Source organism: Streptomyces sp. NPDC030862, assembly GCF_055571835.1.
Window position 1 is genome coordinate 346,994 of the sequence record NZ_JBVIEN010000002.1, and the last position, 113,589, is coordinate 460,582.

At 72.6% G+C, this 113,589-nt stretch carries 103 protein-coding genes and 2 tRNA genes (2 of these 105 only partly in view); 62 read left to right on the forward strand and 43 right to left on the reverse strand.

Going from position 1 to position 113,589, the window contains the following annotated elements:
• The 6 genes from ACZ42X_RS05870 to ACZ42X_RS05895 all read right to left on the reverse strand — a co-directional run.
• A protein-coding gene (locus ACZ42X_RS05870; protein WP_468284699.1) for a protein kinase domain-containing protein crosses the window boundary here: on the reverse strand, positions 1 to 1,664 show its 5' portion. Its footprint begins 541 nt before the window's first position; 1,664 of the gene's 2,205 nt are visible here — the first part of the coding sequence; the start codon lies at positions 1,662 to 1,664; its stop codon lies off the left edge, out of view.
• A gap of 2 nt (positions 1,665 to 1,666) precedes the next feature.
• Positions 1,667 to 3,901, reverse strand: a complete 2,235-nt coding sequence (locus ACZ42X_RS05875) for an outer membrane protein assembly factor BamB family protein (protein ID WP_468284701.1) — start codon at positions 3,899 to 3,901, stop codon at positions 1,667 to 1,669.
• A gap of 73 nt (positions 3,902 to 3,974) precedes the next feature.
• Positions 3,975 to 6,011 carry a protein kinase domain-containing protein gene (locus ACZ42X_RS05880; protein WP_468284703.1) on the reverse strand — a complete coding sequence of 679 codons (2,037 nt, stop codon included), beginning with the start codon at positions 6,009 to 6,011 and terminating at the stop codon, positions 3,975 to 3,977.
• Between the two features lie 27 nt (positions 6,012 to 6,038).
• On the reverse strand, positions 6,039 to 6,326 hold the full coding sequence (locus tag ACZ42X_RS05885) for a hypothetical protein (RefSeq protein WP_468284705.1): 288 nt from the start codon (positions 6,324 to 6,326) through the stop codon (positions 6,039 to 6,041).
• A gap of 10 nt (positions 6,327 to 6,336) precedes the next feature.
• The gene (locus ACZ42X_RS05890) at positions 6,337 to 7,080 is read right to left on the reverse strand and encodes a TetR/AcrR family transcriptional regulator (protein ID WP_468284707.1); all 744 of its coding nucleotides are present in this window, start codon (positions 7,078 to 7,080) and stop codon (positions 6,337 to 6,339) included.
• Between the two features lie 38 nt (positions 7,081 to 7,118).
• Positions 7,119 to 8,054, reverse strand: a complete 936-nt coding sequence (locus tag ACZ42X_RS05895) for an AurF N-oxygenase family protein (RefSeq protein ID WP_468284709.1) — start codon at positions 8,052 to 8,054, stop codon at positions 7,119 to 7,121.
• A gap of 159 nt (positions 8,055 to 8,213) precedes the next feature.
• Here ACZ42X_RS05895 and ACZ42X_RS05900 point away from each other — a divergent pair, with 159 nt between their 5' ends.
• Positions 8,214 to 9,341: a ferritin-like domain-containing protein gene (locus ACZ42X_RS05900; protein ID WP_468284711.1), complete on the forward strand. Its 1,128-nt coding sequence runs from the start codon at positions 8,214 to 8,216 to the stop codon at positions 9,339 to 9,341.
• 103 nt (positions 9,342 to 9,444) lie between these two features.
• On the forward strand, positions 9,445 to 10,272 hold the full coding sequence (locus tag ACZ42X_RS05905; RefSeq protein WP_468284713.1) for a hypothetical protein: 828 nt from the start codon (positions 9,445 to 9,447) through the stop codon (positions 10,270 to 10,272).
• Positions 10,273 to 10,290: 18 nt separating this feature from the next.
• On the opposite strand, the gene ACZ42X_RS05910 is transcribed toward ACZ42X_RS05905, so the two are convergent.
• The 6 genes from ACZ42X_RS05910 to ACZ42X_RS05935 form a co-directional block, all read right to left on the reverse strand.
• Entirely contained in the window at positions 10,291 to 10,758 is a 468-nt protein-coding gene (locus ACZ42X_RS05910; protein WP_468284715.1) for a DUF3291 domain-containing protein, read from the reverse strand.
• 13 nt (positions 10,759 to 10,771) lie between these two features.
• The gene (locus ACZ42X_RS05915; protein ID WP_468284717.1) at positions 10,772 to 12,277 is read right to left on the reverse strand and encodes a penicillin-binding transpeptidase domain-containing protein; all 1,506 of its coding nucleotides are present in this window, start codon (positions 12,275 to 12,277) and stop codon (positions 10,772 to 10,774) included.
• Entirely contained in the window at positions 12,274 to 13,674 is a 1,401-nt protein-coding gene (locus ACZ42X_RS05920; RefSeq protein ID WP_468284719.1) for an FtsW/RodA/SpoVE family cell cycle protein, read from the reverse strand. The genes ACZ42X_RS05915 and ACZ42X_RS05920 overlap by 4 nt, the downstream gene beginning before the upstream one ends.
• 116 nt (positions 13,675 to 13,790) lie before the next feature.
• Positions 13,791 to 15,098: an ATP-binding protein gene (locus ACZ42X_RS05925; protein ID WP_468284721.1), complete on the reverse strand. Its 1,308-nt coding sequence runs from the start codon at positions 15,096 to 15,098 to the stop codon at positions 13,791 to 13,793.
• Positions 15,095 to 15,871, reverse strand: coding sequence for a hypothetical protein (locus tag ACZ42X_RS05930; protein ID WP_468284723.1), 777 nt, complete (start codon positions 15,869 to 15,871; stop codon positions 15,095 to 15,097). The genes ACZ42X_RS05925 and ACZ42X_RS05930 overlap by 4 nt, the downstream gene beginning before the upstream one ends.
• A gap of 81 nt (positions 15,872 to 15,952) precedes the next feature.
• On the reverse strand, positions 15,953 to 18,169 hold the full coding sequence (locus ACZ42X_RS05935; protein WP_468284725.1) for a PBS lyase: 2,217 nt from the start codon (positions 18,167 to 18,169) through the stop codon (positions 15,953 to 15,955).
• 188 nt (positions 18,170 to 18,357) lie between these two features.
• On the opposite strand from ACZ42X_RS05935, the gene ACZ42X_RS05940 reads away from it, so the two are divergent.
• Complete coding sequence (locus tag ACZ42X_RS05940) at positions 18,358 to 19,164, forward strand: nuclease-related domain-containing protein (RefSeq protein ID WP_468284727.1); 807 nt, start codon at positions 18,358 to 18,360, stop codon at positions 19,162 to 19,164.
• Here the strand turns inward: ACZ42X_RS05940 and ACZ42X_RS05945 are convergent.
• Both ACZ42X_RS05945 and ligD read right to left on the reverse strand, forming a co-directional pair.
• Positions 19,161 to 20,063 carry an ATP-dependent DNA ligase gene (locus ACZ42X_RS05945; RefSeq protein ID WP_468284729.1) on the reverse strand — a complete coding sequence of 301 codons (903 nt, stop codon included), beginning with the start codon at positions 20,061 to 20,063 and terminating at the stop codon, positions 19,161 to 19,163. The two genes, ACZ42X_RS05940 and ACZ42X_RS05945, sit on opposite strands and share 4 nt — an antisense overlap.
• Positions 20,060 to 20,944, reverse strand: coding sequence for a non-homologous end-joining DNA ligase (gene ligD / locus ACZ42X_RS05950; RefSeq protein WP_468284731.1), 885 nt, complete (start codon positions 20,942 to 20,944; stop codon positions 20,060 to 20,062). Before ligD ends, ACZ42X_RS05945 begins: the two co-directional genes overlap by 4 nt.
• A 50-nt stretch (positions 20,945 to 20,994) precedes the next feature.
• Here ligD and ku point away from each other — a divergent pair, with 50 nt between their 5' ends.
• Positions 20,995 to 22,017 carry a non-homologous end joining protein Ku gene (ku, locus tag ACZ42X_RS05955; RefSeq protein ID WP_468284733.1) on the forward strand — a complete coding sequence of 341 codons (1,023 nt, stop codon included), beginning with the start codon at positions 20,995 to 20,997 and terminating at the stop codon, positions 22,015 to 22,017.
• A 36-nt stretch (positions 22,018 to 22,053) separates the two neighbouring features.
• Here the strand turns inward: ku and ACZ42X_RS05960 are convergent, their stop codons facing one another.
• Positions 22,054 to 22,656 (reverse strand): TetR/AcrR family transcriptional regulator, encoded by a 603-nt coding sequence (locus ACZ42X_RS05960; protein ID WP_468284735.1) that lies wholly within the window; start codon positions 22,654 to 22,656, stop codon positions 22,054 to 22,056.
• Between the two features lie 53 nt (positions 22,657 to 22,709).
• Between ACZ42X_RS05960 and ACZ42X_RS05965 the strand changes: the two genes are divergently transcribed.
• On the forward strand, positions 22,710 to 23,603 hold the full coding sequence (locus tag ACZ42X_RS05965) for a DUF2867 domain-containing protein (RefSeq protein ID WP_468284737.1): 894 nt from the start codon (positions 22,710 to 22,712) through the stop codon (positions 23,601 to 23,603).
• Between the two features lie 15 nt (positions 23,604 to 23,618).
• Here ACZ42X_RS05965 and ACZ42X_RS05970 read toward each other — a convergent pair whose 3' ends face one another.
• Genes ACZ42X_RS05970 through ACZ42X_RS06010 form a run of 9 tightly spaced genes read right to left on the reverse strand, consistent with a single transcriptional unit; the run spans position 23,619 to position 44,885 of the window.
• Positions 23,619 to 24,848, reverse strand: a complete 1,230-nt coding sequence (locus ACZ42X_RS05970; protein ID WP_468284739.1) for a cytochrome P450 — start codon at positions 24,846 to 24,848, stop codon at positions 23,619 to 23,621.
• Positions 24,845 to 26,803, reverse strand: coding sequence for an acyl carrier protein (locus ACZ42X_RS05975; RefSeq protein ID WP_468284741.1), 1,959 nt, complete (start codon positions 26,801 to 26,803; stop codon positions 24,845 to 24,847). The genes ACZ42X_RS05970 and ACZ42X_RS05975 overlap by 4 nt, the downstream gene beginning before the upstream one ends.
• Before the next feature lie 3 nt (positions 26,804 to 26,806).
• Entirely contained in the window at positions 26,807 to 30,334 is a 3,528-nt protein-coding gene (locus ACZ42X_RS05980; RefSeq protein ID WP_468284743.1) for a non-ribosomal peptide synthetase, read from the reverse strand.
• Entirely contained in the window at positions 30,331 to 34,197 is a 3,867-nt protein-coding gene (locus tag ACZ42X_RS05985; RefSeq protein WP_468284745.1) for an amino acid adenylation domain-containing protein, read from the reverse strand. Before ACZ42X_RS05985 ends, ACZ42X_RS05980 begins: the two co-directional genes overlap by 4 nt.
• Positions 34,194 to 38,762, reverse strand: coding sequence for an amino acid adenylation domain-containing protein (locus ACZ42X_RS05990; protein WP_468284747.1), 4,569 nt, complete (start codon positions 38,760 to 38,762; stop codon positions 34,194 to 34,196). Before ACZ42X_RS05990 ends, ACZ42X_RS05985 begins: the two co-directional genes overlap by 4 nt.
• Positions 38,763 to 39,899: a MupA/Atu3671 family FMN-dependent luciferase-like monooxygenase gene (locus tag ACZ42X_RS05995; RefSeq protein WP_468284749.1), complete on the reverse strand. Its 1,137-nt coding sequence runs from the start codon at positions 39,897 to 39,899 to the stop codon at positions 38,763 to 38,765.
• A complete protein-coding gene (locus tag ACZ42X_RS06000) occupies positions 39,890 to 43,360 on the reverse strand; it encodes an acyl carrier protein (RefSeq protein WP_468284751.1) in 3,471 nt (1,156 codons plus the stop codon). Before ACZ42X_RS06000 ends, ACZ42X_RS05995 begins: the two co-directional genes overlap by 10 nt.
• 5 nt (positions 43,361 to 43,365) lie before the next feature.
• On the reverse strand, positions 43,366 to 43,563 hold the full coding sequence (locus ACZ42X_RS06005) for an MbtH family protein (protein ID WP_361419119.1): 198 nt from the start codon (positions 43,561 to 43,563) through the stop codon (positions 43,366 to 43,368).
• Complete coding sequence (locus ACZ42X_RS06010) at positions 43,560 to 44,885, reverse strand: MFS transporter (RefSeq protein WP_468284754.1); 1,326 nt, start codon at positions 44,883 to 44,885, stop codon at positions 43,560 to 43,562. The genes ACZ42X_RS06005 and ACZ42X_RS06010 overlap by 4 nt, the downstream gene beginning before the upstream one ends.
• 220 nt (positions 44,886 to 45,105) lie before the next feature.
• On the opposite strand from ACZ42X_RS06010, the gene ACZ42X_RS06015 reads away from it, so the two are divergent.
• The 3 genes from ACZ42X_RS06015 to ACZ42X_RS06025 are packed head-to-tail and all read left to right on the forward strand — an operon-like array spanning position 45,106 to position 47,371.
• The gene (locus ACZ42X_RS06015) at positions 45,106 to 45,849 is read left to right on the forward strand and encodes a thioesterase II family protein (RefSeq protein ID WP_468284756.1); all 744 of its coding nucleotides are present in this window, start codon (positions 45,106 to 45,108) and stop codon (positions 45,847 to 45,849) included.
• The gene (locus ACZ42X_RS06020; RefSeq protein WP_468284758.1) at positions 45,849 to 46,682 is read left to right on the forward strand and encodes a metallophosphoesterase family protein; all 834 of its coding nucleotides are present in this window, start codon (positions 45,849 to 45,851) and stop codon (positions 46,680 to 46,682) included. The genes ACZ42X_RS06015 and ACZ42X_RS06020 overlap by 1 nt, the downstream gene beginning before the upstream one ends.
• Positions 46,679 to 47,371: a 4'-phosphopantetheinyl transferase family protein gene (locus tag ACZ42X_RS06025; protein ID WP_468284760.1), complete on the forward strand. Its 693-nt coding sequence runs from the start codon at positions 46,679 to 46,681 to the stop codon at positions 47,369 to 47,371. The genes ACZ42X_RS06020 and ACZ42X_RS06025 overlap by 4 nt, the downstream gene beginning before the upstream one ends.
• A gap of 239 nt (positions 47,372 to 47,610) precedes the next feature.
• On the opposite strand, the gene ACZ42X_RS06030 is transcribed toward ACZ42X_RS06025, so the two are convergent.
• The 3 genes from ACZ42X_RS06030 to ACZ42X_RS06040 all read right to left on the reverse strand — a co-directional run bounded on the left by ACZ42X_RS06030 (position 47,611) and on the right by ACZ42X_RS06040 (position 48,804).
• On the reverse strand, positions 47,611 to 48,060 hold the full coding sequence (locus ACZ42X_RS06030; RefSeq protein ID WP_468284762.1) for a hypothetical protein: 450 nt from the start codon (positions 48,058 to 48,060) through the stop codon (positions 47,611 to 47,613).
• A 209-nt stretch (positions 48,061 to 48,269) separates the two neighbouring features.
• The gene (locus ACZ42X_RS06035) at positions 48,270 to 48,449 is read right to left on the reverse strand and encodes a hypothetical protein (protein WP_468284764.1); all 180 of its coding nucleotides are present in this window, start codon (positions 48,447 to 48,449) and stop codon (positions 48,270 to 48,272) included.
• A 272-nt stretch (positions 48,450 to 48,721) separates the two neighbouring features.
• Positions 48,722 to 48,804: transfer RNA gene (locus ACZ42X_RS06040), tRNA-Arg, on the reverse strand.
• 189 nt (positions 48,805 to 48,993) lie between these two features.
• Here ACZ42X_RS06040 and ACZ42X_RS06045 point away from each other — a divergent pair.
• Complete coding sequence (locus tag ACZ42X_RS06045; RefSeq protein WP_468285613.1) at positions 48,994 to 49,224, forward strand: hypothetical protein; 231 nt, start codon at positions 48,994 to 48,996, stop codon at positions 49,222 to 49,224.
• A gap of 275 nt (positions 49,225 to 49,499) precedes the next feature.
• Here ACZ42X_RS06045 and ACZ42X_RS06050 read toward each other — a convergent pair whose 3' ends face one another.
• Positions 49,500 to 50,288: a hypothetical protein gene (locus ACZ42X_RS06050; RefSeq protein ID WP_468284766.1), complete on the reverse strand. Its 789-nt coding sequence runs from the start codon at positions 50,286 to 50,288 to the stop codon at positions 49,500 to 49,502.
• 127 nt (positions 50,289 to 50,415) lie between these two features.
• Positions 50,416 to 51,729 carry a DNA cytosine methyltransferase gene (locus tag ACZ42X_RS06055; protein ID WP_468284768.1) on the reverse strand — a complete coding sequence of 438 codons (1,314 nt, stop codon included), beginning with the start codon at positions 51,727 to 51,729 and terminating at the stop codon, positions 50,416 to 50,418.
• Between the two features lie 1,253 nt (positions 51,730 to 52,982).
• On the opposite strand from ACZ42X_RS06055, the gene ACZ42X_RS06060 reads away from it, so the two are divergent.
• Together ACZ42X_RS06060 and ACZ42X_RS06065 are read left to right on the forward strand one after the other, a co-directional pair.
• Positions 52,983 to 53,231: an HNH endonuclease signature motif containing protein gene (locus tag ACZ42X_RS06060; protein ID WP_468285615.1), complete on the forward strand. Its 249-nt coding sequence runs from the start codon at positions 52,983 to 52,985 to the stop codon at positions 53,229 to 53,231.
• 495 nt (positions 53,232 to 53,726) lie between these two features.
• The gene (locus ACZ42X_RS06065; RefSeq protein ID WP_468284770.1) at positions 53,727 to 54,287 is read left to right on the forward strand and encodes an HDIG domain-containing metalloprotein; all 561 of its coding nucleotides are present in this window, start codon (positions 53,727 to 53,729) and stop codon (positions 54,285 to 54,287) included.
• Here the strand turns inward: ACZ42X_RS06065 and ACZ42X_RS06070 are convergent.
• On the reverse strand, positions 54,275 to 54,745 hold the full coding sequence (locus tag ACZ42X_RS06070; RefSeq protein WP_359191878.1) for an NUDIX hydrolase: 471 nt from the start codon (positions 54,743 to 54,745) through the stop codon (positions 54,275 to 54,277). The two genes, ACZ42X_RS06065 and ACZ42X_RS06070, sit on opposite strands and share 13 nt — an antisense overlap.
• 47 nt (positions 54,746 to 54,792) lie before the next feature.
• Positions 54,793 to 55,524 (reverse strand): XRE family transcriptional regulator, encoded by a 732-nt coding sequence (locus ACZ42X_RS06075; protein ID WP_359191875.1) that lies wholly within the window; start codon positions 55,522 to 55,524, stop codon positions 54,793 to 54,795.
• Between the two features lie 156 nt (positions 55,525 to 55,680).
• Between ACZ42X_RS06075 and ACZ42X_RS06080 the strand changes: the two genes are divergently transcribed.
• From ACZ42X_RS06080 to ACZ42X_RS06145, 14 genes are all read left to right on the forward strand, one after another.
• A complete protein-coding gene (locus ACZ42X_RS06080; protein ID WP_133887363.1) occupies positions 55,681 to 56,037 on the forward strand; it encodes an SCO3933 family regulatory protein in 357 nt (118 codons plus the stop codon).
• A gap of 3 nt (positions 56,038 to 56,040) precedes the next feature.
• A complete protein-coding gene (locus ACZ42X_RS06085) occupies positions 56,041 to 57,396 on the forward strand; it encodes an FtsK/SpoIIIE domain-containing protein (RefSeq protein ID WP_391393123.1) in 1,356 nt (451 codons plus the stop codon).
• 20 nt (positions 57,397 to 57,416) lie between these two features.
• On the forward strand, positions 57,417 to 57,614 hold the full coding sequence (locus ACZ42X_RS06090; protein ID WP_391393121.1) for a hypothetical protein: 198 nt from the start codon (positions 57,417 to 57,419) through the stop codon (positions 57,612 to 57,614).
• Positions 57,615 to 57,632: 18 nt separating this feature from the next.
• Positions 57,633 to 58,316 carry a DUF2637 domain-containing protein gene (locus tag ACZ42X_RS06095; protein WP_391393119.1) on the forward strand — a complete coding sequence of 228 codons (684 nt, stop codon included), beginning with the start codon at positions 57,633 to 57,635 and terminating at the stop codon, positions 58,314 to 58,316.
• A 20-nt stretch (positions 58,317 to 58,336) separates the two neighbouring features.
• Positions 58,337 to 58,528 carry a mobile element transfer protein gene (locus ACZ42X_RS06100; RefSeq protein WP_007387681.1) on the forward strand — a complete coding sequence of 64 codons (192 nt, stop codon included), beginning with the start codon at positions 58,337 to 58,339 and terminating at the stop codon, positions 58,526 to 58,528.
• Between the two features lie 9 nt (positions 58,529 to 58,537).
• Positions 58,538 to 58,693, forward strand: coding sequence for a hypothetical protein (locus ACZ42X_RS06105; protein WP_391393117.1), 156 nt, complete (start codon positions 58,538 to 58,540; stop codon positions 58,691 to 58,693).
• Between the two features lie 20 nt (positions 58,694 to 58,713).
• On the forward strand, positions 58,714 to 59,031 hold the full coding sequence (locus tag ACZ42X_RS06110; RefSeq protein ID WP_133887367.1) for a SpdD-like protein: 318 nt from the start codon (positions 58,714 to 58,716) through the stop codon (positions 59,029 to 59,031).
• Positions 59,032 to 59,034: 3 nt separating this feature from the next.
• Positions 59,035 to 59,580, forward strand: coding sequence for a GGDEF domain-containing protein (locus tag ACZ42X_RS06115; RefSeq protein WP_468284776.1), 546 nt, complete (start codon positions 59,035 to 59,037; stop codon positions 59,578 to 59,580).
• 93 nt (positions 59,581 to 59,673) lie between these two features.
• Positions 59,674 to 59,856, forward strand: coding sequence for a hypothetical protein (locus ACZ42X_RS06120; protein WP_133887369.1), 183 nt, complete (start codon positions 59,674 to 59,676; stop codon positions 59,854 to 59,856).
• Between the two features lie 5 nt (positions 59,857 to 59,861).
• The gene (locus ACZ42X_RS06125; RefSeq protein WP_133887370.1) at positions 59,862 to 60,053 is read left to right on the forward strand and encodes a hypothetical protein; all 192 of its coding nucleotides are present in this window, start codon (positions 59,862 to 59,864) and stop codon (positions 60,051 to 60,053) included.
• A complete protein-coding gene (locus ACZ42X_RS06130; protein WP_468284778.1) occupies positions 60,053 to 60,748 on the forward strand; it encodes a DNA methylase in 696 nt (231 codons plus the stop codon). The genes ACZ42X_RS06125 and ACZ42X_RS06130 overlap by 1 nt, the downstream gene beginning before the upstream one ends.
• Positions 60,745 to 62,121: a replication initiator protein RepSA gene (gene repSA, locus ACZ42X_RS06135; protein ID WP_468284780.1), complete on the forward strand. Its 1,377-nt coding sequence runs from the start codon at positions 60,745 to 60,747 to the stop codon at positions 62,119 to 62,121. The genes ACZ42X_RS06130 and repSA overlap by 4 nt, the downstream gene beginning before the upstream one ends.
• A 16-nt stretch (positions 62,122 to 62,137) precedes the next feature.
• Complete coding sequence (locus tag ACZ42X_RS06140) at positions 62,138 to 62,308, forward strand: helix-turn-helix transcriptional regulator (protein WP_175438207.1); 171 nt, start codon at positions 62,138 to 62,140, stop codon at positions 62,306 to 62,308.
• Entirely contained in the window at positions 62,305 to 63,678 is a 1,374-nt protein-coding gene (locus ACZ42X_RS06145; protein WP_468284782.1) for a tyrosine-type recombinase/integrase, read from the forward strand. The genes ACZ42X_RS06140 and ACZ42X_RS06145 overlap by 4 nt, the downstream gene beginning before the upstream one ends.
• Positions 63,679 to 63,892: 214 nt before the next feature.
• Here the strand turns inward: ACZ42X_RS06145 and ACZ42X_RS06150 are convergent.
• Positions 63,893 to 63,964: transfer RNA gene (locus ACZ42X_RS06150), tRNA-Arg, on the reverse strand.
• Between the two features lie 106 nt (positions 63,965 to 64,070).
• Between ACZ42X_RS06150 and ACZ42X_RS06155 the strand changes: the two genes are divergently transcribed.
• From ACZ42X_RS06155 to ACZ42X_RS06280, 26 genes are all read left to right on the forward strand, one after another.
• Positions 64,071 to 64,571, forward strand: coding sequence for a response regulator (locus ACZ42X_RS06155; RefSeq protein ID WP_468284784.1), 501 nt, complete (start codon positions 64,071 to 64,073; stop codon positions 64,569 to 64,571).
• 85 nt (positions 64,572 to 64,656) lie between these two features.
• Positions 64,657 to 65,694 (forward strand): ArgS-related anticodon-binding protein NrtL, encoded by a 1,038-nt coding sequence (nrtL, locus tag ACZ42X_RS06160; RefSeq protein WP_468284786.1) that lies wholly within the window; start codon positions 64,657 to 64,659, stop codon positions 65,692 to 65,694.
• A gap of 15 nt (positions 65,695 to 65,709) precedes the next feature.
• Positions 65,710 to 67,101, forward strand: a complete 1,392-nt coding sequence (gene lysA, locus ACZ42X_RS06165; RefSeq protein ID WP_468284788.1) for a diaminopimelate decarboxylase — start codon at positions 65,710 to 65,712, stop codon at positions 67,099 to 67,101.
• Between the two features lie 98 nt (positions 67,102 to 67,199).
• Complete coding sequence (locus tag ACZ42X_RS06170) at positions 67,200 to 68,489, forward strand: homoserine dehydrogenase (protein ID WP_468285619.1); 1,290 nt, start codon at positions 67,200 to 67,202, stop codon at positions 68,487 to 68,489.
• 6 nt (positions 68,490 to 68,495) lie between these two features.
• Positions 68,496 to 69,560 (forward strand): threonine synthase, encoded by a 1,065-nt coding sequence (gene thrC, locus ACZ42X_RS06175; RefSeq protein ID WP_468284790.1) that lies wholly within the window; start codon positions 68,496 to 68,498, stop codon positions 69,558 to 69,560.
• A gap of 304 nt (positions 69,561 to 69,864) precedes the next feature.
• Positions 69,865 to 70,782, forward strand: coding sequence for a homoserine kinase (gene thrB, locus ACZ42X_RS06180; protein ID WP_468284792.1), 918 nt, complete (start codon positions 69,865 to 69,867; stop codon positions 70,780 to 70,782).
• 394 nt (positions 70,783 to 71,176) lie between these two features.
• Entirely contained in the window at positions 71,177 to 73,282 is a 2,106-nt protein-coding gene (gene rho / locus ACZ42X_RS06185; RefSeq protein ID WP_468284794.1) for a transcription termination factor Rho, read from the forward strand.
• 225 nt (positions 73,283 to 73,507) lie between these two features.
• The gene (locus tag ACZ42X_RS06190; protein ID WP_468284796.1) at positions 73,508 to 75,283 is read left to right on the forward strand and encodes a trypsin-like serine protease; all 1,776 of its coding nucleotides are present in this window, start codon (positions 73,508 to 73,510) and stop codon (positions 75,281 to 75,283) included.
• Between the two features lie 261 nt (positions 75,284 to 75,544).
• Positions 75,545 to 76,642, forward strand: a complete 1,098-nt coding sequence (locus ACZ42X_RS06195) for an LCP family protein (protein ID WP_468284798.1) — start codon at positions 75,545 to 75,547, stop codon at positions 76,640 to 76,642.
• A gap of 154 nt (positions 76,643 to 76,796) precedes the next feature.
• Entirely contained in the window at positions 76,797 to 77,021 is a 225-nt protein-coding gene (gene rpmE / locus ACZ42X_RS06200; protein ID WP_355362886.1) for a 50S ribosomal protein L31, read from the forward strand.
• A gap of 110 nt (positions 77,022 to 77,131) precedes the next feature.
• The gene (gene prfA / locus ACZ42X_RS06205; RefSeq protein WP_468284800.1) at positions 77,132 to 78,211 is read left to right on the forward strand and encodes a peptide chain release factor 1; all 1,080 of its coding nucleotides are present in this window, start codon (positions 77,132 to 77,134) and stop codon (positions 78,209 to 78,211) included.
• Between the two features lie 25 nt (positions 78,212 to 78,236).
• Complete coding sequence (prmC, locus tag ACZ42X_RS06210) at positions 78,237 to 79,118, forward strand: peptide chain release factor N(5)-glutamine methyltransferase (protein ID WP_468284801.1); 882 nt, start codon at positions 78,237 to 78,239, stop codon at positions 79,116 to 79,118.
• A gap of 38 nt (positions 79,119 to 79,156) precedes the next feature.
• The gene (locus ACZ42X_RS06215; protein ID WP_355362880.1) at positions 79,157 to 79,804 is read left to right on the forward strand and encodes an L-threonylcarbamoyladenylate synthase; all 648 of its coding nucleotides are present in this window, start codon (positions 79,157 to 79,159) and stop codon (positions 79,802 to 79,804) included.
• Positions 79,801 to 80,445, forward strand: coding sequence for an arsenate reductase/protein-tyrosine-phosphatase family protein (locus ACZ42X_RS06220; protein WP_355362878.1), 645 nt, complete (start codon positions 79,801 to 79,803; stop codon positions 80,443 to 80,445). The genes ACZ42X_RS06215 and ACZ42X_RS06220 overlap by 4 nt, the downstream gene beginning before the upstream one ends.
• 307 nt (positions 80,446 to 80,752) lie before the next feature.
• Positions 80,753 to 82,030: a serine hydroxymethyltransferase gene (locus ACZ42X_RS06225; RefSeq protein ID WP_468284802.1), complete on the forward strand. Its 1,278-nt coding sequence runs from the start codon at positions 80,753 to 80,755 to the stop codon at positions 82,028 to 82,030.
• Positions 82,031 to 82,136: 106 nt separating this feature from the next.
• The gene (locus ACZ42X_RS06230) at positions 82,137 to 83,450 is read left to right on the forward strand and encodes an MraY family glycosyltransferase (RefSeq protein ID WP_468284804.1); all 1,314 of its coding nucleotides are present in this window, start codon (positions 82,137 to 82,139) and stop codon (positions 83,448 to 83,450) included.
• Between the two features lie 262 nt (positions 83,451 to 83,712).
• Positions 83,713 to 84,126 (forward strand): hypothetical protein, encoded by a 414-nt coding sequence (locus tag ACZ42X_RS06235; RefSeq protein ID WP_468284806.1) that lies wholly within the window; start codon positions 83,713 to 83,715, stop codon positions 84,124 to 84,126.
• A 225-nt stretch (positions 84,127 to 84,351) separates the two neighbouring features.
• Positions 84,352 to 85,161 carry a F0F1 ATP synthase subunit A gene (gene atpB, locus ACZ42X_RS06240; protein ID WP_355362870.1) on the forward strand — a complete coding sequence of 270 codons (810 nt, stop codon included), beginning with the start codon at positions 84,352 to 84,354 and terminating at the stop codon, positions 85,159 to 85,161.
• An 86-nt stretch (positions 85,162 to 85,247) separates the two neighbouring features.
• Positions 85,248 to 85,487, forward strand: coding sequence for an ATP synthase F0 subunit C (atpE, locus tag ACZ42X_RS06245; protein WP_031073813.1), 240 nt, complete (start codon positions 85,248 to 85,250; stop codon positions 85,485 to 85,487).
• A 41-nt stretch (positions 85,488 to 85,528) separates the two neighbouring features.
• Positions 85,529 to 86,074, forward strand: a complete 546-nt coding sequence (locus ACZ42X_RS06250; RefSeq protein ID WP_031073811.1) for a F0F1 ATP synthase subunit B — start codon at positions 85,529 to 85,531, stop codon at positions 86,072 to 86,074.
• Positions 86,071 to 86,886, forward strand: coding sequence for a F0F1 ATP synthase subunit delta (locus ACZ42X_RS06255; RefSeq protein WP_361419020.1), 816 nt, complete (start codon positions 86,071 to 86,073; stop codon positions 86,884 to 86,886). The genes ACZ42X_RS06250 and ACZ42X_RS06255 overlap by 4 nt, the downstream gene beginning before the upstream one ends.
• 126 nt (positions 86,887 to 87,012) lie before the next feature.
• Positions 87,013 to 88,602, forward strand: a complete 1,590-nt coding sequence (gene atpA / locus ACZ42X_RS06260; RefSeq protein ID WP_468284808.1) for a F0F1 ATP synthase subunit alpha — start codon at positions 87,013 to 87,015, stop codon at positions 88,600 to 88,602.
• Positions 88,603 to 88,622: 20 nt separating this feature from the next.
• Positions 88,623 to 89,540, forward strand: coding sequence for a F0F1 ATP synthase subunit gamma (locus ACZ42X_RS06265; protein WP_361419014.1), 918 nt, complete (start codon positions 88,623 to 88,625; stop codon positions 89,538 to 89,540).
• Positions 89,540 to 90,982, forward strand: a complete 1,443-nt coding sequence (atpD, locus tag ACZ42X_RS06270) for a F0F1 ATP synthase subunit beta (RefSeq protein ID WP_361419011.1) — start codon at positions 89,540 to 89,542, stop codon at positions 90,980 to 90,982. The genes ACZ42X_RS06265 and atpD overlap by 1 nt, the downstream gene beginning before the upstream one ends.
• A gap of 127 nt (positions 90,983 to 91,109) precedes the next feature.
• On the forward strand, positions 91,110 to 91,490 hold the full coding sequence (locus ACZ42X_RS06275; protein WP_361419008.1) for a F0F1 ATP synthase subunit epsilon: 381 nt from the start codon (positions 91,110 to 91,112) through the stop codon (positions 91,488 to 91,490).
• Between the two features lie 174 nt (positions 91,491 to 91,664).
• A complete protein-coding gene (locus ACZ42X_RS06280; protein ID WP_468284810.1) occupies positions 91,665 to 92,111 on the forward strand; it encodes a DUF2550 domain-containing protein in 447 nt (148 codons plus the stop codon).
• A 65-nt stretch (positions 92,112 to 92,176) separates the two neighbouring features.
• On the opposite strand, the gene ACZ42X_RS06285 is transcribed toward ACZ42X_RS06280, so the two are convergent.
• The 3 genes from ACZ42X_RS06285 to ACZ42X_RS06295 form a co-directional block, all read right to left on the reverse strand.
• A complete protein-coding gene (locus tag ACZ42X_RS06285; protein ID WP_468285622.1) occupies positions 92,177 to 93,961 on the reverse strand; it encodes a glycosyl hydrolase family 18 protein in 1,785 nt (594 codons plus the stop codon).
• A 225-nt stretch (positions 93,962 to 94,186) separates the two neighbouring features.
• Positions 94,187 to 94,873 carry a response regulator gene (locus ACZ42X_RS06290; protein ID WP_468284812.1) on the reverse strand — a complete coding sequence of 229 codons (687 nt, stop codon included), beginning with the start codon at positions 94,871 to 94,873 and terminating at the stop codon, positions 94,187 to 94,189.
• On the reverse strand, positions 94,870 to 96,069 hold the full coding sequence (locus ACZ42X_RS06295; RefSeq protein WP_468284814.1) for a sensor histidine kinase: 1,200 nt from the start codon (positions 96,067 to 96,069) through the stop codon (positions 94,870 to 94,872). Before ACZ42X_RS06295 ends, ACZ42X_RS06290 begins: the two co-directional genes overlap by 4 nt.
• 174 nt (positions 96,070 to 96,243) lie before the next feature.
• On the opposite strand from ACZ42X_RS06295, the gene ACZ42X_RS06300 reads away from it, so the two are divergent.
• The gene (locus tag ACZ42X_RS06300; protein ID WP_468285625.1) at positions 96,244 to 96,822 is read left to right on the forward strand and encodes a hypothetical protein; all 579 of its coding nucleotides are present in this window, start codon (positions 96,244 to 96,246) and stop codon (positions 96,820 to 96,822) included.
• Between the two features lie 15 nt (positions 96,823 to 96,837).
• On the opposite strand, the gene ACZ42X_RS06305 is transcribed toward ACZ42X_RS06300, so the two are convergent.
• Genes ACZ42X_RS06305 through ACZ42X_RS06315 form a run of 3 tightly spaced genes read right to left on the reverse strand, consistent with a single transcriptional unit; the run spans position 96,838 to position 98,965 of the window.
• Positions 96,838 to 97,410 carry a cob(I)yrinic acid a,c-diamide adenosyltransferase gene (locus ACZ42X_RS06305; protein WP_361418998.1) on the reverse strand — a complete coding sequence of 191 codons (573 nt, stop codon included), beginning with the start codon at positions 97,408 to 97,410 and terminating at the stop codon, positions 96,838 to 96,840.
• A 13-nt stretch (positions 97,411 to 97,423) separates the two neighbouring features.
• On the reverse strand, positions 97,424 to 98,173 hold the full coding sequence (locus tag ACZ42X_RS06310; RefSeq protein ID WP_468284816.1) for an ABC transporter permease: 750 nt from the start codon (positions 98,171 to 98,173) through the stop codon (positions 97,424 to 97,426).
• Positions 98,174 to 98,182: 9 nt separating this feature from the next.
• The gene (locus tag ACZ42X_RS06315) at positions 98,183 to 98,965 is read right to left on the reverse strand and encodes an ATP-binding cassette domain-containing protein (RefSeq protein ID WP_468284818.1); all 783 of its coding nucleotides are present in this window, start codon (positions 98,963 to 98,965) and stop codon (positions 98,183 to 98,185) included.
• 79 nt (positions 98,966 to 99,044) lie between these two features.
• Between ACZ42X_RS06315 and ACZ42X_RS06320 the strand changes: the two genes are divergently transcribed.
• From ACZ42X_RS06320 to ACZ42X_RS06335, 4 genes are all read left to right on the forward strand, one after another.
• Positions 99,045 to 99,749 (forward strand): TetR/AcrR family transcriptional regulator, encoded by a 705-nt coding sequence (locus ACZ42X_RS06320; protein ID WP_468284820.1) that lies wholly within the window; start codon positions 99,045 to 99,047, stop codon positions 99,747 to 99,749.
• Between the two features lie 149 nt (positions 99,750 to 99,898).
• Positions 99,899 to 100,747 (forward strand): 3-hydroxyacyl-CoA dehydrogenase family protein, encoded by an 849-nt coding sequence (locus ACZ42X_RS06325; RefSeq protein ID WP_361418986.1) that lies wholly within the window; start codon positions 99,899 to 99,901, stop codon positions 100,745 to 100,747.
• Positions 100,748 to 100,898: 151 nt separating this feature from the next.
• Positions 100,899 to 101,222, forward strand: coding sequence for an STAS domain-containing protein (locus ACZ42X_RS06330; RefSeq protein ID WP_031073773.1), 324 nt, complete (start codon positions 100,899 to 100,901; stop codon positions 101,220 to 101,222).
• A 235-nt stretch (positions 101,223 to 101,457) separates the two neighbouring features.
• Entirely contained in the window at positions 101,458 to 104,391 is a 2,934-nt protein-coding gene (locus ACZ42X_RS06335; protein WP_468284822.1) for an ATP-binding protein, read from the forward strand.
• Between the two features lie 87 nt (positions 104,392 to 104,478).
• On the opposite strand, the gene nucS is transcribed toward ACZ42X_RS06335, so the two are convergent.
• Entirely contained in the window at positions 104,479 to 105,141 is a 663-nt protein-coding gene (gene nucS, locus ACZ42X_RS06340; RefSeq protein WP_361418980.1) for an endonuclease NucS, read from the reverse strand.
• Positions 105,142 to 105,362: 221 nt separating this feature from the next.
• On the opposite strand from nucS, the gene ACZ42X_RS06345 reads away from it, so the two are divergent.
• Positions 105,363 to 105,755, forward strand: a complete 393-nt coding sequence (locus ACZ42X_RS06345) for an SCO5389 family protein (RefSeq protein ID WP_361418978.1) — start codon at positions 105,363 to 105,365, stop codon at positions 105,753 to 105,755.
• 109 nt (positions 105,756 to 105,864) lie between these two features.
• On the opposite strand, the gene ACZ42X_RS06350 is transcribed toward ACZ42X_RS06345, so the two are convergent.
• Positions 105,865 to 106,899 (reverse strand): LLM class flavin-dependent oxidoreductase, encoded by a 1,035-nt coding sequence (locus tag ACZ42X_RS06350; RefSeq protein WP_468284825.1) that lies wholly within the window; start codon positions 106,897 to 106,899, stop codon positions 105,865 to 105,867.
• A 164-nt stretch (positions 106,900 to 107,063) separates the two neighbouring features.
• On the opposite strand from ACZ42X_RS06350, the gene ACZ42X_RS06355 reads away from it, so the two are divergent.
• Entirely contained in the window at positions 107,064 to 107,396 is a 333-nt protein-coding gene (locus ACZ42X_RS06355; protein WP_468284826.1) for an ATP/GTP-binding protein, read from the forward strand.
• A 37-nt stretch (positions 107,397 to 107,433) separates the two neighbouring features.
• Here ACZ42X_RS06355 and ACZ42X_RS06360 read toward each other — a convergent pair whose 3' ends face one another.
• From ACZ42X_RS06360 to ACZ42X_RS06370, 3 genes are all read right to left on the reverse strand, one after another.
• Positions 107,434 to 108,240 (reverse strand): ABC transporter permease, encoded by an 807-nt coding sequence (locus tag ACZ42X_RS06360; protein ID WP_468284828.1) that lies wholly within the window; start codon positions 108,238 to 108,240, stop codon positions 107,434 to 107,436.
• A complete protein-coding gene (locus tag ACZ42X_RS06365) occupies positions 108,237 to 109,448 on the reverse strand; it encodes an ABC transporter ATP-binding protein (protein WP_468284829.1) in 1,212 nt (403 codons plus the stop codon). Before ACZ42X_RS06365 ends, ACZ42X_RS06360 begins: the two co-directional genes overlap by 4 nt.
• Positions 109,449 to 110,640: 1,192 nt before the next feature.
• Positions 110,641 to 111,045 carry an ATP-binding protein gene (locus tag ACZ42X_RS06370; protein WP_468285628.1) on the reverse strand — a complete coding sequence of 135 codons (405 nt, stop codon included), beginning with the start codon at positions 111,043 to 111,045 and terminating at the stop codon, positions 110,641 to 110,643.
• Between the two features lie 310 nt (positions 111,046 to 111,355).
• On the opposite strand from ACZ42X_RS06370, the gene ACZ42X_RS06375 reads away from it, so the two are divergent.
• The 4 genes from ACZ42X_RS06375 to ACZ42X_RS06390 form a co-directional block, all read left to right on the forward strand.
• Positions 111,356 to 112,207 carry a helix-turn-helix domain-containing protein gene (locus ACZ42X_RS06375; protein ID WP_468284831.1) on the forward strand — a complete coding sequence of 284 codons (852 nt, stop codon included), beginning with the start codon at positions 111,356 to 111,358 and terminating at the stop codon, positions 112,205 to 112,207.
• Positions 112,208 to 112,220: 13 nt separating this feature from the next.
• The gene (locus ACZ42X_RS06380) at positions 112,221 to 112,424 is read left to right on the forward strand and encodes a DUF397 domain-containing protein (protein WP_468284833.1); all 204 of its coding nucleotides are present in this window, start codon (positions 112,221 to 112,223) and stop codon (positions 112,422 to 112,424) included.
• Between the two features lie 115 nt (positions 112,425 to 112,539).
• Entirely contained in the window at positions 112,540 to 113,319 is a 780-nt protein-coding gene (locus tag ACZ42X_RS06385; protein WP_468284835.1) for a hypothetical protein, read from the forward strand.
• Positions 113,320 to 113,502: 183 nt separating this feature from the next.
• Positions 113,503 to 113,589: the 5' portion of a hypothetical protein gene (locus ACZ42X_RS06390; protein WP_468284837.1), read on the forward strand. 519 nt of this gene lie beyond the right edge of the window; 87 of the gene's 606 nt are visible here — the first part of the coding sequence; its start codon is at positions 113,503 to 113,505; its stop codon lies beyond the right edge, outside the window.

Here is a 113,589-nt window from a genome sequence, read left to right on the forward strand (position 1 = left end):
CGCGTGAAGACCGTCGTGCGCCAGCGCACGGTCCCGTCGCCCCGGCCGAGACCGACGACCTCCCGCTCCCCGAAGGCGCAGACCAGCACATCCCCCGAGACCGCGGCCGGGAACGGGCGCGGATCGTTCTCACCGGCGAAGCGGCGCAGCCACAACCGTCGCCCGGTGCGCAGCTGATACGCGGCGAGGTCGTAGGCCGGGGAGAGGCCGGCCATGAAGTCGCTCGCGTGGAGGTACGCCACCTCCGGGTCGCCCGTCGACGCGATCACCGGCTGGTCGAGCGGCGGCTCGCGCAGCTCGCCGCTCACCGGTGACAGCTTGCCGGTCCTGGGTTCCAGGACCAGCACGGCCGCCTCCAGCGATGTCACCCGCCGGGCCAGCAGCCGGTCGCCGAGGACGGTCACCGTGCGCGCCGGGCCCTGCCACAGCCCCTTGCCCGTCCGTGTGTCGACGCCGTACAGCGCCTCCTCGCCGGAGAGCACGAGCACCCTGTCGGCCAGCGCGACCGGCTTGACGTCGTCCTCGGCGCGGTACGTCCACCGCGGCTCGGGGCCGAGGCCGGGCGCCCGCGACGGCTTCGGCGACGAGCGGCCGCCCGCGCCCGCGCCCGGCCGCGTGAAGCGGTAGGCGGCCCACGCGGCGCCGCCCGCCGCCACGACGGCGATGCCCCCGCCCACCAGCAGCCGGCGGCGCGAAAGCCCGCGCGGCGGCCCCTCGCCGGGCACCGGCGGTACGGCCCCGTCCCCCGGCTCGGGCGCCGGCAGCCGTACCGGTGCCGCGGCCTGCCACACCGCGGCCGAGCGCCGCGCGATGTCCGCCAGCAACGACAGGGGCAGCAGCTCCGCGAACGGCTCCGCCGGGGCGGCGAGCAGCCCCGCCAGCTCGCCCGGGCCCGGCCGCTCGCCGGGCTCCTTCGCCAGGCACCGCTCCAGCGGCATCCGCAGCGCGTCCGGCAGCCCGCGCAGGTCGGGGTCGCTGTACCGGATGCGGTAGAGCACGTCCGCCGCCTCCTCGCCCGGGAAGGGGCCGTGCCCCGTCGCCGCGTACACCAGCACCCCGGCGAGCGCGAACACATCGCCGGGCGGCCCGTGTTCGCGCCCCGCCGCCTGCTCCGGCGACATGTACGACGGTGTGCCGAAGACCTGCCCGGTCTTGGTCAGCCGCCGCGCGCCGAGCGCCCGCGCGATGCCGAAGTCGATGACGCGCGGCCCGGCCGCCGTCACCAGCACGTTCGACGGCTTCAGGTCCCGGTGGACGAGCCCCGCGCGGTGGATGTCGTCGAGCGCGCGGCCCAGCGCTGCGCCCAGCGCCCGGACCGCCGCCTCCGGCAGCGGGCCGTGCACCGCGACCGCGTCGGCCAGCGCCGGGCCGAGGACGTAGTCGGTGGCCAGCCACGGCAGCGCGCCCTGCGTGTCGGCGTCCACGACGGCCGCGCCGTGCCGGGCGCCGATGACGCGGGCGGCCGCCGCCTCCAGCCGGAAGCGGGCGCGGAACTCCGGCTCCCGGGCGAAGCGCGCGTGCACGGTCTTCAGCGCCACGATCCGGCCGCCCGCCGACCGCGCCAGGAACACCGTGCCCATGCCGCCGCCGCCCAGCCGGCCCAGCAGCGTGAACGGCCCCAAGCGCTCGGGATCGTCGTGGCGGAGGGGGGACGTGATCGACACGGTCACCCCAGGGGGAGCGCGTAGACGTCCAGGCCCTGCCAGACCACCACCCGGTCGCGCAGGGCGACCCCCGCCCACGCCGACGTGAACTTCTCGCTCACCCCCGCGAACTTCCACAGCACCTCGCCGTTGTCGGCGGCGAGCGCCGTGACGGACTGGCTGTCCCCGGTCAGCAGGGTGCGTCCGGCCGGGTCGGCGAAGAGCGTCACGCCGGCCAACAGGCCCTCCATGTCCGCCTCGCGCATGTCCTTCGACCGCCAGCGCTGTCTGCCGGTCCGTGCGTCCAGGGCGTGGACGTACGAGGTGCCGGAGGTGTAGACCGTGTCGCCGCGCGGCAGCACGATGCCGACGCTGTTCAGGACGTCCCCCACCCACAGCTCCTTGCCGGTCGTGGCGTCGTACGCCCGCAGCCTCTCCACGTTCGCGTACACCCGCCCGTCGGGCACGGCCCAGGCCTCGTGGAAGGCCATCACGCGGCCCAGCGGCCGGCGCCACACCGGCTTTCCGGTGTCACGGCGGAACGCCGCGAACTCCGACGCGCCCTCGCCCGCCACCCCGCCCGGCTGCTCACGGCGCACGAGCACCTGGCCCGGCTGCACCGCGCCCGTCACCCCTTTGGCGCGGTCGTCGCCCGGATAGCCCGGGGGCAGCGCCGCGCGCCACACCTCCCGGCGGGCGACGGCGTCGTAACAGATGAGGAAGGGGCCGTTGTACTTGCGGGCGCGGGCCTTGCTCACGGTGGCGGTCAGCCAGACGCGGGTGCCGTCCGTGCCCAGGAACTCGCCGATCTCCAGGACGCGGGCGGATGTGGTGACGGCGTACGCCGGGTCCGTGAAGCGGACGGTGCCGTCGGCCATGACCAGCTGGGCCAGTCCCCGCTGGGTGGGGAAGACGGCGAGTCCGCCGTCGATGAGGACGGGGCGCGCGCCGAGCGTGAAGAGCGGCTGCTGCCAGGCCGGCCGCCCGGTCCGCAGGTCGAGGCCGATGACGGCTCCCGCCACCGGCAGGAGCAGGATCCTGTCCTGCCAGACGACCGGCTCGGCGAAGAGGCCGTCGTGGTCGGACTTGTCGATGCGGTAGTGCCACAGGGCGGCGGGCGGAGTCCCGGGGACCCGCTTCCGGCGCGGCTTCGGCGGCGCGGCGGCGGGCTTCTCGTCACCCTTCAGGGCCCAGGTGCCCGCCGCCCCGGCCGCGAGCCCCGCCGCCCCGGCGAGCCCGGCGGTCAGCAGCTGCCTGCGGGTCGCCGGGCGGGGCGCCGGCCGGTCGGCCGCCGTCTTGGGCGGGTGCGCCGGGCGCGGAGGCGGGGGAGGCGGCACCGCGGGCAGCAGCCCCGTGCCCGCGCCCCCATCCAGCGCCATCACCTCGGCCGCCTCCGCCGCGACCCGCGTCACCAGCGCGGCCGGCAGCCAGCCGTCGTCCTCCCGCAGCAGCGCGGCCGCGCCGCCGGGCGCGAACCCGGCCGCGACCACCTCGGCCTCGGGCCGCAGCGCCGGGTCCTTCTCCAGGCAGCGCGCGAGCAGCGGGCGCAGACGGGGCGGTACGGCCCCGAGGTCGGGCGGCGCGTCGGCGACACCGCGCGCCGGGTCGCCGCCGTCCGGGAAGGGGCCGCGCCCGGTCGCCGCGTACACCAGCAGCATGCCGAGCACGAAGATGTCGGACGCCGGGCCGGGCGCGGCGCCGCCGACCTGTTCGGGTGTCAGGAAGTCGAGTGTCAGGGCCGGCCGGCCGCCGTCCGTGACCGTGGCGGCGGACGCGGCGGCGAGCGGTCCGAAGCCGCTCAGCCTGGGGCCGTCCGCCGTGAGCAGCACCGTGTGCGGGGCGAGCCCCCGGTGGGCGCCGCCGGGGCCGGTGTGCAGCACGGCGAGCGTCTCGGCGAGCGCTGCGCCCAGGCAGCGCACGGTCAGCTCGGGAAGCGGGCCGTGTACGCCGACGGCGGTGCCCAGCGGTACTCCGGGGACGTACGCGGTGGCCAGCCAGGGCTCGTCCGGGTCGGGGCCGACGTCCAGGACGGGCACGGTCCAGCCGCCGGTGAGCCGCCCGGCCAGCTCGGCCTCGGCGCGGAACCGCTTGCGGAAGGCGGCAGAGCTTATGAGCCGGGCGTGCGGCACCTGGAGCGTCGCGGTGCGCCCGGTGGCGTCGCGGGCGAGGTACTGCCGGGTGGTGGCGGACTCGGCGGCCCTGGCCAGCAGGGTGTACGGCCCGATCTCACGCGGATCCTCGTCCCGCAGCGGCTCCACGTGCCCCTCCAGCCCCAACGCCCTTGCACGTCCGGGTGGTTGACCGGACGTCCCCGCGATCAGCGAGCGTACGTCAGAACGGCGGCAGTGCGTAGAGCCGGGCTCCGCACTGCCACAGCACCGCGCCCCCGGCGGCCGTCCCCGCCCATGCCGTGCCGGAGCCGGCAGCCTGGAAGCGGTACTGCTCCCGCCCGCCGCCCAGCGGCAGCGCGACCACGCCGTCCGCCACGTCCGCGAGCGGCAGGTACACGCCGCCGGCGACCGTGAACGGCGTGGTGGCCGCCGCATAGGTGCCACCGTCGGAGGTGTGCTCCCAGACGTCGGCGCCGCTCGCCGCGTCCAGGCACCGCATGACGTCGCCGTCCGTCACGTACACCCGTGTCCCGACGACCAGTGGCGCGCCGAACCCGCCGGGCGACGCCGGTGCGACCCGCCACCGCTCGGCGCCGTCGCGCAGCGCGACCGCCCGCAGCGCGGGGCCGCCCAGGACGGCCGTGTCCGTGCCGTACGCGGGCGGCAGGGCCCGCGCACCGGTGGGGAGGGTCCAACGGGCGGCGCCCGTACGGGAGTCGAGGGCGTGTACGCGGCCGTCGGCGTCCGCCAGCAGCAGCGCCCCGCGAGGCGCGGCGTGCGCCACGGCGCCGTCGTCGGCCGTGGGCGACGGGGTCTGCCAGAGCAGGGAGCCGTCCCCGGTGCGCACGGCGACGATCCGGTGCGAGGCGTCGAGCGCGTACACGGTGTCCGGGTCGGCCGCGAGGAGCCGCGTGAGCCCGCCCGGGCCGCGCCAGACCTCCTCGCCGGTGCGGGGGCCGAGCGCGAGCAGCGTCCCGTCCGCGCCGAGGAGCAGCGGGCGGGGAGCGGCGACCGGGGGCCGGGCGGCGGCCCGGGTCCAGCGCCGCTCGCCGGTGCGCGGGTCGAGCGCGACGACGGCACCGGGCGCGGCGGCCAGCACCACGTCCCCGGCGGCCGTGGGCCCGAACGGTGGCTCGGGGTCCAGCGTGTCCAGCGACCACAGCGGGCCGGGCACCTCGCCGGGCGCGCCCTTCCAGAGCGGCACCCCGGGCGGCGTTTCCGGGTCGCCGGAGTCGCCGGGGCCGCCGGGGCCACGGGCGAGCCACCACCAGGCCCCGCCGCCCGCGCCGGCCAGCAGGGCGGCGCCGCCCGCCGCGAGGAGGCGCCGCCGCCCGGGCCCCGCGCCGGGTGCCTCGGTGACGCGTACGCCGCTGAGCTCGGCCGCCCGGTGCCGCAGCGCCGCGATGTCGTCCAGCACCGGCTGCGGCAGCCAGCCGCCGCCCCGGGGCGGCTCGGGCCACTCCGCGGCCAGCTCGGCCGCCGTCGGCCGCTCGCCCGGCTCCTTGCGCAGACAGCGCCGTACCGGCTCGCGCAGCGCGGCGGGCACGCCGTCCAGCGCCTGCGGCTCCTCGTGGGCGATGGCGTACGCCGCGAGGTGCTGCCCGGCGGCAAAGGCGTGGTGACCGGTGCTCGCGTAGGTGAGCAAGGCGCCGAGGACGAAGAGGTCGGAGGGCGGCCCGAGTTCCCGGCCCAGCACCTGCTCGGGGGACATGTAGCCCTCCGAGCCGGGCAGCTGGCCGGTGCGCGTCAGCGACGTGGCGCCGAGACGCCGCGCGATGCCGAAGTCCACGACCCGGAGGCCGTCGGCCGTCAGCAGGACGTTCGACGGCTTCAGGTCCCGGTGCACCACCCCCGCCCGGTGCAGGGCCACCAGCGCCCGCGCCAGCATCCCGCCGAGCGCCCGCACGCCCGGCTCCGGGAGCGGACCGCGCCCCTCGACGCACGCCTCCAGCGTCGGCCCGGCCACGAACTCGGTCGCGAACCACGGCACCGGCCCGTCCAGGCCCAGCTCCAGCACCGCCGCCACATAGCGGCTGCGCGCCGCCCGCGCGGTCTCGGCCTCCCGCCGGAAGCGGGCCGTGAAGTCGGCGTCGCCCGCCAGGTCCGCGCGCAGCGTCTTGACCGCCGCCAGCCGGCGCCCGTGCCGCCCCAGGTGGACGGTGCCCATGCCGCCCTCACCGAGCCGGCCGCACAGCTCCCAGCGGCCCAGCCGCCGGGGGTCGCCGGGCAGCGGCGGCCGCATCGGATTCCCCGTCACGCGTGTCCCCCCGTCACAGCGCCGGACCTACGGCCGGTCGTCGCTCCGTCCGGACGGCTTGGACCACGGCCACTTCAGCTCGCGCCGCTCCCGGCCCCCGGGCGCGTACTCGTACTTCCACCCCCGCTGCAGCCCGAGCCGCCTGGTGTACCCGGCCGGTACGCGGCGGTAGGCGTGGACCGTCGCCGGGCCGCCGTCCTCGGCCGGGACGGGGACCACGTACCACTTGGGCGGATGGCCGGTGAGGCCGGTCAGCACCGGCAGGACCCGGCCGTCCAGCGGGCCGCCGTAGAAGGGGGTGTTCTCGCTTCGCACGCCCCCAGTGTCACAGCAGGTGCGCGGCGCCGCCCACCACGGGGACCACGCGCCGCGCCAGCCTGCCCACCGGTCCGTCCGCCGTCTCGCGCGCCAGCAGCGCGGCCACCGCGCGCGCCGTCCCCTCGTCCGTCGCCGCCGTCACCGTCAGCAGCGCCACCAACTGGTCGACCAGCCAGGCGCGCAGCTCGGCGGCGGGCGGCTGCTTGCCCTCGTCCAGCCAGATGAGCGACGCCGCCTCGACCGCCGCTATCCAGGTGCGCACCATCATCCGCAGCCTGGGCCCGGGCTCCGGTACGCCGAGGTGGAGCAGGATCTGCTCGGCGGCGGCGCGCCGCACCTCGTCCACGATCGCCGTGGTCCGGGACGTCTCCGCGACGCTGCCGCCCTGCAGCAGGGCGCTGAACCCGGTGTCGTGCTCGTCGACGAAGGCGAGGTACCGGTCGAGGACGCGCGCGAGCCGCTCAGTCGGCGGGCCCACGGCCGGTTCCGCGAAGCACAGCTCCAGCTCGTCGGCGGCCGACCGCAGGGCCGCCTCGTACAACTCCTGCTTGCCGCCGGGGAAGTAGCGGTACACGAGCGGCCGCGAGACCCCGGCGGCCTCGGCGACGTCGTCCAGCGAGACGTCCTCGGGCGCCCGGTGCGCGAAGAGCGAGAGGGCGACGCCGAGGAGCTGGCTGCGGCGCTCCCCGACGCTGAGGCGTCGGTACGCGGGCGTGGCGGCACTGGACGCGGGCGTGGCGGCACTCGTCATGCCCGCAGCGTAGCCCCGTACGCCCGTTGCACCCCGGCTCAGGCGAGGAGTCCCGAGCTCTTCCAGAGCTTGCGGCCGGGGCCGCGCAGCACGCCGATGTCGTCGAGGAAGTCCGTCAGCCGCTTGGCGCCGGACTGCATGACCTCCCGGCGGTGGCCGCTGGCCCGGACCTGGGCGACGGCCTCGCGGCGGTCCAGGCCGACGTTCTCGTACACCTTCGGGTTGACGAAGCAGACGGAGAAGACGCGGGCCGCCTCGCCGCAGCTGAGCCGGGTGAACTCCTGCTCCCAGCGCGGCGCCGTCACCATCTGGCGGCGCAGCTCCTCGCGGGCGTACCGCACATGGCGCGCCTCCTCGACGACGTGGATGCGGGTGACGCCGCGCACCAGCGTCTGGACGCGCTCGTCGGGGAAGGTCAGGCGCTGCATCCAGTCGAGGATCTCCTCGCCGAGCAGCGTCGCCGCGAACGAACCGGGGGTGGTGGAGACGGTCTTCAGGACGCGCGCGAGGTTGTGGTAGAGCCGGGGCACGGGGTACGTCGGCGCCCCGCCCTTCTGGATCATGCGGGCGAACATCATCGAGTGGCGGCACTCGTCCGCTATCTCGGTGAGCGCGTACCGGACATGGTTGCTGGTGACGGACTTGTCGTAGATGTGCCGCACCAGCAGCTGCATCAGGATGATCTCGAACCAGATGCCGAGGGAGGCGAGCGAGGCGGCCTCGTGGCGGGCCAGGTCCATGCGCTGTTCCTCGGACATCCTCCGCCACAGCGGGGTGTCGTAGAGGGACACCAGCTCCGGCGGCCAGAACCACTTGCCCTCTTCGAGGGGGGCGTCCCAGTCGAGCTCCTTGTCGGGGTCGAAGGAGTGCTTGGCGGAGGATTCGAGCAGGCGCTCGGCGACCTGCTCACGGTCCCGGAGCGGGCCGAGCGCGTCGCGAAGGAGTCGTATGTCGCGTTCGGTCACGGTGGTCATGGTGGACGGCACCTCGCGCAGTTGGGGTTACTGGGGGTCATCCCTTATAAGACTGCGTGTCAGCAAGGCCGTCAATCCCCTGTGCGAGAACTTGTTGACCCGGCGTCTACCACCGTGTGAGCCTGCCAACCACCGCTTGTGCACAGGAAGGAGCCGTCCGTGTCGACGCACGACCTCTACACCGGGACCCCGGGGGAGCGCATATGGGAGGTGCCGGCCTCCGGCGCCGCGCGCTTCAGCTGGGAATACGACGAGGGTCGTGACCGTCTCCTCGCCCTCTACCAGAAGGGCAAGGACAAGCAGTGGGACGGCGCCCTGCGCATCGACTGGGGCCTGGAGGTCGACCCGTACGACCCCCTCGGCACCCCGGACGAGGCGCTCGCCCTCTACCACACGCCCCACTGGGCCAAGATGACCGAAAAGGACCGGTCCGAGCTGCGTAGGCACTACGCCTCCTGGCAGTTCAGCCAGTTCCTCCACGGTGAGCAGGGCGCGATGATCTGCGCCGCCCGGATCGTGGAGTCCGTCCCCGACATGGACGCGAAGTTCTTCTCCGCCACGCAGACGATGGACGAGGCGCGGCACGCCGAGATCTACGGCCGGTTCCTGCACGAGAAGATCGGGATGCTCTATCCCGTCAACGACAACCTGCAGGGCCTGCTGAACGACACCCTGCGCGACTCCCGCTGGGACATGCCCTACCTCGGCATGCAGGTGCTCATCGAGGGTCTGGCGCTCGCCGCCTTCGGCATGATCCGCGACACGACGAACAAGCCGCTGCCCAAGCAGATCCTCGCGTACGTGATGCAGGACGAGGCCCGGCACGTCGCCTTCGGGCGCATGGCGCTGCGCGACTACTACAAGCAGCTGTCGGACGCCGAACTGCGTGAGCGCGAGGAGTTCGTCATCGAGGGCTGCTACCTGATGCGCGACCGGCTGCGCGGGGTGGAGGTGCTGGAGAACTTCGGCGTCTCGAAGAAGGAGGCGGCGCAGGTCGCGGAGGAGTCCGGGACGCTGCGCCTCTTCCGCAAGCTGCTCTTCAGCCGGATCGTGCCCTGCGTCAAGGACATCGGCCTGTGGGGCGAGCGGCTCCAGAAGGCGTACCTCGACCTGGGCGTCTTCGACCTCGGCGACTCGAACCTGGACCTGCTGATGACGCAGGACGAGGAGATCGCCGAACGGCTCGACCGCGAGCGCTTCGCGGCGGAGGAGGCGGAGCGCGTGGCCGAGGTGGCCGAAGCGATCGCCCAGGGCGAGGCCGACGACGGGAGCGCGGGCGCGGCCTGAGCTGTGGGCGTGGGCAGGGCCGGACAGGGCGCGGCCTGAGCCGTGGGCGCGGGCGCGGGTGAGGGCGCGGCCCGCTGTCGTACCCGTGTCGTAGCCTGCGAGCATGAGCATGCCGCCTCCGCCGCACCAGCAGCCGCCCGGTCCGGGCCCGTACGGGCCGCCCCAGCCGTATCCGCCGCAGGCGCACCCGCAGCCGCAGTCGCAGCCCTATCCGCCGCAGCCCGGCGCGTACGGCCCCGGACCCTACGGCCAGGCGCCGGGCCCGTACGGGGCGCCGCCGCCCGCGCCCCGGAAGAAGCGGACCGGGCTCGTCATCGGGATCGTCGCCGGGTCCGTCGCCGTGCTCGGCCTGCTGGCCTGGGTCGGCACGCAGGCCGTCAAGGCCGTCTCCGAGGCCGGTGGCTCCTTCCCGGCCGCCGAGTACAAGCTGACGGCCCCCGTCACCGTGCTGGACGGCACGTACAAGCTGACCAGCGACACCTCCGAGAAGGACGGCAAGGACGTCGAGGCGGAGGACGCGAAGGACCCCAGCGTGCGGGTCACCAAGTCCGTCGTCGCCACCTACACCGGCGAGCCGGGCAGCGCGCTGGTGGTCTCCGGGTTCTACGGGCAGCTCAGGTCCCCGGACCTGACGCGGCGCCAGATCCTGGAGGGCGGCGCGACCGGGCAGGGCACCACCCTCGCCGTGCGGCCGAAGGACTTCAAGCCGTCCGGCGCGGACGTGACCATCAGCTGCCAGGTGACGCGCTCCACGGACATGGGCACGACGAGCACCCTGCCGATGTGCGCCTGGGGCGACGGCAACACCGCCTCCTTCGTCGCCCTGGTCACGCCGGAGATCGCGGAGCAGCAGCCGGAGGACGTCGACCTGGCCGCGCTCGCCGAGACGACCGCGAAGGTGCGCGCGGAGCTCCGCAAGCCGCTGGGCTGAGCCGGGCGACTCGGGCCGTCAGCCCAGGTCCGCTCCCGGCGGGAAGGTGGTGCGCAGGGTGAAGGCATGCGGTGTCGGGCCGTGCTCCCGGAGGTGGATCAGGCGCTTCTCGGCCTCCTCCACCGTGGGGCGGTGGCCCGCCTCCACCCACCACAGCGCGGTCATCGCCTCCTTGATCCGCTCGAACCACTCGTTGCGGCGGCTGAGCAGCTCTCGGTGCCGCCCCGCGTACATGAAGGTGGTCAGGGCGTCGACGTCCCGCCACACCGACAGGTTGACGATCAGCCACTCGTCCCCGAACACCGGCACGTCCGTGGCGTTGCCGCCCTCGCTCTGCAGCCGCCACACGAAGCCGTCCGCCGCGTCGGCCACCGCGTTCACCGGGTCGAGCGCGTCGACGAAGTCCTTCAACTCGGGGGAGTCGAGCGGAGACTTGAGGCGGGAGATGTTCACCTGGGCGAGTTCGTAAGCGGGTTCAGTCGACATGGGCGCACGATAATCACGGCCGGGGCGGCCGCCCGGGTTCGTTCCGCGGAGCGAGACGATCACTCGCGCCCAGCGCCGCCTCCATCACCGTGCGGGCGATCGGCGCCGCGCTGCCGCTGCCGCTGATGTCCTCGCGGTTGGCGCTGGCGTCCTCCACGACCACCGCCACCGCCACCGCCGGACGGCCCGCGTCCGCCGCCTCCGCCCACCCGATGAACCAGGCGTACGGCGTGCCCGTGTTGCCCACGCCGTGCTGGGCGGTGCCGGTCTTGCCGCCGACCCGGGCGCCCTCGATGGCCGCCTTGCCGCCCGAGCCGTGCTCCACCACGTCCAGCATCAGCTGCCGCAGCCGCATCGCCGTCACCGGCTGCATCGCCTGCCGGTAGGAGCGGCGCACGGTCTGCGCGACGATCCGGCCGCCCGAGGTGGTGGTGCGGTCCACGAGGTACGGGTGGGCGAGGTCGCCGCCGTTGGCGACGGCCGCCGCGACCATCGCCATCTGGAGCGGGGTGGCCGTCGTGTCGTACTGGCCGATGGCCGAGAGCGCGAGCTGGTCCGCCGTCATGTCGGTGTCGAAGTTGGAGCGGGCCACCCGCGAGGGGATGCGCAGCGCGTCGTCGTTGAAGCCGAAGCGCGCCACCGCGTCCAGCATCCCGGCCAGCCCCACCTTCACCCCGAGGTGCGCCATGACGGTGTTGCACGACCAGCGGATGGCGTACGCGAGCGAGGCGTCGGCGCAGCCCTTCGCCTCGTTCGGAAGCGGCGTGCGGGTGTGGGGCAGCAGGTACGGGTCCGGGGCGCCCGTCGGGGCGTCGACGTCCGTGACGATCCCGGCGTCCAGCGCGGCCGCCGCCGTCACGATCTTGAAGGTGGAGCCCGGCGGGTACGTCTGCCGGAGCGCCCGGTTGAGCATCGGCCGCCCCGGCGCCGCGTTCAGCCGCGTCCACGCGGCGGTCACCGCCTCCCCCGTGCCGGAGAGCAGCCCGGGGTCGTACGAAGGGCTCGTCACCAGCGCCAGGACCCGGCCGCTCGACGGTTCGAGGGCCACGACCGCGCCGCGCCGGCCGTCCAGCCCCTCGTACGCGGCCCGCTGGAGCACCGGCTCGACGGTGGTGACGACCTGGCCGCCGGGGCGGCGGGTGCGGCTGAGGTCGTTCCAGAAGGGGAAGGGCGCCAGCAGCGGGCTCGTACCGGACAGGACGGCGTCCTCGGCGTTCTCCAGGAGCGTGGTGCCGTACGTCTGCGAGGCGTAGCCGGTGACGGGCGCGTAGAGCGGGCCGTCGCGGTAGGTGCGCTCGTAGCGCAGCGGCTGGCCGGTGTCGCGCGAGCCGGTGACGGCCTGGCCGCCGACGACGATGTCGCCGCGCGGCTGTGCGTACCGGGCCATCGTGGGGCGGCGATTGGCGGGGTTCTTGTCGAGCGAGGGCGCCTCGACGATCTGGACGCGCGCGGCGTTGAGGAGGAGCGCGACGAGCAGGACGAAGCTCAGCGCGGCGGCGCGGCGGATGTGGCGGATCACCGGGCGTCCTCCGGGGCGGTCGGGGCGGTGCGGGTGGCGGACGTCAGGGCCCTGCCCCCGGGGCCCCGCGCGGGTACGGGGGCGGGCTCCGGGGCCGGCTCGGCGGGGGCGCGCGCCGAGTCGCTGACCCGGATCAGCAGCGCCACGATGATCCAGTTGGTGACGACCGACGAACCGCCCTGGGCGAGGAACGGCATCGCCATCCCGGTGAGCGGGATGAGCCCCATCACGCCGCCCGCGATGACGAAGACCTGGAGCGCCACGATGGAGGCGAGCCCGGTCGCGAGGAGCCGGCCGAAGGGGTCGCGCAGTTCGAGGCCGGTGCGGTAGCCGCGTGCGACGAGGAGCGCGTACAGCATGAACAGCGCGGTGAGGCCCGCGAGGCCCAGCTCCTCGCCGACGGTGGCGAGGATGAAGTCGGACTTGGCGGCGAAGCCGATGAGGGTCGACTCGCCGAGGCCCAGGCCCGTGCCGAGCACCCCGCCGGCGGCGAACGCGAACAGCGACTGGGCGAGCTGCCCCGGGCCCTGGCCCGCCTCGATGGAGGCGAAGGGGTCCAGCCAGTCCTCGACGCGCCCGTTGACGTGCGGCTCCAGGCTGCCGACGACGAAGGCGCCGATCCCGGCGAGCAGGACCCCGACCGCGATCCAGCCGGTGCGGCCGGTCGCCACGTACAGCATGATCACGAAGAGGCCGAAGAAGAGCAGCGAGGTGCCGAGGTCCCGTTCCAGGACCAGCACCCCGACGCTCACCACCCAGATGGCCACGACCGGGCCGAGGACGCGCCCGGCGGGCAGCCGGAGGCCCCGGACCCGGCCCAGTGCCTCGTGGTTGACGGCGAGGTACGCGGCGAAGAAGACGGCGAGCAGGATCTTGGCGAACTCGCCCGGCTGGAAGGACAGGCCGCCGATCCGGATCCAGATCTTGGCGCCGTTGACGGCCGGGAAGAAGATCGGCACGGAGAGCAGCACCAGTGCGGCGGCGACCGAGACGTACGCGTACCGCTGGAGCAGGCGGTGGTCGCGCAGGAAGACGACGGCGACGATGAACAGCCCGACGCCGAGGGTCGACCAGACGAGCTGGGTGGGCGCGGCGTGGTCGCCCGGGGTCTCCAGGTCGAGGCGGTAGATCAGGACCAGGCCGAGGCCGTTGAGCAGGACCGCGATGGGCAGGAGCAGCGGGTCGGCGTACGGCGCGCGGAGGCGGACCGCGAGGTGCGCGAGGAGCGCGAGGAGGCCGAGTCCGGCACCGTAGGTGGCGGTGTCCGGGGGCACGGCGCCGTGGCGGGCGAGGCCGACGGCGGCGTAGCCGTACACGGCGATGAGCGCGGCCGCGACGAGCAGCGACAGTTCCACGCCGCGGCGCTTGCTCGGGGGCGGGGCACTCGGTGCGGTCATGGTCCGCAACGTAGCAAGAGGTGGGGGGAATTTGGCGTTATGTCACATTTTGTGCCCTCGGCCGGTGTCGCCCCTGCCACGTCGCCTCCCGCCGTGTCGCCTCAGCCGGTGCCACCTCAGACGGTGTCGTCCGTGAGGTCGACGTACTCCGGGAGGGTCAGGCGGGCCTCGGCGCCGCCGTCGGGGGCGTTGGCGAACGTCAGCTCCGCGCCGATGACGGCCGCCTGGCCCGCCGCGATCGTCAGGCCGAGGCCGTGGCCCTTGGTGCCGCTCTCCGTGCGGAAGCGCTGCGGGCCGTGCTCCAGGAGGTAGGGCGGATAACCGGGCCCGTGGTCCCGGACGGTCACCACAGGCCCGTCCACGGTGAGGGTGACGGGCGGGCGGCCGTGCTTGTGGGCGTTGGCGACGAGGTTGCCCAGCACGCGCTCCAGGCGCCGCTTGTCGGTCTCCACGCGCGCGTCGCGGACCACGTGGACGCGCGTGTCGCCGCCCGCCGCGCGGGCCGCGCGCTCGGCGAGGGGGCCCAGGTCGTGGACGTCGAGGTCGACCTGCTCGGTGCGGGCGTCCAGCCGCGAGATCTCCAGCAGGTCCTCGGTCAGCGCGCGCATCGCCCGCACCCTGTCCCGTACGAGCTCCGCCGGGCGGCCCGGCGGCAGCAACTCGGCCGCCGCCGACAGGCCCGTCAGCGGCGTGCGCAGCTCGTGCGCCACGTCCGCCGTGAAGCGCTGCTCGCTCAGCAGCTTGTCCTGGAGGCTCGACGCCATCGTGTCCAGCGCCACCGAGACGGTCGCGACCTCGTCCTGGGGGCGCGACGGGTCCTTCGTGCGGGGATCGTGGACGCGCGCGTCCAGGTCTCCCGCGCTGATCCGCCGCGCCACCTGCGCCGTGAGGTGCAGGCGCCGCGTGACCCGGGTGACCGCGAACGCGCCCACCAGCAGCGTCGCGCCGATCGCCAGCACCGAGGAGCCGACGATCGCCTGGTCGAGGCCGCTGATGGTGCGCGCGCTCAGCGAGTAGTCCACGCGCACGGCGAGCGCCCGGCCGTCGGCGGGCCCGGCCGCCCACATGGTGGGCCGGTTCTCGAAGTCCGCCACCACCGTGCCGCGGCGGCCGCCGGCGGCGAGGTCGCGCAGGGACGGTGGCAGGCCGGGCGGGTCCACGCCCGCGAACCGGGGGAGCGGCTCGCCCGCCTCGTAGGCGGCGGTGACCTCCTCCAGCCGGTCCAGGGCCTTCTCGCGGGCCGTCTCGACGGTCTGGCGGCTCACGGAGACGTGGACGAGGGCGCCGAGGAGCGCCGCCAGGGCGCAGCACATCACGGCGATGAAGACGGCGGCCTTCCAGGTCAGCGTCGCGGTCCAGGCGGGGAGCCGGGGCCGGCGGGGCCGGCGCGGGGCCCCGGTCCGGCGGCTGCGCTCCGCGGTCACGGGGTCTCCCCGGAGGGCACGGGCGCGGGTGTCGGCGGCTCCGTCGGGCGCGGCTCCGTCGGGCGCGGGGCCGCCGTGTCCGGGCGCGGCGCGGACGGCTTGACGCGGATGATCTCGTCGCGCGTCGGCAGCATCGTCCGCTGCTGCCCGTCCCACGTCCACGCCGTGCGGTACTCGTAGCCGGGGATGCCCGCCGAGACCACGCGCGTCACCAGGTCCTTGCCCGCGAGCTCCACGCTCACGATCTGCTCCACCGTCGACATGATCCGCGTGAGCCCGCCCCGCTCGGGCAGGTAGACGCGCAGCCCCAGCTGCTGGTCCGGCATCCGGATGCCGACGATCAGCTCCTCCCTGCCGTCACCGGTCAGGTCCCGGTAGTACGGCGTGAGCACCGGGCACGCCCTGGGTGCGCTGCCGCACCGCTCGATGGCCCGCGCCGTCTCCTCGTACATGCCGTCCGGGCCGCTGTACTGGTCCGGGTGGGCGGCCACCTCCGCCCGGACCACCGCCACCGGGTCCGCCTTGCGCACATCGCCGTCCGGGATGCGGATGCCGGGGACGCGCTCGGCGTCGCTCTCGCCGTAGTCGATCGGCGGTGCCGTCACCGGCGGCAGGTCGGGCCAGAGGCGTACCGGCCCGACCGCCGTCGGCGTGGGGCCCGCGCTCTCCAGGGCGCCGGGGTCGTCGCAGCCCGCCAGCAGCAGCGCGCCGAGCGAAGCGGCGGCGGGCAGCAGGAGCGCCGCGTACGCGGCGCGGCGGTGCGGGCGGCTCACGGTGGTCCTGGTGCTCCTGCTCTCGGCCGGGCGGCCTCTCGGCCGGGGGCGGTCTCGTCGACCTCGTTCGTCCCGTAAACCTTATTCGTAGGGAAGTCCTTTTTGTCGACCGGCGGCGGCCGGCCGGTGCCCCAGCCCCCGGCGGCACAGTGCCAGCAGCTTCTCGTCATGGTGGATGTCGTGGTCGCCGGAGCTGCCCTCCGAGACGTTGTGCCTGCGCTGCCGGGCCAGCTCGCTGCGCAGCAGCGGCGCGGCCGGCTGGGCCGCGACGGGCCCCAGCTCGGCGAGGCACTCGGCGATCTCCACCCGCGTGTAACGGTTCTCCCGCCAGGCCGCCACCAGCACCGGCAGCGCCTCCTGTACGTCCCCGGTCACCCGGCACAGCGCCACCGCCGCGTCCACCCGCAGCCACAGGTCCGGTGCCGTCAGGCAGGCGCGCAGCTCCGGCGCCGCCGCCCGGGCCGCCCCGCCGATCGCGCCCACCGCCCACGCCGCCTCCCGCCGCTCGTGCGCGTCCGGCGCCCGCAGCAGGGCTCTGAGTCTCGGCAGTACGGCCCCGGCGTCGCCGTCCACCGCCCACAGGGCCCGGGCCGCCATGCTCACCAGCCCCGCCGAGCCGCCGCCCAGCAGCACCCGCAGGTCCTCCGCCACCTCACGGGCCGCCGGACCGAACGCCGCCACAGCGCGCAGCGCCGACTCCACCACCCACTCGCGGCGGAAGGCGGGCGCCCCGCGCAGCACCCGCACCACCTCAGGCAGCGCCTCCACCGCCCGCAGGTGCGCCAGCGCCAGCAGCAGCGGCCCCGCCTGCTCGCTCAGCCGGTCGTCCAGCGGCAGCCCGGCCAGCCGCCGCCGCAGCGCGGGCGCGAGCGGCGCGGCCGCCTCCCCGAGGTGCGGCACCGCGTACATCAGGTGCACGTTGAGCTCGGGCTCGTCCAGGGCGCAGGCCAGTGCGGGCACCGCCCGGGCGTCGCCCGCGCGCGTGAGCGCGAGGAGCGCGCTGCCCAGCCACGCCGGGCCGCCCACCCGCTCCGGCTCCCAGGGCGCCGGATCCGCCGCCACCCGCGCCGCCAGCGCGTCGGCGGCCGGGCGCGCCAGCTCGAACAGGCCCTCGAGCCAGGCCGCCGCCGCGGTCCTCAGCCGCGGCTCGGGGTCGGTCAGCTGCGCCCCGACGAGCCGCACCACCTCGTCGTACGCCCCCCGCCACGTCTGGACCAGGCCCCCGCACATCCACACGGCGTCGGCCCGCTGCCCCCAGTCGGGGCTGCGCAGCTGGTACGTGACGAGCCCGATGCGGTCGTCGACCCGGTCGTCCAGGGCGCAGTGCAGCGTCCGCAGCAGGTCGTCCGCCCACGCCGTGCCGCATCCCGCCCCCGCCCCCGCCCCCGACCCGTGCTCGTCGTACTCCTCCCATGCGTACCCGGCCGGCAACGGGGACCACAGGGCGCGGCCGAACGGCTCGGTCTCCCGGGCCGGCTCCACCTCCCGGGCCGGCTCCACCTCCAGGGCGGGCCACACCTCCAGGGCGGGCCTCACCTCCAGCGCGGGCTCCGTACGCGGTGTCCGCCGCAGCGCCGCCAGCAGCCCCGTCACCCGCCCCACCACGTCCGACGGCAGCCGCGCGGGCGCGCACCGCGCCAGCTGCGCCAGCGACGCCAGCCGCAGCGCCGGGTCCTGCGCGGCGTCCGTCAGCCAGGCGAGCCACTCGGCGGTCTCGTCGCGCAGCGACTCGTAGCGCAGGGCGATCCGGCCCACCGCCTCGACCAGCGCGAGCCGCACCTCCGTGTCGGTCTCGACGGTCAGCCGCTCCCGCAGCAGCACCAGCACCCGCGCCGGGTCGCCGTGCAGCGAGGCCAGCGCGCCGGGCGCGGCGAGCCGCACCTCGCGGTCCTTGTCGCCCAGCAGCCCGAGGAACACGTCCGACCCGGCGGCGATGGCCGCCGACGCCATCGCGTAGTTGGCCGCGTCCTCGAACCCCTCGTCCTCCGGGTCCAGCGCGGCCACCTCGTCGTCGCCGCCCAGGTCGATGCCGCCGATGCTGGTCAGCAACTCGATGATGCAGCCGCGGTCCTGCACCTCCGGGGAGGCCACCAGCTCCAGCAGGAACGGGATGCAGGCCAGCGTCGAGTCGTACACGTCCCCCTGGTGGTGCACCGTTCCGTACATCCCGTCCAGCGCGGCCTCACGCTCGGCCGGGTCGCCGGAGGCCAGCCCGCGCAGCAGCGCGGGGACGTCGTCGGCGGGTCCGTAGGCATGACCCAGCGAGGCCCAGTCGACCTCGTCGATCCCCGTGAACATGCCCATCCCTCCCCGTGAACACTGCACTTGGGGGCAATAGTGCACCACACGGGCCGCAACCATGACCCGCCAATCGGACACGCATCGCCACCCTTCCGACACGCGCGGCACGCGGCGCCGAAACCCGTCGTACCGCGTCTTGCCGCCCGTGAGCGGGGCTGTTCCCATGGGCGTGGGGGTGGTGCCGCATGAGCGGACTGCGGGTCACGCCGACCCGCCGGTACGGCCGGGACCGGCTGCACGTCAGCCTGCCCGACGGCCGGGCGGTCGCCTGGTACGACCGGGACAGCGGCCGGATCAGCCTGCTCCAGGACGCGTACGCCGACGCCGTCATGGCGGCCCTCGCGCCCTTCGTCACCGGGACCGTCACCATCGGGCCGCCGCCCGTCCCCACCCCCGCCGACCTGCGGCGACTCTCCCTCCACCCCGACGACGACCTGGCCCCCAACCGCCCCGGCGAGGCCCTGCACCTGGCGCTCGGCCGGACCCCGCCGCGCCGCTTCGGGCGCGATCCGCGCCCCGCCGAGCTCGCGGCGCGGCAGCGCGTCGGCGATGCCCTCGACCGGCTGGACCGCGCCGGCTGGCGCGTCCTGCACTCCGTACCGCTGCCGGGCGCGTCGCACCTGGACCACCTGGCGATCGGCCCCGGCGGGGTGTTCGCGGTCCGCACCCTCGCCGCGCGCGGCCGCCGGGTGCGGATCGCCGACCCGGACGTCGCGGTGGGCCGCGCCGAGCCGAGCCCGCACCTGCGGTGGCTGCGCCGCGACGCCGAGCGGGCCGCACATGCCCTGGCCACGGAGGTGCGGCCGCTCCTCGCGGTGGTGGACGCGGCCCGCCTGGACCCGGTCCGTGACGTGCGGGGACCGCGGGACGTGCGGGTGGTGCGGGACGGCGAGATCCCGTCGCTCGCGGCGCTCGGCGGTGTAGTGAAGCCGGCGGACGTGGAGGCGCTGTACGCGACGGCACGCGACCGCCGCACGTGGTTCCCCGTCTAGTTCTTCAGCCTGAGCACCGTCGTCACCGTGTGCCGGGTCGTGCCCGTCGCCACCTCCGCCGTCAGCTCCGGCGGTACGGACCGGTAGGCGACGTCGCCGATGCCGACCGCCTGCGCGGTCGCCGGCTCGCCGGGGGTGAGCTCCCGCAGCGCCGCGCCCGCGCGGGAGCGCAGGACGGGCGGCAGCGGGCTGGAGACCACCGGGACGTCGTCGTCCGGCAGGACCAGCACCAGCGCGGCCGGCCGCTCCCGTGCGCCCGTGAACCCGACGACCACCGCGTCCTTGGTGTCGGTGTGCCGGTACTTGCGCCAGACGCGCTTGCCCGGCTTGTACGGCTGGTCGAGCCGCTTGATCACCAGCCCCTCCACGCCGATCTCGGGCAGCGTCTCGTACCAGGTCTCCGCCAGCTCCGGGTCGGTCGTCATCGGCACCGCCTGGATCGGCGGCCCGAGCTCCGCGAGCAGCTCCACCAGCCGTTCGCGCCGCCAGTCGTAGCGCACCGGCCGCAGGTCGGCGCCGTCCGCCGCCAGCACGTCGAAGGCGGCGTACGAGGCGGGCAGCCGCCGCGCGAGCCCGGGGGCGCGGCCGGGCGTGGCGAAGGCCCGGCCCTGGACGGCGGCGAAGTCGGTGCGGCCCTCGCGCCAGACCACCACCTCGCCGTCGAGGACCGTGCCCGCCGGGAGGTGCCGGGCGGCCGCGGCGAGGTCGGGGAACGCGGCGGTGATGATCCGCCCGGAGCGGGCCTGGAGCACCACGTCGTCACCGCTCTGGCGGAAGATCACCATCCGGTGCCCGTCGAACTTCGGTTCGTACGCGAGCCCCGCCTCGCGCGGCAGTGCGCCCACCGTCTCGGCGAGCGCGACCCGTACGGGCGGTCGCAGGGCGGCGGCCGTCGTCATGGCAGGGCCCCGGCGCGGTCCGGGTCGAGCAGCGGCGCGAGGAGGTCGCCGTACCGCTGGAGGCGCGGCGGGAGGTCCTCGATGCGGAAGGCGAGCCGGGAGGGGTGGCCGCAGGCCTCGACCTCCTCCCAGGTGACGGGCGTGGAGACGACCGGCTCGCGGCGGGCCCGCAGGGTGTAGGGGGCGGCCGTGGTCTTGGCGGCGGCGTTCTGGCTGTGGTCGACGAAGACCTTGCCGGGCCGCAGCGCCTTGGTCATCCGGTGCACGACCAGCCCGGCGAGCTCCGCCTCCGCCTCGACGGCGAGCTTCTTCGCGTACGCCGAGACCCGCTCGGAGGGCGCGGGCTCCAGCGCCGCGTACAGGTGCAGGCCCTTGGCGCCGGAGGTCTTGGCGTACGCCTCCAGGCCGTCGGCGGCGAGCCGTTCGCGCAGCCAGACGGCGACGTGGCAGCACTCCACGACGGTGGCGGGCGCGCCGGGGTCGAGGTCGAGGACGAGCCGGTCGGCCTCGGCGGGGGCGTCGGCCCGCCACTGCGGGGTGTGGAACTCCACCACCAGGTTGGCCGCCCACATGAGGGAGGCCAGGTCCTCGACGACCACCTGGCGGGTGCCCTTGTCCTCCGTCCGGGGGACGGGCACGGTCCGCACCCAGGCGGGGGTGCCGGGCGGCGGGTTCTTGGTGAAGAACAGCTGGCCATCGGGGCCGTCGGGGTAGCGCAGGAAGGACAGCGGGCGGCCCTGGAGGTGGGGGAGCAGGAAGGCGGCGGCGGTCGCGTAGTAGTGCAGGATCTCGCCCTTGGTGGTGCCGGTGGCGGGGTGGATGACCTTGTCCAGGTTGCTGAGCGCCAGCCGTCGCCCCTCCACCTCGGTGATCGGCGTCATACGATGAGAATCCCATGAAACCGGGACGAACGGGATGAAAGGGACGAACCGTGCGGTCCATTTGGAATGGTGCGATTTCCTTTGGCCTGGTCAGCATCCCCATCAAGCTGGTGAACGCCACCGAGAACAAGTCCGTCTCCTTCCGGCAGATCCACGTCGAGGACGGCGGCCGCATCCGCTACCGCAAGGTGTGCGAGCTGGACGGCGAGGAGGTCCAGACGTCGGAGATCGGCAAGGCGTACGAAGAGGCCGACGGCACGATGATCCCGATCACCGACGAGGACCTGTCCGCGCTGCCGCTGCCGACCGCCAAGACGATCGAGATCGTCGCCTTCGTCCCGTCGTCGGAGATCGATCCGCTCCAGATGGACGCGGCCTACTACCTCGCGGCGAACGGCGTCCCGGCCGCCAAGCCGTACACCCTGCTGCGCGAGGCGCTCAAGCGCAGCGACCGGGTCGCGATCGCCAAGTTCGCCCTGCGGGGACGGGAGCGGCTGGGCATGCTGCGCGTCGTCGACGACGTCATCGCCATGCACGGCCTGCTCTGGCCGGACGAGATCCGCGCCCCCGAGGGCGTCGCCCCCGACACCTCCGTCACGGTCCGGGACGCCGAACTCGACCTCGCGGACGCCCTGATGGACACGCTCGGCGAGGTCGACATCCACACCCTCCACGACGACTACCGCGAGGCGGTGGAGGAGCTCATCGCCGCCAAGGCGGAGGGCGGCCTGGAGGTCCCGGCGGAGCCCAAGAAGGAAGGGGGCGGCCAGGTCATCGACCTGATGGCCGCCCTGGAGAACAGCGTCCGCGCCGCCCGCGAGGCCCGCGGCGAGCCCGCCCCCGCCGAGGCCTCGGTGACGGAGCTGTCCCCGCGCCCGCGCAAGAAGGCGCAGGCGGCGCCGAAGGAGACGGGCGCGAAGAAGTCCACCGCGAAGACCGCCAAGTCCGCCGAGTCCGGGGAGAAGGCCGCGTCCCGCAAGTCCACCTCCAAGACCGCGAAGGCGGCGGAGAAGAAGCCGGCGGCGAAGAAGGCCCCCGCCAAGAAGGCCACTCCGCGCAAGCGCTCGGCGTGACGGCGGCCCGGCACGCCCTGCCGACGACTCGCCCCGTCACTCCTTCCGCAGCAGCGTCTCCAGCACCGACTCCAGGTACTCCGGGTCCCGGGGTAGCGCCTCCGGGGTCGCGTAGGTGAGCTGGGTGTGGCCCAGGTACGAGGTGTAGGCCAGCAGCGCCCTGCGGGCGGCGGCGGCCGGGGGGAAGCCGAGTTCCTCGAAGAGCCGGGAGACGTAGGCGACGCGGCGCTCGGTCACGCGGTGCAGGACCGCCGCGACGTGGGGGTGGTCGGCGGTGGCGAGGAGGGAGACCTCCAGGGCGTCCTCCGCCGCCGAGGCCGTGGCGTTCAGGAACAGCGTGCGCAGCCGCTTCTCCGGGTCCGGCTCGGGGGCGAGGGCGGCGATGACCGCCTCGGTGCCGGTCTCCTCCCAGCGCAGCAGCGCCGCCTCGATCAGCGCCTCGCGGTTGGCGAAGTGCCAGTAGAAGCTGCCCTTCGTCGCGCCCAGGCGCGCGGCGAGCGGCTCCACCGCGACCGCCGCCAGACCGCCCTCGCCGATCGCGGTGAGGGCGGCGTCGGCCCAGTCGCGGGCGGTCAACCGGCGCCGGGAGGCCGGCGGTTGGGAGGCGGTCTGCTGGGGGGCGGGGCGTCGGGGGGCCATGACCGTACGGTAGCGTACGGAGAAACATACGCTCCCGTATGGAGGTGTGCGCCATGCGCACGGTACGGAACGTCCACCAGCGGATCATCGACGCGCCCGCCGACACGGTCGGCGCCCTCCTCGACCGGCTCGCCGGCGAGGACGACCCGCTCTTCCCGACGCCCGCCTGGACGGGCATGCGTTTCGACCGGCCGCTCGGCGTCGGCGCCGACGGAGGCCACGGCTCGGTCCGCTACCGGGTCACCGCGTACGAGCCCGGCCGCAGCATCCGGTTCGACTCGGCCTCCCTGGGCGGCTGGCACCGGTTCTCCGTCGAGCCGCTGGACGGGGGCGCGCGCTGCCGGCTCGTCCACGCCCTGGAGATACGCGTGGGCTTGGCGGAAACCCTGCTCTGGGCGCTCGCCGTCCTGCCGGTCCACGACACCGTCATCGAGGAGCTCTTCGACAACGCGGAGCGCGCCGCCACCGGCCGCCTCACCCGCCCCGCCACCCGCTGGTCCCCACGGGTCCGGCTGCTGCACCGGCTCGGCCACCCCCGCCCCGTCGCCACCCCGGTCCCCGCCGCGGCGCGCCTCGCCCGGCACGCCTTCGACCGCCCCGACTTCGCCGACGCCTGCCGCCTGCCCCTCGAACGCGGCATGGACCGCGACCCGCGCGCCTGGCGCGGCGTCCTCCCCTTCCCCGTACAGGCCGCCGGGGAGGGCGAGTTGCTGCTGGGGAAGGACGCCGGGCACCTGGACTTCCGCGCCTCCGTCCTCGTCGGGGAGGACGACGTCACCCTCAGCACGGTCGTGAAGACCCACAACACCCGCGGCCGGCTGTACTGGGCCGTCGTCCGCCACCTGCACCCGTACGCCGCCCGGCACGCGCTCCGCCGCGCCCACCGGCGCCTCGCGCTCGCGGCGCCTTCCGCCGGGGAGCGCCACCGGAGCCGGGTCACCTCCTGAAGGCACGGCGCGGCGTCACCTCCTGAACGCCACCGGCAGCGCGCTCACCCCCCGGACGAAGTTCGACGCCAGCCGTGGCGCCGGGCCCGTCACCTCGAAGGAGGAGACCTGGGCGCGCAGTTCGGCCAGCATCGCCCGGATCTCCACCCGGGCGAGCTGCGCCCCCAGGCAGAAATGCGGGCCGAAGCCGAAGGTGACGTGCCGGTTGGGGTCGCGCCCCACGTCGAAGCGGTCCGGGCCGTCGAACGCCTCCTCGTCGAAGTTGGCCGACGCGCACCACAGCGTCACCGCGTCACCCGCCGCGATCCGCGTGCCGTCCCCCAGCTCCGTGTCCGCCGTGGCCGTACGGCCCACGTGGGCCACCGGCGTCGTCCAGCGCAGGATCTCCTCGGCGGCCGGGCCGACCAGCGACGCGTCCGCCCGTAGCCGCGCCCACTGCCCGGGGTGGGCGGCCAGCGCCAGCAGCCCGCCCGCCATCGACAGCCGGGCCGTCTCGTCCCCGCCGATGATGAGGTTGTAGCAGTTGAGGAGGGTCTCCTCCTCGGTGAGCGGGCGCCCGTCGACCGTGCCGGCCACCAGCAGGCTGACGATGTCGCCGCCGGGCGCCTCGCGCCGCTCGGCCGCCAGCCGCAGGTAGTAGTGCAGGAGCTCGCTCTGCGCGATCCGCACCTCGACGGACGCCGAGGCGCTCTCCTCGCCCAGCATCGCCGCGTTCGTCAGCTCCAGCACCCGCGCCCGGTCCGCCGCCGGCACACCCAGCAGCTCGCAGATCGCCCGCAGCGGCACCTGCGCGGCGACCTCCGCCACGAAGTCGACGGACTCTCCCGAGCCGCCCCGCGTCACCGCCTCCGCCAGCAGCTCCCGCGTCGCGCGCGCGATCGACTCCGTCACCGGCCCCAGCTGCCGAGGCCCGAACCCGCCGGACAACAGCCGCCGCAGCGCCGCGTGCCGCTCCCCGTCCGTCACCACGAGCATCTTCCCGGCCCCGCGGTCGTACCCCTGGAGGAGCGTGGCCAGCATGTTCCCGCCCTCCGACGAGAACGTCCGCGCGTCGCGCAGCGCCCGCACCACGTCCGCGTGGCGCGTCACCACCCAGAAGCCCGGCACGGCCGCGCCCCGCGCCGGGTCCACGGGCTGCCAGCGCACCGGCTCACGGCGGCGCAGCTCCCGCCACACGCCGCGCAGGTCCTCCTCGGCGTGTACGCGCGGATCGAGCAGGTCCACCGCCGCCCGGCCCACGGTCACGCCTCCGCCTCGAACTCGTCCAGCAGCGCTTCGAGTTCGTCGTCCCCGGATCGCAGCTCCACGATCCGGGCCGCCAGCTCGGCGAGCGTCAGCTGCTCCAGGAACAGGTCGATCGGCACGTCGACGCCGAAGTCGTCGCTCATCCGGGACACCAGGTGCACGGCGGTCAGCGAGTCGCCGCCCGCCTCGAAGTACGTCCGGTCCAGGGCCGCCTCGGACGCGTCGAGCCCCAGCGCCTCCCGCAGCGCCCCCGCCACCGCCGCCTCCAGGTCCCCTTCCGGATCCGCCTCCGGTGCGGCGGGCTGGGGTACGGGCCGGTCGAGCGTGAGCGCGCCGTGGCTCTCGCCCGCGAACGGGTACGTCGGCAGGCTCACCCGCCGCGTGCCCTCCGGCGCCTGGGGCCAGGCCACCTCCCCGCCCGCCAGCCACGCCTCGCCCAGCGGATGCGGGTCCCGCACCCCGGCGGCCAGCTTCGCCGCGGCCTCGGCCGGGCCGGAGGCGACGACGTACGTCCGTACCGGCAGGGCGGTGCGCCCGGTGCGCAGGGTGTGCGCCACCTCGGCGAGCGACGACGGCGCGCCCTCCCCGCGCAGCCACTCCGCCACGCGCCGGGCGAGCACCTGGAGTTGCCCCTCCGTACGGGCCGACAGCGGCAGGACGAACGGACCACCGGCAGGGGCGGGTGCGGGGGCCGGTCGCGGAGGCGCCTCCTCCAGCACCACGTGCACGTTCGTCCCGCCGATGCCGACCGACGTCACGCCCGCCAGCCGGCCCGAGCCGTCCGCCGGGCGCGGCCACGCGGCGCCCGCCTCCGTGACCAGCCGGAACGGCGACGACTCCAGGTCCGGATGGGGCGACTCGACGTTGACCGTCGGCGCCAGCGCGCCGTGCTCCAGCATCAACACCGTCTTGATGAGGGCGGCCACCCCCGCCGCCGCGTCCAGGTGCCCGATGTTCGACTTGACCGACCCGAGCCGCACCTCGGAAGCCCCCGCGAACGCCGCGCCCGCCGCCGCCAGTTCGATCCGGTCGCCGAGCTCCGTGCCCGTCCCGTGCGCCTCCAGGTACTGCACCCGCGCCGGGTCCAGACCGGCCGCCTCCCACGCCTCCGCGATCGCCGCCGTCTGCCGGTCCACGCCCGGCGCCGTGAACCCGACCTTCGTCGCGCCGTCGTTCGTCACCGCCGAGCCGCGCAGCACCGCGCGCACCGGGTCGCCGTCCGCCAGCGCGTCCTCCAGGCGCCGCAGGACGACCACGCCGACGCCGTTGCCGGGCACGGTCCCGGCCGCCTTCTCGTCGAAGGGCCGGCACCGCCCGTCCGGCGCGTAGATCCCGCCGTCGACGTGGACGTACCCCCGGGGCCGTACGGCGTCGACCGAGACGCCGCCCGCGAGCGCGGTGTCGCACTCGCCCAGCAGCAGCGCCTGCGCCGCCAGGTGCACGGCGGTCAGCGACGTCGAACACGCCGTCTGGACGTTCATGCTCGGCCCGTCGAGCCCCAGCCGGTACGAGATCCACGGCGCCAGGAACTCCCGGTCGGTGAGGATCCGCACCTGTGTCGCGCCGATCCGCGCCGCCAGGTCGCGGTCGGTGGCGGCGGCCAGCGCATGCTCGGTGGGCGAGCCGCCGACGTACACGCCCGTGCGGGCGGGCGCCCCCAGCGGGTCGTACCCCGCGTCCTCCAGCGCCGCCCACGCCGTCTCCAGCAGCAGCCGGTGCTGCGGGTCGAGCGCGGCGGCCTCGGTGCGGTGGAAGCCGAAGAGGCCCGCCTCGAAGCGGTCGGCGTCCGCGAGGAGGCCCTTGGTGCCGACCTCGCCCGCCGGGGCGTCGAAGTCGTCAAGCGAGCAGACGCCGCCCCGGAGGTTCGCCCAGTAGGCGGCCAGGTCGGGGGCGCCGGGGAAGCGCCCGCTCATGCCGACGACGGCTATCGCGCCTTCGGGAACCTGCTGGTCCATCGTTCAGTGGCCTTTCCGGTTGCTGCGGAGCCTTCGTGCGGTGGCGGCGCGGTCCCGCCGCGCGGACGTCCCGCGGGCCGGCGGTGCGCCGCCGTCCAGGTGCGCGGCGAGCGCGGCGACCGTCGGGTGCCGGAAGAGGTCGACGAGGGTCAGCGCGTCCTCGCCGTAGCCGGCGCGGCGCAGGGCCGCCAGGACGGCCAGCAGCCGCACCGAATTGCCGCCCAGTTCGAAGAAGTTGTCGTGCACGCCCACCCGGTCGAGCGTCAGCACCCGCGCCCACACCTCCGCGACGCGGCGCTCGGTGTCGCCGCCCGGCGCGGCGTACGACTCCGCCAACGGCGGCCGCTCGGCCGGGGGTTCGGGCAGGGCGGCGCGGTCGATCTTGCCGGAGCGGTTCAGCGGCAGCCCGTCCAGGCGCACGAAGACCTCGGGCACCATGTAGCCGGGCAGCCGCTCCGCCAGCCGGGCGCGCAGCGCCTCGTCGGGCGCGTCCCCGACGACGTACGCCACCAGCCGGTCACCGCGCACGGCCGCGGCCGCCATCACCACCCCGTCCACGCCCGCCAGCAGCGCCTCGACCTCGCCGAGCTCGACGCGGAAGCCGCGCAGCTTCACCTGCGCGTCGCTCCGCCCGAGGTAGTGCAGCACCCCGTGCGCGTCGATCCGGCCCAGGTCCCCGGTGCGGTACATGCGGGTGCCGGGCGGACCGTACGGGTCGGCGACGAACCGCTCGGCGGTCATGCCGGGGCGGCCGATGTAGCCGCGCGCCAGCGAGACCCCGGCCACGTACACCTCGCCCGTGACCCCGACGGGCACCGGCCGCAGCCGCGCGTCCAGCACGTAGGTGCGGGCGCCGGGCACGGCGTGCCCGATGACGACCGGCTCGCGGGGGCGCAGCTCGGCGGTGGTGGCGTACACGGTGGCCTCGCTGGGCCCGTACGCGTTGACGATCCGCCGCCCGGGCGCGGCCAGCCGCTCCACCAGCTCCGCCGGGCACGCCTCCCCGCCGACGGCGAGCGTCCGCAGCCGGGGCAGCGCGCCCCCCGCCCCCTCGGGCAGCATCATCGCGGCGGACGGCGGCAGGAACACGTAGGTGATCCCGCTGTCCCGCAACCGGGCGAACAACCCGTCCCCGAGCCGCTCGTGCTCCTGCGTGACGTGCAGCTCGGCCCCCGCGACCCACGGGAAGAACAGGTCGGAGACGGCCACGTCGAACCCGAACGACACGAACTGCAGCACCCGGTCCTCGGCCGTGACCGGAAACACCGGCCGCACGGCGACGGCCAGGTTCACCAGCGCCCGGTGCGCCACGGCCACACCCTTGGGCACGCCGGTGGACCCGGAGGTGTAGAGGACGTACGCGAGGTCGTCGGGCCCGGGCGGGGACGCGGGGGCTTCGCCCCGGGCCCCGGCGGCCGCCCGGGCTTCGCCCGGCGGCGCGGGCGTTCCCGCATCCGGCCCCGAGCCCGGGAGGTCGGCGGGCCCGGGCGCGGGGGCTTCACCGGCTGTCCCCCGAACCCCGCCGGTCGTCCCCCGGGCCCCGCCGGTTGTCCCCCGGGCCCCGTCGGCCGCCCGGGCTTCGCCCGGCGGCGCGGGCGGGTCTGCGGCGGGTGGCTTCGCCACAGCCGCCCCGGCCGGGCCTTCGGCCGCCGCGAGGGGGGCGGCTTGCGCCGACGCCGCGGTGCCAGCCCCTCGGGCGCCGCCCGAGCCCGGGCTCTCGGGCCCCTGGCCCGGGCTCGCCTCCCCGCCCGGCTCGTCGACGCGCAGCGCCCGCACCCCCAGGTCACGGTCCGCCGTCCCCGCCGCCACCAGCAGCAGCGACATGCCCGAGTCCCCGGCCATGTAGCGCAGGCGGGCGTCCGGGTTCGCCGGGTCCAGGGGGACGTACGCGGCGCCCGCGCGCAGGACCGCGAGGGCCGCGACCGCCATGTCCGCCGAGCGCGGCAGCAGCAGGCCGACGCGGACGCCGGGGCGGGCGCCCGCGGCGCGGAGCCGGGAGGTCAGGGCGTCGGCGCGGGCCAGCAGCTCGCGGTAGGTGAGGCGGACCTCGCCGCAGACGAGGGCCGTGGCGTCCGGGCGTTCGGCCGCGCGGTCCGCGACCAGGTCCGGCACCAGGCGGTCCACGGAAGCCGCCTCGGCCGTACGGTCGGCCGCCGTCAGCACCCGGGCGCGCTCGTCCGCCGGGACGGCGTCCAGCAGGGACAGCGGCACGTCGGGCCGGGCCAGGGCGCTCGACAGCAGCGTCTCGAAGGACCGCGCCCACGCGCGTACCGTCGCCGCGTCGAACAGCCCCGCGCGGTAGATGAACTGCGCCGCCAGCTCCTCCCCCCACCGCTCCACGTGCAGGTGCAGGTCGAACTTGGCCGCCTCCACCTCCACCTCGGCGCGCGTGACCTCCGCGCCCGCCAGGGCCGCCGACAGCTCGGTGTCGTCGTCGTACGCGAACACCACCTGCACCACCGGGTCGTGGCTGGTCTCCCGGGCCGGCGCGACCGCGTCGACGACCGCCTCGAACGGCGCGTCCTCGTAGGGCCGGCCCGCCACCAGCCGCTCGCGCAGCCGGGCGACCAGCTCGCCGTACGAGGGGTCGCCGGACAGGTCGACGCGCAGCGCCAGCGTGTTGGTGAGCATGCCGACCGTCTCCTGGAGCTCGGGCCGGTCGCGCCCCGACACCGGGAACCCGATCACCAGGTCCTCGCGCCCCGAAAGCCGCCCCAGGAACGCCGCGTACACCGCGAACAGCCCCATGAAGGGCGTGGCCCCCCGCGTCCGGGCCACGGCCGCCAGCCGCTCCCGCACCGCCGCGCCGATCCGGAACCGCACGCTCCCGCCCGCCGCCGACCGCACCGCCGCGCGCGGCCGGTCCAACGGCAGCGCCACCGTGCCGGGCGCCCCGCGCAGCTGCTCGGCCCAGTGCGCCACGGCCCGGTCGTACGCGCCCCCCTCCATACGCTCGCGCTGCCAGGCCGCGTAGTCGGGGTACTGCAGCGGCGGTTCGGGCAGCGCGTCCGGGCCGGCGCCGGGCGGCACACCCTTCACCTCCGCCTCGTACGCCGCCGACAGGTCCCGCAGGAGCACCTGGAGCGACCAGCCGTCGCACACCAGGTGGTGGGCGACGAGCAGCACCCGGTGCGCGCCGTCGTCCAGCGCGTACACGGTGGCGCGCAGCAGCGGCCCGGCCGCCGTGTCGAACGGCCGCGCCGCCTCCGCCCGTATCCGCGCGTCCGCCTCGCCCGCCGGGACACCGGTCTCCACCCGCACCGCCGCCCGGCCGGCCGACGCGACGATCTGCACGGGCGTGCCCTCCGACACCCGGAAGACGGTGCGCAGCGCCTCGTGCCGCGCCACCAGTGCGTCCAGCGCACGGCGGAACGCGGCCACGTCGAAGGGGCCGCGCACGGTGAAGGCGGCGGGCACGTTGTACTGCGCGGAGCCCGGGTCCAGCTGGTCCAGGACGAGCAGCCGGCTCTGCGCGTCCGAGACCGGGAACTCGTACTCCTCCACCTCGTCCAGCTCTTCCGGATCCGTCATGACTTCCCCCGTAGTACGTCGTCGAGGACGGCGGCGACGGCCGCCGCCGGTCCCGCGTCCAGCACCTCGCTGTGGGCGCAGTCCAGTTCGTGGACGTCCAGCGCCGCCGCCCACGGCCGCCACGCCGCCGCCTTCTCCTCCGTCGTCGCCTCGGCCGCGCGCGTCGCCGAGAAGAGCGTCACCCGCCCGCCGTACGGCGACGGCCGCCAGGCGCGCGCCAGCCGGATGTGGTGGACCAACGAGTCCGCCACGGCCGCGAGCCGCGCGTCGTCGAACCCGGCGAGGACGCCGTCCCCGTCGCGTACGCGCGCGAACACCTCGGCCCGGACGAGCGGACCCGCGCCCGGCGGCACCTGGTTGTTGCGCAGCAGCAGCCGCAGCGCCTCCCGCTCGACGGCCGCCGGGTCGAGCGGCCCGGCCGCCGCAGGCTTCGGCATCGCGTCCAGCACCGCCAGCAGTCCCACCTCCTCGCCCGCCCGCCGCAGCCGGACGGCCATCTCGTGGGCGAGCGCCCCGCCGAAGGAACGCCCGACGAGGAGGTACGGGCCGTGCGGCCGCACGGCGCGGATCCGCTCGACGTACCCCTCCGCCATCGCGCCCAGATCGGCGGGCAGGTCCGTTCCGCCGCGCATGGCCGGGGACTGGAGGGCGAGGACCGGGACGCCGGGGGAGAGGTGCGGCAGCAGCGCCGTGTAGGCCCAGCCGAGGCCGAAGCCCGGGTGCACGCAGAACAGCGGCGTATGGTCCGGCCGCCCGGGGCGCAGGGTGACCAGCGGCCCGAACCCGTCGTCGGCGTCCCGGCCGAGGCGGTCGGCGAGCGCGGCCGGGGCCGGGGCCTCGAACAGCGCGGCGAGGGGGACGCGGACGCCGAGCGCCGTCTCGATCCGCGAGGCCAGCCGGAGCGCGAGCAGCGAGTGGCCGCCGCGCGCGAAGAAGTCGTCGTCGGGACCGACCGCGTCCACGCCGAGCACCTCGGCGAACAGCGCGCACAGCGCTGCCTCCCGCCCGGGCCGGGGCGCGCGGCGCGATTCCGCCGGCGCCCCGGGCTCCGGCAGCGCCGCCCGGTCCACTTTGCCGTGCGCCGTCAGCGGTACGGCGTCGACGCGCGCCCACAGCGACGGCACCAGGTGCTGCGGCAGGGCCCGCGCCGCCTCCTGCCGTACGGCGCTCAGCGCGGCGCCCGGCGCGAGGACGACGTGCGCGGCGAGCACCTTGCCGCCGCCGCCACCGCTGTCCGCCCGAGCGGTGACGACCGCGCGGACGACCCCGGCGCAGCGCCCCAGCGCCGCCTCGACCTCCGCGGGCTCGACGCGGAAGCCCCGCACCTTGACCTGCGCGTCGGCGCGGCCCTCGAACTCCAGCACCCCGTCGGGGCGGCGCCGCACCAGGTCCCCCGTGCGGTACATGCGGGCGCCGGGCGGCCCGTACGGGTCGGCGACGAACCGCTCGGCGGTGAGCCCGGGCCGGTGCAGGTAGCCGCGCGCGAGACCGGCCCCGGCGACGTACAGCTCGCCGGTGGTGCCGTCGGGGACGGGGCGCAGGGCGGCGTCGAGGACGTACGTACGGGTCCGGTCCAGGGGCCGCCCGATGCCGTCGGGCCCGGCGGTGGCGAACACGGTGGTCTCGGTGGGCCCGTACCCGATGACGACCCGGGTGCCGGGACAGGCCTCCCGCACGCGGCGTACGGCCTCCGGTGCCACGACGTCGCCGCCGGCCCACACCTCGCGCAGACCGGACAGCGCCTCGGGCGCGACGTCGGCGACCACGCGGAACAGCTCGGCGGTCAGCCACAGCGCGGTGACGCCCTCGTCGGGCAGCAGCCGCGTGAGGAGGCCGGGCGTCACCGGCTCCGGGGGCGCGAGGACGACGGTCCCGCCGGTGAGGAGCGGCACCCACACCTCGTAGGTGGCGGCGTCGAAGGTGTGCGCGCTGTGGAACAACACGCGGCGGTGGGCCCCGCCCTCGAAGCGCCGGTCGGCGGCGAGTTCGGCGATCGCGCGGTGGGGGACGACGACGCCCTTCGGCTCGCCGCTGGAGCCCGAGGTGTACATGACGCAGGCGGCGTCGTCGGGAGCCGGCGGGACGACGGCGGCCGCTGGAGAGCCCTGCGCGTCGGCCTCGGTAAGGCCCTGCGCGTCGTCGAGGCGGAGTTCGGCCACCTCGCGCGGCAGCCACGGCGTGGGGCCCGCCGTCACGGCGAGGCGCGCCCCCGAGGAGGCGAGGAGCCGGCCCAGAGGGGCGGACGGCTGGGCCGGGTCCAGGGGGAGGTACGCGGCGCCCGCCTTGACCACCGCCAACTGCGCCACCACCAGCCCCATCGAGCGCGGCAGCGGCAGCGCCACGGTGTCGCCCCGCCGGACCCCGGAGGCGGCCAGGCGCCCGGCGAGCGCGTCCGAGGCGGCCGCCAGCTCGGCGTACGAGAGCGCGCCGTCGGGGGCGCGCAGCGCCACCGCCTCGGGGGCGCGCGAGACCTGGTGCGCGAACCGCTCCACCACCGTCGCCGGTTCGGCGGGCGGACGCGCCGGCCCCGCCCCCGCCGCCCGAAGCGCGGCGCGCTCCTCGGGCGGCAGGACGTCCAGCCGGGCCACTGGGCGGCCCGGGTCGCCCGCGAGCTCCTCCAGGGCGTGCGCCAGCCGCGCCGCCACCGCCCCGGGCGCGATGCCCCGGCGGCAGCCGATCCGCAGCAGCATGCGCTCGCCCGCGACGACGGCCACGGTCACCGGGTAGTGGGTGGCGTCCACCGCCTCGACGAGGCGCACGGCGGCGGCACCGTCCGCGCCGGAACGCGGGAAGTTCTCGAACGCCAGCACCGTGTCGAAGAGGTCCCCGGCCCCCGCCTCCCGCTGCACCTCCGCGAGCCGCACGTGGTGGTACGGCGCGAGGCGCAGCTGCTCGGCCTGGAGGCGGGCCAGCAGCCCGCCCACCGGCTCGCGGTCGCGCAGCCGTACCCGTACCGGCAGCGTGTTGACGAAGAGGCCCACCATCCCCTCCACGCCCGGCAGGTCGTGCGGCCGGCCGGAGACCACGGCCCCGAACACCACGTCACGCGCGCCGCCGCCGGTCATGCGGTGCAGGACCAGCGCCCAGGCGGCCTGGACGACGGTGTTGACGGTGACCCCGCACGCGGCGGCCTGCCGCGCCACCGCGGCCGTGAGCGCGGCGGAGAGCTCCACGTCGTGGACCTCGGCCGCGTCGGCAGGGCCGGACGGGGACAGGAGCCGGGGCCGCTCCAGGCCCGTCAGCGCCTTGCGCCACGCCGCACGCGCCGCGTCGGCGTCCTGCCGCCGCAGCCAGGCCAGGTAGTCCCGGTAGGGGACGGGCGGCGGCAGCGGCTCGCCGGTGCAGAGCGCGGCCAGGTCGCGTTCCAGGAGCGGCAGCGACCAGCCGTCCAGGAGAAGATGATGGAATGTCAGGACAATATGTCGGTCCGACACCACAGCACCCCGCACCAGCGGCGGCCGCCGCACGTCGAACCGCCGCGCCCGCTCCTCCGCCATCACCTCCCGTACGTCCCCGTCGGCGACCTCCCGCCACTCGACCGCCACCTCGCGCGGGATCAGCTGCACCGGCTGCGCCAGCCGCTCGTGCCGGAAGCCCGCCTTCAGGTTCGGGTGCCGCTCCAGCAGCGCCGCCACGGCCTGCCATACCGGCACCGGGGTGCCGGAGGCGACCCGGAAACGCGCCTGCACCACGTACGGGTCCGGCTCGCCGTCCCCGGCGTCCCGTACGGCGTGGAAGTACAGCCCCTCCTGCGCGGGCGCCAGCGGCAGGACGTCCGCGATCCGCCCGCCGCCAGACCCGCTGTCGGCCGTGGGGCCGGGCCGGCCGCCGTGGGCCACGCTCCCGCCCGCACTCCCGCTCACCAGTCCCCTTCCAGCATCTCCAGCTGCTCCTGCGACAGCTCCACCAGGTCGAAGTCCGACGCCGTGTGCCCGCCCGCGCCCTCCCGGGCCGCCTCCGCGACCAGTGCCTCGACCGCCTCGCGCCACAGCTCCGCGAGCCGCCGCACCTCGCCGTCGGCCAGGACGCCTTCCGCGTACGACCAGCCGGCGACCAGGCCCCGGTCCAGGGCCACCGCGTCGATCTCCAGCGCGTGCCCCAGCGGCATCGCCGCGGCCGCCGCGCCCAGCAATTCACCCCCGGCCACATCGGATCCGCCCATCCGCCCCAGGTAGTTGAAGCGGAGGTCGGGCACGGGCAGGGCCGCCAGCTTCGGCGCCGTGTCCTGGTTCAGGTACCGCAGCAGCCCCCACCCGAGGCCCCCGTCCGGCACCGCGCGCAGCTGCTCCTTGACGCGCTTCAGCGCCTCGCCGGGAGCCGCCGCCCCCGCCGTACCGCCCGCGTCCAGCCGTACCGGGTACTGGGTGGTGAACCAGCCGACGGTCCGGGACACGTCCACCTCGCCCACCCCGTCCGCCGGCGCCTCGCGCCCGTGCCCCTCCAGGTGCACCAGCACACCGGAGCCGCCGCCGCGCCACCGCTCCACGGCGACCGTCAGCGCGGCCAGCAGCACCGTGTCCGTACCGCAGTGGAACGCCGCCGGTACGGCGCCCAGCACCGCCTCCGTCACCCCGGCGCCGAACTCCACGGTGAAGCCGGCCCGGGGCGCCCCGGCACCCCGCCCGCCCGCGATCCGGCCGTCCGGGCCGCCGCCCCCCAACGCCCGCTCCCACCAGGGCGCTTCGGTGTCCACCCGCTCCGGCCGCACCGACTCCTCGCGCAGCAGCTGCGCCCACCGCCGGAAGGACGTACCGCTCGCCTCCCGGACCGGGGACCCCGCCAGCGCGGCGGCCAGTTCGGGCCCGAGCACCCGCCAGGACACGCCGTCGACCGCGAGGTGGTGCACGGTCAGCAGCAAGCGGTCACCGTCCAGGACGGCCCGCAGCATCTCGCCCCGCGCCGGGTCCAGCCGCTCGTCCTCCGGCACCGCGCGCAGGACCTCCACCCGTACGTCCCCGACGGGCCGGACCTCCAACTCCTCCTCCACGCCCGGGCCCGCGTCCGGGCCCGCGCCCGGGCCGCCCTCGACCAGCCGCATCCGCAGCGCCCCGTGCCGGTCCACCAGCCCCTGCACGGCGGCGGTCACCCGCTCGTACGACATCCCGTCCGGTACGGGGAAGACCATCGACTGCGTGAAGGCGGCCGGATCACCGCGCTGCTCGCGCCACCACCGCATGACGGGCGTGAGCGGCAGCCGCCCCACCCCGGAGTCCCCGGAGTCCCCGGAGTCTCCGGGTGCCGGAGCGGCCTCCCGGGCCACCCGCGCGACCCGCGCCAGCCCCGCCGGGGTCCGCGCCGTGAACACGTCCCGGGGCGTGAGCGCGAGCCCCGCCTCCGTCAGCGCCCGCCCGGCCAGCTGGATCGCCATGATGCTGTCGCCGCCGAGCCGGAAGAAGTCGTCGTCCGCGCCGACCGACGCCCTGCCCAGGACGCCCGCGAACAGCCCGCACAACACCTCCTCGCGCCCGGTGGCCGGGGCCCGTCCGCCCTCCGCCACCCCGCCCGGCTCGGGCAGGGCGTCCCGGTCCAGCTTGCCGTTCGCGGCGACCGGCAGGGCGTCGAGCACCACCACATCGGCGGGCACCATGTGCGCGGGCAGCCGCCCGGCCGCGTACGCGAGCACGTCGCCGGCACCGAGGGAGCCGTTCGGCACCACGTACGCCACCAGCCGTCCGCCGCGCGCCACCACCACGGCCCGCCCGACCGCCGGATGCTCCGCGAGCACGGCCGCCACCTCGCCCGGCTCCACCCGGAAGCCGCGCAGCTTCACCTGGTCGTCCGCGCGGCCCAGGCAGTCCAGCGACCCGTCCTCGCGCCACCGCGCCAGGTCCCCCGTCCGGTACATCCGCGCGCCCGGCGGCCCGTACGGGTCGGCGACGAACCGCTCGGCGGTCGGCCCCGGCCGCCCCAGGTAGCCGCGCGCCAGCCCGTCACCCGCCAGGTACAGCTCACCGCGCACCCCCGCCGGAACCGGCCGCAGCCGTGCGTCGAGGACGTACGCGCGCGTCCCCGCCACCGGCGTCCCGATGGACGGCGTCCGCCCGTCCGGCACCAGCGGGCCCGACGCGGTGGCGCCGACGGTCGACTCGGTGGGCCCGTACGCGTTGTGGAACCGCCGCCCGCTTCCGGGGCCGGCCCAGCGGGCCACCAGGTCCGGCGGGCAGGCCTCCGCGCCCGAGGCGATCACCCGCAGGTCCGGGTACGCGCCCTCCGGCACGGTCGCCAGCACCGACGGCGGCAGCAGGGTGCAGGTGATCCGCTCCCGGGCCAGTACGTCCCCGAGCGCGGCCCCCACCAGCGGCCCCGGCGGCGCCACGACCAGCGTCGCCCCGGCCGCGAACGCCATCGCCGCCTCACCGACCGAGATGTCGAAGGCGGGCGACCCCAGTTGGAGCACCCGGTCGCCGGGCCCGAGCCCGAACCGCTCCGCGTAGCTGTGCCCCAGCGCGGCGATGCCCCGGTGCGTGACGACGACCCCCTTGGGCCGCCCGGTGGTGCCGGAGGTGTAGATGACGTACGCGGTGTCGTCCGGGCCCACCTCCCGGACGGGAAGCGGCTCGTGCGCCCCGTACGCCCCCGCGTCCAGGACGAGCAGCGGCACCTCACCGGGCACGCCGACGTCCTGACCGTCCGTCACCAGGAGCACCGGCGTCGCGTCCTCCAGCACGTACCGCACGTGCGCGGCCGGATAGTCGAGGTCGACCGGCAGATACGCCGACCCGGCCCGCTGCACCGCCAGCGCGGCCACCACCATCGCGGGCGTCCGCCCCAGCGCCAGCGCCACGAGCCGCCCGGGCCCGGCGCCGCGCGCCGCAAGCAGCCCGGCCAGCCGGTCCACCCGGTCGGCGAGTCCGGCGTACGTCAGCGCGACGTCGCCGCAGGCCAGCGCCGTGGCATCGGGCGTACGCGCCGCCTGCCGCGCCACCAGCTCCGGCAGCGAGACCGGCTCCGGCCCCGCCTGGCCCGCCGAGGCGGCCAGCAGCCGCGCCCGCTCCGCCGCCGGCACCAGCTCGTGGTCGCGTACCGGCGCGTCCGGCGCCGCCGTGACCCGCCGCAGCAGCTCCACGTACGCCTCGGCCCACCGCGCCACCGCCTCCATCGCGAACAGCTCGGTCCGCACCTCGAAGCTGCCCGTCATGCCCTCGGCCGGGTCGGCGGCGTCCCGGACGATGCCGACCAGATCGTGCTCACCGCCCGTGTGGATGCGCTCCGGTACGGCGAACTCGCTCAGCGCCCGCACACTGCGCTGCTGCGCCAGGTGCATGAACACCCACTGGAACAGCGGCGAGCGCCCCGCGTCCCGCTCCGGCGCCACCGCCGAGACGATCCGCCCCACCGGCACGTCGGCGTTGGCCATCAGCTCCGGGAAGTCGGCCGCGAACCGGCCCAGCACCTCCCCGAAGGAGTCCCGCGGCCCGATCCGCCACCGCGTGGGCACGGCGTTCATGACGTATCCGATGACCCGCTCCAGGTCCTTGGCGGCCCGGTTCGCGGTCGGCGTGCCCAGCACCAGGTCCCCGGCGCCCGACAGCCGGTGCGCGAGCACCGCGAAGGCCGCCATCAGCACCACGTACACCGACGCGCCCCGCTCCCGCGCCAGCGCCCGTACCGCGTCCGCCGTCTCCGGCCCGATGCGGAACGGCACCTGCGCGATCCCGGGGCCGGCCCCGGCCGGCGTACCGGGCACGGTCAGCGCCCCCGGCGGCTCGGCGAGGTAGCGCCGCCAGAAGCCGAGCCGCGCCTCGAAGACCCCGGCGGCCTCCAGTTCGCCCTGCCAGGCGGCGAAGTCGGCATACTGCACGGCCGGACGCGTCAGCCGGGGCGCGGTCCCGTCCCGCACCGCCCGGTACGCCTCCGCGAACTCGGTCTGCAGCACGTCGAAGGACCACCAGTCGGTGATGATGTGGTGCAGGCTCAGCATCAGCGTGGACCGCCGGTCGTCGACCGTGACGAACCGCGCCCGCATCAGCCGGTCGCCCGCCAGGTCGAACGGCCGCCGCCGGAACGCCTCCAGCGCCTGCGCGATGTCGCGCCCCGTCCCCCGCAGATCCTCCCGCTCCAGCACGAAGGGCCCCTCGTCCGGGAACTCCAGCCACAGGTCCCCGGCCCGGCCCCGGATCCGCGCCCGCAGGATGTCGTGGTGCCGCCGCACCAGCGTGAGCGCCGCCGCCAGGTGCGCGGGGTCGACCGGCCCGTCGAAGTGGTACGCCGAGCACAGGTTCAGCGCCGGGGTCCCCGGGTACAGCGAGTCGTACACCCACAGGTCCTCCTGCGCGGGACCGAGCCGCACGGGCGCGCCACCGTCCCCGTCCCGGACCGGTACGACGGCGGGCACGGACCCGGCCCGGCCCGACTCCACCAGGCGCCGCATGAGCCCTACGCGCTGCGCGGAGCCGAGCGCGCGGAAGCGGTCAGCCGTCGACACCATCTAGAGCTCCTCCTGGAGTTCCGCCAGCCGGTGCAGCCCGGCCAGCACCTCGTCCCGGCCGAGGCCGAAGTCGATGAAGCAGGCGACCTCGTCGACGCCCAGCTCGCGCAGGTCGGCGAGCATCGTGCGGCAGGTCTCGGCGGAGCCGAGCAGGGAGCCCCACGTGAGATAGCGGCGGAAGGCGAACTCGGCCATCAGCGCCGTCTGTTCGTCCGTGAGCCCGGCGGTGCGCCGGTCGGCGGAGCGGTTGGCGGAGGTCTGCCGCACGTACGAGCGCAGGTACGCGGTCAGCGGCGCCGCCACCAGCCGCCGTACGTGCGCGTCGTCCTCCCCGACGAAGGTGTGCGCCATGAGCGTGACGCGCCCACGCGACCCGGCCCCGCTCCCGCCCTGCCCGGCTGCGCCCCCGGCCCCGTCCTGCCCGGGCGCGGCGGTGAAGGCCGCCCGGTAGCGGGCGATCTTCCCGGCCAGCTCGTCCCGGCTCTGACCCACGGTCGCCCCCAGCACCCCGGCCCGCAGCCGCCCGGCCGTCTCCCAGGTCTCCGGGCTTCCGGAGGTGGTCAGCCACAGGGGCAACGCATCCTGCACGGGCGCGGGCGTGGGCCGCACGGCCACCGCCTCGCCGGCGCCGTCCTCGAACTCCACCGCCTCCCCGGCCCACAGCCGCCGCAGCAGCGGTACGTCCCGCAGCATGCGCTCCCGCCGGTCGGCGTACGCGCCGGGGGAGACGACGAAGTCGGCGGAGTGCCACCCGGTGGCGACGGACAGCCCGACGCGCCCGCGCGACAGGTTGTCGACCACCGCCCAGTCCTCGACCACCCGCAGCGGGTGGTGCAGCGGCAGGACGACGCTCCCGGCCCGGATCCCGATCCGCTCGGTGGCGACGGCGAGCGCGGCACTGAGGACGGGCGGACTGGGGAACACCTGCCCGACCTGCTGGAAGTGCCGCTCGGGCGTCCACACGGCGTGGAACCCGAGCCGGTCGGCGGCGCGGGCGATGGCGAGGATGTCGTCGTACGCCCCCACATGCCGCCCGCGCCCTGCTCCCGTCCCCGCGCCGTTCGCCGGCGCGTCCGCCCCACCCGCCGCCGCGTCCGCGTCCGCATCCGCGCCGAAGAACATCACGCTCAGGTCCACGACCGCTCGCCCCCCTGCCGGTCCTGCTCCTGCTCGGGCTCGGGTCTCCGCTGCCGGGGCACCCGGGCCCGGCGGGGGATGGGCGCGTCGGCGGGGCGCTCGCGGCCCGCCGCGGCCTCCAGGGCGGCGGCCAGCCCGGCCACCGTGGGGGTCTCGAAGACCTGAGCCGCGGTGACGGCCCCGCCGCCGAGCCCCTCGTTCGTCAGGCGCGCGGCGACGCGCACCGCGCGCAGGGAGTTGCCGCCCAGCAGGAAGAAGTCGTCGTGCGGACCGACCTCCTCGACCCCGAGGACGCCCCGCCACACCGCCGCCACCCGCCGCGCGAGCGCGGCGTCGGGAGCAGGGTGCGGCGCGGGCGCCGGGACGGGCCGTTCGGGCCCGGCGGCCGCGGCACGGGGCGGCTCGCCGAGGTCCAGCTGCGAGAGCCGCACGTCGGGGTCCGCGGCCGCGGCGCCCAACACCCCCACCAGGGCGTCGGCGAGCCACTCCACCACCGCACGGTCCAGCGCGGCCGTGCGGTACTCCAGCGTGAGGTCCACGCCCTGGGGCGCACCACCCACCCCGTAGCGGTCGGTCACGTCGACCAGCAGCTCGAAGCGCGCCGCGCCCGTGCGGACGACCTCCACCGAGGCCTCGACGCCCGGCAGGTCCACCTCCGCGCGGGCGTTGTTCTGGAGGGCCAGGACCACGTCCGTGAACGGCTGCCGCCCGGGCCGCCGCGCCGGGTTCAGCGCATCGACGACCTCCTCGAACGGCACGTCCTGGTGCGCGAGCGCCGACAGGTCCGTGTCCCGGACGCGCGCCAGCAGCTCCCGTACCGTCGGGTCGCCAGACGCGTCGGCCCGCAGGACCAGCAGGTTGACGAAGAAGCCGACGACGTCGTCGACGGTCCCGTCGTTCCCGCGCCCCGCGACCGGCGCGGCGACCGCGGTGTCCTCGCCCGCGCCCGCCCGGGCGAGCACGGCGGCCAGCGCCGCGTGCAGCACCATGAAGAGCGTGGCCCCGTGCGCGCGGGCCAGCTCCACCAGCCGCCGGTGCGCCTCGCCGTCCAGGCTCCGTACGACGGTGCCGGCGTCACGCTCCACGGCGCTCCGGCCGCGCCACGGCAGCTCCGGCGGCCGTACGCCCGCCAACGCCTTCTCCCAGTACGCCAGCTGCGGATCGCGCAGCTCCACCAGCCGCTCCCGCCGGCGCCGCGCGTGCTCGGCGTACCCGACCGGCAGGGCGGGCAGCGCCGTACCCGCGTACGCCCGCGACAGATCGCGGAAGAGGGGCGGCAGCGACCAGCCGTCCGCCGCGATGTGGTGCAGGACCAGGAGCAGCGCGTGTTCGCCGGGCCGCTCCCGCACGGTGAACAGCACGCCGCGCACGGGGAGTTCGGCGCTCAGGTCGAACCGGTGCCGCGCCTCCTCGCGGATCCGCCGCTCCAGCTCCTCGCCGCCCACGACCACGTGCCTGTACGGCGGCCGGGCCGCGTCCCCCGTCAGCACGACCCGCACCGGCTCGCCGTCCACCGCGTCGAACACCGTCCGCAGCGCCTCGTGCCGCGCGACGACCTCGCCGAGCGCGGCGCCCAGCGCGCCGGGGTCCACGGGCCCACGCAGCCGGGCCAGCATGGGCATGTTGTACGCGACGCCCGCGTCGAGCCGGTCCAGGAACCACAGCCTGCGCTCGGCGTACGACACCGACGTGCCGTCATCCGGGGCGCCCGGTTCCACGGGGGAGACGGCCGCCAGCCGGGGCGCCAGCGCCGCCGGCGTCGGTGCCTCGAACAGCGTCCGTACGTTGACCTCGGCGCCCAGCTCCGCGTGGATGCGCCCCAGCAGCCGGGCCACGAGCAGCGAGTGCCCGCCGAGTGCGAAGAAGTCGTCGTCGGCGCCGACCGACTCCACGCCCAGCACCTCGGCGAACAGCCCGCACAGCGCCGCCTCGCGCGCGTCACCGGGCGCCCACCCCCGGCCTCCCGCCACGGCCCCCGGCGCGGGCAGGGCGGCCCGGTCCAGCTTGCCGTTCCCCGTCAGCGGCAGCGCGTCCAGCGTCACGAACGCCCCCGGCACCAGGTGGTCGGCCAGCACGCTCTTCGCGTACGCGCGCAGCCCGGCCTCCAGCTCCGGCCCGTCGCAGCCGTCGCGCCCGACGACGTACGCCACCAGCAGCCGCGCCCCGGAGTGGTCCTCGCGGGCCACGACCGCGACCCGGCGGACGCCCGGGTGGCTCCCCAGGACGGCCTCGACCTCACCGGGCTCCACGCGGAAGCCGCGTATCTTGACCTGCGCGTCGGCCCGCCCCACGAACTCCAGCGCACCGTCCGCCGCCCGCCGCCGCACCAGGTCCCCGGTGCGGTACATCCGGCCGCCCGGCGGCCCGTACGGATCGGCGACGAACCGCTCCGCACTCGCCCCGGCCTGACCGGCGTACCCGAGCGCGAGCCCGGCCCCGGCGGCGTACAGCTCGCCGACGGCCCCGTCCGGAACGGGCCGCAGCCGCTCGTCGAGGACGTACACCCGCTTGCCGGCCAGCGGCCGCCCGATGGGCACGGACGTCACACCGTCCCGCACATCGGCGCGCTCGACGCGGTGGGTGGTGAGGAAGACCATGCCCTCCACGGGCCCGTAGCCGTTGCTGATCCGCAGCCCGGGCCACCGCTCCAGCGCCCGCGCCACGTGCGCCGCCGACAGCGCCTCGCCGCCGACGACGAGTTCGCGTACGCCCTCCACCGCGCGCGGATACTCGTCCACGATCACGTTGAACAGCCCGGCGGACAGGTACGCGGACGTGACGCCGTGCTCGGCGACGAGCCGCCCCATCACCACCGGGTCCGGCCGCTGGCCGGGATGCAGCACGCAGGTCCCGCCGCCCAGCAGCGGCCCCCACAGCTCCAGCGCGAACGCGTCCCACGACACCGGCGCACACTGCAACCACACCGCGCCGGGGCCGAAGGAGGCGAAGTCCTGCCCGGTCAGCGTGGCGGTGACGGCGTGGTGGGAGGCGACGATGCCCTTGGGCCGCCCGGTGGACCCGGAGGTGAACATCACGCACGCCGCGTCGCCCCCGTCACCCGCGCCGCCGAGGGCGTACGGCCCGCCCTCGGCCGCCACGTCGACGGACGGCCCGTGCCCCCACCGGGCGCCGTCGCGGTCCACGACGACCCCGACGTCCGCGTCGGCCGCCATCGCCCGCAGCCGCGCCGCCGGGAAGTCCGGGTCGAGCATCACGTACGCGGCGCCCGCCTTGAGCGTGCCGAGCAGCGCCACCACCATCGCGGCGGACCGCTCCAGGTACACGCCCACGCGCGAGCCCCGCACCACCCCGCGGTCGGCCAGCGCCCCGGCGAACCGTTCCGCCGCCTCGTCGAGCCGCCGGTACGTCAGCCGCTCGTCACCGTCGATCAGCGCGACGGCGTCCGGGGCGCGGCGCGCCCGCTCCGCGAACCGCTCGTGCACACGCTCCACACGCTCCATGCCGGTCACACCGGCCGCAGGTCGGTCCAGTGCTCCTCCACGTACGCGAGGGCGTCCGTGCGGGGGCTCGCCCCGAGGGCGACGGTCCACCCCGCAGGGACGTCGATCCCGTCGGGCCACAGCGAGTGCTGCCCCTCGGCGTTGACGAGGACGAGATACAGCCCCTCCTCGTCCTCGAACGGATTGGTCCGTACGTCGCTCATCCCTCTTCCCCCTTCTCCGGCTTCTCGGGCTCGGCGTCCGGAAGCAGTACGTCGATCTCGCGTATGGAGCGCCGCGCGAGCCCCCACAGGGCCACGGCGACGCCCAGCAGCCCGGCGATGAGCAGCATCCCCGCCATGCCGCTGCCGGGCCCGTCCCCGAGGACCGGCCCGAGCACCGTGAACAGCCCGGTCCCGGCGCCCGCCTGCGGCTCGAAGACGGTGTCGGCGAGCGGCCCGGACACGCCGGTGGCGATCGGCACGGAGAGCTGCGACAGGAACATGACGGCGCCGAAGACCCGGCCGTGCCACTCCGGCTCCACCTTGGTCTGCACGAGGGAGTGCATGGCGCCGTTGATGAGCGGCATGAGCAGCGCGCCGGCGAAAATGGCCGCGCACCAGCCCACGACCCCGTCGGCCAGGGCCATCGCCACCTGCGAGGTCAGGCACATGCCGACGATGCCGAGCATCATGCCGCGCCCCCGGTCCCGCGGCCCGCCCCAGGTGGCCATGAGCAGCCCGCCCGCGACGCCGCCGACGCCGATGGCGGTGTTGACGGCGGCGAGCGCGGCGGCCTCGTTCCCGGTGCGGGCGAGCACCATGGGCTGTACGGCGGCGAACCCGAAGACCATCACCAGGTTCACCACGCAGAACGTCAGCATCAGATCGCGCAGGCTCGGCTGCCGGAACAGGTGCCGCAGCCCGGCCACCGCGTCCCGGAGGATCCGCTTCCGCCCGGTGGCCGCCGTGCGCGCCTTCCTCGCGTCCCCCGCGAACCGCACGAGCCGGATGGTGACGAGCGCGAGGACGAAACTGATCAGGTCGGCGACGAGCACAACGCCGACCCCGGACAGGGCGACGAGCACGCCGCCCAGCGCGGGCCCGCCCACCTCGGCGGTGCTCTTGGCGCTCGCCAGCAGGCCGTTGGCCCGCTGGAGCTGGTCCGTACGCACCAGCATGGGCACGGCGGAGGCCATCGCCGGGAACTGGAAGGCCGCGCTCACCCCGAGGAGGGCGACGGCCGGATACACCTGCCAGGCCTGCAGTCCGCCCCCGGCGAAGTGCACGGCACACAGGGCGGCGACGACCACGAGTCCGCCGCCGTCGGCGAGTTGGAGGGCGGTCCGCTTGCTGGACCGGTCGATCAGCGCTCCGGCGACGGGGCTGAGCACCACCTGCGGCAGCAGGGCGCACAGCGAGAGCAGGGTGACGGCGGTCGCCCGTTCACCGGCCGACCAGGCCTCGATGACGAAGGCGAACCGGAGCACGGAGTTGCCGACCAGCGACACGACCTGCCCGGCCCAGATGACCGAGAAACCCCCCATCCCTGCGAAGCGACCGGGACGGGGAGCTTGTGACTCGGCGCCGCCCTTGACACGTAAGGACTTGTGCATGACGACCCCGACGTCCGATCAGGTTCCGTTGACGGTTCCTCAGCGGCTCGAACTTTCGCACACGAGAACGACTCGATCAACCGTTCGCCGGAGGAACGGCGGCGGCCTCGGTAATGTGAGGGCCAGCCATCGGGGAAACGGGGAAAAGCACATGGCCAGTGACTGGTTCCGGCGGTTCGCGACGACGCCCGGCAGCGGCGTACGGCTGTTCTGCTTCCCGCACGCGGGCGGCGCGGCCGGTGCCTACCTGGCGCTGAGCCGGCGGCTGGCACCGGAGTTCGACGTGCTGGCGGCCCAGTACCCGGGCCGGCAGGACCGCCGCGACGAGCCACCGCTGGAGGACGTCGGCAGCCTGGTCGAGGCCCTGGCCGACCAACTGAAACCCCTGTGCGACGACGGCCGGCCGTACGCCTTCCTCGGCCACAGCATGGGCGCGCTCGTCGCGTACGAACTCACCCGCGCCCTGGACGGCCGCGGACTGCCCGGCCCCCGGCACCTGTTCCTGTCGGGTCGGTCCGCACCGGAGCGGCACGCCACCGGGACCGACCTGCTCGACACCGACGAGAAGATCCTCGCGAGGATCCGCCTGCTCGGAGGCACCGCCGGGGAGATCCTCGACGAACCCGAACTGATGGAGCTCGTCATGCCGCCCCTGCGCGCCGACTACCGCGCGCTGCGCTCGTACGCCTGGCAGCCCGGCCCGCCGCTGCGCACCCCGCTGACCGTCCTGGTCGGCGACAGCGACCCGGTGGTCCCGGTCGACGCCGCGGCGGCGTGGCGCGAACACACGACGGCCGGCAGCGACCTGCGGGTCCTGCCGGGCGGCCACTTCTACCTCGACCACCACACCGACGCGGTGGCCGGCATCATCCGTACGCGACTGGAGGCCGTCTGATGGCCGGCAGGCTCCTCGCGGTCAGCGACCTGCACGTACGGCACGGCGAGAACCGGGCGGTCGTCGAGAAGCTGCGGCCGGAGACGGACGACGACTGGCTCCTGGTGGCCGGTGACGTCAGCGAGTCGGTCGAGGACGTCGCCTGGGCGCTCGGCGTGCTCCGCGACCGGTTCGCCCACGTGGTCTGGGCCCCCGGCAACCACGAACTGTGGACGACCCCCTCCGACGCCGTACAACTGCGCGGCGAGGAGCGCTACCTCCACCTCGTCGAACTGTGCCGCAGCCTCGGCGTCACCACCCCCGAGGACCCGTACCGGGTGTGGGAGGGCGAGGGCGGCCCGGCGGTGATCGCGCCGCTGTTCCTGCTGTACGACTACACCTACCGCCCCGAGGGCGCCCGCACCCAGGAGGAGGCCCTGCGGATCGCCGAGCGGGCCGGGATCGTCGGCACCGACGAGTACTACCTCCACCCCGACCCGTACCCGAGCCGGGAGGCCTGGTGCCGCGCCCGCGTCACCGCCACGGCGGCCCGGCTCGCGCAGCTCTCGCCGGACCTGCCGACGGTCCTGGTCAACCACTTCCCCCTCGTACGCGAACCCACCCGGGCCCTGCGCTACCCCGAGTTCGCCCTGTGGTGCGGCACCGAGGCCACGGAGGACTGGCCGGTCCGCCACCGCGCGGCCGCGGTGGTCTACGGCCACCTCCACATCCCGCGCCTCATCCACCGGGACGGCGTACCGCACCACGAGGTGTCGCTCGGCTACCCCCGCGAGTGGAAGCCCCGCGGCGGCGCGGAGTACCGGCCCGTACGCGTCCTGGGACACCCGGAATGATCGAATCCCTCCTCCCCGCCTCGGTCGTCGCGGTCGAATCCTTCACCGACGACACCGCCGACTCCCTCTTCCCGGAAGAGGCGGCCCTGGTGGCGAACGCCGTCGAGCCACGCCGCCGCGAGTTCGCCACCACCCGCCGCTGCGCCCGCGAGGCCCTCGCCAAACTCGGCGCCCCGCCGGCCCCGCTCCTCCGCGACCCCAAGGGCGCCCCCCAGTGGCCGTCGGGCTTCATCGGCTCGATCACCCACTGCGCCGGCTACCGCGCGGCCGCGGTGACCCGCGCCGACGCCCTCACGGCCCTCGGCATCGACGCGGAACCAAACCTCCCGCTCCCCGCCGACGGCGTCCTCGACCTGGTCACCCTCCCCGAGGAACGCCGCCACCTGACCTCCCTGGCCTCACGCCACCCCGAGGTCCAGTGGGACCGCCTCCTCTTCAGCGCCAAGGAGACGGTCTACAAGGTCTGGTACCCCCTGACCCACCGCTGGCTCGACTTCCACGAGGCCACCCTGACCCTGCACCCGACCACCTCCACCTTCACGGCCCGCATCCTGGTCCCGTCGCCGTTCCCGACGCTGACGGGGACGTGGCTGTGCCGGGAGGGGCTGCTGGTGACGGCGGCGACGATCACTTCCAGCCACTACACGTCGACGCACACACCGACACCAGGACCCGCCACGTCTTCTTGAAGGAGCCCTTCACGGACTTGGTGTCCACCTTTGGACACGCGCTCCCGCTGATCACACTGGCCCGCCCGCTCAGTAACGCCCGCGCAGATCACCCGTACCCCGCGGCGGGCCTGCCGTCCGAGCCCGTGCCGATCCATCACCCGGCGCGGTTCGTGGAGTACCGGCTCAGCCACCTCAGCCGCCACCGCTTCCCTCGGAATGCGCGGACTGCCGTCACGACACCGGCGCAGCCGCCTGACTCAGGTCCCCTTCACCACCGCCAGATGGTGCCGGAGTTCATCGGCCACCCGCTCCGCGTCCCCGTCGGCCGGAAGTCGCCAGTCCGACTCGATGCCCCGCTCCACGGCCGGCTCACTGCTGAAGCGGATGAGATTGCGGGCGGGTAGGTATCCGTCCCGCAGCCAGACCAGGAAGGGAGCCGCCGCACCCGCTGTCGTGTCCGCGAGCATCACGCAGTCACGCCCGTGGACCGTGGCCGCACCGTCGTACTCGGTGCCGTCCTCGGTGACCGCCCAGAAGGAGAGGTACGGCTCGCCCTGATGCGTGCGGTCCTGGCGGACCTTGTAACGGGCCTCGTGGAACGCCTCCCTAAGAGCTTCGCCCAGGCCGGCTAGTTCCAGCCCCCAGGCATGGGGCTCCCGCTCCGGCGCGTAGAACAGGAAGGTGGTCGGGTCGTCGTCGTGCGTCATGTGGGAATCGTCCTTCCTCGGCGCTGGATCACTTCACGTACCGGGCCGAGCCGGCGACCTGCTGGAGGGTGGCCGTACGACCCACGGCACACCTGCATCACGGCCTGGCTGAACGCGGGCGTTCCCGGGCTGCATCGACGGCCACGAGGAGCTGAACAACCGGAGGGTCGAGCAGGCGATGGGACGGGGACTAGGCCGTGTCCGGCGGATCATGCTGCGGGGCCGAGGGGCTGGAGGTCGTAAAGGCAGGAGCGGTCGTCCTTGAAGCTGCGCCAGACGGTGGCCGGGGGTTCGGGTTCGTCAGCGTGGCTGTTGAGCGGATGGGCGGTGATGAGGCCGTCAGCGATCTCGCAGTGCCAGCCGTCGGCCGGCGACCAGACGCACCACATGGCTTCCCGGAATCCACCGGTGCCCCCAGCCCTCGCGCCCTGCTCAGTATTGTCCTCGCCAGGGAGGCCAACGCTCGCGGGTCACGTACGAGTGCCTTTAGGTGGCCGGCGCTGGCGCGGGGAGTCTGGTATCGACCGCACGTCTCACTCGCAACTCACTCGCGATCAGTGACACACAACGACAAAGAGCCGGACCCAGTGGGACTGGGTCCGGCTCTCAATGTCTGGCACTTCCGCAGGTCAGCGGGATGATCACGCTGTTCCGGCTTCTGTGCCCCCGGCAGGATTCGAACCTGCGCACACGGCTCCGGAGGCCGGTTCCCGAAAGAGTGTTTCTGCACGTCGGAGACACGGCATGCGAACTGTAGGGCCCTTTGGTCCACAGATGGTCCGAGAACTGGGAGGCCGCTGACCTCCGGAGCGTGTCCTACCAGCAGCAGGCTGCTATCGAGATTGCAACACCCCCGACGGCGGTTGTGCGTAGGGTATCGAGATGAGCCGTCCCTACGAGCCGTGGGCATCGAGCGCTGACGTGCGGGTCCGGATGCAGGGCAACCGCAGTCGGGATACGCGCCCGGAGCTTGCCCTGAGGCGAGCTATCCACGCACGTGGACTCCGGTATCGCGTTGGCGTTCGTCCACTGCCCAGCCTCCGGCGGACCGCCGACCTAGTGTTTACCCGATGTAAAGTAGCTGTATTTCTCGACGGCTGCTTCTGGCACGGCTGTCCTGAACATCACTCACTCGCGGCGACAAACAGTAGTTTCTGGGCATAGAAGGTGAGGAAGAATCGAGACCGGGACGCTGACACAAATCGTCGCCTGGCAGACGCGGGATGGCTGGTAATTCGCGTCTGGGAGCATGAAGATCCTTCGATCGCCGCTGAACGCGTTAGCGCTCTGGTGATGGAACGACGCAAAAATAGAGGATCTAGTCGACGCTGATTGAGAAGTTCAGGCGGAGGAACGGCGTCTTATGACAACCCGCACCAGATCCCCTTAACGTGGTGGTATCACCCTGCGCTGGGGATCTGGTGACTCGATCGGACTAACTAATCGGCCTCGGACTCAGGGCCTGCTGCGTCCTCATTGTCTTCGGAGTAGGGCTCGTATCCGGAGGCGTTCAGAGCTGCCAGGGCGCGCTTATGGCGCTCTGAGTCCTCATCCTTCCATGCCGACTTTGGCTGCATGGTGCGGCGAGCGATGAACTCCCAGTCCATCTGGTCTGAACCTTCCTCTGTTTGAAGGTAGGTCGCAACCAACAGTCTGAGGGCGTTGATGTGCACGGATGCGTCATGGCGCACCAGCTTGCCGGCTTCAGCAGCGATGGCCAGCGCGAGTTCCAGGGCCTGGTCTTGAGGAAGGTCGAACATCTGTGACCACGTCTCTGCTGACGAAGGCCGATGTACGCCGTCCTCAAAGGTGGACTCGCCTTTTCCTGTGAGGACTGAGTAGTTCAGATGGACGGCGCCGCTAGAGCGGTTCTGTCGGATAAGCTTTTCTGCTTTTCTGCCGTTCTGCTTGATTGACGCGATGATGTCTGAATTCCGCGTGACGGTACCGCTTTTGAGTGCGTACAGGTGATAGTCGCCGGTCAGCGGATCTACGCGTTGCGCGTCGACACCAGGGGTTGCGGACTTCTGAGCCGTCGGGCTTCCGTCGATTGCCATGGCCTCAAGGGCCCAGCCGCCGGCCGTGACGAAGTTCCTGCGAGCATAGTCTTCGACAAGGCGATCACTGCAGGCGGTGACGTCCATACCGCCAAACTCGACACGTCGAACGAAGGGATTAATACGGCCGATGATGGTATTCCTGTACTTAGGAATAGCCTTGCCGATCACGCGAATGTACCAGTAGTTGAACTGTCCCGCGAACCCTTTGACGCCGGCAACTATGTGGGCGTTAGAGGGCCCTCCCTGATCCTCCGATATCCCGCTTACATTCCTTACGTTAGCGGCGATTGCGAGATCAGATGATGGCAAAGAGGGTGTCACTATCAATATCCTTGTTATTGAGTGTGAACCATACGTGATCTGGCCGGATCTTGACGTTCAGTGTGAATTTGTGGCCGTTTTCCTTGTCTGGAATTACCCAGCCGTGAGTGCCGATACGACGATTAGCGGATGTCTTTCGCCAGTCAGGAGGTGAGGGCTTCGAGTCCTTACGAGTCACCAGGAAGTCAGAGATGTGCCGACCGAGGGCAGCTCCGAGGAGTGGTGGTACCGCATTGCCGATCTGTTGGTACTGGGATCGTGGCTTCCCTGCGAAACGCGTCCCAGATGGAAAGCTCTGAGCGGCTGCGCACTCGTTTACCGACAGGCACCGGGTCTCGTCCGGATGGATGAGGGCAGTGGAAGAGTGATCCGGCATGCCCAAAATGGTGGGTGTAGGACTGTCCCAAGACAGCCGACGCCACCAACCACTTTTGCCCCCTGTTGCCTCATATGCCTTTCCCATGGTGCTGATTTGCATTTCCTTGGGAAGGTCGCGCCAGTTTCCGCCTGCTGGAATTTTCTCGTAAACAGCAGTTTTTCGGGAACTTAGAGGCTGAACGGGGCCAAGTTCTTCGATATCGCCCAGGGCTTCTTTCAGCGTCTTGACAGGTGGAAGTCCCGGCTGCCCGTACTGAGGTGCGGGGAGATAGCAGGGAGTCTTTCCCTTGACGCCGATGATGATGGAGCGCTGCCGCATTTGGGGAACCCCGTAATCGGCGGCTTCTGCCAACCCCCACGTTGTGGTGTAGCCACGGTCGGCTAGCTCGTTCAACAGCCAGTGGAGGAAGGATCCCTTACGCTCGTCAAAGCTGAGCTCTCCGGCATCGGCGTTCCTCAGCTTCAGTGGCCGGTGCTGCAGCGCTGCTGACAACAGCCCGTCGACGTTCTCAATGAGCAGTGCTTTGGGGGAGAACTCGTCGACGTACTGCAAGTAGGTGGGCCACACCTCGACGGCGCGACGGTCGGTCAAGGCCTGACGGAGTCCATGAGTTGTAAACGGCTGGCACGGCGGCCCACCTGCAATAAGGGGCAACTCGCCTTTTTTGAGGCCAAGTTGCTTACGAAGCTCCTGCGGCGATTGCTCTTCGATCCGCTTCGGAATGATGAGGGTGGGTTGAGCGTCGGCGTCCGCGGCTGCGCGTCGCTCAGCCGCCAGTCGTAGCGTGCCAACGGCGTCGGCGTCACACTCAATCTGGGCGAGGGGGCGCCAGCCGGCTGCTTCCAAGCCCAGGTCCAAACCACCTGCACCGGTGAAGAGCGATACGAATGCTTGTGTTGCCGTGGCCACTGAGTGTGTCCTCCTGGGATCTGGTGCAGGGGACATCTTAGGTCAGCTACTGAGCTTCATGGTCGAGAAGATGAAATCTGTGCCTGCTGCCGCCCACGGTGGACTGGGTAGCTGGCGTCACTGTGTGTGGTCACCTCGGCGCAGTGGGTTCCGCATCTGTGTTGCGTGACTGTAACGCCAGAGCTTCAGCCCCTCAGCGGCCGACACGTCGCGATGCCCAGGGTCTCTGTTTGGCCACGGTGATGTGCTGCCGCCTTATCGATCAACGCACTAACTGCTGCTGGGCTGCCGGTAGCTGTAGACATCTGTCACCATGGGCCCCTTTTACGGCCCAAGCTTCGGGCTGCAAGGTGGCGGCAGGCAACGCTTGCTGCGGAGCACCGCTGGGATCCGCGCGTGGGGGTTGGGGCTGACGTCTTGCGGCGGATGTCAACGATGGCAGGGAGGGGCGGTGAGAGCGCCTGTAGCGAAGGGCAGCGGCCCCCGACTCGCTCCCAGGCTCTGTCAGGGATGGCCGCTAGCCTGCGGAGGATCTGGTTGACGTAGGTCGTTCAATCGAGCCGTCCGAGGAGGAGTTGAGATGGGGACTGCATCCATCTGCCAAGCTGAGGGAGTCGGCTGGTCGTGTGATCGGTACTGCTACGGGAAACAACCTTTTTGCCTCGGGCACTACCGGCAGAACAGGAAGGGGAAGCCGCTCTCACCTATCAGGATTCATGGCGAGAGTCTCAAATGCCGAGCAGGGGGTGACGGGTGGACATGCTTGCGAGATGTGGTTGCCAATGGGTTCTGTGATTTGCATTACCGACAAGATAGGCTGGGTAGAGGCCTGAAGGAGATCACCACCCCTAGAAAAAAAGGGCACGTGTAAGGCGTCGGGTGAAGAGTGGAAGTGTGAACAGCCGGAAAAATCGCTTGGTTTTTGCAGTGCGCATTACAGGCAACAGAGGCTCGGGCAATCGCTGAAGCCGCTTCGCGTGAGAAGGTCAAATACTGGAACGTGTAGCGCGCGCGGGGACGGGTGGGTGTGCAGCAAGCCGAGCCGTTCAATGGGTCTGTGCTCGGGCCATTATGCCCAGACCGGTAAAGGTCGAGAGCTGAGCGACTTGGTCCCCCAAGCTACCGGGTTGAATAATCGCGCGAGGGTCGAATGGTACCGGGACCACAAGAGCGTGGTCACCGCAGATGGTTGCTGGGAGGTGACTTCCACCGGCCCCAATGGGTATCGGCAAGTAAACACGAGCGGCGGAAAAATGAAGCTTCTGCACGTTCTTGCGTATGAAGAATTTTGCGGTCCCACTCTAGGGTTTCCCGTGCATCATAAGTGCGCAAAGCCTGCTTGCTTTAACCCGGAACACCTTCAGCTGGTCACTCAGCGGGAGAATATAGCGGAGATGCTGGAGAGGAACGCTTACATCAAGCGAATAGAGGAACTTGAAGACCGCGTTCGGTACTTGGAAGGATTGCTTAGTGCCAGGAAGGGTGGCGAGGTGATCGCCTAGGTCGGTGGAGCGGCTTTGGGCTGGAGCTGCTTTGGCGCGAGTGATCATGGCCCCGTAAGCTTCCGGCGCGTCGGGCAGTCTGTGGACCTGCCCGGTAAAGCACGACGTTGGGGCCATGATCTTCGAGGCTCGCGCCAAAGTGGCTGCCTAAAGCCGTGGAGCCGACCGCCCCAGCCACGACGGTGTTCTGACCTCGGCTGGGCCGTCTCACCCTTACCCCGGCCTGGTCTTCGCCCCCTTGTGGGCGCGGACGGGCGACGGCGCGCGGCCCCGGTGACGAAGGCAAGGAGGGGCGGCGCGACGGCGACCGGCCGGCGCCGCCGCGCTGTGCGCGGCACCTCCGATCTGTGATCGGACTGCTTGCAGTTCAGGAGGCCGGGAGCAACGGCGAGCGAAGCGAGCCCTTGATGATGTAGGGAAACTCTTACCGCGCCATGCCTGAGCGGCTGATCCCGGGGTGTCGGCAACGCGTTGATCTGGGCTACCGTGCGGTCTATGCCCTCTGGACTGGACACGCCTCACGGCGCGGCTGAACTGGCTGAGTCGCTCTTGCCGCCGCTTGGGAACCGCTGGCTGCACACTCAGGCGGTGGCGGCCAGGGCAAGCGAGGCATCCGCGGCTGTGTCCCAAGAGGACCGTGATCTGCTGGTCGCCGCTGCCTGGCTGCACGACATCGGCTACGCCCCGGAGCTGCGGGACACGGGATTCCACCCGCTCGATGGTGCTCGTCACCTGGAAGCCCTCGGGGCGCCCTCTCGGCTCGTCCGCCTCGTTGCCCATCACTCTGGGGCCGTGTACGAGGCTGAACAGCGCGGCCTGTCTGCTGCGCTTGACGCGTATGAGCGGGAGGACTCTCCCGTCCTCGACGCGCTGATCTACGCGGACATGACGACTGGGCCGGCCGGACAGTCCTTCGACTTCGATCACCGGATTGACGAGATCCTGGTGCGGTACGAGCCGGGCAGTGAAGTGCACAACGCGATTAGCAAGGCGCGTCCGTACCTCGGGGCTGCCGTTGAGCGGACGCGCTCTCGCCTCGCTGGTCAGCCGACGTAGGGATCGGGGTTATCGGTCAGCCCGCGGTCGATCCGCATCCGCATCGACGGGTGGATGTTGAGGCCGTCCAGTTGGCTGGGGTGGACGAACGCCACTTCCTTGCTCTCGCTGCTCGTACGCAGTTCGCCGCCCACGATGCGGGCGCGGAAGCAGATCGAGAACTGTTGGCGCACCTCGCCATCGTCGTACGCCATGACGTGCGCCGGGTTGGTGTAGATGCCGACCAGTCCCGTCACCTCGACGTCGAAGCCGGTCTCTTCCTTGGTTTCGCGCACGGCAGCATCGGGCGCTGACTCGCCGACGTCCACGCCACCGCCGGGGAGCGCCCACAGGTTGTTGTCCGTCTTGTGGATCAGCAAGACTTCGCCGGCATCGTTGAGCGCCACTGCGGTGACGGACGGAACGATGCTGTTCGCCTTCGGGGCGTTCGGATCGTTGAAGTAGTCGACTCGGGCCATGTCCCAAGCCTTGCACGCTCCGTGAGGTGGTCGCGTGCCGTGGCTGCCTACTCGGGCCGGCCGCGCTCCCATGCGTAGTCGAAACTCCGCATGTAGTGCCGAAAGGTCCGGGCTCCCGGGATGTAGCGGAAGTGCAGCACCGGGTTCTGCCCCGCGGGCGCTCCGAGTACGTGCGGGTTCACCAACACGTCGTCGTCGAACCGGTAGATCGAGTTGTAGAGGATCGTGTCGTGAAGCCGGACGTCGACGCCCGGCGTCGTAAGTGCCGGTTCGAGGTATCGCCGGGTGATCCTGGCGCGGGCGGCGAGATCGTCACCGATGCCCTCCTCCTCGCCGCGTTGGCGGACCATCTCCGAGTTCGGGTCACCGAGCAGGATGCGAACCTGCCCGCCGGCCTTCGCTTTCTCTGCCAACAGGTCTGGGAGGTCCGGGTGGCTGTCGAAGAGGAACAGTCCCGCGTACACGAGGATGTCTACGTGGTCCCGCGCCTTCTCGATCAGCGATGACCACAGTGTGGCTGGCACTGCCCCACGATGCGGGTAGTACGTGATCAGCTCGGAAGTGCTCGCCGACTCGGCTTGCTTCTGAACGCCGGGCCAGATGTAGACCTCGTCGACGCCCAGGAAACTCGCGGCCTTCCAACGATGTCCCCTGTGCGGCGTGCGGTCCGTTGTGATCCACCGTTCCACGCTCTTGGGGTCCACCCCGACGTGCTGTGCCACGGACTGGATCGTCTCGCCCTTCGCTGAAATCGCCGCGCGCAGACGCTCGTTCGCCATGACGTGTCCTTCCACGGACGCCGTAGGGACGTTTTGACGATAGCTCAGACGTCCCCAAACGTCCATACGGACCGTGATGCGTCCACCACCTCTCGCGGTCTCCTGATCTCACCGCCGGATGGCGGCTCAACTCTCGTTAGATCAGGAGAACAGACGATGCGTCAGATTCCCGTCGACACCTCCACCGCCACCGTGATGGTGGCCCAGTCCCCCCAGCCGAAGGTGAAGGACCGCCGTACCGGCGAGCGTGCGATGGACGCCGAGACCGGCGCCGCGCTGTCGACCGTGGACGTGATGTTCGCGGCCAACGGTGAGGTCGAGATCCTGTCCGTGACCGTCCCCGAGTCCGGCATCTCCGGTGACTTGATGATGGGCACCCCGGTCGCGCTGACGGGGCTCATCGCCCGGCCGTGGGAGAACGAGTTCAACGGCCAGAAGCGCCACGGCATCGCCTTCCGCGCGGTCGCCGTGACCTCCCTCGCCGCCGGCGCCTCGTCCTCGAAGGCGGCCTGAGCCATGACGTGGCTGATCGTCGCTCTAGTGCTGGTCGTCGCCGCTGCGGGTCTCCTGCGGTGGCGGCGCCCCGCCTGGTACTGGCTGACCTTCGGGGTCACCCTCGCCGCTCTGCGGGTCCTGGTCCGCTACGGCTCGGTCATGGATGCCTGCGGGCTCACGGTCCCGGCCCCGCGCTGGCGCCTGACCCTGGCCCGGATGACCAACCGGCCGATTCCCGGCCCTCGTGCCCCGCGCGTCCTGCGGGTGCGGGTGACCCGTACCGGTCTGGTGCTGCGGCTCAAGCTGCGGCCCGGTCAGGACGCCTTCGACGTGGCGGCGTCGTGTGACCGGCTGCGGCACTCGTTCGCCGTGTACGGCGTCACCTCCCGTGAGCTGCGCTCGGGTGTGGTTGAGCTGCGGATGACCGGTTACGACGTGCTCAAGCGGGTGCAAATGCCGGCGCACGTCGACACCCGGCCGATGCGGGTCCCGGTTGCCCTGCGCGAGGACGGGGCCGTGCACTACCGGGACTACCGCACGGTCCCGCACGGGCTGACCCTCGGGGCCACGGAGTCCGGCAAGTCGGTCTATCAGCGCACCCTCGTGGCCGCGCTCGCGCCGCAACGGGTCGCCCTGGTCGGCATCGACTGCAAGCAGGGCGTGGAGCTGTTCCCGCTGGCCCGCCGGTTCTCCGCGCTCGCCGACAACCCCGACACCGCCGCCGAACTCCTCGACGCCCTCGTGTCCCACATGCAGGACGTGTATCAGCTCATCCGGTCTCACCAACGGATCACCGCCGACGTGCCGGATGCCGAGATCGCCGCCGACATCTGGGACCTGCCCGAAGACCTGCGCCCGGTGCCGATCGTGGTCCTGGTCGACGAGGTCGCCGAACTCGCCCTCTTTGCCACCAGGGACGACGAGAAGCGCCGCGATCGGATCATCACCGCGCTCGCCCGGCTCGCTCAGCTCGGCCGTGCCGCCGGCGTCTACCTGGAGATCTGCGGGCAGCGTTTCGGATCCGAACTCGGCAAGGGCATCACGATGCTCCGTGCCCAGCTCACCGGCCGGACCGCGCACCGGGTCAACGATGAATCGTCGGCGAACATGGCCTTCGGCGACATCGCCCCGGATGCCGTTGTGGCCGCGATCCAGATTCCCACCGACACGCCCGGCGTCGCTGTCACCGGTGACTCGTCCGGCGGCTGGGCCCGCATCCGCGCCCCGCACACCTCGCTGCGGCAGGCCGTGAACGTCTGCAACCGGCACGCCGACCTGACCCCGGACCTGCCCGCCCTCGCGCCGTTCCGGCCCGCCCTCGGCGCCCTCGCACCGGTTCCGGCCCCGGCTGTCGAGTCGGCCCCGGCCGCCGCCTGACCCCGCCCGGGAGGCATCCCATGCCCACCGCGAAGAAGCCCACCACCCGCCGCAGGAACACGCCGCCGGCGCCGGAACCCGCGAAGTGCCCCGACTGCGACGGCAAGGGCGAGACCCGCGAAACCGTCCGCGTCGGCGCCCGCAAGGGCCGTGTGACCGACGACCACCAAACCGCCCTGTGCCTCACCTGCTGGGGCACCGGCCACGCCACCGACTGACCAGGAAGGGAGGACACCATGCCCCGCACCGTGTTCCGCGTGGATGCCGTCCTGGTGCAAGCCGTCATCGCTGGCGCCCTGTCCTTCGCTCACCTGCACGACCTCGCCGCGGCTGCCGGGCAGGACGGCTGGAAGGCCTGGGCCTACCCGGTCTCCGTCGATCTGCTCCTGGTCGCGGCCTGGCGCCGACTGCGTGCCGACGGACCGTCTCGGCTGGCCTGGTGCTGGTTCCTGATCGCCCTGATCGCCTCGCTCGGCGCCAACGTCGCCACCGCCGGACTCCTCGACCTGACCAACGTCCCGGCCTGGCTGCGCATCCTCGTCGCCGCCTGGCCTGCCCTGGCCTTCATGGGCGGCACCCTCCTCGTCCACTCACCCGCCGACCGCTCCTCGCCCCCGACGGCACCCGCCACCTCGGACCCGGAGCCCGTGCCCGAGGCGGAATCTGCCCCGGCCCCCGCTGCTGAACCGACCCCGGAACCGGTCGACTCCGCCGACCGCACCCCGGCTCTCCCGCCCGCTGACCCGGCCCCGGTACCGCCGCCGGCCGTCCCGGTCCCGGCCGCGCTGGTCGACCACGCCCGCAAGGTCGCCGCCGACCACGAGCAGCGCACCGGCGCCCGGATCGACACCGACACCCTTCGCGCACGTCTTGGCGTCCCGCCGCACATGGCCGACGCCATCGCCGCCCAACTCGCCTGACCCGAGAGGAGATCACCGCCATGCCTGCCCGCGACTTCTTCCACTCCGTGATGCGGATCGGACCGGTGCAGATCGGCACCCACCGCGACCGCCACGGCCAGACCAAGCACGCCGCCGTGTGCAGCTCGGACGGCTGCGGCTGGTCCGCCGACTACACCAGCCAGTCCGCCGCCCAGCTCGCCGCCCGCACCCACCGCTGCAAGGTCCGCTAGGAGGCCGCCATGGACGTCCCGCTCTGGTTCGCCCTGCTGGTCGTCGGAGTCCTCGGCGTCAAGCTCATCCGCCCGCCCTGGTGGCTCATCGGCGTGCTCCTGCTCGGCGGGTTCCTCCTCGCCGACAGCATCCTCGCCCCGGTCATCGACACCGCCCTCAAGTAACCCAGGAAGGAGCAACGTTCATGTTCCGGCCCAAGCTCCCGACCATGCCCCAGCCCACCGGCATCGTCACCCCGCCCACCGTCATCGAACCGACCACGATCACTCCCGGCACCCCGACCGCACCGCAAGCCCCGACCGCCCCCGCTCCGTCCCGACCCACGATCCAGGTCAAGCCCGGCACCGCCCTCGCTCTCGTCGGCGGCGGTACCGCCGTGGTCCTCGTAGTCGGCGCGGTCCTGGTCTCCATGCTCCTGGCGGTCGCCATCACCGGCGTCTCCGTCGCCCTGGTCGCCGTCGTCCTGCGCCTGCTCGTCAACGACATGCACAAGGGACGGTGAGCCATGGAAACCGTGATCGCCGCCGCCTTACCGGGCCTCGGCTGGGCCCTGCACGGCAGTCTTCTCCTGCGCCGCCTGTCCACCGCCCGCCGCGACCCGCTCACCGGCCTGCACACCCGAGCCGGCTTCACCACTCGCGCCGAACACCTGCTCGCCAGGAACCCGGCCGCGCTCGTCGTCCTGATCGACCTCGACGATTTCAAGGCCATCAACGACACGCACGGACACGCCGCCGGTGACGCCGTCCTCACCGCGACCGCCCGCCGACTGCGTGACTGGTGCGCCGGCCACGGCATCGCCGCCCGCCTCGGCGGAGACGAATTCACCGCCATCGTCACCGACCCCGCCCGCACCCCCGGCACGACCGCGCTGCAAGCCGCCCTCGGCCGACCTGTCGCCTTCGACGGTCACCTTCTGCCGGTCTCCGCTTCGGTCGGTCTCTGCCACCGCGCCGACCTGCCGGTCCCCGCCCTCACCGACGCGCTGTCCGCGGCCGACGCCGGCATGTACGCGGCCAAGGGCCACGGAAGGCGCAACGTCCACAACTGAACGGCCCCCGGAGCGGCCTCGGTCGCCAAACTTCCGCCGCTCCGGGCGCCTACACCCATCCAGATCCAACGGACCCGAAAGGCAAGCCCCATCATGCCCCAGCACGCCCAGAACAAGCGCGTCTGCCGCGACTGCGACGGCTTCGCCACCGTCGCCATCACCACCGGCACCCGCCACCCCGACGGCACCCGCGCCACCCTCCGCGTCACCTGCTCGACCTGCAAGGGCACCGGCCACACGGTCCCCGTCGCCTCCCTCACTCGCGCGGGGAGGTGACCGCCGTGGGAGACCTCACCCCGACGCAGGCCAGTCCCGGCTTGCACATCAGCAAGCCCTCCCCGGACGCTCCCGCCACCGGCTCCGCCGTCTGCCACTGCGGCGCCTCCGCCTCCGCCACCGGTGACGCACAGGTGCAGGGACTCGTGCAGGGCTGGGAGGCCAACCACGGGGCCGCCCATCGAGGGGGCAAGTGATGACCGCCCTGCCTCGGGTCCTGGACCTGTTCTCTTGCGCCGGCGGGGCCGCCATGGGTTACCACCGTGCCGGGTTCCTGGTCGACGGCTGTGACATCGCCGACCGCCCCCGCTACCCCTTCGCCTACCACCAGGGCGACGCCCTCGACTACCTCGCCCACCTGATCACCACGGGCGACATCGAGCGGTACTCCCTCGTGCACGCTTCCCCGCCCTGCCAGGCCGGCTGCGCCCTCACCGTCGGCACCAACGCCTCCCAGGGCTGGGGCGGCACCCATGTCGACCTGGTAGCGCCGATCCGGGCTCTCCTCGACGCCACGGGCCTGCCGTACGTGCTGGAACAGCCCAACGGACGGGCGGACATCCGCAAAGACCTGTCCCTGTGTGGGGAAATGTTCGGCCTGGGCGTCCTGCGTCACCGCAACTTCGAACTGGGCCGCTGGGCCACCGCGCAGCCGGCTCATCCGCGGCACCGGGGCTACGTGCGCGGCCACCGCCACGGCGTCCACCGCACCGGCCCCTACGTCGCCGCGTACGGCAAGGGCGGCGGTAAAGCCACCGTCCCCGAGATGCAGACCGCCATGGGCATCACCTGGACCGACGACCGCGAAGAACTCACCGAAGCCATCCCGCCCGCCTACACCCGCTGGATCGGGCACGCCTTCCTGACGGCTCGACAGGAGGTCTTCGCGTGACCGACTCCGCCACCTTGGCGGGCCTGGACCCGACCACCCTCGGCGATCTGCTGCGGGTGGCCGGGTCCCCGGGCTTCGACCGCTGGCAAGACCAGATCAAGCGCACCGGCGGCTGCTCCGACCCAATCCACCTGACCGGCTGGACGATCTACAAGGACAAGACCACCGGCGAAACCCTGCACCACTACACCACCGCCGACGAACCCGGCGGCCGGCTCCGCCTCGCCTGCGGCAACCGCCGTGCCTCCCGCTGCCTCTCCTGCGCCTGGACCTACGCCGGCGACACCTACCACCTCATCCGTGCCGGGCTCGCCGGAGACGACCGCCGCGACATCCCCGCCACCGTCCGGGATCACCCGCGGGTCTTCGCCACCCTCACCGCCCCGTCGTTCGGCCCGGTCCACAACCGGCCCGACCGCGGCACCTGCCGCTGCGGCACCCGCCACACCCCGGACGCCCCGGAGTTGGGCACCGCCCTCGATTCGAGCACGTACGACTACGTGGGCGCCGTGCTGTTCAACAACTACGCCGGGCAGCTCTGGCAGCGTTTCACTAACCGCCTGCGCCGCGAGATCGCCGCCCGCGCTGGCTTCACCCAACGCGAGCTGAAGGAGTGCGCCCGACTGTCGTATGGCAAGGTCGCCGAGTTCCAGAAGCGCGGTGCCGTGCACTTCCACGCCGTGATCCGCATCGACGGACCTGACGGCCCGGGCACCCCGCCGCCGTCCTGGGCCACGGTCGACCTTCTCTCCGACGCGATCCGCGCCGCCGCCGCACACTCCTACACGTCCGTCTCGGTCCCGGCCGCCGCCGACCAGCCGGCCCGCACCTTTCGGTGGGGCACACAGCTCGACGTGCGGCCGGTGAAGGCGTTCGGGGACGGTTCCGACATCACCGAACAGGCCGTCGCCTCCTACGTCGCGAAGTACGCCACCAAAGCGGCTGAGAACACCGGCACCCTGGACCGCCGGGTGGGGGAGCTGTCCGAACTGGACCGCCACGGCGTCCCCGACCACGCTCGCCGCCTCATCGCCGCGTGCAAGCAGCTCGATCCGCTCTACCCCGACCGGCGCCTGTGGGCCTGGGCTCACATGCTCGGTTTCCGCGGCCACTTCTCCAGCAAGAGCCGCCGCTACTCGACCACCCTCGGCGCCCTCCGCCAGGCCCGCGCCGACTACCGCGCCACCCAGGAGCACGCCGCCCTCGCCCTGGACGACCGCGAGCCGGACACCGTTCTCGTACTCACCGATTGGCAGTACGCCGGCCACGGCCACACCCCCGGTGAATCCGTCCTCGCCGCCACCATCGCCCGAGATCTCCAGCTCAACCGCCAAATCGCCCGCGAAGAACTCGCAGCCCTGGAAGGAGCCTGACGTGAAAGACGAGCTGATGACCGTTCCGCAGATCCTTGACGAACTCGGGGGAGTCTCCCGGCGGACGTTCTACCGATGGCGTGAGCTCGGGCAGGGGCCGGCTGCATTCAAGCTGCCCAATGGGGAATTGCGAGTGTGGCGGAGCGACTTCCGGACCTGGCTGCGGCAGCTGGAGACCGCCGCGTGAAGTCTCTCGACGTAAAGGTCTGGAGCGTCCGTAAGCGGGACACAAAGACGCCGTCCTACGGAGTGCGCTGGTCAGTGGCTGGCAACGTGTTCTCGGAGTCTTTCCGCACGAAGGCGCTCGCAGACCACTATCGAGCCAAGCTCATGCGTGCGATGCGTGATGGCGAGGAGTTCGACACGGGGTCCGGCCTCCCGGCGTCGATGAAAGAGACGAAGTCGGCCGTGTCTTGGTACGTTTTCGCACTTCGGTACCTCGCCATGAAGTGGCCGCATGCCGCCCCCAACACGCGCGACGGCATCAACGAATCGCTCACCAGTGTGACCATGCAGCTTCTCGGTGAGCACCCTGGTAGGCCGTCCGACGAGACGATCCGCAGGGCACTCCGCAACTGGGCTTTCGTGCTGCCGGCGCCGAACGACCGCGAAGTCCCGGACGACGTGCGGAACGTTCTCCATTGGGTGTCCAAAGCGTCTCGGCCGCTCACTGATCTCGCCGAACCCGCCACGGCTCGCGCAGTGCTCGACGCGCTGAAACTCAAGCTCGACGGAACAGCCGCAGCGGCGGAAACTGTGCGACGCAAGCGCCGGACCCTCGTCAATGCTGCGAACTACGCAGTCGACCTGGGGGAGCTGCGGGAGAACCCGATCACGGCCGTTCGCTGGCAGAAACCGAAGGTATCCAACCAGGTCGATCCGCGGGTGGTCGCCAATCCGGAGCAGGCGCGGAACCTCCTGGCGGCCGTCTCTTACGTCGGTGGGTACCGGCGTGCTCGTGGTCGTCGGCTCGTGGGTCTGTTCGCCGCCATGTACTTCGGTGGTCTCCGCCCGGCGGAAGCGGTCGGCCTCGTCGAGACTGATCTGAAGCTCCCCGAACACGGCTGGGGTTCGGCACTGCTCCACCGGACCCGCCCGTCCGCCGGCAAGCAGTGGACCGACTCGGGGGAGACCCACGACGACCGCGGGCTGAAGAATCGACCCACCGAGGATGTTCGGCGGGTACCCATCCCGCCGCACCTCGTCGCTGTGCTCCGCGAGCACCTGGCGACCTTCGGCACCGCGGACGACGGGCGACTGTTCTTCAGCGAGAAGGGCGCGGTCGTCCCGTCCTCGACCTACTACCGCGTGTGGCAGGAGGCCCGACTCCTCGCGCTTCCGCCGGCCGTCGCTGCCTCGCCGCTCGCGAGTCGGCCGTACGACCTTCGGCACTCGGCGCTGTCGACGTGGCTCAACGCGGGCGTCGACCCGACCGAGGTGGCCGAGCGGGCCGGCAACAGCGTTGAGGTCCTGCTCACCCGCTATGCGAAGTGCCTCGACGGGCGGCAGGACGTCGCCAACCGGCGCATCGAGGATCTGCTCCGCGAGTACGACTGACACCACCCGGTCGTGCCCGAGGCCCCTGGCATCCTGTCCAGGGGCCTCGTCGTTTTCGGCGGCTCACCTGGGACAACGCTTCAAGATCCCGTCCACGCCTCGTCCACAGACCCCGACATACGCCCGCTCCGAGCGACATACGGCTGCACATACGCGAAGACCCCGGCCTCAGCGTCTCCGCTGGTGACGGGGTCTTTGGGCACCTAATCCACGGTGCCCCCGGCAGGATTCGAACCTGCGCACACGGCTCCGGAGGCCGTTGCTCTATCCCCTGAGCTACGGGGGCGTGTCCGCCGTGATCGGCGGCGACGGGTAGAACCCTACCAGCTCCCGGGCGGTGCCTGTGAACAGGTATTTCCGGAGGGCGACACGCGGGCTGTCGCCCGTGAGGGGTGGAAGTGGGGAAAACCCGGACGCAGGGCTGGATCGCGACCTACTCTCGAGTTGTGTCAGGCGTGTCCGGCCGGGTGCTCGTCGTGGACGACAACAGGGTCATCCGGCAGCTGATCAGGGTCAATCTCGAGCTTGAGGGCTTCGAGGTCGTGACCGCGGCCGATGGTGCCGAGTGTCTGGATGTCGTGCATCGGGTCTGCCCCGATGTCGTGACGCTCGACGTCGTCATGCCGCGCCTCGACGGGCTGCGGACCGCCGCGCGGCTCCGGGAGGATCCGCGGACCGGGCACCTACCGGTGGCGATCATCAGTGCCTGCACGCAGCACGAGATGGACGGCGGGCTCGCCGCCGGGGTGGACGCGTTCCTGGCGAAGCCCTTCGAGCCCGCCGACCTCGTACGGCTCGTGCGGCAGCTCATGGAGCGCGACCCCGAGGGCCGCCGCGGCGCCGGCCATGCCGGGACCGGGTCGGGGACCGGGAGCGGGACCCCCTGGGGGTGAGGCACAAGCCCTGCCTCCTCCCCCCTCTGCCCGCATCGCGAAACCGGTTCGCGTGCCCACCCCCCTCCTCCCATACGCTTGTCCCGTGACCCCCGCAGATCTTTCCCTCACCGTGCTGCACGCCGTGCGCCGCGCGGTCGGTGACGGTGCCCTGCGGGTGGAGGCCCCCCTCCCCGAGCGCGTCAAGGTCGAGCGGCCCCGCCCTGGCGGTAGAGGGGATTACGCGACCAGCGCCGCCCTCCAGTTGGCCGGGGTCGCCAGGCTGCCCGCCCGCCGGGTCGCGGAGATCCTGCGGGACCGGCTCGCCGGGGCCCCCGGCATCGAGGCCGTGGAGATCACCGGGCCCGGGTTCCTGAACTTCACCCTGCGGGGCGACAGCCACGCGCAGCTGATCGCCCGCGTGCGCGAGCACGGGGACCGCTACGGCCACGGCAGCTCCATGGCCGGGCAGATCCTGCAGTACCACCACCTGCGGGAGGTGCGGGCCGCCGTCGTCACCCAGGTCGTGGCCCGCCTCCAGACCGCCCAAGGCGCGCGCGTCCGCGTCGGCTGCGACGCCGTCGACCCCGCCTGGGCCGCGCTCGGCGTGCGTGTCGACGCCCCAAACACCGACGCCCCCGGCGGCATCCGGTTCGCGCCCGTACCCGTCACCTACGACGTGTACGCCCTCGGGCGCGACGCCGCCCGCTGGGCGCTGCTGCGGCCCGCCGCGCACGACCGCGCCCTCGAAGCGCGCGACGTACTCCCGCAGACCGAGGCCAACCCCCTCTTCACCGTGCGGTACGCGCACGCCCGCGCCCGCGCCCTGCTGCGCAACGCCGCGCAGCTCGGCATCACCGCCGCGTACGAGGAGGACGTCGACGCCGGCCGCCTCCTCACCGCCCTCGGCGACCGCCCCGCCGTCCTCGAAGCCGCCGCACGCCACCGCGCCCCCGATCGGGTCGCCCGGCACCTGGAGGCCACCGCCGACGCGTTCCTGGGGTTCCAGCACACCGTGCTCCCCCTCGGCGACGAGAAACCCTCGGCCGCCCACCGCTCCCGGCTCGCCCTCGCCGAAGCCGCCGGGACGGTGCTGGCCGGCGGCCTGGCACTGCTCGGCATCAGCGCTCCCGACTACTTGTGACTTTGTGAGAGAGACATGAGCCGTTCCGCACACCCCGCCGGGCCCCGCCACGCCGACGTCCTGCCCGAGGGGCACTACACCGCTCCGCCCGCCGACCTCAACCGCCTCGACGCCAAGGTGTGGTCCCGGACCGTCGCCCGGGATGACGAGGGTGTGCTGACGGTCGGCGGCATTCCCGTCACCACCCTCGCCGAGGAGTACGGCACCCCCGCCTACTTCCTCGACGAGACCGACTTCCGCGCCCGCTGCCGCGCCTGGGCCGACGCCTTCGGCGCCGAGGCCGACGTCTTCTACGCCGGGAAGGCGTTCCTGTCCCGCGCCATCGTCCGGTGGCTCAAGGAGGAGGGGCTCAACCTCGACGTGTGCTCGGGCGGCGAGCTCACCACCGCCCTCGACGCCGGGATGCCCGCCGAGCGCATCGCCTTCCACGGGAACAACAAGTCCGTGGAGGAGATCGACCGCGCCATCCGTGCCGGTGTCGGGCGGATCGTCCTCGACTCCTTCCAGGAGATCGTGCGCGTGGCCCACATCGCCCAGTCCCTCGGCGTCCGGCAGAAGGTCCAGATCCGGGTCACCGTCGGCGTCGAGGCGCACACCCACGAGTTCATCGCCACCGCCCACGAGGACCAGAAGTTCGGCATCGCGCTCGCCGGCGGGCAGGCCGCCGAAGCCGTACGGCGGGCGCTGAAGCTCGACGGCCTCGAGCTCATCGGCATCCACTCGCACATCGGGTCGCAGATCTTCGACACCTCCGGCTTCGAGGTGGCCGCCCGCCGCGTGATCGGCCTGCTCAAGGAGGTCCGCGACGAGCACGGCGTCGAGCTGCCCGAGATCGACCTCGGCGGCGGGCTCGGCATCGCGTACACCTCCGAGGACGACCCCCGCGAGCCGCACGAGATCGCCAAGGCGCTCACCGAGATCGTGACGAGGGAGTGCGAGGCGGCGGGTCTCGCCACCCCCCGCATCTCCGTCGAGCCCGGACGCGCCATCGTCGGCCCCACCGCCTTCACGCTGTACGAGGTCGGCACGGTCAAGCCGCTCGAGGGGCTGCGGACGTACGTGAGCGTCGACGGCGGCATGTCGGACAACATCCGCACCGCCCTGTACGACGCCGAGTACACCGTGGCGCTGGTGTCCCGGACGAGCGACGCCGAGCCGATGCTGAGCCGCGTGGTGGGCAAGCACTGTGAAAGTGGTGACATCGTGGTGAAGGACGCGTTCCTCCCCGCGGACGTCGCGCCGGGCGACCTGATCGCCGTACCGGCCACCGGGGCGTACTGCCGCTCCATGGCCAGCAACTACAACCACGCACTTCGCCCGCCCGTCGTCGCGGTCCGCGACGGTGAGGCGCGGGTGATCGTCCGGCGTGAGACGGAGGAAGATCTCCTGCGTCTCGATGTCGGCTGATGAAATAGACGTCTCATAATCCGGACGGAAGGGAGAAACTTCCGTCCGGTGAGTGAGACTGGTCCACACCGTAGAAGTATGAGAAGTGAGGTCGGATGATGCGTACGCGTCCGCTGAAGGTGGCGCTGCTGGGCTGTGGAGTGGTCGGCTCAGAGGTGGCGCGCATCATGACGACGCACGCCGACGACCTCGCCGCGCGCATCGGCGCCCCGGTCGAGCTCGCCGGGGTCGCCGTCCGCCGGCCCTCCAAGGTGCGTGCGGGCATCGCCCCCGAGCTCATCACCACCGACGCGATGGCCCTGGTCAAACGGGGCGACATCGACGTCGTCGTCGAGGTCATCGGGGGCGTCGAGCCCGCCCGTACGCTCATCACCACCGCCTTCGAGCACGGTGCCTCCGTCGTCTCGGCCAACAAGGCGCTCCTCGCCCAGGACGGACAGAGCCTGTACGCCGCCGCCGAGCAGCACGGCCGCGACCTGTACTACGAGGCCGCCGTCGCCGGCGCCATCCCGCTCATCCGGCCGCTGCGCGAGTCCCTCGCCGGCGACAAGGTCAACCGGGTGCTCGGCATCGTCAACGGCACGACCAACTTCATCCTCGACAAGATGGACACCTCTGGCGCCGGGTACTCCGAGGCACTGGACGAGGCCACGGCCCTCGGGTACGCCGAAGCCGACCCGACCGCCGACGTCGAGGGCTTCGACGCCGCCGCCAAGGCCGCCATCCTCGCCGGGATCGCCTTCCACACGCGGGTGCGCCTCGACGACGTCTACCGCGAGGGCATGACCGAGGTCACCGCCGCCGACTTCGCCTCCGCAAAGCGCATGGGCTGCACCATCAAGCTGCTCGCCATCTGCGAGCGCGCCGCCGACGGCGGGTCCGTCACCGCGCGCGTGCACCCGGCCATGATCCCGCTCAGCCACCCGCTGGCCTCCGTCCGCGGCGCGTACAACGCCGTCTTCGTCGAGGCCGACGCCGCCGGGCAGCTCATGTTCTACGGACCCGGTGCCGGCGGCTCGCCGACCGCGTCCGCCGTCCTCGGCGACCTCGTCGCCGTCTGCCGCAACCGCCTCAACGACGCGACGGGGCCCGGCGAGTCCGCGTACACCCAGCTGCCCGTGAGCCCCATGGGCGACGTGGTGACGCGGTACCACATCAGCCTCGACGTGGCCGACAAGCCGGGCGTCCTCGCCCAGGTCGCGACGGTCTTCGCCGAGCACGGCGTGTCGATCGACACCGTCCGCCAGACGGGCAAGGACGGCGAGGCCTCCCTCGTCGTCGTCACCCACCGCGCGCCCGACGCCGCCCTCTCCGGGACCGTCGAGGCGCTGCGCAAGCTCGACACCGTGCGCGGTGTCGCCAGCATCATGCGTGTTGAAGGGGAGTAAGGACCCATGACCAGGACCCACCAGTGGCGCGGCATCATCGAGGAGTACCGGGACCGCCTTCCGGTCACGGACACGACGCCCGTCGTCACGCTCCGTGAGGGCGGTACGCCGCTCGTCCCGGCCCAGGTCCTCTCCGAGCGCACCGGCTGCGACGTACACCTCAAGGTCGAGGGCGCCAACCCCACCGGCTCCTTCAAGGACCGGGGCATGACCATGGCCATCACCCGGGCCAAGGAGGAGGGCGCGCAGGCCGTCATCTGCGCCTCCACCGGCAACACGTCGGCCTCCGCCGCCGCGTACGCCGTGCGCGCCGGGATGGTCTCCGCCGTCCTCGTGCCGCAGGGCAAGATCGCCCTCGGCAAGATGGGCCAGGCGCTGGTCCACGGCGCGAAGATCCTCCAGGTCGACGGCAACTTCGACGACTGCCTGGACCTCGCCCGCGCGCTCTCCGACAACTACCCGGTCGCGCTGGTCAATTCGGTCAACCCGGTCCGCATCGAGGGCCAGAAGACCGCCGCGTTCGAGATCGTGGACATGCTGGGCGACGCCCCCGACATCCACGTCCTGCCCGTCGGCAACGCCGGCAACATCACCGCGTACTGGAAGGGTTACACCGAGTACGCGGCGGACGCCCTCGCCACCCGCCGGCCGCGCATGTGGGGCTTCCAGGCCTCCGGCTCCGCGCCGCTCGTGCGCGGTCAGGTCGTCAAGGACCCGTCGACCATCGCCACCGCGATCCGGATCGGCAACCCGGCCTCGTGGGACTACGCGATCGCCGCCCGCGACGAGTCCGGCGGCTTCATCGACGAGGTGACGGACCGTGAGATCCTGCGGGCCTACCGCCTGTTGGCCTCCCAGGAGGGCGTCTTCGTCGAGCCGGCGTCGGCCGCCTCCGTGGCCGGCCTGCTGAAGGCCGCCGAGCAGGGCAAGGTCGACCCGGGCCAGACGATCGTCTGCACGGTCACCGGCAACGGCCTGAAGGACCCCGACTGGGCGGTCGCCGGAGCGCCCCAGCCGGTCACCGTCCCCGTCGACGCGGCCGCGGCCGCCGAGCGGCTCGGCCTCGCGTAACCCGCCGGTCGGCGACTCCCCGCGCGATCGAAGCGACCGTGCGGGGAAAAGCCGCACATCAGGCGGCAGTGGACACAGGAGCACAGGACGGCTCGCGACACGCATCGTGCGCCTCCTGTGCGCCCTATGTCGCCACAGAACCTTCCTTCGATAGGCTGTACCGAACCCACCCCGTCGCGTATGCCTCCGCATATGCCGCGGTACTGATGCCGTTGACACCGATACGGCCCCCGGGTCTTGCGTACACCTCGTACAACCACCTCGTACAACCCCCGTCGTCAGAGTCAAGGAGAGTCATCGAGCGATGGCCGGTCCCGCGTTCCGCGCCGCCGCCGTCCGGGTGCGCGTCCCCGCCACCAGCGCCAACCTCGGCCCGGGCTTCGACGCCCTCGGCCTGTCGCTGGGGCTGTACGACGACGTCGTCGTCCGGGTCGCCGACTCCGGGCTGCACATCGACATCGCCGGCGAGGGCGCCGACTCGCTCCCGCGCGATGAGAGCCACCTGCTCGTACGCTCCCTGCGCACGGCCTTCGACCTGCTCGGCGGGCAGCCCCGCGGCCTCGAGGTCGTCTGCGCCAACCGCATCCCGCACGGCCGGGGCCTCGGCTCCTCCTCGGCCGCCATCTGCGCCGGCATCGTCGCCGCCCGCGCGGTGACCATAGGCGGCGACGCCAAGCTCGACGACGCGGCGCTGCTGGAGCTCGCCACCGAGATCGAGGGCCACCCCGACAACGTCGCCGCCTGTCTGCTCGGCGGCTTCACGCTCGCCTGGACCGAGGGGGGCGCCGCCCGCGCGATCAGGATGGAGCCGTCGCGGTCCATCGTTCCGGTGGTTTTCGTCCCCGGAAAGCCGGTGCTCACCGAGACCGCCCGCGGCCTGCTGCCGCGCACCGTCCCCCATGTGGACGCCGCGGCCAACGCCGGCCGCGCGGCCCTGCTCGTCGAGGCGCTGACCCGGCGCCCGGAGCTGCTGCTCGCGGCCACCGAGGACCGGCTCCACCAGGAGTACCGGGCCCCCGCGATGCCCGAGAGCATCGCGCTTGTGAACCGACTGCGCGCGGACGGCGTCCCCGCGGTCATCTCCGGTGCGGGCCCCACGGTGCTCGCGCTGGCCGAGGACGGCGCGGCGGAGAAGGTCGCGCTCCTGGCGGGCGAGGGCTGGGCGGCCAACCGGCTCGCCCTCGACCTCTCCGGTGCGAGCGTGCTGCCGCTCGCGCCGTAGGTCTCCGCCGGAACACGGATTGCCGGTGTTGGAGAGGGGGAATGTTTGTTGGAGCCGGTAGTGTTAACCTCAAGTCTGCACCCGACGTCTTTGTGGCGCGGTGCTGAGTGTCCCCTTCCGGGACCACCATTCTTCCGGGAGCCTCCTCCACTGCCTGAGCAGCCTGCCTGAGCAGTTTCGAGCACGCTCCGGAACCGGCGCGCGACACCCCTCGCTTTTCCCAGGAGCGGGCCGAGCAGGGGGCCTCGGGCCGGACCCAAGCACGTATCTCTCTTTCCGCCGCACCCGGCGGGACCACCGCCCCGACACGGACCACAGATCAGGGACCGCTGTCGGACAGCACAACCGGTCGCCGAGCCAGAAGGCCGACGTCCGCTCCAGGGAAGGACCCTTCGTGAGCGACACCACCGATCTGATGGGCGTGACTGCCGACACCAGCGTCGACACCCCCGCGCCCGCCGCAGGTGCTGCCACTGGCACCACCTCACGGCGCCGCCGCTCCGGCACCGGCCTCGAGGGCATGGTCCTGGCCGAGCTGCAGCAGGTCGCGTCCGGCCTCGGCATCAGGGGCACCGCGCGGATGCGCAAGAGCCAGCTGATCGAGGTCATCAAGGAGGCGCAGGCCGGGGGCGGCGCCACCGCGCCGGGCGCCGGTGCGGCCGGAGCCGCCGAGACCAAGCCGAAGCGCCGCGCCACCTCCAAGGCCCGTACGGGCGAGGAGGGCGCCACCGCCGGCAAGGCCGCCGCCACCAAGGCCGCGGACAAGACGGAGAAGGCCGGCAAGGCCGAGGAGACCGACGCCGCGCCCAAGACCGTGAAGGCCGGGCAGCCCGTCGCGCAGCAGCAGATCGAGATCCCCGGTCAGCCGGCCGCCGACGACCAGGGCATGGGCGAGCGCCGCCGTCGCCGGGCCACCGCGCCGGCCGGCAGCCCCGAGGGCGACACCCGCACCGAGGCCCGCGCCGACGTCCGGACGGACGTGCGGACCGACGTCCGCGCCGAGACCCGCACCGAGACCCGTACCGACGCGCAGGGCGACGCCAAGGCCGAGGCCTCCGTCGACACCGCCGAGGCGGGCCGCCGGGACCGCCAGCGTGACCGCGGGGAGCGCGGCGACCGCGGCGAGCGCCGTGACCGCCAGCGCGACCGCCGTGACCGCGGCAAGGGCGAGGGCGCCGACCAGCAGGGCGGCGGCCAGCGCCAGCAGCGCCAGGGCGGCCAGCAGGCCCAGACCGGCCCGCAGGACGACTTCGACGACGAGGGCGGCCGCCGGGGCCGTCGCGGCCGCTACCGCGACCGCCGTGGCCGCCGTGGCCGCGACGAGTTCGCGGCCGGCGAGCCGCAGGTCTCCGAGGACGACGTCCTGATCCCCGTCGCGGGCATCCTGGACATCCTCGACAACTACGCGTTCATCCGGACCTCCGGCTACCTGCCCGGCCCGAACGACGTGTACGTCTCCCTCGCCCAGGTCCGCAAGCACGGCCTGCGCAAGGGTGACCACGTCACCGGCGCCGTGCGCCAGCCCAAGGAGGGCGAGCGCCGCGAGAAGTTCAACGCGCTGGTCCGCCTGGACTCGGCCAACGGCATGGCCGCCGACTCGGGCCGCGGCCGTCCCGAGTTCAACAAGCTGACGCCGCTCTACCCGCAGGACCGCCTCCGTCTGGAGACCGACCCGGGTGTGCTGACCACGCGGATCATCGACCTCGTGTCGCCGATCGGCAAGGGCCAGCGAGGCCTGATCGTGGCCCCGCCGAAGACCGGCAAGACCATGATCATGCAGGCGATCGCCAACGCGATCACCCACAACAACCCCGAGTGCCACCTGATGGTCGTCCTCGTCGACGAGCGTCCGGAAGAGGTCACCGACATGCAGCGGTCGGTCAAGGGCGAGGTCATCTCCTCGACCTTCGACCGCCCGGCCGAGGACCACACCACCGTCGCCGAGCTGGCCATCGAGCGCGCCAAGCGCCTCGTGGAGCTGGGCCACGACGTGGTCGTCCTGCTCGACTCGATCACCCGCCTGGGCCGCGCGTACAACCTCGCGGCCCCCGCCTCCGGCCGCATCCTGTCCGGTGGTGTCGACTCGACCGCGCTCTACCCGCCGAAGCGCTTCTTCGGTGCCGCGCGCAACATCGAGGACGGCGGCTCGCTGACCATCCTGGCCACCGCGCTGGTCGACACCGGCTCGCGCATGGACGAGGTGATCTTCGAGGAGTTCAAGGGCACCGGCAACATGGAGCTCAAGCTCGACCGGAAGCTCGCCGACAAGCGCATCTTCCCGGCCGTAGACGTCGACGCGTCCGGTACGCGCAAGGAGGAGATCCTGCTCGGCAGCGAGGAGCTCGCCATCGTCTGGAAGCTGCGCCGGGTGCTGCACGCGCTCGACCAGCAGCAGGCGATCGAGCTGCTGCTCGACAAGATGAAGCAGACGAAGTCGAACGCCGAGTTCCTGCTCCAGATCCAGAAGACGACGCCGTCGGCCGGAAACGGCAACGACTGACGCTCCGTCAGGAACCACTGAACCGCCCCCGTTACGCCAGTGACGGGGGCGGTTCGGCGTTGTAGGATCAGCGCGTCGTAGTGGGGGGGAACGCATTTACGAATGCGCTCACTGAGTCGACGGAGCCGGGCCCTGAAGAACCGGGCCGCTCCGCGCCGTTGTCCTTTTCCGGTGGCCTTCCGTGGCTCCTCTCCTCCCTGCGCGGACATCGAGAGGAGTTTCTGAGTGACATCTGCTCAGCGGAGGGCGCGCATAGCCCTCCCCGCGGCTGCCGCCGCATTCGCCCTGGGAGGCGCGCTGCTCGGCGGCGCCCCCGCCCAGGCGACCGACACCCAGCCGCTCTCCGGCGAGCGGACCGTGCGCCCGCTGCCCACGTCTTCCGAGGCGGAGCTGCGGGCCCGGGTCGAGGGTGTCGAATCCGTCCTGAAGAAGGACGCGTCCAGGGACACGTCCCAGGACGCTTCCAAGGACGCGTCGAGTGACGCGCCCGAGCCCGCGCCGAGCGGCTCGTCGTCGTCCTCCACGGTCGACCCGAAGATCATCAGCGGTACGCCGGCGACCATCGCCGAGGCGCCGTGGATGGTGCAGCTGTACTACTACGACCCCGCCGACGGCACCGGCTTCTTCTGCGGTGGCTCGCTGGTCGCGCCGAACAAGGTCCTCACCGCCGCGCACTGCGTGTACGGCACCGACTGGGCCCTCAACGGCACGGTGGTCGGCGGTACGGAGAAGCTGTTCAGCACGCACGGTGAGGGCACGGCCGTCGGCGTCGCCCGCCAGTGGGTGAACCCGGCGTACAACGACACCACCGTCAACGGTGACGTCGCGGTCCTGACGCTCGCCGAACCGCTGCCGTACAAGACGCTCCAGACGACGTCGGCCGACGACACCCTGTCGTACAAGGCGGGCACGCCGGGCACCGTCTACGGCTGGGGCCGGATCAGCTCCACCAGCGACGAGTCGGCCGAGACCCTGCAGAAGGCCACCGTGCCCATGCGGGCCGACAGCTCCTGCTCGGCGTACTTCGGCTCCCACTTCGTCGCGGGCAACATGGTCTGCGCGGGCGAACCGGCCTCCGGCCAGGACGCCGGCACCGTGACGCCGTGCAACGGCGACTCCGGCGGCCCGCTGGTCGTCAACGGCCGCATAGCCGGTGTCGTCTCGTGGGGCGTCGAGGACTGCGTCGAGTCGGGCGCGTACGGCGTCTACGCCAAGACCAGCACGTACGCGGGCCGCATCAACCCGCGGATCGACGACACGGACCTCAACTTCGACGGCCGGGCGGACCTTCTCGCCCGGACGAGCGGGGGCGAGCTCTTCGAGTACTACTCGCGGGGCACCACCGTCGGTGGCCGTGTCTCGCTCGGCGACTGGAGCGGGACGAACCTGATCCGTCAGGCCGACCTGCAGCGGGACAACCACGCCGAGTTCATCGTGCGCACCACCAACGGTGACCTCCACTGGTTCCACCCGGACTTCGCCGCGGGCGAGTACGTCGCGACCCGCATCGGCGGCGGCTGGGGGGCGATGAAGTCCATCACCCTGCCCGGCGACCTCACCGGCGACGCGCAGGCCGACCTGCTCGCCGTCGACACCGCCGGCGTCATGTGGACCTACCCGGGCCGCGGCAACGGCACCTTCGGCAAGCGCGTCCAGGTGGGCTCCGGCTGGGGCGTCCTCACCCTCACGGGCAAGGGCGACTACACCGGAGACGGCCGCGCCGACCTGCTGGCGCGGGACTCCTCGGGGGCGCTGTACGTCTACCCGGGCCGTGGCTCGGCGACCGCTCCCTTCGGGAAGCGGACCTTCGTCGGCACGGGCTGGAACTTCACCGCGTACGCCGCCACCGGCGACGTGAACGGTGACGGCCGGGCGGACCTGTTCGCCCGCGACCGGGACGGCGTGCTGTGGTTCTACGCCGGCCGTGGCTCCGCCTCGGCGCCCTTCTCGCCGCGTACGAAGATCGGCAGCGGCTGGAACGCGTTCAACATCTTCGGCTGAGGCTGACCGCGGCGTGACCTCGGTCCGCCTCCGCCGGAGATCCGTGTCACAGTCGGTGCGGGCGCGCAGTCGGCCCGCAACACCCCGGTGACCTGGCTGTGACCTGGGAAAACAAGCACCTGTGCCCACCGTGCGCCGCACGGTGGGCACAGGTGTTTTCCGGAACCCCTCTCACGAGCGCGTGCAACCCTGTGGGCCGCTTCCCCGTCTGACGCGGCAGGGAAGGACGGGAGACCGAAGACCACGAGACCGAGGACACCCATGGCCGACCAGGACCGCAGCCACACCCGAATACGCGCCACCGGGCGCCGCCGCAAGCCGCCCGCCAAGGGCCGCAGGGCGCTCCGCGTCGCCGCCTGGTCGGCGGCGGGACTGGCGGTGGTCGGCGGCGGCGGACTGGCGTACGGCTACGTCACCCTCAACGGCAACATCGACAGCGTCGACATCAACGCCCAGCTGCGCGACGACAACCGCCCCGACGACGTCGACAACGGCTCGATGGACATCCTCGTCCTCGGCTCCGACACCCGCGCCGGCGCCAACGGCGCCTACGGCCGCGACGAGGGCGCCGCCCGCTCCGACACCGCGATGATCCTCCACGTCCACGAGGGCCACCGGAAGGCCAGCGTCGTCTCCGTACCGCGCGACACGATCATCGAGCGGCCCGACTGCACCGACAAGACCGGCCGGCCCGTCCCCGGCCAGCGCAAGGCCATGTTCAACACGGCGTACGAGGTCGGCGGCCCGGCCTGCGCGGTCAAGACCGTCGAGGCGATGTCCGGCATCCGCATGGACCACTACATCGAGGTCGACTTCACCGGCTTCAAGAAGCTCATCGACGAGCTCGGCGGCGTCGAGGTCACCACCACCGCGGCGATCAAGGACCCGTCCAGCCACCTCGACCTGGCGGCCGGCACGCACACCCTCTCCGGCGAGCAGGCCCTCGGCCTCGTCCGCACCCGCAAGGGCGTCGGCGACGGCAGCGACCTGGGCCGCATCCAGCTCCAGCAGGCGTTCATCAAGGCCTTCATCGAGCAGGTCAGGAGCGTCGGCGTCTTCACCAGCCCGCAGAAGCTCTGGGGCCTCGCCGACACCGCCACCAAGGCCATCACGCCCGACGCGGAGCTCGACACCGTCAAGGAGCTCGTCGGCTTCGCCCGCGGCCTGCAGCAGCTCGGCCCCGACGACGTCCACATGATCACGATGCCGGTGCGGTACGACCCCGCCGACCTCAACCGCGTCGTACCGCTGGAGGCCCAGTCCCGGCAGGTGTGGACCGCCCTGCGGCAGGACCGGCCGATCCCCGCGTCCGCGACGAAGGACGCCGCCACGGGCACGGCCCAGGGCGTGGTCAAGTAGCCCGCACCCCCTCCGCCCCGGCCCCGGAATAGATGCGGACCCACCCCGGTTTTGGGAGATACGGCCAGTCCTGGCAGACTGGTACGTCGGCCCCGGTTCACGCACGCGCATCCCGCCCGTGCGACCCGGCGCCCTCCCGAAACTAGGAGACACCTTGAAGCGCGACATCCACCCCGAGTACGTCGAGACGCAGGTCAGCTGCACCTGTGGCGCGTCGTTCACCACCCGTAGCACGATCCAGGGCGGCAACATCCGTGCCGAGGTCTGCTCCGAGTGCCACCCGTTCTACACGGGCAAGCAGAAGATCCTCGACACCGGTGGCCGTGTGGCCCGCTTCGAGGCCCGCTTCGGCAAGAAGGCTGCCGGCTCCGCCAAGTAGCGAGCCCCTGCGCCGGTCTCCGGCCGCCCCGGCGAGGGGCGGCCGGGACCGGCGTTTGCCGTCTCACTCCCGCAGCAGCCACCACCCGCGTACGAAAACCAGGAGCACCGATGTTCGAGGCGGTCGAGGAACTGATCGGCGAACACGCCGACCTCGAGAAGAAGCTCGCGGACCCCTCCGTCCACGCAGACCAGGCCAACGCGCGCAAGCTCAACAAGCGCTACGCCGAGCTGACCCCGATCGTCGCCACGTACCGCTCCTGGAAGCAGACCGGCGAGGACATCGAGACCGCCAAGGAGTTCGCGGCCGACGACCCCGACTTCATCGCCGAGGTCAAGGAGCTGGAGAAGCAGCGCGAGCAGCTCACCGAGAAGCTCCGCCTGCTGCTGGTCCCGCGCGACCCCAGCGACGACAAGGACGTCATCCTGGAGATCAAGGCCGGCGCGGGCGGCGACGAGTCCGCCCTCTTCGCCGGCGACCTGCTGCGCATGTACCTGCGGTACGCCGAGCGGGTCGGCTGGAAGACCGAGATCATCGACGCCACCGAGTCCGAGCTCGGCGGCTACAAGGACGTCCAGGTCGCCGTGAAGACCAAGGGCGGCAACGGCGCCACCGAGCCCGGCCAGGGCGTCTGGGCGCGCCTGAAGTACGAGGGCGGCGTGCACCGCGTGCAGCGCGTGCCGGCCACCGAGTCGCAGGGCCGCATCCACACCTCCGCCGCCGGTGTCCTGGTGACCCCGGAGGCCGAGGAGATCGACGTCGAGATCCACGCCAACGACCTGCGCATCGACGTCTACCGGTCCTCCGGCCCCGGCGGCCAGTCCGTCAACACCACCGACTCCGCCGTTCGCATCACCCACCTGCCGACCGGCATCGTCGCCTCCTGCCAGAACGAGAAGAGCCAGCTCCAGAACAAGGAGCAGGCCATGCGTATCCTGCGCTCCAGGCTGCTCGCCGCCGCCCAGGAGGAGGCCGAGCGCAACGCCGCGGACGCGCGCCGCAGCCAGGTGCGCACCGTCGACCGGTCCGAGAAGATCCGTACGTACAACTTCCCGGAAAACCGGATCTCGGACCACCGGGTCGGCTTCAAGGCGTACAACTTGGACCAGGTGCTCGACGGCGACCTGGACGCCGTGATCCAGGCCTGCGTCGACGCCGACTCCGCGGCGAAGCTCGCCGCGGCCGCGTAAGACATACCCCGTACGGAGGACCAGCGTGCAGCGACATTCTGGGGGACGCCCCCCAGGCCCCCGCACTCTGCTGCTTGCCGAGGTGGCCCAGGCCACCCAGCGGCTGGCCGACGCCGGCGTACCCTCACCGCGCTTCGACGCCGAGGAGCTCGCCGCGTTCGTGCACGGCGTCAAGCGGGGAGAGCTGCACACGGTCAAGGACGCGGACTTCGACGCCCGCTACTGGGAGGCCATCGCCCGCCGCGAGGCCCGCGAGCCGCTGCAGCACATCACCGGACGGGCCTTCTTCCGCTACCTGGAGCTCCAGGTCGGCCCCGGCGTCTTCGTGCCGCGCCCGGAGACCGAGTCGGTCGTCGGGTGGGCCATAGACGCCGTCCGTGCGATGGACGTCGTCGAGCCGCTCATCGTCGACCTGTGCACCGGCTCCGGCGCCATCGCCCTCGCCATGGCCCAGGAGGTGCCGCGCTCGCGCGTGCACGCCGTGGAGCTGTCCGAGGACGCCCTGGTGTGGGCGCGCAAGAACGCCGAGGGGTCCAGGGTCACCGTCCACCACGGCGACGCCCTGACGGCCCTGCCCGAGCTCGACGGCCAGGTCGACCTGGTCATCTCCAACCCGCCGTACATCCCGCTCACCGAGTGGGAGTACGTCGCCCCCGAGGCCCGCGACCACGACCCGGAGATGGCGCTCTTCTCCGGCGAGGACGGCCTCGACACCATCCGCGGCATCGAGCGCACCGCCCACCGGCTGCTCCGCCCCGGCGGCCTCGTCGTCATCGAGCACGCCGACACGCAGGGCGGGCAGGTGCCGTGGATCTTCAACGAGGAAGCCGGCTGGACGGACGCGGCCGACCACCCGGACCTGAACAACCGCCCGCGCTTCGCGACCGCGCGCAAGGCGACCCCATGACACACGAGACCGTGTACGTGTACGAGGAGGCCCGTTAAATGGCTCGGCGATACGACTGCAACGACGCGACCGACCGCACGACCGGCCTGCGTGAGGCCGCGTCCGCCGTCCGCCGCGGCGAGCTCGTCGTGCTGCCCACCGACACCGTGTACGGGATCGGTGCGGACGCCTTCAGCGCGGAGGCCGTCGCCGACCTGCTGGCGGCCAAGGGGCGCGGCCGCAACATGCCGACCCCCGTGCTCATCGGCTCGCCCAACACCCTGCACGGCCTGGTCACGGACTTCTCCGAGCAGGCGTGGGAGCTCGTCGACGCCTTCTGGCCCGGCGCGCTCACCCTGGTCACCAAGCACCAGCCGTCCCTCCAGTGGGACCTCGGCGACACCCGCGGCACCGTCGCGATCCGGATGCCGCTGCACCCGGTCGCCATCGAACTGCTCACCGAGGTCGGCCCGATGGCCGTCTCCTCGGCGAACCTCACCGGGCACCCGTCGCCCGAGGACTGCGACGCCGCGCAGGGCATGCTCGGCGACTCGGTCTCGGTCTACCTCGACGGCGGCCCGACCCCCGGCAACGTCCCGTCGTCGATCGTCGACGTCACCGGCAAGGTCCCGGTCCTGCTGCGCGCGGGCGCGCTCTCCGCGGACGAGCTGCGCAAGGTGGTACCCGATCTCGAGGTGGCCAATTGACCGCCCCTGAGGGGCGTGGCATAGGCGGCACGGAGACCGACACCTTCCGCATCCTCCACGTCAGCACCGGCAACGTCTGCCGCTCACCCATCACCGAGCGGCTGACCCGCCATTTCCTCTGCGACCGCCTGGGCGACCCCCTGGGCGGCGGCCTGGTCGTGGAGAGCGCCGGCACCTGGGGGCACGAGGGAGCCCCCATGGAGGCCAACGCCGAGATCGTCCTCGCCGACTTCGGCGCGGACGCGAGCGGCTTCGTCGGCCGCGAGCTGCTCGACGAGCACGTCATCCGCGCGGACCTGGTCCTCACGGCGACCCGCGACCACCGGGCGCAGGTCATCTCGATGGGGCACAGCGCGGGCCTGCGCACCTTCACCCTGAAGGAGTTCACCCGCCTGGTCCGGGCGATAGATCCGGCCACGCTCCCCGACCCGTCGAGCGACGGCGTGGTCGAACGCGCCCGCGCCCTGGTCCGCGCGGCGGCGGCCCTGCGCGGCTGGCTGCTGGCCCCGAGCGCGGAGGCGGACGAGGTCAACGACCCGTACGGGGCGCCGATCACCTTCTTCCGCTCGATCGGCGACGAGATCCAGCAGGCGCTGGACCCGGTGGTGACGGCACTGACGGGCGTGCCCACGCCGCGCTGACCGGATCTCCCGCCGGACGGAGTCCGGCGCAGCGCTCCGCGGCCTGGGAGGCCCCCTGGGGCCGGAGCAGTGCGAGGGGCGCATCGGGAAGGGGCTCCAGCAGGCGCTGGACCCGGTGGTGACGGCACTGACCGGGGTGCCGACCCCGCGCTGAGACCCCTCGGGGCGTGCCGACGCCGCGCTGAGACCCCTCGGGGCGTGCCGACGCCGCGCTGACACCCCTCGTGGGCGTTCCCGCGGGGCGCCGAGCCGGGTGCGGGCCTACATTGGGGCGTAGACGGGGGCCCGCCCACGCCTGGAGCCACAGATGCCGGTCACCGCTGCTGCCGCCGCCGACGCGCGTCTCGCCGCGTACGGTCCGGACGCCGACGCCCTGCGCCGGCAGGACCCGCAGATCGCCGACGTACTGGCCGGGGAGGCGCGGCGGCAGGCCGACGGGCTGCAGCTCATCGCCGCCGAGAACTTCGCCTCGCCCGCCGTGCTCGCCGCCCTCGGCTCGCCGCTCGCCAACAAGTACGCCGAGGGCTACCCCGGCGCCCGCTACCACGGCGGCTGCGAGTTCGCGGACGCCGCCGAGCGGCTCGCCGTCGAGCGGGCCACCGCGCTCTTCGGGGCCGACCACGCGAACGTCCAGGCCCACTCCGGCTCGCAGGCCGTCCTCGCGGCGTACGCGGCGCTGCTGAGGCCCGGGGACACCGTGCTGGCCATGGGCCTGCAGTACGGCGGGCACCTCACCCACGGCGCGCCGGCCAACTTCTCGGGCCGTTGGTTCGACTTCGTCCCGTACGGCGTCGACGCCGAGTCCGGTCTCCTCGACTACGAGCAGGTCCGCGTCCTCGCGCACGAGCACCGGCCGAAGGCGATCGTCTGCGGCTCGATCTCGTACCCCCGGCACATCGACTACGCGGCCTTCCGCGAGATCGCCGACGAGGTCGGGGCGTGCCTGATCGCCGACGCCGCTCACCCCATCGGGCTGGTGGCGGGCGGCATGGCGCCCAGCCCCGTCCCGTACGCCGACGTCGTGTGCGCGACCACGCACAAGGTGCTGCGCGGGCCGCGCGGCGGCATGGTGCTGTGCGGCGCGGAGCTCGCGGAGCGGATGGACCGGGCGGTGTTCCCGTTCACGCAGGGCGGCGCGCAGATGCACACGATCGCGGCGAAGGCGGTGGCGTTCGGGGAGGCGGCGACCGACGCGTACCGCGCGTACGTCCGGCGGGTCGTGGCGAACGCGCGGGCGCTCGCGGAGGCGCTCGCCGCCGAGGGGTTCGCCCTCACCACCGGCGGCACCGACACCCATCTGATCAGCGCCGACGCCACGCCCCTGGGCGTGGACGGACGGGTCGCCAAGGCCCGTCTCGCGGCCTGCGGCATCGTGCTGGACACGTGCGCCCTGCCGTACGGCGACGGGCGCGGCATCCGCCTCGGCACGGCCGCCGTGACGACGCAGGGGATGGGGACCGCGGAGATGGCGCGGATCGCCGCGCTGTTCACGGCGGCGCTGCGGGCGGACGACGCGGAGAAGGCGCCGCGCGTCCGCTCCGATGTGCGAGAACTCGCCGAAGGATTTCCCCCGTATCGGGGGTAGAAGCGGGGCCGTGGAACCGTCGCGGCCGTCCGCGTGTCCTCAAGCACAGGGCGACCGGGACTAGGGTGTGGGGCTGAGATGGCCAGCGATTCCTGTGGGGCAGCCCGTGCGTGATTACCTGCTGACGCTCTGTGTCACGGCCGCGGTGACCTATCTGCTGACCGGTCCGGTGCGGAAGTTCGCCATCGCGGCCGGAGCGATGCCCGAGATCCGCGCCCGCGACGTGCACCGAGAACCGACACCGCGGCTCGGTGGCATCGCCATGTTCTTCGGACTGTGTGCCGGCCTGCTCGTCGCGGACCACCTGCAGAACCTCAACAGCGTCTTCGAGCTGTCGAACGAGCCGCGCGCCCTGCTGTCGGGCGCCGCGCTGATCTGGCTGATCGGTGTGCTGGACGACAAGTTCGAGATCGACGCGCTGATCAAGCTCGGCGGGCAGATGATCGCCGCGGGCGTCATGGTGATGCAGGGCCTGACGATCCTGTGGCTGCCGATCCCCGGCGTCGGCACGGTCGCGCTCACCCAGTGGCAGGGCACGCTCCTGACCGTCGCCCTGGTGGTCATCACCATCAACGCGGTGAACTTCGTCGACGGCCTCGACGGCCTCGCGGCCGGCATGGTGTGCATCGCCGCGGCCGCGTTCTTCCTCTACGCGTACCGGATCTGGTTCGGCTACACCATCGAGGCCGCCGCCCCCGCGACACTCTTCGCGGTGATCCTCATGGGCATGTGCCTGGGCTTCCTGCCGCACAACATGCACCCGGCGCGGATCTTCATGGGCGACTCCGGCTCGATGCTCATCGGCCTGGTCCTCGCCGCCTCCGCCATCTCCATCACCGGCCAGGTCGACCCCGACGCGCTGAAGATCTTCGAGGGCTCGACCCGCCAGGCCACGCACGCCGCGCTGCCGGTCTTCATCCCGCTGCTGCTGCCGCTGACGATCATCGCCATCCCGATGGCGGACCTGGTCCTGGCCATCGTGCGCCGCACCTGGAACGGCCAGTCGCCGTTCGCCGCGGACCGCGGACACCTGCACCACCGGCTGCTGGAGATCGGGCACTCGCACAGCCGCGCCGTTCTGATCATGTACTTCTGGTCGGCGCTCATCGCCTTCGGCACGCTGGCCTACTCGGTGCACTCCGCGTCGATGTGGATCGTGCTGGTGATCGTCGCGCTCTCCGCGATCGGCCTGGTGCTCCTGCTGCTGCCGCGCTTCACGCCGCGCGCCCCGCGCTGGGCGGAGTCGTTCGTTCCGCCGCGCTACCGGCGCCGCAAGCCGGCGGTGGAGCCGGCGCCCCCGCTCGCGTACGACGGAGAGAGCGAGGAGCGCGTGCCCGTTCCGGCGGGTGTCAACGGGGCGACCGCGCTGGGCGCCCGTTCCACCCTCCCCGACCGGCGGAAGGCGGGAACGCGCGGTTGACGAAAGCCGCGAACGCGCCCCTTACCACCCAGAAGGGCCCGCTGTCGCGCACACACGCGCGGGGTCACTCTCATGTGTGAGAGTTGGCACACCTCTGAGTAAAGACCTATTCAAATAGTTTGTGATACCGTTCACGAGTACCCGGCGACACCGCCGAAGGGCCGTAGTGCGACGGCCCCTTGGCCCCGAGACCCACCTCGGACCGGGCTTACGCTCGTCCATGACGACACCACTGCCCCCACCAGCAAGCGGAGATGCCGCCATGCCCTCCAACGACGTCCGCACCCTCCTGCACACCGCCGTACCAGCCGTTGCCGCCGGCGCCATCGCGACCGTCGTGAGCGGTGTGGTCGCCGGTGGCGAGGGAGCCGTCGGCGCCGTGGCCGGCACGCTCGTGGTCGTCCTCTTCATGGGTATCGGGCTCGTGGTGCTCCAGCGGACGGCGAAGTCCATGCCGCAGCTCTTCCAGGCCATGGGCCTCATGCTCTACACGGCCCAGCTGCTGGTGCTCTTCATCTTCCTGAGCCTGCTGAAGGGCACCACGCTCTTCGACTTCAAGGCATTCAGTCTCACGCTGCTCGCGACGACCATCGTGTGGGTCGCGGCGCAGGCGCGTGCGTACATGAAAGCCAAGGTCCTCTACGTCGAGCCCGAAAAATCGGGGTCCACGACGTGAGAGGTAGGGCCGGGATAAATGCGCGTTCGAGATGCTGCTATCGTCCGGTGCCAACTGCGGCACTGCGGGCGCGGGCATCCGAGCTGACGCCTGTCCCAGCGCGAGGCGAGACGCCGACCCGCCGCCCCCCCAACCGTAAGACCAGTCCAGTGCCGAACCGCGGCTGCGTGCCGCGCCGACACAACGAGGTTGCCGTACCTATGCGCCACGCTGAAGGAGCCCGCGGTGAGTGCTGACCAGACGCTTGCCTTCGACCCGAGCTGTCACATCTTCACCGGATGCGGCTTCCCGGCGCCGGGCCTCCACACGTTCATGTACGAGCCCATCGCCAACATCGGCGGTTTCGAATTCACGAAGCCGATGCTGCTGGCCCTGCTGGGCTCGATTCTGATCGTCGGGTTCTTCTGGGCCGCCTTCGCGAAGCCGAAGCTCGTCCCGGGCAAGCTCCAGATGGTCGGCGAGGCCGGGTACGACTTCGTGCGCCGCGGCATCGTCTACGAGATCATCGGCAAGAAGGACGGCGAGAAGTACGTCCCCTTCATGGTGTCGCTGTTCTTCTTCGTCTGGGTCATGAACCTCTGGTCGATCATTCCGCTCGCCCAGTTCCCGGTCACCTCGCTGATCGCCTTCCCGGCCGGTCTCGCGCTGATCGTCTACGTGATGTGGGTCAGCCTCACCTTCAAGAAGCACGGCTTCGTGGGCGGCTGGAAGAACATCACCGGCTATGACAAGTCGCTCGGCGCGATCCTGCCGCTGATCGTCTTCCTCGAGTTCTTCTCGAACCTGATCATCCGGCCGTTCACCCACGCGGTGCGACTGTTCGCGAACATGTTCGCCGGTCACCTGCTGATCGTGATGTTCTCGCTGGCGAGCTGGTACCTGCTGAACGGCATCGGCATCGCCTACGCGGCCACGTCGTTCGTGATGGTCGTCGTGATGACCGCCTTCGAGCTCTTCATCCAGGCGGTCCAGGCGTACGTCTTCGTCCTCCTGGCCTGCAACTACGTGCAGGGCGCGCTCGCCGAGCACCACTGATCGGCCTGGGCCCCCGCCCACCCCAAACCACCAGACGTCCGGTGGCCAACCCCCACCGGATCCTTGAAAGAGAAGGAAGAACCGGCATGTCCGCTCTCGACAACCTCGCCGCTGTCACCGGAAACGTCGCCTCCATCGGCTACGGCCTCGCGGCCATCGGCCCCGGCGTCGGCGTCGGCATCATCTTCGGTAACGGCACCCAGGCCCTCGCCCGCCAGCCCGAGGCGGCCGGTCTGATCCGTACCAACCAGATCATGGGTTTCGCCTTCTGTGAGGCGCTCGCCCTCATCGGCATCGTCATGGGCTTCGTCTACCCGTCCGCCTGATCCGGACCGGCAGACCAACCCCTTTCACGGAAGGCACTGATGTGAACGCTCTGTTCCTTGCGGCAGCGGAGGAGCCCCAGCCTCCTCTGATCCCGCATCTCGACGAGCTCGTCATCGGCCTGATCGCCTTCGTCATCGTCTTCGGCTTCCTGGCCAAGAAGCTCCTCCCGAACATCAACAAGGTTCTGGACGAGCGTCGCGAGGCCATCGAGGGCGGCATCGAGAAGGCCGAGTCGGCCCAGATCGAAGCCCAGAGTGTGCTGGAGCAGTACAAGGCTCAGCTCGCCGAGGCCCGTCACGAGGCCGCGCGGCTGCGTCAGGAGGCGCAGGAGCAGGGCGCCGCGATCATCCAGGAGATGAAGGCGGAGGGCCAGCGCCAGCGCGAGGAGATCATCGCGGCCGGCCACGCCCAGATCGAGGCCGACCGCAAGGCCGCGGCGACCGCGCTGCGTCAGGACGTGGGCAAGCTCGCCACCGACCTGGCCGGCAAGCTGGTCGGCGAGTCCCTCGAGGACGTCGCCCGCCAGAGCCGCACCATCGACCGCTTCCTCGACGAGCTCGAGGAGAAGGCCGAGGCCGCCCGATGAACGGAGCGAGCCGCGAGGCACTGGCCGCCGCACGCGAGCGTCTCGACGCGCTGACCGACAACACGTCGGTCGACGTGGCGAAGCTCGCCGGCGAGCTGGCCGCCGTCACCGCGCTGCTCGACCGCGAGGTATCGCTGCGTCGGGTCCTGACCGACCCGGCGCAGGCCGGCGAGGCCAAGGCCGAGCTGGCCGCGCGACTGCTGAGCGGTCAGGTGGGCGGGGAAGCCGTCGACCTGGTCTCCGGCATGGTCCGCTCCCGCTGGTCGTACTCGCGCGACCTGGTCGACGCGCTGGAGGAGCTGGCGAACACCGCCGACCTCTCCGCCGCGCAGAAGGCCGGCGCGCTCGACGACGTCGAGGACGAGCTGTTCCGGTTCGGCCGGATCGTCGCGTCCAGCACCGAGCTGCGGGCCGCGCTGACCGACAAGGCCGCCACCGCGTCCGCCAAGGGCGAGCTGCTGCGCAGCCTGCTCGGCGGCAAGGCCGATCCGGCCACGGAGCGGCTCATCGTGCGTCTTGTGACGCAGCCGCGGGGACGTAGCCTGGAGGCGGGACTCGAATCCCTGTCCAAGCTCGCCGCGGCGCGCCGGGACCGGATGGTCGCGGTCGTCACCTCGGCGGTGCCGCTCACCGACCAGCAGAAGCAGCGCCTCGGCGCCGTACTGGCGAAGCTGTACGGCCGGCAGATGCACCTGAACCTGGACGTGGACCCCACGGTCCTCGGCGGGATCTCCGTGCGCGTCGGCGACGAGGTCATCGACGGCACCGTCGTCAACCGTCTCGCAGAGGCGGCCCGGCGGCTGGCCGGCTGAGGCCACCAACTCAACAAGCGTTACCTACGGCCCGGTTGGGCCGTGCACAGGATGCAGAAGTTCTGGGGGGAGCCCCCAGATCCCCCAAAGATACTTCGGGCCCAACAAGGAGAGCAGGGAACCCAGATGGCGGAGCTCACGATCCGGCCGGAGGAGATCCGGGACGCGCTGGAGAACTTTGTCCAGTCGTACAAGCCGGACGCGGCCTCGCGCGAGGAGGTCGGTACGGTCAGCCTGGCCGGCGACGGCATCGCGAAGGTCGAGGGTCTGCCCTCGACCATGGCGAACGAGCTGCTGAAGTTCGAGGACGGCACCCTCGGCCTCGCCCTCAACCTCGAGGAGCGCGAGATCGGTGCCATTGTCCTCGGTGAGTTCAGCGGCATCGAGGAGGGCCAGTCGGTCACCCGCACCGGCGAGGTCCTGTCCGTCGCCGTCGGCGAGGGCTACCTGGGCCGGGTCGTCGACCCGCTCGGCAACCCGATCGACGGCCTCGGCGAGATCGAGACCAGCGGTCGTCGCGCCCTTGAGCTGCAGGCCCCCACGGTCATGCAGCGCAAGTCGGTGCACGAGCCGATGGAGACCGGCTACAAGGCCGTCGACGCGATGACCCCGATCGGCCGTGGCCAGCGTCAGCTGATCATCGGTGACCGCCAGACCGGCAAGACCGCCCTGGCCGTCGACACGATCATCAACCAGCGCGACAACTGGCGCTCGGGCGACCCGAAGAAGCAGGTCCGCTGCATCTACGTCGCCATCGGCCAGAAGGGCTCCACCATCGCGTCCGTGCGCGGCGCGCTGGAGGAGGCCGGCGCCCTGGAGTACACGACCATCGTCGCCGCCCCGGCGTCCGACCCGGCCGGCTTCAAGTTCCTCGCGCCCTACACCGGCTCGGCCATCGGTCAGCAGTGGATGTACGAGGGCAAGCACGTCCTGATCATCTTCGACGACCTGTCGAAGCAGGCCGACGCCTACCGCGCCGTGTCCCTGCTGCTGCGCCGCCCGCCGGGCCGCGAGGCCTACCCGGGTGACGTCTTCTACCTGCACTCGCGTCTGCTGGAGCGCTGCGCCAAGCTCTCCGACGAGATGGGTGCCGGCTCGATGACCGGTCTGCCGATCGTCGAGACCAAGGCCAACGACGTCTCGGCGTTCATCCCGACCAACGTCATCTCCATCACCGACGGCCAGTGCTTCCTGGAGTCCGACCTGTTCAACGCCGGTCAGCGCCCGGCCCTGAACGTCGGTATCTCGGTCTCCCGCGTCGGTGGCTCGGCCCAGCACAAGGCGATGCGCCAGGTCTCCGGCCGTCTGCGCGTGGACCTCGCCCAGTTCCGCGAGCTGGAGGCGTTCGCCGCCTTCGGTTCCGACCTGGACGCCGCGTCGAAGGCCGCCCTGGAGCGCGGTAAGCGCATGGTCGAGCTGCTGAAGCAGCCGCAGTACCAGCCGATGGCGACCGAGAACCAGGTCGTCTCCGTCTGGGCCGGCACCACGGGCAAGATGGACGACGTCCCGGTCGCGGACATCCGCCGCTTCGAGCGCGAGCTGCTGGACTACCTGCACCGCGACCACAAGGGCCTGATGACCTCCATCCGCGAGGGCGCCAAGATGTCCGACGACACCCTCCAGGCCGTCGGCGACGCCATCGCCGCGTTCAAGAAGCAGTTCGAGACGTCGGACGGCAAGCTCCTTGCCGAGGACGCCCCGGCCGCCTCTAAGTGACGACGGAAGGGACCTGACTCATGGGAGCGCAGCTCCGGGTCTACAAGCGTCGCATCCGGTCCGTCACCGCGACGAAGAAGATCACCAAGGCGATGGAGATGATCGCCGCCTCGCGCATCGTCAAGGCGCAGCGCAAGGTGGCGGCCTCCACGCCGTACGCGACCGAGCTCACCCGCGCGGTCACGGCGGTGGCGACCGGATCGAACACCAACCACCCGCTCACCACGGAGGCGGACACCCCGACCCGTGCCGCGGTCCTGCTCATCACGAGCGACCGCGGTCTGGCCGGCGGCTACTCCTCCAACGCCATCAAGCAGGCCGACCGGCTCACCGAGCGGCTGCGCGGCGAGGGCAAGGAGGTCGACACGTACATCGTCGGCCGCAAGGGTGTCGCCTACTACGGCTTCCGCGAGCGCAAGGTCGCGGAGTCGTGGACCGGCTTCACCGACAGCCCGAGCTACGCGGACGCCAAGAAGGTCGCCGCGCCGCTCATCGCGGCCGTCCAGCAGGACACCGCTGAGGGTGGCGTCGACGAGCTGCACATCGTCTTCACGGAGTTCGTGTCGATGATGACGCAGATGCCGGTGGACAACCGGATGCTGCCGCTCAGCCTCGACAAGGCTGCGGAGGAGGACGGTAAGAAGGGCGAGATCCTTCCGCTGTTCGACTTCGAGCCGTCGGCGGAGGACGTCCTCGACGCCCTGCTGCCGCGCTACGTCGAGAGCCGGGTCTACAACGCCCTGCTTCAGGCCGCCGCCTCCGAGCACGCGGCCCGTCGCCGGGCGATGAAGTCGGCGACCGACAACGCGGGCGAGCTGATCAACACGCTCTCCCGACTTGCCAACGCGGCCCGCCAGGCCGAAATCACCCAGGAAATCAGCGAGATCGTCGGTGGCGCCAGCGCCCTGGCCGACGCGACCGCGGGGAGTGACAAGTAATGACGACCACTGTTGAGACGGCCGCCGCCACGGGCCGCGTCGCCCGGGTCATCGGCCCGGTCGTCGACGTGGAGTTCCCCGTCGACGCGATGCCGGAGATCTACAACGCGCTGACCGTCGAGGTCGCGGACCCGGCCGAGGCCGGCAAGAAGAAGACGCTGACGCTCGAGGTCGCCCAGCACCTCGGCGACGGCATCGTCCGCGCCATCTCCATGCAGCCCACCGACGGTCTGGTCCGCCAGGCCCCGGTGACCGACACGGGCGCGGGCATCTCCGTCCCGGTCGGCGACTTCACCAAGGGCAAGGTGTTCAACACCCTCGGTGAGGTGCTGAACCTCCCGGAGGAGAACGCCAACGTCGGCGAGCGCTGGCCGATCCACCGCAAGGCCCCCGCCTTCGACCAGCTCGAGTCCAAGACCGAGATGTTCGAGACCGGCCTGAAGGTCGTCGACCTTCTCACCCCGTACGTCAAGGGTGGAAAGATCGGTCTGTTCGGTGGTGCCGGTGTCGGCAAGACCGTGCTGATCCAGGAAATGATCATGCGTGTCGCCAACCTCCACGAGGGCGTCTCCGTCTTCGCGGGTGTCGGTGAGCGTACGCGTGAGGGCAACGACCTCATCGCGGAGATGGAAGAGTCCGGCGTTCTGGACAAGACCGCCCTGGTCTTCGGCCAGATGGACGAGCCCCCGGGCACCCGTCTGCGCGTCGCCCTGGCCGGTCTGACCATGGCGGAGTACTTCCGCGATGTGCAGAAGCAGGACGTGCTCTTCTTCATCGACAACATCTTCCGGTTCACCCAGGCCGGTTCCGAGGTGTCCACCCTGCTCGGCCGTATGCCGTCCGCGGTGGGTTACCAGCCGAACCTGGCCGACGAGATGGGTCTGCTGCAGGAGCGCATCACCTCGACGCGTGGTCACTCGATCACCTCGATGCAGGCGATCTACGTCCCCGCGGACGACCTGACCGACCCGGCCCCGGCCACCACCTTCGCCCACCTCGACGCGACGACGGTTCTCTCCCGTCCGATCTCCGAGAAGGGCATCTACCCGGCCGTGGACCCGCTGGACTCCACGTCCCGGATCCTGGACCCGCGCTACATCGCGCAGGACCACTACGAGGCCGCCATGCGCGTCAAGGGGATCCTCCAGAAGTACAAGGACCTCCAGGACATCATCGCGATCCTCGGTATCGACGAGCTGGGCGAGGAGGACAAGCTCGTTGTCCACCGTGCCCGTCGCGTCGAGCGCTTCCTGTCGCAGAACACCCACGCGGCGAAGCAGTTCACCGGTGTGGACGGCTCGGACGTGCCGCTCGACGAGTCGATCGCCGCGTTCAACGCGATCTGCGACGGCGAGTACGACCACTTCCCCGAGCAGGCCTTCTTCATGTGCGGTGGTCTCGAGGACCTGAAGAAGAACGCCAAGGAGCTGGGCGTCTCCTGAGCCACGCGCTTCCGAGCGCCGCTGACTCATGGGAAGGGGGCGGGTCCGTCCCGCCCCCTTCTCCACGCCCCGTAGAATTGACCCAACACCCGGCCGAGCGGCCGGGTGGTGACCCGAGGAGCCACCCTTGGCTGCTGAGCTGCACGTCGAGCTGGTCGCCGCGGACCGGAGTGTCTGGTCCGGCGAGGCCACCCTGGTCATCGCGCGCACCACGTCCGGCGACATCGGCGTCATGCCCGGCCACCAGCCGCTGCTCGGTGTGCTGGAGTCGGGCCCGGTGACCATCCGTACGAGTGAGGGCGCGACCGTCGTCGCCGCCGTGCACGGCGGTTTCATCACCTTCGCGGACAACAAGCTGTCGCTGCTCGCGGAGATCGCCGAGCTGGCGGACGAGATCGACCCCCAGCGCGCCGAGCGTGCGCTGGAGCGCGCGAAGGCGGAGTCGGACGCCGCGGCCGAGCGCCGCGCCGACGTCCGGCTGCGTGCGGTGGCGGCAGCGGTACGCTGACGCCCCGCGCCAACAGTTGTGCCCTCAGCCGCGGCCCCGGCTGGAACCATCCAGACCGGGCCGCGGCTGAGGCGATGCAGATGCAGTGCAGACAGGTGCAGTGCAGGTGCAGATTGTGATCCGATACGGATTCCGGTACGGCCGGTACGGGACGATGCGAGGAGGTCGGTGGAGATGTTCCTCGCTCTGCTTGTGAGCGCCGTGGTCGTCGCCGTGGTGGTGATCGGACTCTTCCTGTTCGGACTGCGCCGGCGGCTGATCCAGCGCTCCGGCGGCACCTTCGACTGCAGCCTGCGCTGGAACGTCCCGGAGGAGGGCGACCTCTCCGGTAAGGGCTGGGTCTACGGCGTCGCCCGCTACAGCGGCGACCGCATCGCCTGGTTCCGGGTCTTCTCCTACGCGCCCCGCCCGCGCCGCCTCCTGGAGCGCTCCGGCATCGAGGTGCTCGCGCGCCGGATGCCCGAGGGCGAGGAGGAGCTGGCGCTGCTGTCGGACTCGGTGATCCTCGGCTGCCTGCACCACGGCACGCGCCTGGAGCTGGCGATGAGCGAGGACGCGCTGACCGGCTTCCTGGCGTGGCTGGAGGCGGCGCCCCCCGGCCAGCGGGTCAATGTGGCGTGAGTCGTGAGTCGTAAGACGCGAGAGGAGCCGCACCCCGAGGGGTGCGGCTCCTCATTTGTGGGGGCTTACTTCAGCCCGTTGCTGATCGCGCCGACCAGCTCGCCGTTGGCGGTGTCACCGCTGAACTCCCAGAAGAAGGCGCCGCCCAGGCCCTGGTTCTTCGCCCACGCCATCTTCCCGGTGATCGTCGCCGGAGTGTCGTAGCTCCACCAGTTGGTGCCGCAGTGCGCGTACGCCGTGCCCGCGACGGTGCCGTTGGCCGGGCAGGAGGCCTTGAGGACCTTGTAGTCCTCGATGCCCTGCTCGTACGTGCCGGCCGCCGGGCCCGTCGCCGTACCGCCCGGCTCCTTCTGGGTCACGCCGGTCCAGCCGCGCCCGTAGAAGCCGATGCCGAGGAGCAGCTTGGCGGACGGCACGCCCTTCGCCTTGAACTTGGCGATCGCCTCGGCGGAGTTGTAGCCCGCCTGCGGGATGCCCGGGTACGAGGTGAGGGGGGAGTGCGGGGCCGTCGGGCCCTTCGCCGCCCAGGCGCCGAAGAAGTCGTAGGTCATCACGTTGTACCAGTCGACGTACTGCGCGGCGGGGCCGTAGTCGGCCGCGTCGATCTTGCCGCCGGCGGAGGCGTCGGCGGTGACGGCTGCGGTGACCAGGTTGTTCGGGCCGAACTTCGCCCGCATCGCCTTCATCATGGTGCTGAAGGCCGCCGGACCGCTGGTGGTGTCACAGGACAGACCGCAGGCGTTCGGGTACTCCCAGTCCAGGTCGATGCCGTCGAAGACGTCGGCCCAGCGCGGGTCCTCCACCAGGTCGTAGCAGGACTGGGCGAAGGCGGTCGGGTTCTTCACGGCGTCGGGGAAGCCGCCGGACCAGGTCCAGCCGCCGAACGACCACAGCACCTTGATGTGCGGGTACTGGGCCTTGAGCTTGCGCAGCTGGTTGAAGTTGCCGCGCAGCGGCTGGTCCCAGGTGTCGGCCTTGCCGTCGACGGACTGGTCGGCGGTGTACGCCTTGTCGTAGTCGGCGAAGGCGTCGCCGATGGTGCACTTGCCGCCCTGGACGTTGCCGAAGGCGTAGTTGATGTGCGTGATCTTCTGCGCGGAGCCGGACGTCACCAGGTTCTTGACGTGGTAGTTGCGTCCGTAGACGCCCCAGTTGGTGAAGTAGCCCAGGTTGACCTTGGAGCCGGGGCCGGGACCGGGACCGGGGCCGGGGTCCGTGCCGCCACCGGTGGTGCGGACCGCGCGGGAGCCGCCGGCCGGGCCGGTCTGGCCGGCGGTGTCGCGGGCCTGGACGGCGTACGAGTAGTCCGTGCCGGCGGTCAGACCGGTGTCGGTGTACGTCAGGCCGGTGACGGTGGCGACCTTGGCGCCGTCGCGCAGCACGTCGTAGTTCTTGACGCCCTTGTCGTCGGTGGCCGCGGTCCAGCTGAGCTTCACCGAGGTGTCGGTGATGTCCGAGGCCGCGGGGGTGCCGGGCGCGGAGGGCGGGGCGTCACCGGGGACGGTGGGTCCGCCGTCGCACGAGCCGCCGTTCAGCTTGCAGCCGGTGGGCGAGCCGGTGCCGGTGCCGTTGAAGCCGAAGGAGACGGAGGCGCCGGGGGCGAGGGTGCCGTTCCAGCCGACGTTCTTGGCGGTCCAGTGGGTGCCGCTGTTGGTGACGGTGGCGTCCCAGGCGGAGGTGACCGACGTGCCGGAGGGGAAGTCCCACTCGACGGTCCAGGAGGAGAGGGTGGTCGTGCCGGTGTTCTTCACCGTCCACTTGCCCTCGAAGCCGGAGCCCCAGTCGGAGACCTTGGTGTACGAGGCGGTCGCGGAGGCCGCGGCCTGGGCGGGGGAGGCGAGGCCGACCATGGCGGCCAGCGGCAGCAGAAGGGCGGTGAGTCCGGCCGTGGCTCTGGCCCGGAATCGCGATCTGCGCGGGAGTGCTTGAGTGCTCAACGGTGCTCCTCAAGATGCGGACGGACATGGTGGGGGTCGGTTGAGTCCGTGAAAGGTGCGCGCCGTGAGCGTAGGAAGGTCTGGACCAATCGTCAATAGGTCCAGACCATTAGAGTTCGACTGTCGTTGGCCCCTGTGTCAGACGCCCAACTCCTGTGCCAGCACTGCCGCTTGCACCCTGCTGCGCAGCTCCAGCTTCCCCAGCAGGCGGCTGACGTGCGTCTTCACCGTGGCCTCGGCCATGTCGAGGCGTACCGCGATCTCCGCGTTCGACAGCCCCTCGCCCAGGCAGGACAGCACCTCGCGCTCGCGCCGCGTCAGCGCGTCGAGCGCGGCAGGGTCCGGGCCCGCGCCGTTCCGCGCCGACGGGCGCGACGGGCGCGACGGGGCCGCGAACTCCGCGATCAGGCGCCGCGTCACCGCCGGGGCGATCAGGCCCTCGCCGCGCGCCACCGTCCGTACCGCCTCGATCAGGTCCTTCGCCTCGGTGTTCTTCAGCAGGAAGCCGGCGGCCCCGGCGCGCAGGGCGCCGAAGACGTACTCGTCCAGGTCGAACGTCGTCAGGACGAGGACGTCGGCGAGGCCCTCGGTCACCACCTGCCGGGTCGCGGACACCCCGTCGAGCCGCGGCATCTGAACGTCCATCAGGACCAGGTCCGGCCGCAGCTCCCGCGCGAGCCGCACCGCCTCCTCGCCGTCCCGCGCCTCCCCGACCACCTCGACGTCCGGCGCGCTGCGCAGGATGAGCACCAGCCCGGCCCGTACCGCGCTCTGGTCCTCCGCGACGAGCACACGCACCCGCTGCCCGCGTCGGCTGTCCGTCATGCGTCCGGCTCCTTGTCGTCCTCCGTCACGGGCAGCTCCGCCCGTACCCGCCAGATCTTCTCGTCCCGCTCCACCACCGGGCCCGCCTCGAACTCCCCGCCCACGAGCGCGATCCGCTCCCGCATCCCCACCAGCCCGGCGCCCGAGCCCGGCACCCGCGGGCCGGGCCGGACGCCGTACGGGCTCGTCACCTCCACCGTCAGCGCGTGGTCGGCCGACCGCAGGACGACGGTGACCTCGCCGGGGTCGGCGTGCTTCAGCGCGTTCGTCAGCGACTCCTGGACGATGCGGTACGCCGCCAGCTCGACCGGTGCCGGCAACACGGTGTCCGGCGCGCGGCCGTCGAACAGCCGGAACGTCAGGCCGCTTCCGGCGCCGTTCGTCCGCGCGTGGCGCACCAGCGCGTCCAGGCCGTCGAGGGTCGGGGCGGGGGCGGGTTCGTCGTGGTCGCCCCGGTCGCGCAGCAGGCCGATGAGGCGGCGCATCTCCGCGAGGCCCTCGACGCTGTTCTCCCGGATGACGCCGAGCGCCTCCCGCGAGGTCTTCGGGTCGTCCAGCGACAGCGCGGCGGTGGAGTGGATCGCGATGGCGGACAGGTGGCCCGCCACCAGGTCGTGCAGCTCCCGCGCCATCCGGGCCCGCTCGGCGATCACCGCCTCCCGGCGGTCCCGCTCGGCCAGCAGCGCCGTCTGCTCCGCGCGCAGCCGCGCGGTGTCGGCGGCCTGCCGGTGGTTGCGGACGACCGCGCCGGTGATCGCCGGGAAGAACGAGATCAGGGCTGTGACCACCCCGATGAGCAGGGCGATCGGCTCCCGGTACCAGGCCAGGAAGCCGAGCGTCACCCCGATGGTGATCAGGCCGGTGGTGACCGGGATGCGCCGCGCCGAGGCGGGCGGGCCGTACACGACGGCCGCGTAGACGATGTCCGCGAACATCACGATGGTCATCAGGTTGCCGCGCGTGAACTGGTCCCCGACGACGGCGACCGTGCCGGCGACCAGCGCCGTGCGCGGCATGGTCCGGCGCACCAGCGCCAGCGCGGTCATCACGAGGAGCGGCACCAGCACCACCGCACCGGCCGGCAGCCCGGAGTTCGGCCCCTGCGCGTACAGCCCGAACGCCCACAGCACCAGGCCGCAGGTCAGCCCGGCCGCGGCGATCAGCACATCGGCGCGATGCGTACGGGGGAGTCTCACGGGTCCATCCAACACGGTGGCCCGCTCAGGGGCGTCCACGCGCGGGCGGAGCGTCGACTACATCGAAGGATGCAGTACCGATTCGTCACCGGCGACGACGCGCAGGCGGGCGCGGGCCGGGAGGCTGGAGAAGTACGGAAGGCCCGCCGGAGGGCCGCCGGAGGGAGAACTGCTGTGGTCGTCGCGCTGATCGTCATCTGTGAGGTCGGCTTCTGGGTGCTGCTGGCCGCCGGGCTCGCCACCCGCTACCTGCTGAAGATGCCCCGCACGGGCGCCGCGCTGCTGCTGTGCGAGCCGCTGCTGGAGGTCGTGCTGCTGGTCGCCACGGCGATCGACCTCAAGAACGGCGCCGAGCCGAGCTGGGAGCACGGCCTGGCCGCGCTCTACATCGGCTACACCGTCGGCCACGGCCACCGCACCGTCAAGTGGCTCGACGGCCACGCCGCCCACCGCCTCGGCGGCGGCCCCCGCCCGGTGCCGCCCCCGCGCTACGGCATGGCCCGCGCCCGCCACGAGGGCCGCATCTGGCTCGGCACCCTCGTGGGGGCGGTGGTCGCCACGGTCCTGCTGTGGCTGGCGATCCTGTACGTCGACGACCCCGGCCGCACCGGCACGCTCGTCGGCTGGATGGGCGCGGCGTGGCGGGCGGCCGGGATCCACGGCCTGATCGCCCTCTCGTACGCGATCTGGCCGAGGAAGGACCCCGAGGAGCCGCAGAAGCAGCCCGAACCGGTCCGCGTCGAGCGCCGGTAGCGGCAGTCAGCCGCGCTAGCGCTCTCCGCCCGGCACCCACAGCACGTCGCCGACCTCCTTGTTCGCCGTCCTGGCCAAGATGAACAGGAGGTCGGAGAGCCGGTTCAGGTACGTCGCCGTCAGGGCGTTCATCGTCTCCCCGTGCACCTCCAGCGCGGCCCACGTCGAGCGCTCGGCGCGACGGACGACCGTGCACGCCTGGTGCAGCAGCGCCGCGCCCGGCGTGCCGCCCGGGAGGATGAAGGAGCGCAGCTTCTCCAGGTCCTCCAGGAAGCGGTCGCAGTCCGCCTCCAGCTTGTCGATGTACGACTGCTCCACGCGCAGCGGCGGGTACTCCGGGTCCGGAACGACCGGGGTCGCCAGGTCCGCGCCCACGTCGAACAGGTCGTTCTGGACGCGGACGAGGACCTTGACGACGTCCGCGTCGAGCTTCCCCAGCGCGATCGCCGTACCGATGACGGCGTTGGCCTCGTTGGCGTCGGCGTACGCCGCGATCCGCAGATCGGTCTTGGCGGTCCGGCTCATGTCGCCGAGCGCCGTCGTGCCCTTGTCGCCGGTGCGCGTGTAGATGCGCGTCAGATTGACCATACGGCCACCCTAGTTACGCCCCGGCCTTCCGGAACACCCGTGTGCCCACCGTCACGGCCAGCCCCGCGAACGCGACCGCGACCAGCACCCCGTACAGCATCGCCGTACTCGCGTACTCCCCGACGTACGCCGCCCGCACCGCGTCCACCAGGTAGCGGAACGGCATGAGGTGCGACAGCCCGTCCAGCCAGGCCGGGGCCAGCGCCATCGGCAGCATCAGGCCCGACAGCAGCATCGACGGCATGGTGACGGCGTTGATGACCGGTCCGAACTCGTGGGGTGCCGAGACCTTCATCGCCAGCGCGTACGACAGCGAGGCCAGCGCCATCGTCAGGACGGCGACGAAGCCGAAGCCGATGAGGACCCCGCCGAGCGGCGCCCGCAGGCCCATCGCGACCGCCGCCAGCACCAGCAGCACCGCCTGGAAGACGAGGAGTGCCGCGTCCCGCAGGACCCGCCCCAGCAGCAGGGCGAGGCGGCTGGCCGGTGTGACGCGCATCCGCTCCACCACGCCCGTCTGCTTCTCCACGATGATCGAGAAACCGGCGAACGACGCCCCGAAGAGCCCCAGCTGGAGCAGCAGCCCGGGGACGAGCACCTGCCACGAGTCGCCCTCCGTGCCGAGCGGCAGCCCGGTGAGCAGCGGCCCGAAGAAGAGCAGGTACAGCAGCGGCATCAGCACGCCGAAGAGCATGTGGAACTTCGAGCGCAGCGTCGCGCGGGCGTACCGCCCGAAGACGAGCGCGGTGTCGTGCAGCAGCAAGGCAGGCTCCTAGACCGCGAGGGGTGTGGGGTCGGCGGGCGCGGGGCGGCGCCCGGTGATGGCGAGGAAGGCGTCCTGGAGGGACGCGTCCGCCGAGCCGGCGTACCGCTCCTTGAGCTCCGCCGGGGTGCCCTCGGCGACCACCACGCCCTTGTCGACGACGACGAGCCGGTCCGCGAGCGCATCCGCCTCGTCGAGGTAGTGGGTGGTGAGGAAGACGGTGGTGCCGTGCTCGTCGCGCAGCCGCCGCACCAGCCGCCACAGGTCCGCCCGGCTGCCGGGGTCGAGGCCGGTGGTCGGCTCGTCGAGGAAGAGCACCTCGGGGCGGTGGACGAGCCCGAGCGCGATGTCGAGCCGCCGTCGCTGCCCGCCGGAGAGGGCCGCGCACGGCCGGTCGAGCAGCTCGGCGAGGTCCAGCTCGCGCGCGAGCTCCTCGGCGCGGGCGGCCGCCTCGGCCTTGGACAGCCGGTAGAGGCGGCCCTGGGTGACGAGCTCCTCGCGTACCGAGATCTGCGGGTCGACGCCGCCGGACTGGGCGACGTACCCGATCTTCTGCCGTACGCCGGCGGGGTCGGCGACCAGGTCGCGCCCGGCGACCGTGGCGGCGCCGCCGGTCGGCGGGAGCAGCGTGGTGAGCATCCGCAGGGTGGTGGTCTTGCCGGCCCCGTTGGGGCCGAGGAAGCCGAGGATCTCGCCGGGCCGCACGGTCAGGTCGACGCCGCGCACGGCTTCGACGGATCCGTTGCGGGTGCGGAAGGTGTGGGCCAGTCCGGCCGCGCTGATGATGGGCATGACCCCAGAAAACCAGAGCGACTTAAAGATTGCAATGACTCCAAGTTTTCAGTGTGCCCAGGAAAGCTAGGATGAGGGCATGACGACCAGCGGGGAGCCGAGCGGGGCGAGCGAGGGGCGCGAGGGACGTGGGACGCCCGAGGCGCCCGAGGGGCTGAGGGAGCGTAAGAAGAGGCAGGCCAGGCGCCACATCTCCGATGTCGCTACGGGCCTGTTCCTGGAGCGCGGCTTCGACGCGGTGACGATCGCCGAGATCGCCCGCGCCGCCGACGTGTCCGTCAACACGGTCTACAACTACTTCCCCGCCAAGGAGGACCTCTTCCTCGACCGGAGCGAGAACCTCGTCGACCGGGTCTCCCGCTGGGTCAGGGGCCGGCGCCCGGGGGAGTCGGGCGCCGAAGCCGTCCTGCGCGAGCTGCGCGAGGCGGTCGAGGGCCTCTCCAACGCCGTCGGGCTCTTCCCCGGCTACGCCGACTTCATGCAGGTCATCCTGGACGCGCCCACCCTGCGCTCCCGCCTCTGGGAGATCCAGGGGCAGGCCCTGGAGAACCTGGAGCGCACCGTGCGGGCGGAGGTCGGCGCGGACGACGCCGACCCCGTGCCCCTCCTCGTCGCCGGCCAGCTCAACTGGCTGCACTCCACCCTCATGCGCTGGATCACCGCCCAGATGCTGCGCCGCCGCGACCCCGCCGAGGTCTCGCGCGAAGCGCTCGTCCTCCTCGACGAGATGGAGGAGCTGCTGGGCGAGAAGGTGCTCACCTATGGGGCGAAAAGCCGGGGATGACCCGCCGGAAGTCTCACCTGACGGGCCGTATCAGTGTGATGTCCGTCATGTGAGACGTGACGCGCATCTCTTCGCCGCCACACGGGCGCCGCCGGACGCTAACCTCCCGCCGAAGGGCCGAAAAGTAAACAGGCGTTAAGGGGTAGAACGTGGCCAGGAAGCTCGCCGTCATCGGGGCCGGACTCATGGGATCCGGAATCGCGCAGGTCTCGGCCCAGGCGGGCTGGGAGGTCGTGCTGCGTGACGTCACCGACGCGGCCCTGACCCGCGGTACGGACGGCATCAAGGCGTCGTACGACAAGTTCGTCTCCAAGGGCAAGCTGGACGCCGCCGACGCCGAGGCCGCGCTCGCCCGGATCACCACGACCACCGACCTCGACGCGGTCGCCGACGCCGACATCGTCGTCGAGGCGGTCTTCGAGAAGCTGGAGGTCAAGCACGACATCTTCCGTACGCTCGACAAGCTCGTACGCGACGACGCCGTGCTCGCCTCCAACACCTCCGCCATCCCGATCACCAAGATCGCCGCCGTGACGGAACGCCCGGAGCGCGTCGTCGGCACGCACTTCTTCTCGCCCGTCCCGATGATGCAGCTGTGCGAGCTGGTGCGCGGCTACAAGACGAGCGACGAAACCCTCGCCACCGCCCGCGAGTTCGCCGAGTCCGTCGGCAAGACCTGCATCGTCGTCAACCGCGACGTCGCCGGGTTCGTGACGACCCGTCTCATCTCCGCGCTCGTCGTCGAGGCGGCGAAGCTGTACGAGTCGGGCGTCGCCTCCGCCGAGGACATCGACATCGCCTGCAAGCTCGGCTTCGGGCACGCCATGGGCCCGCTCGCCACCGCCGACCTGACGGGCGTCGACATCCTGCTGCACGCCACCGGCAACATCTACACCGAGACCCAGGACGAGAAGTTCGCGCCGCCGGAGCTGATGCGCCGGATGGTGGACGCCGGTGACATCGGCCGCAAGAGCGGGCAGGGCTTCTACAAGCACTGAACCGTGTCGGCGGTTACGCCATCACCCCGAGGGGTGAATTCGGTATCGGTTCGCTTACAAGGCGCAACTGCTCCACCGGTACGGCAGTCAGTTGATGCATAGAAAGAACCTGACGACCACAGCACCATCACAGCACTCTCGGGGAGCGCATATGCATATCAGGGGCGACCACGCCGAGCTGGTCGTCGGGGGCCGCCTCGACGTCCGCAGCGCGGCGGACGCCCGTACGGTCCTGCACTCGGCCGTCGACGACGGCGCCGGCGACCTGGTGCTCGACCTGACCGGCCTCGACTCCTGGGACGCCACCGGACTCGGGGTCATCATGGGTGCTCACCGGCGTGCGGGCCGCTGCGGCCGCCGGCTGGTGCTGCGGGGCGTACCGCCCCAGATGCAGCGCCTGCTGGTGGCCACCCGGCTGCACCGCATCCTCGCCATCGAGGGCGGCATCGCCGCCGAAACGTTGCCCCGCGTCTGACACCGGGCGGCCCGTCGCAGGCCGCGGCCGTACGCCACAGGCGCACAATCCTCACAAGACCGTGACGTCTTGGGCGGCACGGCACCCCGGCGCTTCCTCGATACTGGGCGAACGTCTAGGGTTCGGTCGCCTGCCGAATGACGAACCCACCGGCGGGCACCGGACCAGAAGCGCCAGCGGCGTGCGGAACGGCCGGGAGGGACTTCGGCGCGCACCGCTTTTGGGGGCACACACCATGAACCCGATGAACCGAGGGCCGGCTGAGTACGGCCACGACAAGGACGACAACGGCACCGGCGGCGACGGTTCCCACCGCGCCCACTCCGCGTCGCGCGACGACGCGGCGCCGCGCGAACGCGGCGGTGAACGCGGTGCCGAGCGGGGGCTGCCGGCCGGCCCCGCCCGTACCGCCCAGATCGTCGCGGGCGACCTGCTGCTCACCGTCAACCCGATAGACGGCAGCGAGATCGAACCGTGTCCGCCCGGCCGGCAGCCCGCACCACCGGGCCGCCGCACCGCCGAGGAGCGCGTCGAACGGGCCCGCGCCGCGGGCCCGCCCGTGCCCCCCGGCCCCGCCGCCCGCCACCTGACGCTGCTGGAGCGCCAGGAGGAGCGCGAGCGGCTGGTACGGCTCCTCGCGCGCGGCCGCTCCGTCCGGCTGACCGGGCCCCACGGCTCCGGCCGCACCGCGCTGCTCGACGCCGTCGCGACCGACTGCGCCGACCTCGCCCCCGACGGCGTCGTACGGCTCAGCGGCCATCGCCGCACGGCCGCCGAGCTGCTGTACGAGCTCTACGCCACCGTGTACCGCGCGCCCGGGCAGCGACCCGACCGCGCGGGGCTGCCGGCCGCCGTGCGGGAGATCGGCGCCGTCGTGGTCGTCGACGACCTCGAGTTCGGCGGCACCGCGCTGGACGAGCTGCTCGACGCCGCGCCCGAGTGCGCCTTCCTGCTCGCCACCACGCCCGACGTCGCCGCGCCCTCGCCCGACTCGCACCTCGAAGAGGTCTTCCTGAGCGGGCTCGGCCGGGGCTCGGTCCTGGAGCTGCTGGAGCGCGGCGTCGACCGGGCGCTCACCGACGAGGAGGCGAACTGGGCGGCGGACCTCTGGTTCGAGTCCGAGGGCCTGCCCCTGCGCTTCGTCCAGGCCGGCGCCCTGCTGCGGCAGCGCGACGAGCTGAGCGCGGGCGCCGGGACCGGGACCGGGAACGCGGACGCGGACGAGGACGGCGACCCGGAGCTCGCGGACGACGCGTCCGGCGACGCCGACGTCTTCACCGGCACCCGAACCCTCCCGCTGCCGACGCTCGCCGAAGGCGCCGCGCCCGCAGCCCTGCTCGCCTCCCGGCTCTCCGAGTCGGCGCGCGAGACCCTGCGCTTCGCGGTCGCCCTCGGCGGCGAGGTGCCGCACCAGGCACACCTGCCGGCGCTGGTCGGCGACACCCACGCGGACGCCGCCCTCGCCGAGCTGCTCGGCTGCGGGCTGCTCACCCCGGTCGGCTCGCGCCACCGGCTCGCCTCCGGGGTGCTCGCCCAGCTCACCCGCAGCGGGTACGACAAGGGCGCGGTCGCCCGCGCCCACACCGCCGCACAGCACTACGCCTGGTGGGCCGCGCACCCGTCGGTCACCTCCGAGCGGGCCTCGGTCGAGGCGGACGCGGTGCTCGCCGCGATGGCCGCGCTGGTGCCCGGGGGAGAGGCCGGCCACGCGAGCGCGGCCGTGCTGCTGGCGCGCAGCGCGGCGCCCGCCTTCGCGGCCGGGCTGCACTGGGCCGCCTGGGAGCGGGCGCTGCGCACCGGCCAGGAAGCAGCCCGCATTTCGGGCGAAGTGGCCGAAGAAGCCTATTTCCACCACGAGTTGGGTGTCCTCGCGCTCTGCTCCGGGAACCTCGACCGGGCCCGCGCCGAGCTGGAGGCGTCCATCGGCATGCGCGGCGCGCTCGCCGACAAGCGCGGCACGGTCGCCGGGCGCCGGGCCCTGGCCCTGGTCGCCGACCGCGAACGGGGCGCGCTGTCGGCCGGCCGTACGACGGCGGGCGAAGCGGCGCGGCGCGAAGGGGCGGAGGCCCCGGCCGGCGGCGTACCGACCCCGGCCGGCGGCCTCGCAGCCCTTCCGTACCTGCCGGGCCTGTCGCGCGAGACCCCCTCCGGCGCCCTGCGCAAGGACGCTCCCGGTACGCCGGGGGCGGCGCCCGGCGCAGCGGGTGCGCGGCCGGGGCAGGCCGCCCTGGGCGCCGGGCCCCTGGGTGGCGGGCCCCTGGGTGGCGGGCCCCGCCCGTCCGCGCCCGGCTCCGCGCCGTCCGGACCCTCGGGACCCGGGACTTCCGGGCCCGGCTCTGCGGGGCCTGGTTTCTCGCGGCCCGGTGCTTCGCGCCCCGGCCTCTCCGGGCTCGGCGCCTCCGCGCGGCGCACCCTGCTCACCGGCGCCCGGCGCAATCTCGTCGCGGCGAGCGCGGGCGCGCTCCTCGCCGCCGTGCTCGGCACGGTCGTCACGCTCGGCGCCACCTCGGGCGGCGAGGAGGACGAGGGCGGCTCGGGCCGCGTCACCTCCGACCAGACGGCCACCGTGGACGACGGCAACGGCGGCGGCTCGGACACCGAGGAGCCCGGCCAGGACTCCACCCGCGACCCCGCCGACGGCTCCACCGGAGGCTCCGGCGGCACCGGCGGTACGGGCGGCTCCGGCGGCCCCGGCGCCTCGGCCCGGCCGGGCGAGTCGGGCTCGGCGGGCAACCCGACCGCTCCGGGCGGCGGCACCCCCTCCGCGACGACCGGCTCGACGTCGACCAGTGGCACCTCGCCGACGTCCGGCGGCAGCAGCTCCACGTCGACCGGCGGCAGCTCCTCGCCCAGCAGCACCGGCGGCGGCAGCTCCTCGCCGGCCACCACCGGCGGCAGCAGCGGCGACCCCTCGCCGAGCACCTCCGGCGGCAGCACCACCTCGCCGGCGCCGACCACGAGCGGCGGCTCCACGACGGGCGACGCCGGCAGCAGCACGAGTGGCTCCACCACGGGCGACCCCACGACCGGGGGCACGGCGGACGGCGGCGCCGACAGCGGCGGCACCGACACCACGAGCGGCGGCGCGGGTGGCGGAACCACCGGCGGCGGCGCCGACACCACCGGCGGTACGACGACGACCGACGGGGGCGCGCCCAGCAGCTCCTGAGGCGCGGAACGCGCGAAAGGCCCCGGGCGACGAGTTCAGTCGCCCGGGGCCTTCCGCGTACCGCCGGTCAGAGAAGTCGGGAACGGCTCAGAACAGCCGCAGCTTGTCGTCCTCGATGCCACGCAGCGCGTCGTAGTCCAGCACCACGCACCCGATCCCGCGGTCCGTCGCCAGCACGCGCGCCTGCGGCTTGATCTCCTGCGCGGCGAAGATGCCCCGCACCGGTGCCAGGTGCGGGTCGCGGTTGAGCAGCTCCAGATAGCGCGTGAGCTGCTCCACACCGTCGATCTCGCCGCGCCGCTTGATCTCCACGGCGACCGTGGCGCCGTCCGCGTCGCGGCAGAGGATGTCCACGGGGCCGATGGCAGTGGGGTATTCGCGCCGGATCAGCGCATAACCGTCCCCCAATGTCTCGATCCTGTCGGCGAGGAGCTCCTGGAGGTGCGCTTCCACGCCGTCCTTGATGAGGCCGGGGTCCACACCGAGCTCGTGCGACGAGTCGTGGAGGATCTCCTCCATCGTGATGATCAGTTTCTCGCCCGCTTTGTTCACGACCGTCCACACGCTGTCGTCACCCTCCTTGAGGGTGCACGGCGGGGACATCCAGTTGAGCGGTTTGTACGCCCGGTCGTCCGCGTGAATGGAGACGCTGCCGTCTGCCTTGACGAGGATCAGACGGGGGGCGGAGGGCAGGTGGGCGGTGAGCCGGCCCGCGTAGTCCACGGAGCAGCGGGCGATGACGAGACGCATGGTGCGCAACGCTACAAGACACCCGCTCTTCCGCGCGATTCGGTCCTAAACCCCCGTACGTACATGGCCGGTTGTGGCCCCATTCTCCTGGTGCGCTCCGGACAGCGCGCTTACCGTGGACGCGGGAGGTCGTCGCCCGGGCACTCTGCGTGGCGTACGGGGCGTCCTCCTTCCCTGCCCGTAAGGCCTCGGTTCCGTCCGGGGCCGCGAGAGGAGAACCCATGTCGCTCGACGTCTCACCGGCGCTGTTGGAACAGGCCGAGCGAGGCGAGGTCGACGAAGCCGACTTCGTCGACTGCGTCCGGACCTCCCTGCCCTACGCATGGGAGATGATCAGCTCGCTGGTGGCCCAGCTGAAGGTGGACGGCGGCGCGTTCGCCGACAACCAGACGCCGCCGCCGGACGAGCAGGCGCGCGGCCAGCTGCTGCGTGCGCTCGCGAGTGACGCGATCCGGGGTGCGCTCCAGCGGCACTTCGGGGTCCGTCTGGCGTTCCAGAACTGCCACCGCGTCGCGGTGTTCCCGCTGGACTCCTCGGTGGACGAGCGGTACACCCGCTTCACTTCCGTACGGGCCCAGCTGCTGAACCAGTCGCCGACACTGCGCGACTGCTGAGCCCGTGCTGCCGCTCCGCCTCGCGGGAGGCGCGCCTCGCACCGGGGCGGCAGCACCGATGGCCTCGGCACCGATGGCCTCAAGCCTCACGGCCTCGTGCCTCACGGGTTCAGGTGAGGAGCGGCAGCACCTCCGAGCCCAGCCGCCGTACGTTCTCCTCCGTGGCCAGGACGTCCCCCGAGCCCTCGACGAGCAGCGCGAAGCGCGTGATGCCCGTCCGCTCCGACGTCGCCGCGAGCCGGTCCGCCGCCCCTCGGGCCGTCCCCACCGGGTGCAGCCGGCACAGCAGCTCCGTGTACGCGACCGGGTCGCGCATCGCACGGTGCCGCCCGTCGACCGTCACATGGGCGTCCAGCCCCTGCTTCAGCCAGCCGGGCATCGCCTTCAGCAGCGCCTGGGCCGCGTCCGCAGCCCGGTCCGCGAGCTGCGCCACACCCGCCGAGACGTGCCCGGCGGCGGCGCGGGCGATCACCTCGGGAGGATGTCCGGCGGCGCGCGCCTCCGCCCGCCACAGCGCGACCATCTCCGCCTTCTCGTCGTCGCCGCAGTGCATGCCGAGCAGCATCGGCAGCGCCCGCTCGGCGGCCAGCCGTACGCTCGCGGGCGAGGTGCACGCGAGGACGGTCTCGGGGACCGGGTCGCCGTCGATCAGCTCGTCCGCCCTCGGGACGACGGTCACCTCGCGGAACCGGTGGCGCGGCCCGTCCGCCCCCACGCGCGGCTCGCGCAGCCAGCGCAGCAGCAGGTCCAGCGACTCCGGGAAGTCCCGCTCGTACGCCGCGAGGCCCGAGCCGAAGACCTCCAGGTCGACCCAGGGCCCGCCCCGGCCGACGCCGAGCGTGAACCGGCCCCCGGACGTGACGTGCAGCAGCGCAGCCTGCTCGCCGAGCGTGACGGGGTGGGTGGTCGGCAGGACGCTGACCGCCGTGCCGACGCGGATCCGGCGGGTGCGGCCCAGCAGCAGCGCGGCGAGGGTGACGGCCGAGGGGCACACGCCGTACGGGACGAAGTGGTGCTCGGCGAGCCAGACCGAGTCCAGCCCGGCCTCTTCGGCGACCTCGGCCGAGCGGATCGCGCGGTGCAGCGTTTCGCCCTGTCCCTGGCCGGGAAACTGGGCGGCCAGTACGAAAGTTCCCACACGCATCGCCTGATGCCTCCTAGAGCGGCCGACGCGACTCCCCTCACGGGCAACAACGCCTGGCAGGTGCCAAAGGCAACGGCCAACGGGCAAGTTGTTCTGATTTTCCGCTAACTGCCTCTGTCGTAGGCTTGACCGACCCGATTCGTGCCCGCCAAGTGAGGTGTCCCGTGTCTCCGCGCCGCAACCGCCCCCGTGGCGGCGAGAAGCCGAACGAGCGCGCCGCCGAGACGGGCGACCGGTACGGCGGTTTCCAGCGCAGCGAGACCTGGCAGGGCGAGGACTGGGCCGTCCGGCACGTGGCGGGCGCGAGCGCCGCGGGCAAGCGGTACCGGTGCCCCGGCTGCGACCAGGAGATCCCCTCCTCGGTTCCGCACGTGGTGGCGTGGCCGTCCTCGTACGGCGGCGTGGAGGACCGGCGCCACTGGCACAAGGCGTGCTGGAACGCGAAGGACCGCCGCACCACGCGGGTGCAGCGGTCCCGTAACGCGCCCCGGTACTAACCCGGACGGGTGAAGGTCTGTCTGTCGTGTGCCGGTGTCAGACGTCCCGTTTGTCGAGCGCGAGGAAGGCGCCGACCATGGCCACCGCCGTCACGCCCAGCATGATCCACAGCGGCTCCCAGCCGGACGGGCCGGTCTCGGTGACGGCGTTGTCGTAGAGGACGCCGAGCTGGCTCGGGATCGAGTACTCGAAGAGGGCCTGCCGCACGTCCTGGAGCGACTCCGCGACCATGAACAGCGCCAGGACCAGGGGCAGCAGGACGATGCCGAGCATCACGGTGATCGCGCCGGCCGAGTGGCGCAGCAGCGCGCCGACGGCGAGCGACAGCAGGCCGAGCGTCGCCACGTACAGGCCGACACCGACGGTGGCGCGGAACCAGTCCTCGCCGGTCGACGTGCCCGAGGCGACGATCGCGGTCTGGATCGCTCCGACGAGCGCGGCGACGGTGGTGGTGACCAGGAAGACCACCAGGAAGAAGACGATCGACTTCGCGGCGAGCACGCGGGCGCGGCTGGGGCACGCGGTCAGGGTCGTACGGATCATGCCGGTGCCGTACTCGGAGGAGATGGTGAGCACGCCCAGCGTGATCACGCAGATCGAGCCCAGCAGCACGCCGAAGAAGCCGAGCGGGAGCACGGACTCGCCTTCGAGGTCCGTGTTGGTGCCGGCCACGGCGAAGGCGGAGAGCAGGCCGATGCCGATCATCAGCAGGATCATCACGCCGAGCGTCCACATCGTGGACCGGACGGATCGGATTTTGGTCCACTCGGAGGCGAGCGCGTCCCCGAGGTGGGCGCGGCGGACGGGGATGGGGGAGCTGTAGGAGTAGGGCGGGGTGGTCATCGGGCGTCCTCGGGGTCGCTCTTGGTCAGGGAGGCCGGGGCGGGCGGGGCGACGGGCGGCTGCGCGGGCGGCGCCGGCGGTGCGGCGGGCGGTGCCGCCTGGGGGGCCGGGGCGCCGGGAGCCGGGGCGCTCGGGGCGCTCGGGGCCGGGGCGCCGGCCGCGTACGGGTTCTGTACGGGCGGCGGCGGGGCGTACCAGCCCTGCTGCGGCACCTCGGGGACCGCCGGCGGCGCGTACCCGCCCATCACCTGCTGCTGCGGCGGCGGCTGCATGAGCCCGGACCGCTGGTCGATGGTGGAGCGGTAGTCCACGGCTCCCTGCGTGAGCCGCATGTACGCCTCCTCCAGCGAGGCCTGGTGCGGCGACAGCTCCCAGAGCCGTACGTCCGCGTCGTGCGCGAGGTCGCTGATGCGCGGCAGCGGCAGCCCGGTCACGCGCAGGGCGCCGTCCGGCTCCGACATGACCTGCCCGCCGGCCTCGGCGAGCACGCCCATCAGCTTGTCCCGCTGCGCGGGCTCCGTCTGCGGCGTACGCACGCGCGCGAAGTCGGCGGAGTTGGCCGAGATGAAGTCCTTGACGCTCATGTCGGCGAGCAGCTGCCCGCGCCCGATCACGATCAGGTGCTCGGCGGTCAGCGCCATCTCGCTCATCAGGTGCGACGACACGAAGACGGTCCGGCCCTCGGCGGCGAGCGCCTTCATCAGGTTGCGCACCCAGAGGATGCCCTCGGGGTCCAGGCCGTTGACGGGCTCGTCGAAGAGCAGCACCTGCGGGTCGCCGAGCAGCGCGGCCGCGATGCCGAGCCGCTGCCCCATGCCGAGCGAGAAGCCCTTCGACCGCTTCTTCGCCACGTCCTGGAGCCCGACGACGCCGAGCACCTCGTCGACCCGCCGCGCCGGGATCCCGGCGAGCTGTGCCAGCGACAGCAGGTGGTTGCGCGCACTGCGCCCACCGTGGACGGCCTTGGCGTCCAGCAGCGCGCCGACCTGCCGGGGCGCGTTCGGCAGCTTGCGGAAGGGGTGCCCGCCGATGGTGACGTGGCCGGCCGTCGGCTGGTCCAGGCCCAGGATCATGCGCATGGTCGTCGACTTCCCGGAGCCGTTGGGCCCCAGGAAGCCGGTGACGGTGCCGGGCCGCACCTGGAAGGAAAGGTTGTACACGGCCGTCTTGGCGCCGTAGCGCTTCGTCAGGCCGACTGCCTCGATCATTCTCCAGCCCCATCGACAGGTCAGCTCAAGTCAGGGCGCGTAGCCCCCGTAGGAGGTAAGAGCGTATCGAGCGCTTGACGGTTCCGGCCAAGCCGTAAAAGCTGCGCAGCTGGCCGACGGCGGAGCGCAGCGGGCCGGGCGCTCTGCGTAAGGGCGTGGTTCCGGTGGGCTGGACCTGGGCCCCTGTGGTTGGCCGCCCGCGCGGTGTTGCGGCGCGGGCCGCCCTCCTTTCCCGAGAGTCGCGGCCTCCGGCGCCCTGTCAAGGGCGCTCCCGTCGGTCGCGTCGGCTGCGCCGATGGGCTTCGCCCACCCTTGACAGGCCGCCTCCACCCGCGGTTTTTCTCTCGGGAGGGCGGCCGGGGGTGAGGGCCGGCGGCGGAGGTCTGCTGATGGCGGGGGCGCGCTGCCGAGTGGCGGGCCGGTGGGTGGTGGTGCGCGGCGGCGGAATGGGGTGGCCCGGGTCGGCTCAGCGGCTGCGACCCGTGGGTCGGCCGGGTCCAGGACCTCGCTTCTGCCCGGTGGTGGTGTCGGGTCGCTGGGGCCGGGTCGGCGACTGCAGTCCGGTGGCCGGCTGGGGTACAGGCTGGTAGGTGGTCGGGGCCCCGGTCAGGGCCCGGCCTTGAGGAGGGCGACACACACGTGGGACGGGGGCGGTGCGCCAACCGACCGGACTGGGCCGTGAGGGCGTCGCGGGGCCGGACATATCGGCTTATTCGGGGCGTGGTGGTGAATGAGTGGGCAGTTTGCTCCATCGGTTCTAGTCAGCTGCCCTTCTTCGGACACCGGTCAGTGCCCCCGGGCCCCGGGTGCCAAAACGTTCGACCGCGAAGCCGAGTGCGCGGGGTTGAGCCTCTCGGGGGCACCCCGCCTCAACCACCCGCCTGTACCGCAGCCGGCCACCGGGCCGCAGCCGCCAAGCAGAGATCAGCCGCCCCATTCCACTGCCGCGCATCCACGCCCACGCTCCCGCTGCCCGGCAGCGGGCCCGCACCCCAGCAGACCTCCGCCGGGGCCCTCACCCCAGGGCCGCCCTCCGCGTGTGCAAAGGCGGGTGGAGGCGGTCCGTCAAGGGTGGGCGAAGCCCATCGCGAAGCGACGCGACCAACGGGAGCGCCCTTGACGGGTCGCTGGAGCCCGCCACACTCGGAGCGAGGGCGGCCCCGCACCGCGACCAATCGCAGCCACCCCACCCCTACGAGCCGGAAAGGCGCGGCTGCGTGAACTCCGCCTGCGCCTTCGGTGCCAGTTCGCACCACAGGAGCTTGCCGTTCCGGCCGAACAGGTCGTCGCCCAACGGGTAACCGCCCCAGTTGTCCGCGTACATGTGCACCAGCAGCAGCCCGCGCCCGCTGTCCGCGTCTGACGGAGCGAGGGCGGGCTGCCGCATGCCCGCGGGGCGGTCGAAGGGAGCTGGGATGTACGGGTTGGTGTCCCACACGCTGATCCGGAGCCAGCCGCCCTCCATGTGCCGCAGCCGCAGCGTCGCCGGGCCGTCGGAGTGCCGGTACGCGTTGGTGACGAGCTCGCACGCCACGAGCTCGGCGGTGTCCGTGAGTTCATCCATGCCGTGACCGGCGAGCACTGCCCGTAGGGTCATCCGGGCCACGCGTGGTGCGCGGGGGTTGTGGGGAATCTGGAGGAGGTACGACCACGGGGCATGCGGGGATACGGTGTCCACGGAAGTCTCCTGTGGGGAGGTGGGGTTGGATCACTCGACGACGGGACCGCGCGGTGGCCTTGCCGCGGGACGCGGTGCGCTTCCGCCTTGCTGGTCGGGCCAGTTGAGTGGCTTGAGTCACACCGTAGGGCAGTTGCTGGTATACCTACCAGCGATTTGCTGAGAACCATCTCAACTCCCCACCTGTGGGTGACACACCGGTACGGATGTGTGAGGAGAACGGAGAACCGTGGCGCCCAGCACCACCCCCACGCTCCGCCAGCAGCGACTTGGCACGGAGCTGCGCAAGCTGCGGGAGCAGGCCGGACTCACATCGACCGGCGCCGCCCAACTGCTCGGCGTCAACCAGGCGCGTATCAGCAGCATCGAGTCGGGCCGCTACGCGGTGAGCGCCGAACGTGTACGCGCCTTCGCCCGCACGTACGCGTGCACCGACGAGGCACTGATAGAGGCGCTGTGCGACATGACCGGTGGCCGCACCCGGGGATGGTGGGACGCGTACCGGGAGCACCTTCCCGCCCGGTTGGTCGACGTCGCCGAACTCGAGCACCACGCGACCGAGTTGCGTGTCGCCCTAGTGATCCACATCCCGGCGCTCCTGCAGACGGCCGACCACGCGCGGGCGCTGTTCAGCGAGGTCGTCCCACCCTTCTTGCCGTACGAGGCGGAACACCGCCTCTCCCATCGCATCAAGCGTCAGGCCGTGCTCCACCGGGACCCGCCCATCCCGTACACCGCCCTCATTCACGAGGCCGCGCTGCGCATGGGATTCGGCGGTTCGAAAGTCGCCCGCGCACAGCTCCAGCACATCATCGACATGAGCGAGCGTGACAACGTCACGGTCCGCGTACTTCCGTTCGGCAGTGGCGCGTTCCCGGGAACCGGGCAGTCCATCGACTATGCGTACGGCCCTGTGTCACAGCTCGACACCGTGCAGGTCGACACCCACTTCGGGTGTGAGTTCGTCGACGCGGAAGCTCAGCTCGTCAAGTTCCGGTCCGTTCTCGACCGCATGGAGGCGGCGAGCCTCAAGCCGGCGGAGACACGGGACTTCATCCATCGGCTGGCCCACGAGGTCTGAGAGGTAGTCACACGTGCACGCGTACCAGTGGCGGAAGTCGTCTTACAGCGGTGACGGTACGAACTGCGTTTGTCTCGCCACCGCCCCCGACGGCACCGTCCTGCTCCGGGACAGCAAGGCGCCCGCGCGGCTCGTCGCCGCGAGCGCCGAGGCCGTGAGCCGGTTCGTGGGGGCCATCGCGGCGGGGTGGTTCGACGGGCCGCACGGTCGAGCCTGATCACGTTGTCGTCACGCCGGGATCCCGATTGCGCACACGTGATCACCCAACTTTTACAACTGCCTAATGTTGACGCAGTCGCGACAAGCGGCAACCCCCCAGCGAAAGTTGCGTCATGCGAAGCACCCTCGTCCGCCGTACCGCCGTCGCCGCCACCGCGGTTTCCCTGGCCGTGCTGGCCACCGCCTGCAGCGGCTCGGCCGAGAAGGGCGGGGACGCGGGGCAGAAGGGCGACAAGGGCAAGGCGTCCGCGCCTGCCGAGGCGTCCGGTGCGAAGGCGCCGTCCTCCGCCGAGCTGGAGAAGCTCGCGCTCGTCGAGGGGGACGTGGAGCTGCACGAGGTGAAGCCGGCGACCGCCGCCGAGAAGATCACGGCCGCCGAGATCACGACCGACAAGCCGGAGTGCCTCGCCGTCGCCCACGCGGTGGCCGGCCTGGCGCAGGGGCAGCCCGTGGGGACCACCGAGGCGCGGCGGGTGACCGAGAAGCCCGAGAAGAACAAGAAGGCGGTTGAGGGAGGCGACATCATGGCGGCGTTCAACCTGACGACCACCCAGGTCGTCCTCGGCTCGTACGACGGCAAGGGCGCCGAGGGGGCCTTCGCGGCGCTGCGCAAGTCGGCGGCCGACTGCGCCGGCGGGTTCACCACCACGTGGAAGGGCGAGCAGTCGAAGGTGGCCAAGGTCACCGAGCTCAAGGCCGCCGGTGGCGACGAGGCCGCCGCCTGGGGTGTCGCCCTCGATCAGGAGGGCGAGACGGTGACGTACAAGATCACCGCCGTGCGCAAGGGCGCCGTGATCGGGTCCTTCTCCTCGTTCAACCTCATCAGCGCGCAGGGCAAGGACTTCCCGCTGCCCACCGCCGTCATCGAGGCGCAGGTCGCCAAGCTCGGCTGAGGGCCGCCGGGAGCCGAAGACGTAGCCGGTGCGTACGCGCGGTCGGGGAAACCGGCCGCGCGTACGCGTTGCCGCCCCCTCCGCGAGGGTCACGGACCCCTCCCTCATCGCTGCTAGGGTGACGTGCGCTCGTCAAGAACGGGCCCCTTCCGCACTCACTCACACCTTCAACGGGGGTTGAACGTGAAGCTTCGTCATGTCCGGGCGGTCGCCGTCTTCGGCATCGTCCTCGTCACCCTGACCGGCGCCCGCGGCTCGCACGGCGGCTCC

Excerpts from the sequence above, each read along its gene's own strand:
- ACZ42X_RS05890 (WP_468284707.1), bottom strand. The coding sequence starts at position 7,080 with ATGACGAGTGCCGCCACGCCCGCGTCCAGTGCCGCCACGCCCGCGTAC.
- ACZ42X_RS05895 (WP_468284709.1), bottom strand. The coding sequence starts at position 8,054 with ATGACCACCGTGACCGAACGCGACATACGACTCCTTCGCGACGCGCTC.
- ACZ42X_RS05905 (WP_468284713.1), top strand. The coding sequence starts at position 9,445 with ATGAGCATGCCGCCTCCGCCGCACCAGCAGCCGCCCGGTCCGGGCCCG.
- ACZ42X_RS05910 (WP_468284715.1), bottom strand. The coding sequence starts at position 10,758 with ATGTCGACTGAACCCGCTTACGAACTCGCCCAGGTGAACATCTCCCGC.
- ACZ42X_RS05920 (WP_468284719.1), bottom strand. The coding sequence starts at position 13,674 with ATGACCGCACCGAGTGCCCCGCCCCCGAGCAAGCGCCGCGGCGTGGAA.
- ACZ42X_RS05935 (WP_468284725.1), bottom strand. The coding sequence starts at position 18,169 with ATGTTCACGGGGATCGACGAGGTCGACTGGGCCTCGCTGGGTCATGCC.
- ACZ42X_RS05940 (WP_468284727.1), top strand. The coding sequence starts at position 18,358 with ATGAGCGGACTGCGGGTCACGCCGACCCGCCGGTACGGCCGGGACCGG.
- ACZ42X_RS05945 (WP_468284729.1), bottom strand. The coding sequence starts at position 20,063 with ATGACGACGGCCGCCGCCCTGCGACCGCCCGTACGGGTCGCGCTCGCC.
- ligD (WP_468284731.1), bottom strand. The coding sequence starts at position 20,944 with ATGACGCCGATCACCGAGGTGGAGGGGCGACGGCTGGCGCTCAGCAAC.
- ACZ42X_RS05960 (WP_468284735.1), bottom strand. The coding sequence starts at position 22,656 with ATGGCCCCCCGACGCCCCGCCCCCCAGCAGACCGCCTCCCAACCGCCG.
- ACZ42X_RS05965 (WP_468284737.1), top strand. The coding sequence starts at position 22,710 with ATGCGCACGGTACGGAACGTCCACCAGCGGATCATCGACGCGCCCGCC.
- ACZ42X_RS05975 (WP_468284741.1), bottom strand. The coding sequence starts at position 26,803 with ATGGACCAGCAGGTTCCCGAAGGCGCGATAGCCGTCGTCGGCATGAGC.
- ACZ42X_RS05980 (WP_468284743.1), bottom strand. The coding sequence starts at position 30,334 with ATGACGGATCCGGAAGAGCTGGACGAGGTGGAGGAGTACGAGTTCCCG.
- ACZ42X_RS05990 (WP_468284747.1), bottom strand. The coding sequence starts at position 38,762 with ATGGTGTCGACGGCTGACCGCTTCCGCGCGCTCGGCTCCGCGCAGCGC.
- ACZ42X_RS06000 (WP_468284751.1), bottom strand. The coding sequence starts at position 43,360 with ATGGAGCGTGTGGAGCGTGTGCACGAGCGGTTCGCGGAGCGGGCGCGC.
- ACZ42X_RS06005 (WP_361419119.1), bottom strand. The coding sequence starts at position 43,563 with ATGAGCGACGTACGGACCAATCCGTTCGAGGACGAGGAGGGGCTGTAT.
- ACZ42X_RS06010 (WP_468284754.1), bottom strand. The coding sequence starts at position 44,885 with ATGGGGGGTTTCTCGGTCATCTGGGCCGGGCAGGTCGTGTCGCTGGTC.
- ACZ42X_RS06015 (WP_468284756.1), top strand. The coding sequence starts at position 45,106 with ATGGCCAGTGACTGGTTCCGGCGGTTCGCGACGACGCCCGGCAGCGGC.
- ACZ42X_RS06020 (WP_468284758.1), top strand. The coding sequence starts at position 45,849 with ATGGCCGGCAGGCTCCTCGCGGTCAGCGACCTGCACGTACGGCACGGC.
- ACZ42X_RS06025 (WP_468284760.1), top strand. The coding sequence starts at position 46,679 with ATGATCGAATCCCTCCTCCCCGCCTCGGTCGTCGCGGTCGAATCCTTC.
- ACZ42X_RS06030 (WP_468284762.1), bottom strand. The coding sequence starts at position 48,060 with ATGACGCACGACGACGACCCGACCACCTTCCTGTTCTACGCGCCGGAG.
- ACZ42X_RS06035 (WP_468284764.1), bottom strand. The coding sequence starts at position 48,449 with ATGTGGTGCGTCTGGTCGCCGGCCGACGGCTGGCACTGCGAGATCGCT.
- ACZ42X_RS06045 (WP_468285613.1), top strand. The coding sequence starts at position 48,994 with ATGCAGGGCAACCGCAGTCGGGATACGCGCCCGGAGCTTGCCCTGAGG.
- ACZ42X_RS06060 (WP_468285615.1), top strand. The coding sequence starts at position 52,983 with ATGAAGCTTCTGCACGTTCTTGCGTATGAAGAATTTTGCGGTCCCACT.
- ACZ42X_RS06065 (WP_468284770.1), top strand. The coding sequence starts at position 53,727 with ATGCCCTCTGGACTGGACACGCCTCACGGCGCGGCTGAACTGGCTGAG.
- ACZ42X_RS06070 (WP_359191878.1), bottom strand. The coding sequence starts at position 54,745 with ATGGCCCGAGTCGACTACTTCAACGATCCGAACGCCCCGAAGGCGAAC.
- ACZ42X_RS06075 (WP_359191875.1), bottom strand. The coding sequence starts at position 55,524 with ATGGCGAACGAGCGTCTGCGCGCGGCGATTTCAGCGAAGGGCGAGACG.
- ACZ42X_RS06080 (WP_133887363.1), top strand. The coding sequence starts at position 55,681 with ATGCGTCAGATTCCCGTCGACACCTCCACCGCCACCGTGATGGTGGCC.
- ACZ42X_RS06085 (WP_391393123.1), top strand. The coding sequence starts at position 56,041 with ATGACGTGGCTGATCGTCGCTCTAGTGCTGGTCGTCGCCGCTGCGGGT.
- ACZ42X_RS06090 (WP_391393121.1), top strand. The coding sequence starts at position 57,417 with ATGCCCACCGCGAAGAAGCCCACCACCCGCCGCAGGAACACGCCGCCG.
- ACZ42X_RS06095 (WP_391393119.1), top strand. The coding sequence starts at position 57,633 with ATGCCCCGCACCGTGTTCCGCGTGGATGCCGTCCTGGTGCAAGCCGTC.
- ACZ42X_RS06100 (WP_007387681.1), top strand. The coding sequence starts at position 58,337 with ATGCCTGCCCGCGACTTCTTCCACTCCGTGATGCGGATCGGACCGGTG.
- ACZ42X_RS06105 (WP_391393117.1), top strand. The coding sequence starts at position 58,538 with ATGGACGTCCCGCTCTGGTTCGCCCTGCTGGTCGTCGGAGTCCTCGGC.
- ACZ42X_RS06110 (WP_133887367.1), top strand. The coding sequence starts at position 58,714 with ATGTTCCGGCCCAAGCTCCCGACCATGCCCCAGCCCACCGGCATCGTC.
- ACZ42X_RS06115 (WP_468284776.1), top strand. The coding sequence starts at position 59,035 with ATGGAAACCGTGATCGCCGCCGCCTTACCGGGCCTCGGCTGGGCCCTG.
- ACZ42X_RS06120 (WP_133887369.1), top strand. The coding sequence starts at position 59,674 with ATGCCCCAGCACGCCCAGAACAAGCGCGTCTGCCGCGACTGCGACGGC.
- ACZ42X_RS06130 (WP_468284778.1), top strand. The coding sequence starts at position 60,053 with ATGACCGCCCTGCCTCGGGTCCTGGACCTGTTCTCTTGCGCCGGCGGG.
- ACZ42X_RS06140 (WP_175438207.1), top strand. The coding sequence starts at position 62,138 with ATGACCGTTCCGCAGATCCTTGACGAACTCGGGGGAGTCTCCCGGCGG.
- lysA (WP_468284788.1), top strand. The coding sequence starts at position 65,710 with ATGAGCCGTTCCGCACACCCCGCCGGGCCCCGCCACGCCGACGTCCTG.
- ACZ42X_RS06170 (WP_468285619.1), top strand. The coding sequence starts at position 67,200 with ATGCGTACGCGTCCGCTGAAGGTGGCGCTGCTGGGCTGTGGAGTGGTC.
- thrC (WP_468284790.1), top strand. The coding sequence starts at position 68,496 with ATGACCAGGACCCACCAGTGGCGCGGCATCATCGAGGAGTACCGGGAC.
- thrB (WP_468284792.1), top strand. The coding sequence starts at position 69,865 with ATGGCCGGTCCCGCGTTCCGCGCCGCCGCCGTCCGGGTGCGCGTCCCC.
- ACZ42X_RS06195 (WP_468284798.1), top strand. The coding sequence starts at position 75,545 with ATGGCCGACCAGGACCGCAGCCACACCCGAATACGCGCCACCGGGCGC.
- prfA (WP_468284800.1), top strand. The coding sequence starts at position 77,132 with ATGTTCGAGGCGGTCGAGGAACTGATCGGCGAACACGCCGACCTCGAG.
- ACZ42X_RS06215 (WP_355362880.1), top strand. The coding sequence starts at position 79,157 with ATGGCTCGGCGATACGACTGCAACGACGCGACCGACCGCACGACCGGC.
- ACZ42X_RS06225 (WP_468284802.1), top strand. The coding sequence starts at position 80,753 with ATGCCGGTCACCGCTGCTGCCGCCGCCGACGCGCGTCTCGCCGCGTAC.
- ACZ42X_RS06235 (WP_468284806.1), top strand. The coding sequence starts at position 83,713 with ATGCCCTCCAACGACGTCCGCACCCTCCTGCACACCGCCGTACCAGCC.
- atpE (WP_031073813.1), top strand. The coding sequence starts at position 85,248 with ATGTCCGCTCTCGACAACCTCGCCGCTGTCACCGGAAACGTCGCCTCC.
- ACZ42X_RS06255 (WP_361419020.1), top strand. The coding sequence starts at position 86,071 with ATGAACGGAGCGAGCCGCGAGGCACTGGCCGCCGCACGCGAGCGTCTC.
- atpA (WP_468284808.1), top strand. The coding sequence starts at position 87,013 with ATGGCGGAGCTCACGATCCGGCCGGAGGAGATCCGGGACGCGCTGGAG.
- ACZ42X_RS06265 (WP_361419014.1), top strand. The coding sequence starts at position 88,623 with ATGGGAGCGCAGCTCCGGGTCTACAAGCGTCGCATCCGGTCCGTCACC.
- atpD (WP_361419011.1), top strand. The coding sequence starts at position 89,540 with ATGACGACCACTGTTGAGACGGCCGCCGCCACGGGCCGCGTCGCCCGG.
- ACZ42X_RS06280 (WP_468284810.1), top strand. The coding sequence starts at position 91,665 with ATGTTCCTCGCTCTGCTTGTGAGCGCCGTGGTCGTCGCCGTGGTGGTG.
- ACZ42X_RS06285 (WP_468285622.1), bottom strand. The coding sequence starts at position 93,961 with ATGGTCGGCCTCGCCTCCCCCGCCCAGGCCGCGGCCTCCGCGACCGCC.
- ACZ42X_RS06290 (WP_468284812.1), bottom strand. The coding sequence starts at position 94,873 with ATGACGGACAGCCGACGCGGGCAGCGGGTGCGTGTGCTCGTCGCGGAG.
- ACZ42X_RS06305 (WP_361418998.1), bottom strand. The coding sequence starts at position 97,410 with ATGGTCAATCTGACGCGCATCTACACGCGCACCGGCGACAAGGGCACG.
- ACZ42X_RS06315 (WP_468284818.1), bottom strand. The coding sequence starts at position 98,965 with ATGCCCATCATCAGCGCGGCCGGACTGGCCCACACCTTCCGCACCCGC.
- ACZ42X_RS06320 (WP_468284820.1), top strand. The coding sequence starts at position 99,045 with ATGACGACCAGCGGGGAGCCGAGCGGGGCGAGCGAGGGGCGCGAGGGA.
- ACZ42X_RS06330 (WP_031073773.1), top strand. The coding sequence starts at position 100,899 with ATGCATATCAGGGGCGACCACGCCGAGCTGGTCGTCGGGGGCCGCCTC.
- ACZ42X_RS06335 (WP_468284822.1), top strand. The coding sequence starts at position 101,458 with ATGAACCCGATGAACCGAGGGCCGGCTGAGTACGGCCACGACAAGGAC.
- nucS (WP_361418980.1), bottom strand. The coding sequence starts at position 105,141 with ATGCGTCTCGTCATCGCCCGCTGCTCCGTGGACTACGCGGGCCGGCTC.
- ACZ42X_RS06345 (WP_361418978.1), top strand. The coding sequence starts at position 105,363 with ATGTCGCTCGACGTCTCACCGGCGCTGTTGGAACAGGCCGAGCGAGGC.
- ACZ42X_RS06350 (WP_468284825.1), bottom strand. The coding sequence starts at position 106,899 with ATGCGTGTGGGAACTTTCGTACTGGCCGCCCAGTTTCCCGGCCAGGGA.
- ACZ42X_RS06360 (WP_468284828.1), bottom strand. The coding sequence starts at position 108,240 with ATGACCACCCCGCCCTACTCCTACAGCTCCCCCATCCCCGTCCGCCGC.
- ACZ42X_RS06365 (WP_468284829.1), bottom strand. The coding sequence starts at position 109,448 with ATGATCGAGGCAGTCGGCCTGACGAAGCGCTACGGCGCCAAGACGGCC.
- ACZ42X_RS06370 (WP_468285628.1), bottom strand. The coding sequence starts at position 111,045 with ATGACCCTACGGGCAGTGCTCGCCGGTCACGGCATGGATGAACTCACG.
- ACZ42X_RS06385 (WP_468284835.1), top strand. The coding sequence starts at position 112,540 with ATGCGAAGCACCCTCGTCCGCCGTACCGCCGTCGCCGCCACCGCGGTT.